The sequence below is a fragment of the Nocardia sp. TBRC8007 genome, from assembly GCF_056629435.1.
Window position 1 is genome coordinate 115,344 of the sequence record NZ_JBWSOR010000001.1, and the last position, 115,343, is coordinate 230,686.

98 protein-coding genes, 1 tRNA gene and 1 pseudogene (2 of these 100 cut by a window edge) are annotated in these 115,343 nt (G+C 63.8%); 64 read left to right on the forward strand and 36 right to left on the reverse strand.

Annotated features, from left to right (window positions below; all coding sequences use genetic code 11):
* Positions 1 to 162, forward strand: partial view of a nucleoside-diphosphate kinase gene (ndk, locus tag ACX4ZE_RS00485; RefSeq protein WP_480271236.1) — the final stretch only. The gene continues 255 nt to the left of window position 1, outside the view; the window shows 162 of its 417 coding nt (coding positions 256–417); its start codon lies off the left edge, out of view; its stop codon occupies positions 160 to 162.
* Between the two features lie 458 nt (positions 163 to 620).
* Positions 621 to 3,710 (forward strand): translation initiation factor IF-2 N-terminal domain-containing protein, encoded by a 3,090-nt coding sequence (locus ACX4ZE_RS00490; protein WP_480271237.1) that lies wholly within the window; start codon positions 621 to 623, stop codon positions 3,708 to 3,710.
* Between the two features lie 96 nt (positions 3,711 to 3,806).
* Here the strand turns inward: ACX4ZE_RS00490 and ACX4ZE_RS00495 are convergent, their stop codons facing one another.
* Positions 3,807 to 4,358, reverse strand: a complete 552-nt coding sequence (locus ACX4ZE_RS00495) for a class I SAM-dependent methyltransferase (RefSeq protein WP_480271238.1) — start codon at positions 4,356 to 4,358, stop codon at positions 3,807 to 3,809.
* Positions 4,359 to 4,975: 617 nt separating this feature from the next.
* Here ACX4ZE_RS00495 and rplU point away from each other — a divergent pair.
* From rplU to proB, 4 genes are all read left to right on the forward strand, one after another.
* Complete coding sequence (rplU, locus tag ACX4ZE_RS00500; protein WP_043688633.1) at positions 4,976 to 5,287, forward strand: 50S ribosomal protein L21; 312 nt, start codon at positions 4,976 to 4,978, stop codon at positions 5,285 to 5,287.
* A gap of 22 nt (positions 5,288 to 5,309) precedes the next feature.
* Positions 5,310 to 5,576, forward strand: coding sequence for a 50S ribosomal protein L27 (rpmA, locus tag ACX4ZE_RS00505; RefSeq protein ID WP_195151457.1), 267 nt, complete (start codon positions 5,310 to 5,312; stop codon positions 5,574 to 5,576).
* Positions 5,577 to 5,696: 120 nt separating this feature from the next.
* Positions 5,697 to 7,172: a GTPase ObgE gene (gene obgE, locus ACX4ZE_RS00510; protein ID WP_480271239.1), complete on the forward strand. Its 1,476-nt coding sequence runs from the start codon at positions 5,697 to 5,699 to the stop codon at positions 7,170 to 7,172.
* A gap of 58 nt (positions 7,173 to 7,230) precedes the next feature.
* Entirely contained in the window at positions 7,231 to 8,331 is a 1,101-nt protein-coding gene (gene proB / locus ACX4ZE_RS00515; RefSeq protein ID WP_480271625.1) for a glutamate 5-kinase, read from the forward strand.
* Positions 8,332 to 8,355: 24 nt separating this feature from the next.
* Here the strand turns inward: proB and ACX4ZE_RS00520 are convergent, their stop codons facing one another.
* The 11 genes and pseudogenes from ACX4ZE_RS00520 to ACX4ZE_RS00570 form a co-directional block, all read right to left on the reverse strand.
* On the reverse strand, positions 8,356 to 9,282 hold the full coding sequence (locus ACX4ZE_RS00520; protein ID WP_480271240.1) for a WXG100 family type VII secretion target: 927 nt from the start codon (positions 9,280 to 9,282) through the stop codon (positions 8,356 to 8,358).
* Positions 9,279 to 9,653, reverse strand: coding sequence for a hypothetical protein (locus ACX4ZE_RS00525; protein WP_480271241.1), 375 nt, complete (start codon positions 9,651 to 9,653; stop codon positions 9,279 to 9,281). The genes ACX4ZE_RS00520 and ACX4ZE_RS00525 overlap by 4 nt, the downstream gene beginning before the upstream one ends.
* 105 nt (positions 9,654 to 9,758) lie before the next feature.
* Positions 9,759 to 10,463: an ESX secretion-associated protein EspG gene (locus ACX4ZE_RS00530; protein ID WP_480271242.1), complete on the reverse strand. Its 705-nt coding sequence runs from the start codon at positions 10,461 to 10,463 to the stop codon at positions 9,759 to 9,761.
* Positions 10,464 to 10,584: 121 nt separating this feature from the next.
* Positions 10,585 to 11,679: a methyltransferase gene (locus ACX4ZE_RS00535; RefSeq protein WP_480271243.1), complete on the reverse strand. Its 1,095-nt coding sequence runs from the start codon at positions 11,677 to 11,679 to the stop codon at positions 10,585 to 10,587.
* 337 nt (positions 11,680 to 12,016) lie between these two features.
* On the reverse strand, positions 12,017 to 12,796 hold the full coding sequence (locus ACX4ZE_RS00540) for a MerR family transcriptional regulator (RefSeq protein WP_480271244.1): 780 nt from the start codon (positions 12,794 to 12,796) through the stop codon (positions 12,017 to 12,019).
* Positions 12,797 to 12,985: 189 nt separating this feature from the next.
* Positions 12,986 to 14,497: a flavin-containing monooxygenase gene (locus tag ACX4ZE_RS00545; RefSeq protein WP_480271245.1), complete on the reverse strand. Its 1,512-nt coding sequence runs from the start codon at positions 14,495 to 14,497 to the stop codon at positions 12,986 to 12,988.
* Positions 14,498 to 14,508: 11 nt separating this feature from the next.
* Positions 14,509 to 14,911 (reverse strand): annotated as a pseudogene (locus ACX4ZE_RS00550) (hypothetical protein).
* A gap of 1 nt (position 14,912) precedes the next feature.
* Positions 14,913 to 15,809: an SDR family NAD(P)-dependent oxidoreductase gene (locus ACX4ZE_RS00555; protein ID WP_480271246.1), complete on the reverse strand. Its 897-nt coding sequence runs from the start codon at positions 15,807 to 15,809 to the stop codon at positions 14,913 to 14,915.
* A 357-nt stretch (positions 15,810 to 16,166) separates the two neighbouring features.
* A complete protein-coding gene (locus ACX4ZE_RS00560) occupies positions 16,167 to 17,117 on the reverse strand; it encodes a D-isomer specific 2-hydroxyacid dehydrogenase family protein (RefSeq protein ID WP_480271247.1) in 951 nt (316 codons plus the stop codon).
* Positions 17,118 to 17,250: 133 nt separating this feature from the next.
* Positions 17,251 to 19,383 carry a RecQ family ATP-dependent DNA helicase gene (locus tag ACX4ZE_RS00565; protein ID WP_480271248.1) on the reverse strand — a complete coding sequence of 711 codons (2,133 nt, stop codon included), beginning with the start codon at positions 19,381 to 19,383 and terminating at the stop codon, positions 17,251 to 17,253.
* A 119-nt stretch (positions 19,384 to 19,502) separates the two neighbouring features.
* Positions 19,503 to 20,435 carry an alpha/beta fold hydrolase gene (locus ACX4ZE_RS00570; RefSeq protein ID WP_480271626.1) on the reverse strand — a complete coding sequence of 311 codons (933 nt, stop codon included), beginning with the start codon at positions 20,433 to 20,435 and terminating at the stop codon, positions 19,503 to 19,505.
* Positions 20,436 to 20,580: 145 nt separating this feature from the next.
* On the opposite strand from ACX4ZE_RS00570, the gene ACX4ZE_RS00575 reads away from it, so the two are divergent.
* On the forward strand, positions 20,581 to 21,063 hold the full coding sequence (locus ACX4ZE_RS00575) for a hypothetical protein (RefSeq protein ID WP_480271249.1): 483 nt from the start codon (positions 20,581 to 20,583) through the stop codon (positions 21,061 to 21,063).
* A 232-nt stretch (positions 21,064 to 21,295) separates the two neighbouring features.
* Here ACX4ZE_RS00575 and ACX4ZE_RS00580 read toward each other — a convergent pair whose 3' ends face one another.
* Complete coding sequence (locus ACX4ZE_RS00580) at positions 21,296 to 22,171, reverse strand: ribokinase (RefSeq protein ID WP_480271250.1); 876 nt, start codon at positions 22,169 to 22,171, stop codon at positions 21,296 to 21,298.
* Between the two features lie 109 nt (positions 22,172 to 22,280).
* Between ACX4ZE_RS00580 and ACX4ZE_RS00585 the strand changes: the two genes are divergently transcribed.
* The 3 genes from ACX4ZE_RS00585 (at position 22,281) to ACX4ZE_RS00595 (ending at position 25,952) form a co-directional block, all read left to right on the forward strand.
* Positions 22,281 to 23,546: a glutamate-5-semialdehyde dehydrogenase gene (locus ACX4ZE_RS00585; protein ID WP_480271251.1), complete on the forward strand. Its 1,266-nt coding sequence runs from the start codon at positions 22,281 to 22,283 to the stop codon at positions 23,544 to 23,546.
* Positions 23,547 to 23,639: 93 nt separating this feature from the next.
* On the forward strand, positions 23,640 to 24,518 hold the full coding sequence (locus tag ACX4ZE_RS00590) for an AAA family ATPase (protein WP_480271252.1): 879 nt from the start codon (positions 23,640 to 23,642) through the stop codon (positions 24,516 to 24,518).
* A gap of 3 nt (positions 24,519 to 24,521) precedes the next feature.
* Positions 24,522 to 25,952, forward strand: a complete 1,431-nt coding sequence (locus ACX4ZE_RS00595; protein ID WP_480271253.1) for a vWA domain-containing protein — start codon at positions 24,522 to 24,524, stop codon at positions 25,950 to 25,952.
* A 621-nt stretch (positions 25,953 to 26,573) separates the two neighbouring features.
* Here ACX4ZE_RS00595 and ACX4ZE_RS00600 read toward each other — a convergent pair.
* From ACX4ZE_RS00600 to ACX4ZE_RS00615, 4 genes are all read right to left on the reverse strand, one after another.
* Entirely contained in the window at positions 26,574 to 26,762 is a 189-nt protein-coding gene (locus ACX4ZE_RS00600; RefSeq protein WP_480271254.1) for a hypothetical protein, read from the reverse strand.
* An 85-nt stretch (positions 26,763 to 26,847) separates the two neighbouring features.
* Entirely contained in the window at positions 26,848 to 27,273 is a 426-nt protein-coding gene (locus ACX4ZE_RS00605; protein ID WP_480271255.1) for a hypothetical protein, read from the reverse strand.
* Between the two features lie 185 nt (positions 27,274 to 27,458).
* Positions 27,459 to 28,103, reverse strand: a complete 645-nt coding sequence (locus ACX4ZE_RS00610; protein WP_480271256.1) for a site-specific integrase — start codon at positions 28,101 to 28,103, stop codon at positions 27,459 to 27,461.
* Between the two features lie 257 nt (positions 28,104 to 28,360).
* A complete protein-coding gene (locus ACX4ZE_RS00615; protein ID WP_480271257.1) occupies positions 28,361 to 28,609 on the reverse strand; it encodes a PIN domain-containing protein in 249 nt (82 codons plus the stop codon).
* 220 nt (positions 28,610 to 28,829) lie between these two features.
* On the opposite strand from ACX4ZE_RS00615, the gene nadD reads away from it, so the two are divergent.
* The 8 genes from nadD to holA all read left to right on the forward strand — a co-directional run bounded on the left by nadD (position 28,830) and on the right by holA (position 37,679).
* Complete coding sequence (nadD, locus tag ACX4ZE_RS00620) at positions 28,830 to 29,471, forward strand: nicotinate-nucleotide adenylyltransferase (protein ID WP_480271258.1); 642 nt, start codon at positions 28,830 to 28,832, stop codon at positions 29,469 to 29,471.
* Between the two features lie 176 nt (positions 29,472 to 29,647).
* A complete protein-coding gene (rsfS, locus tag ACX4ZE_RS00625; RefSeq protein ID WP_480271259.1) occupies positions 29,648 to 30,064 on the forward strand; it encodes a ribosome silencing factor in 417 nt (138 codons plus the stop codon).
* A complete protein-coding gene (locus ACX4ZE_RS00630) occupies positions 30,061 to 30,720 on the forward strand; it encodes a histidine phosphatase family protein (RefSeq protein ID WP_480271260.1) in 660 nt (219 codons plus the stop codon). The genes rsfS and ACX4ZE_RS00630 overlap by 4 nt, the downstream gene beginning before the upstream one ends.
* On the forward strand, positions 30,710 to 31,555 hold the full coding sequence (gene octT / locus ACX4ZE_RS00635; RefSeq protein ID WP_480271261.1) for a diglucosylglycerate octanoyltransferase: 846 nt from the start codon (positions 30,710 to 30,712) through the stop codon (positions 31,553 to 31,555). Before ACX4ZE_RS00630 ends, octT begins: the two co-directional genes overlap by 11 nt.
* A 3-nt stretch (positions 31,556 to 31,558) precedes the next feature.
* Positions 31,559 to 32,404 carry a DegV family protein gene (locus ACX4ZE_RS00640; RefSeq protein ID WP_480271262.1) on the forward strand — a complete coding sequence of 282 codons (846 nt, stop codon included), beginning with the start codon at positions 31,559 to 31,561 and terminating at the stop codon, positions 32,402 to 32,404.
* A 525-nt stretch (positions 32,405 to 32,929) separates the two neighbouring features.
* Positions 32,930 to 33,817, forward strand: a complete 888-nt coding sequence (locus ACX4ZE_RS00645; RefSeq protein ID WP_480271627.1) for a ComEA family DNA-binding protein — start codon at positions 32,930 to 32,932, stop codon at positions 33,815 to 33,817.
* Complete coding sequence (locus ACX4ZE_RS00650; RefSeq protein ID WP_480271263.1) at positions 33,814 to 36,552, forward strand: ComEC/Rec2 family competence protein; 2,739 nt, start codon at positions 33,814 to 33,816, stop codon at positions 36,550 to 36,552. The genes ACX4ZE_RS00645 and ACX4ZE_RS00650 overlap by 4 nt, the downstream gene beginning before the upstream one ends.
* A 155-nt stretch (positions 36,553 to 36,707) precedes the next feature.
* Positions 36,708 to 37,679 carry a DNA polymerase III subunit delta gene (holA, locus tag ACX4ZE_RS00655; RefSeq protein WP_480271264.1) on the forward strand — a complete coding sequence of 324 codons (972 nt, stop codon included), beginning with the start codon at positions 36,708 to 36,710 and terminating at the stop codon, positions 37,677 to 37,679.
* Between the two features lie 200 nt (positions 37,680 to 37,879).
* On the opposite strand, the gene ACX4ZE_RS00660 is transcribed toward holA, so the two are convergent.
* The gene (locus tag ACX4ZE_RS00660) at positions 37,880 to 38,125 is read right to left on the reverse strand and encodes a hypothetical protein (protein WP_480271265.1); all 246 of its coding nucleotides are present in this window, start codon (positions 38,123 to 38,125) and stop codon (positions 37,880 to 37,882) included.
* A 146-nt stretch (positions 38,126 to 38,271) separates the two neighbouring features.
* Positions 38,272 to 38,532 carry a 30S ribosomal protein S20 gene (gene rpsT, locus ACX4ZE_RS00665; RefSeq protein WP_480271266.1) on the reverse strand — a complete coding sequence of 87 codons (261 nt, stop codon included), beginning with the start codon at positions 38,530 to 38,532 and terminating at the stop codon, positions 38,272 to 38,274.
* 290 nt (positions 38,533 to 38,822) lie between these two features.
* On the opposite strand from rpsT, the gene ACX4ZE_RS00670 reads away from it, so the two are divergent.
* Positions 38,823 to 39,611 carry an aquaporin gene (locus tag ACX4ZE_RS00670; protein WP_480271267.1) on the forward strand — a complete coding sequence of 263 codons (789 nt, stop codon included), beginning with the start codon at positions 38,823 to 38,825 and terminating at the stop codon, positions 39,609 to 39,611.
* A 99-nt stretch (positions 39,612 to 39,710) separates the two neighbouring features.
* Here the strand turns inward: ACX4ZE_RS00670 and ACX4ZE_RS00675 are convergent, their stop codons facing one another.
* Entirely contained in the window at positions 39,711 to 40,265 is a 555-nt protein-coding gene (locus tag ACX4ZE_RS00675; protein ID WP_480271268.1) for a type II toxin-antitoxin system PemK/MazF family toxin, read from the reverse strand.
* A gap of 230 nt (positions 40,266 to 40,495) precedes the next feature.
* Between ACX4ZE_RS00675 and lepA the strand changes: the two genes are divergently transcribed.
* From lepA to ACX4ZE_RS00690, 3 genes are all read left to right on the forward strand, one after another.
* Positions 40,496 to 42,397, forward strand: a complete 1,902-nt coding sequence (gene lepA / locus ACX4ZE_RS00680; RefSeq protein ID WP_480271269.1) for a translation elongation factor 4 — start codon at positions 40,496 to 40,498, stop codon at positions 42,395 to 42,397.
* Positions 42,398 to 42,784: 387 nt separating this feature from the next.
* The gene (locus tag ACX4ZE_RS00685; protein WP_480271270.1) at positions 42,785 to 44,944 is read left to right on the forward strand and encodes a hypothetical protein; all 2,160 of its coding nucleotides are present in this window, start codon (positions 42,785 to 42,787) and stop codon (positions 44,942 to 44,944) included.
* Between the two features lie 71 nt (positions 44,945 to 45,015).
* Complete coding sequence (locus tag ACX4ZE_RS00690) at positions 45,016 to 46,818, forward strand: P-loop NTPase family protein (RefSeq protein ID WP_480271271.1); 1,803 nt, start codon at positions 45,016 to 45,018, stop codon at positions 46,816 to 46,818.
* 20 nt (positions 46,819 to 46,838) lie between these two features.
* Here ACX4ZE_RS00690 and ACX4ZE_RS00695 read toward each other — a convergent pair whose 3' ends face one another.
* On the reverse strand, positions 46,839 to 48,887 hold the full coding sequence (locus ACX4ZE_RS00695; RefSeq protein WP_480271272.1) for a glycoside hydrolase family 15 protein: 2,049 nt from the start codon (positions 48,885 to 48,887) through the stop codon (positions 46,839 to 46,841).
* Positions 48,888 to 48,990: 103 nt separating this feature from the next.
* On the opposite strand from ACX4ZE_RS00695, the gene ACX4ZE_RS00700 reads away from it, so the two are divergent.
* Positions 48,991 to 49,254: a hypothetical protein gene (locus ACX4ZE_RS00700; RefSeq protein ID WP_480271273.1), complete on the forward strand. Its 264-nt coding sequence runs from the start codon at positions 48,991 to 48,993 to the stop codon at positions 49,252 to 49,254.
* A gap of 89 nt (positions 49,255 to 49,343) precedes the next feature.
* Here the strand turns inward: ACX4ZE_RS00700 and ACX4ZE_RS00705 are convergent, their stop codons facing one another.
* Complete coding sequence (locus ACX4ZE_RS00705) at positions 49,344 to 50,399, reverse strand: M48 family metallopeptidase (protein WP_480271274.1); 1,056 nt, start codon at positions 50,397 to 50,399, stop codon at positions 49,344 to 49,346.
* Between the two features lie 67 nt (positions 50,400 to 50,466).
* Between ACX4ZE_RS00705 and ACX4ZE_RS00710 the strand changes: the two genes are divergently transcribed.
* The 10 genes from ACX4ZE_RS00710 to ACX4ZE_RS00755 all read left to right on the forward strand — a co-directional run bounded on the left by ACX4ZE_RS00710 (position 50,467) and on the right by ACX4ZE_RS00755 (position 61,010).
* Positions 50,467 to 50,559: an Ms4533A family Cys-rich leader peptide gene (locus tag ACX4ZE_RS00710; RefSeq protein ID WP_480271275.1), complete on the forward strand. Its 93-nt coding sequence runs from the start codon at positions 50,467 to 50,469 to the stop codon at positions 50,557 to 50,559.
* 191 nt (positions 50,560 to 50,750) lie between these two features.
* Positions 50,751 to 51,797, forward strand: a complete 1,047-nt coding sequence (locus ACX4ZE_RS00715; RefSeq protein ID WP_480271276.1) for a sulfate ABC transporter substrate-binding protein — start codon at positions 50,751 to 50,753, stop codon at positions 51,795 to 51,797.
* Between the two features lie 83 nt (positions 51,798 to 51,880).
* Positions 51,881 to 52,726, forward strand: a complete 846-nt coding sequence (cysT, locus tag ACX4ZE_RS00720) for a sulfate ABC transporter permease subunit CysT (RefSeq protein ID WP_480271628.1) — start codon at positions 51,881 to 51,883, stop codon at positions 52,724 to 52,726.
* Between the two features lie 67 nt (positions 52,727 to 52,793).
* The gene (gene cysW, locus ACX4ZE_RS00725; protein WP_480271277.1) at positions 52,794 to 53,600 is read left to right on the forward strand and encodes a sulfate ABC transporter permease subunit CysW; all 807 of its coding nucleotides are present in this window, start codon (positions 52,794 to 52,796) and stop codon (positions 53,598 to 53,600) included.
* On the forward strand, positions 53,597 to 54,592 hold the full coding sequence (locus ACX4ZE_RS00730; protein ID WP_480271278.1) for a sulfate/molybdate ABC transporter ATP-binding protein: 996 nt from the start codon (positions 53,597 to 53,599) through the stop codon (positions 54,590 to 54,592). Before cysW ends, ACX4ZE_RS00730 begins: the two co-directional genes overlap by 4 nt.
* 394 nt (positions 54,593 to 54,986) lie before the next feature.
* Positions 54,987 to 55,952, forward strand: coding sequence for an Hsp70 family protein (locus ACX4ZE_RS00735; protein WP_480271279.1), 966 nt, complete (start codon positions 54,987 to 54,989; stop codon positions 55,950 to 55,952).
* A gap of 145 nt (positions 55,953 to 56,097) precedes the next feature.
* Positions 56,098 to 57,102, forward strand: a complete 1,005-nt coding sequence (locus ACX4ZE_RS00740; RefSeq protein ID WP_480271280.1) for an AurF N-oxygenase family protein — start codon at positions 56,098 to 56,100, stop codon at positions 57,100 to 57,102.
* A gap of 138 nt (positions 57,103 to 57,240) precedes the next feature.
* A complete protein-coding gene (locus ACX4ZE_RS00745) occupies positions 57,241 to 58,245 on the forward strand; it encodes an AurF N-oxygenase family protein (RefSeq protein ID WP_480271281.1) in 1,005 nt (334 codons plus the stop codon).
* 164 nt (positions 58,246 to 58,409) lie between these two features.
* Entirely contained in the window at positions 58,410 to 59,420 is a 1,011-nt protein-coding gene (locus ACX4ZE_RS00750) for an AurF N-oxygenase family protein (protein ID WP_480271629.1), read from the forward strand.
* Positions 59,421 to 59,426: 6 nt separating this feature from the next.
* Entirely contained in the window at positions 59,427 to 61,010 is a 1,584-nt protein-coding gene (locus tag ACX4ZE_RS00755; protein ID WP_480271282.1) for an FAD-dependent oxidoreductase, read from the forward strand.
* 158 nt (positions 61,011 to 61,168) lie between these two features.
* Here the strand turns inward: ACX4ZE_RS00755 and ACX4ZE_RS00760 are convergent, their stop codons facing one another.
* From ACX4ZE_RS00760 to ACX4ZE_RS00780, 5 genes are all read right to left on the reverse strand, one after another.
* Positions 61,169 to 61,930, reverse strand: coding sequence for a sirohydrochlorin chelatase (locus tag ACX4ZE_RS00760; RefSeq protein ID WP_480271630.1), 762 nt, complete (start codon positions 61,928 to 61,930; stop codon positions 61,169 to 61,171).
* 145 nt (positions 61,931 to 62,075) lie between these two features.
* Entirely contained in the window at positions 62,076 to 63,371 is a 1,296-nt protein-coding gene (locus tag ACX4ZE_RS00765) for a sulfate adenylyltransferase subunit 1 (RefSeq protein WP_480271283.1), read from the reverse strand.
* A gap of 1 nt (position 63,372) precedes the next feature.
* Positions 63,373 to 64,305, reverse strand: coding sequence for a sulfate adenylyltransferase subunit CysD (gene cysD / locus ACX4ZE_RS00770; protein WP_480271284.1), 933 nt, complete (start codon positions 64,303 to 64,305; stop codon positions 63,373 to 63,375).
* Positions 64,306 to 64,378: 73 nt separating this feature from the next.
* Positions 64,379 to 65,095, reverse strand: a complete 717-nt coding sequence (locus ACX4ZE_RS00775; protein ID WP_480271285.1) for a phosphoadenylyl-sulfate reductase — start codon at positions 65,093 to 65,095, stop codon at positions 64,379 to 64,381.
* A gap of 20 nt (positions 65,096 to 65,115) precedes the next feature.
* The gene (locus ACX4ZE_RS00780; protein WP_480271286.1) at positions 65,116 to 66,927 is read right to left on the reverse strand and encodes a nitrite/sulfite reductase; all 1,812 of its coding nucleotides are present in this window, start codon (positions 66,925 to 66,927) and stop codon (positions 65,116 to 65,118) included.
* Between the two features lie 406 nt (positions 66,928 to 67,333).
* Between ACX4ZE_RS00780 and hemW the strand changes: the two genes are divergently transcribed.
* The 10 genes from hemW to era all read left to right on the forward strand — a co-directional run bounded on the left by hemW (position 67,334) and on the right by era (position 77,524).
* Positions 67,334 to 68,542 carry a radical SAM family heme chaperone HemW gene (hemW, locus tag ACX4ZE_RS00785; RefSeq protein WP_480271287.1) on the forward strand — a complete coding sequence of 403 codons (1,209 nt, stop codon included), beginning with the start codon at positions 67,334 to 67,336 and terminating at the stop codon, positions 68,540 to 68,542.
* Between the two features lie 201 nt (positions 68,543 to 68,743).
* Positions 68,744 to 69,547, forward strand: coding sequence for an alpha/beta fold hydrolase (locus ACX4ZE_RS00790; RefSeq protein ID WP_480271288.1), 804 nt, complete (start codon positions 68,744 to 68,746; stop codon positions 69,545 to 69,547).
* A 227-nt stretch (positions 69,548 to 69,774) separates the two neighbouring features.
* On the forward strand, positions 69,775 to 70,806 hold the full coding sequence (hrcA, locus tag ACX4ZE_RS00795; protein ID WP_480271289.1) for a heat-inducible transcriptional repressor HrcA: 1,032 nt from the start codon (positions 69,775 to 69,777) through the stop codon (positions 70,804 to 70,806).
* A 149-nt stretch (positions 70,807 to 70,955) separates the two neighbouring features.
* The gene (dnaJ, locus tag ACX4ZE_RS00800; protein ID WP_480271290.1) at positions 70,956 to 72,110 is read left to right on the forward strand and encodes a molecular chaperone DnaJ; all 1,155 of its coding nucleotides are present in this window, start codon (positions 70,956 to 70,958) and stop codon (positions 72,108 to 72,110) included.
* Positions 72,111 to 72,851 carry a 16S rRNA (uracil(1498)-N(3))-methyltransferase gene (locus ACX4ZE_RS00805; RefSeq protein WP_480271291.1) on the forward strand — a complete coding sequence of 247 codons (741 nt, stop codon included), beginning with the start codon at positions 72,111 to 72,113 and terminating at the stop codon, positions 72,849 to 72,851.
* Between the two features lie 301 nt (positions 72,852 to 73,152).
* Entirely contained in the window at positions 73,153 to 74,214 is a 1,062-nt protein-coding gene (locus ACX4ZE_RS00810) for a PhoH family protein (RefSeq protein ID WP_480271631.1), read from the forward strand.
* A 62-nt stretch (positions 74,215 to 74,276) separates the two neighbouring features.
* A complete protein-coding gene (ybeY, locus tag ACX4ZE_RS00815; protein WP_480271292.1) occupies positions 74,277 to 74,831 on the forward strand; it encodes an rRNA maturation RNase YbeY in 555 nt (184 codons plus the stop codon).
* A complete protein-coding gene (locus ACX4ZE_RS00820; protein WP_480271293.1) occupies positions 74,828 to 76,207 on the forward strand; it encodes a hemolysin family protein in 1,380 nt (459 codons plus the stop codon). The genes ybeY and ACX4ZE_RS00820 overlap by 4 nt, the downstream gene beginning before the upstream one ends.
* Positions 76,204 to 76,605, forward strand: a complete 402-nt coding sequence (locus ACX4ZE_RS00825; protein WP_480271294.1) for a cytidine deaminase — start codon at positions 76,204 to 76,206, stop codon at positions 76,603 to 76,605. Before ACX4ZE_RS00820 ends, ACX4ZE_RS00825 begins: the two co-directional genes overlap by 4 nt.
* Entirely contained in the window at positions 76,598 to 77,524 is a 927-nt protein-coding gene (era, locus tag ACX4ZE_RS00830; protein ID WP_480271295.1) for a GTPase Era, read from the forward strand. The genes ACX4ZE_RS00825 and era overlap by 8 nt, the downstream gene beginning before the upstream one ends.
* 83 nt (positions 77,525 to 77,607) lie before the next feature.
* Here the strand turns inward: era and ACX4ZE_RS00835 are convergent, their stop codons facing one another.
* Positions 77,608 to 79,038, reverse strand: coding sequence for an amidase (locus tag ACX4ZE_RS00835; RefSeq protein ID WP_480271296.1), 1,431 nt, complete (start codon positions 79,036 to 79,038; stop codon positions 77,608 to 77,610).
* Between the two features lie 154 nt (positions 79,039 to 79,192).
* Here ACX4ZE_RS00835 and ACX4ZE_RS00840 point away from each other — a divergent pair, with 154 nt between their 5' ends.
* The 5 genes from ACX4ZE_RS00840 to ACX4ZE_RS00860 all read left to right on the forward strand — a co-directional run bounded on the left by ACX4ZE_RS00840 (position 79,193) and on the right by ACX4ZE_RS00860 (position 82,915).
* Positions 79,193 to 80,059, forward strand: a complete 867-nt coding sequence (locus tag ACX4ZE_RS00840; protein WP_480271297.1) for an alpha/beta fold hydrolase — start codon at positions 79,193 to 79,195, stop codon at positions 80,057 to 80,059.
* A complete protein-coding gene (locus tag ACX4ZE_RS00845) occupies positions 80,046 to 80,651 on the forward strand; it encodes a TetR/AcrR family transcriptional regulator (RefSeq protein ID WP_480271298.1) in 606 nt (201 codons plus the stop codon). Before ACX4ZE_RS00840 ends, ACX4ZE_RS00845 begins: the two co-directional genes overlap by 14 nt.
* 77 nt (positions 80,652 to 80,728) lie before the next feature.
* Positions 80,729 to 81,511: a DNA repair protein RecO gene (gene recO / locus ACX4ZE_RS00850; protein WP_480271299.1), complete on the forward strand. Its 783-nt coding sequence runs from the start codon at positions 80,729 to 80,731 to the stop codon at positions 81,509 to 81,511.
* 175 nt (positions 81,512 to 81,686) lie between these two features.
* Positions 81,687 to 82,478 (forward strand): isoprenyl transferase, encoded by a 792-nt coding sequence (locus tag ACX4ZE_RS00855; protein ID WP_480271632.1) that lies wholly within the window; start codon positions 81,687 to 81,689, stop codon positions 82,476 to 82,478.
* A 14-nt stretch (positions 82,479 to 82,492) separates the two neighbouring features.
* A complete protein-coding gene (locus ACX4ZE_RS00860; protein ID WP_480271300.1) occupies positions 82,493 to 82,915 on the forward strand; it encodes a hypothetical protein in 423 nt (140 codons plus the stop codon).
* Between the two features lie 39 nt (positions 82,916 to 82,954).
* Here the strand turns inward: ACX4ZE_RS00860 and ACX4ZE_RS00865 are convergent, their stop codons facing one another.
* On the reverse strand, positions 82,955 to 83,572 hold the full coding sequence (locus ACX4ZE_RS00865; protein WP_480271301.1) for a TetR/AcrR family transcriptional regulator: 618 nt from the start codon (positions 83,570 to 83,572) through the stop codon (positions 82,955 to 82,957).
* Positions 83,573 to 83,674: 102 nt separating this feature from the next.
* On the opposite strand from ACX4ZE_RS00865, the gene ACX4ZE_RS00870 reads away from it, so the two are divergent.
* Positions 83,675 to 84,646, forward strand: a complete 972-nt coding sequence (locus ACX4ZE_RS00870; protein ID WP_480271302.1) for a hypothetical protein — start codon at positions 83,675 to 83,677, stop codon at positions 84,644 to 84,646.
* Between the two features lie 67 nt (positions 84,647 to 84,713).
* On the opposite strand, the gene ACX4ZE_RS00875 is transcribed toward ACX4ZE_RS00870, so the two are convergent.
* Positions 84,714 to 85,148, reverse strand: a complete 435-nt coding sequence (locus tag ACX4ZE_RS00875) for a Fur family transcriptional regulator (protein WP_480271303.1) — start codon at positions 85,146 to 85,148, stop codon at positions 84,714 to 84,716.
* Between the two features lie 3 nt (positions 85,149 to 85,151).
* Positions 85,152 to 85,502 (reverse strand): ArsR/SmtB family transcription factor, encoded by a 351-nt coding sequence (locus tag ACX4ZE_RS00880; RefSeq protein WP_480271304.1) that lies wholly within the window; start codon positions 85,500 to 85,502, stop codon positions 85,152 to 85,154.
* Between the two features lie 240 nt (positions 85,503 to 85,742).
* On the opposite strand from ACX4ZE_RS00880, the gene ACX4ZE_RS00885 reads away from it, so the two are divergent.
* On the forward strand, positions 85,743 to 87,134 hold the full coding sequence (locus ACX4ZE_RS00885; RefSeq protein WP_480271305.1) for a glycine--tRNA ligase: 1,392 nt from the start codon (positions 85,743 to 85,745) through the stop codon (positions 87,132 to 87,134).
* Between the two features lie 146 nt (positions 87,135 to 87,280).
* Positions 87,281 to 88,651: a flavin-containing monooxygenase gene (locus ACX4ZE_RS00890; RefSeq protein WP_480271306.1), complete on the forward strand. Its 1,371-nt coding sequence runs from the start codon at positions 87,281 to 87,283 to the stop codon at positions 88,649 to 88,651.
* A gap of 40 nt (positions 88,652 to 88,691) precedes the next feature.
* Here the strand turns inward: ACX4ZE_RS00890 and ACX4ZE_RS00895 are convergent, their stop codons facing one another.
* Entirely contained in the window at positions 88,692 to 89,078 is a 387-nt protein-coding gene (locus ACX4ZE_RS00895) for a DUF1707 domain-containing protein (protein WP_480271307.1), read from the reverse strand.
* Positions 89,079 to 89,248: 170 nt separating this feature from the next.
* Positions 89,249 to 91,222 carry a TPM domain-containing protein gene (locus ACX4ZE_RS00900; protein WP_480271308.1) on the reverse strand — a complete coding sequence of 658 codons (1,974 nt, stop codon included), beginning with the start codon at positions 91,220 to 91,222 and terminating at the stop codon, positions 89,249 to 89,251.
* Positions 91,223 to 91,252: 30 nt separating this feature from the next.
* Here ACX4ZE_RS00900 and ACX4ZE_RS00905 point away from each other — a divergent pair, with 30 nt between their 5' ends.
* From ACX4ZE_RS00905 to dnaG, 6 genes are all read left to right on the forward strand, one after another.
* Entirely contained in the window at positions 91,253 to 91,930 is a 678-nt protein-coding gene (locus tag ACX4ZE_RS00905) for an MBL fold metallo-hydrolase (protein WP_480271309.1), read from the forward strand.
* Positions 91,931 to 92,076: 146 nt separating this feature from the next.
* Positions 92,077 to 92,757 (forward strand): YdcF family protein, encoded by a 681-nt coding sequence (locus ACX4ZE_RS00910; RefSeq protein ID WP_480271633.1) that lies wholly within the window; start codon positions 92,077 to 92,079, stop codon positions 92,755 to 92,757.
* Between the two features lie 6 nt (positions 92,758 to 92,763).
* On the forward strand, positions 92,764 to 94,023 hold the full coding sequence (locus ACX4ZE_RS00915; RefSeq protein ID WP_480271310.1) for a deoxyguanosinetriphosphate triphosphohydrolase: 1,260 nt from the start codon (positions 92,764 to 92,766) through the stop codon (positions 94,021 to 94,023).
* Positions 94,024 to 94,181: 158 nt separating this feature from the next.
* Positions 94,182 to 95,333, forward strand: coding sequence for an FIST signal transduction protein (locus tag ACX4ZE_RS00920; RefSeq protein WP_480271311.1), 1,152 nt, complete (start codon positions 94,182 to 94,184; stop codon positions 95,331 to 95,333).
* Entirely contained in the window at positions 95,330 to 95,674 is a 345-nt protein-coding gene (locus ACX4ZE_RS00925) for a ubiquitin family protein (RefSeq protein ID WP_480271312.1), read from the forward strand. The genes ACX4ZE_RS00920 and ACX4ZE_RS00925 overlap by 4 nt, the downstream gene beginning before the upstream one ends.
* 10 nt (positions 95,675 to 95,684) lie before the next feature.
* Positions 95,685 to 97,601 (forward strand): DNA primase, encoded by a 1,917-nt coding sequence (gene dnaG, locus ACX4ZE_RS00930; protein WP_480271313.1) that lies wholly within the window; start codon positions 95,685 to 95,687, stop codon positions 97,599 to 97,601.
* A gap of 85 nt (positions 97,602 to 97,686) precedes the next feature.
* Here dnaG and ACX4ZE_RS00935 read toward each other — a convergent pair whose 3' ends face one another.
* Positions 97,687 to 97,932: a hypothetical protein gene (locus tag ACX4ZE_RS00935; RefSeq protein ID WP_480271634.1), complete on the reverse strand. Its 246-nt coding sequence runs from the start codon at positions 97,930 to 97,932 to the stop codon at positions 97,687 to 97,689.
* A gap of 199 nt (positions 97,933 to 98,131) precedes the next feature.
* Here ACX4ZE_RS00935 and ACX4ZE_RS00940 point away from each other — a divergent pair.
* The 3 genes from ACX4ZE_RS00940 (at position 98,132) to ACX4ZE_RS00950 (ending at position 102,841) form a co-directional block, all read left to right on the forward strand.
* Positions 98,132 to 98,204: transfer RNA gene (locus ACX4ZE_RS00940), tRNA-Asn, on the forward strand.
* 408 nt (positions 98,205 to 98,612) lie between these two features.
* Positions 98,613 to 101,339, forward strand: coding sequence for a hypothetical protein (locus ACX4ZE_RS00945; protein ID WP_480271314.1), 2,727 nt, complete (start codon positions 98,613 to 98,615; stop codon positions 101,337 to 101,339).
* The gene (locus ACX4ZE_RS00950) at positions 101,336 to 102,841 is read left to right on the forward strand and encodes an AAA family ATPase (protein ID WP_480271315.1); all 1,506 of its coding nucleotides are present in this window, start codon (positions 101,336 to 101,338) and stop codon (positions 102,839 to 102,841) included. Before ACX4ZE_RS00945 ends, ACX4ZE_RS00950 begins: the two co-directional genes overlap by 4 nt.
* Before the next feature lie 119 nt (positions 102,842 to 102,960).
* Here ACX4ZE_RS00950 and ACX4ZE_RS00955 read toward each other — a convergent pair whose 3' ends face one another.
* Entirely contained in the window at positions 102,961 to 103,128 is a 168-nt protein-coding gene (locus ACX4ZE_RS00955; protein ID WP_480271316.1) for a hypothetical protein, read from the reverse strand.
* Between the two features lie 319 nt (positions 103,129 to 103,447).
* On the opposite strand from ACX4ZE_RS00955, the gene ACX4ZE_RS00960 reads away from it, so the two are divergent.
* Positions 103,448 to 105,091 carry a serine/threonine-protein kinase gene (locus tag ACX4ZE_RS00960; RefSeq protein WP_480271317.1) on the forward strand — a complete coding sequence of 548 codons (1,644 nt, stop codon included), beginning with the start codon at positions 103,448 to 103,450 and terminating at the stop codon, positions 105,089 to 105,091.
* Positions 105,092 to 105,307: 216 nt separating this feature from the next.
* Here ACX4ZE_RS00960 and ACX4ZE_RS00965 read toward each other — a convergent pair whose 3' ends face one another.
* Positions 105,308 to 106,543: a lipase family protein gene (locus ACX4ZE_RS00965; RefSeq protein ID WP_480271318.1), complete on the reverse strand. Its 1,236-nt coding sequence runs from the start codon at positions 106,541 to 106,543 to the stop codon at positions 105,308 to 105,310.
* 778 nt (positions 106,544 to 107,321) lie between these two features.
* On the opposite strand from ACX4ZE_RS00965, the gene ACX4ZE_RS00970 reads away from it, so the two are divergent.
* The 3 genes from ACX4ZE_RS00970 to ACX4ZE_RS00980 form a co-directional block, all read left to right on the forward strand.
* Positions 107,322 to 108,785: an MDR family MFS transporter gene (locus ACX4ZE_RS00970; protein WP_480271319.1), complete on the forward strand. Its 1,464-nt coding sequence runs from the start codon at positions 107,322 to 107,324 to the stop codon at positions 108,783 to 108,785.
* 945 nt (positions 108,786 to 109,730) lie between these two features.
* Complete coding sequence (locus ACX4ZE_RS00975) at positions 109,731 to 110,000, forward strand: acyl carrier protein (RefSeq protein WP_480271320.1); 270 nt, start codon at positions 109,731 to 109,733, stop codon at positions 109,998 to 110,000.
* On the forward strand, positions 109,997 to 115,343 hold the 5' portion of the coding sequence (locus ACX4ZE_RS00980; RefSeq protein ID WP_480271321.1) for an aminotransferase class III-fold pyridoxal phosphate-dependent enzyme. It continues 584 nt past the right edge of the window; only the first 5,347 of its 5,931 coding nucleotides appear in the window; the start codon lies at positions 109,997 to 109,999; its stop codon lies beyond the right edge, outside the window. Before ACX4ZE_RS00975 ends, ACX4ZE_RS00980 begins: the two co-directional genes overlap by 4 nt.

The following is a 115,343-nucleotide window of genomic DNA, read 5'->3' on the forward strand; positions in this document are numbered from 1 at the left end:
CGGCAGATAGCGGGTGGTACCGACCCGGTCGAGAAGGCCGCGCCCGGCAGCATTCGCGGAGACTTCGCTGTCCAGACGCAGGAGAACTTGGTCCACGGGTCCGATTCACCGGAATCGGCCAAGCGTGAGATCGCTTTGTGGTTCCCGGAGTCGTCCTCCTGACCGAGACTCGGTTGCTGTCCTGCCCGGTTCCGCTCACCACAGGCAGGACGTAGCCGAGCGCCGATGGCGTATGCCTGGAGTGCAGTATGGGATACTGGCATCGGTTGCTTTCGATGCCGACTGTTCGCGCGGGTGCGTGAACGAGACGTAACGAGCGCAGCCGGATGATACTGCGGTTCGATGCCGATCATCGCTGCCATGAGCAAAAGGCCTGTTCATCCAGGTCAACTGTTCACATAGGCATGCTGGATGAGTGCTCGATTCGCAGAGTTCAGCCATACAGCCAGGCGCCGCGTGACCAGTTAGTCCGAATAGCGAACAACCAAGGAGATAACGGGCACGCGGGGCGAGACCACATGACCTCGCGCCTAACGGGCGTGAGGCGGACGCACAGTGCCCCCGCGTCGGCCGCGTCACTCCCTTAGGGAGGGACGCGCCCGGGGGTCCGAGGAGACTTCGTGGCCGATCAAGAGCCGCTGGAAACAACATCACAGGACGCTCAACAATTGCCGGAGCGAATCCGAGTTCATGCGCTTGCCAAGTTGCTGGGGGTAACGAGCAAGCGCATCCTGGCCAAGCTGACCGAGATGGGGGCTGATGCCCGCAGCGCGCAGTCGAATGTCGACCGAGCCATTGCGGAATCGGTCCGTGCCGCTCTGGTGACAGTCGAGTCCGGTCCCCAGGTCGAGCAACCGGTCGCTGGGCAGCCGGACCCTCCTGCCGCAGCACCAGTGAGTGCAGCACCAGTGAGTGAGGCATCCGTCGAACAGCCCCCCACTGCGGCTGAACAGCCGGGAATCACGCAACCGCAGCCTGCGGCGCCTTTCGTCAGTGCGGGTGTGCTCTTCTCCGCGCAAGATGTGCTGAGTTCCGGACAGCAGGCACCAATCGACGACACGACTTCCGCTCCCGCGCAGTTGTTCACCTATTCGGTCCAGCAGGCGCCAGAACAGGTCGAACCGATGGTGTTCGAATCCGCCGTTGTTGTCCAAGCGCCATTGTTCTTGCCGCCGGACGCCGCGGCGGCAAAAGAGGCGCATAGGCAGCGTCGCGCTGAACGCGCGGCGCGACGCGACGAGGAGACGGCACCCGAGCAGGAGGAGGACGAGACCAGCACGGCCGAAGACGAGCGCGAATCATCTGACCAGCAGAGCGATGCGGAGGACCAGCCGCGCCGTAGGCGCCGTGGTCGTCGCGGCCGTGGACGTGGTCGCGGTGAACAACAGCCCGATTCCGATACCGACAGCACAGAGTCCGAGGACGACACTGAAGATCGAGCGGATTTCGTCACCACCGAGTCCGCCGAAGCAACAGAGTCTGCCGAGCCCACCGTCGACGCCGACGACGAAGAGAGTGTTCCGGAGGGAGCGAACAGGCGCCGCAGGCGCCGCAGGCGCCGCAAGGTGGCTGGCGAGTCCAGCGAGAACGAGGCCGCCGACGACGATCCACCGAACACGGTCGTGCATGAGCGTGAGCCACGTAACAAGAGCCGCGGTCACACCACGGTCGATGAGGTTCAAGGCATCGCCGGTTCCACTCGGCTGGAGGCCAAGCGGCAACGGCGCCGAGATGGCCGTGAGGCAGGTCGCAGGCGACCGCCGATCCTGACCGAGTCGGAATTCCTGGCCCGGCGCGAGGCGGTGGACCGAGTCATGGTCGTACGAGAGAAGTCTTTCCCGGACCATCCGACCACGACCCAGGTCGCGGTGCTCGAAGACGATATCCTGGTCGAGCACTTCGTCACGAACACTGGTTCCGCGTCGATGGTCGGCAATGTCTACCTGGGCAAAGTGCAGAATGTGCTGCCCAGCATGGAGGCGGCGTTCGTCGATATCGGCCGCGGTCGCAATGGCGTGCTGTACGCGGGTGAGGTGAATTGGGAGGCCGCTGGCCTCGGTGGCAAGGAGCGCAAGATCGAGCAGGCGCTCAAGCCTGGCGACCAGGTGCTCGTCCAAGTGAGCAAGGATCCGGTCGGGCACAAGGGCGCCCGTCTGACCACGCAGATCAGCCTGGCCGGGCGCTTCCTGGTCTACGTGCCTGGCGGAACTTCCACCGGGATCAGTCGCAAACTGCCCGACACCGAGCGCAAGCGCCTGAAAGAGATCCTGCGTGACATCATCCCCGCCGACGCGGGTGTGATCATTCGCACCGCCTCCGAGGGTGTCAGCGAGGCCGAGCTGGCCCGGGACGTGGAACGCCTACAGGTGGCCTGGCGCACGATCCAAGAGCAGACCGGTACGGACAGCGGCGCGCCCAAGACGTTGTATGAGGAGCCTGACCTTCTGGTCAAGGTTATCCGGGACATGTTCAACGAGGACTTCTCCAAGCTGATCATCGAGGGAAACCGAGCCTGGCGCACAGTAGAGAAGTACATCGGTACGGTCGCGCCGGACCTGCTCGCTCGGGTTTCCTGCCACGAGAACAACGGTGTCGATGTGTTCGAGACCTATCGGATCGATGAGCAGCTTGCCAAGGCGATGGATCGTAAAGTGTGGTTGCCCTCTGGCGGCACCCTGGTGATCGACCGCACTGAGGCGATGACCGTGATCGATGTGAACACTGGTAAGTTCACCGGCTCCGGTGGCGGCAATTTGGAGGAGACGGTCACCAGGAACAACTTGGAGGCTGCCGAGGAGATTGTGCGGCAGATGCGGTTGCGTGACATCGGCGGCATGATCGTCGTCGATTTCATCGACATGGTGCTCGAGTCCAACCGCGACTTAGTGCTGCGCCGCCTGACCGAGGCACTTGGGCGGGACCGCACCCGGCACCAGGTCTCCGAGGTCACTTCGCTGGGCTTGGTCCAGATGACTCGCAAGAAGCTCGGTACCGGCCTGGTCGAAGCTTTCTCCACCACCTGCGAGCACTGCCACGGTCGTGGCATTCTCGTGCATACTCACCCGGTGGACCTCGGCTCCGGCGACGAGCCCGCAGGAAAGTCCAGGGAAGGTGGTTCACGCAGGCGCCGGGGTAGGGACAAGGGTGTGGCGGCACAAGCTCAGCCGGCCAATGGATCCAGTCCTGTGACCGATCACGCCGACGAGGGCGCGGCAGTCAAACGGGCGCACCCGGTAGCGCTGGCGATGGCCGCACACCAGTCGGAGGAAGTCGACCAGGAATCGAGGCCGACAGAGGACGCGGTAGACGAAGACAATGCGGTGCTGTCGTCGGCAGCTGATGAGCCATCAGCTGTGGAAACGGTCGAGGCAGAGGCCGCCGACAAGCCTGTCCCGACCACTCGAGCAAATATCGCCGCGATGGACGCGGCACCGGCGGCGAAGGTATCCGCTCCGACCGCTGAGTCAGGTTCTTCGGTGACGAGCAACGGTACGTCCGCCTCTCCGGCCCGTCGCCGTCGAGTCGCTCGTTCGGTGGCTGCGCCTTCCTCCGACAGTGCGGGAGCGGTATTCGTGCTGACTGCCGGAGATCAGGCGCGCGCGTCTGACGTCGACTACTCGCAGCAGGAGCCGGTCGAGGTGCCGCCACGCGCCCGGTCGCGCAGGCGGGCGGTCGGCCGCCCCGCAGGCGCGCCGGACGAGGCGCGTTGATTCATGGTTCAGTGCCGTGGCCCTCGCCTGCTCGCCGGGCGGGGGCACGTGCGTACCCGGTGGTAGTAGCACGGCGCATGTTGGGTGTGTAGGGGCTCAGTTGATTCGGCGTGGTGAGCGCGCTGTCCAGAGTGCGACGGATCCGATGGTAGTGATGTCGACATCGTCGAAGGCCTCGCGCAGTGCGGTCTCGAGGCCTCCCAGGTCATCGGCGCTGTTGTGGAACGCCTGGCCCTTGTTGTAAAAAGCCATCACGGCGCGGGCCGGCGCGGGGTTCTCGACGCCGTGCGCCAGGATCGACGAGCCGAAGAAGACGCCGGTGTCAGCGGTGATGTCGGCGATGTGGCGGAAGGCGACCCCCTTCTCCTGCCAATTGCCGGGCACGCAGTGCATGAGGAAGTTCGTTGCCACCGAACCGTATCGGTGGTCGAGCCGCAACGGCCGGAGCACACTGCCGATGTGGGTACTCGGCTCGATGCCGCGGCGGCGCAGGCGACGACCGGTCATTTCCAGCGAGTTCGGGTTCATGTCGAGCAGTGTGACGGCAGGCCGGTCGACCGGGAATTGCGTCTCACATAGGTACCAGCCACTGCCTGGCCCGATGTCGAGATGGTCGCCCGACACGTTGCGGTTGTAGGCGTCGAGCATCCGCTGTGCGGGACAGCGCCAGAGGAAGGAGTTGCTGAATCGCAGCACGTAAGTGTCATAGATGGCCAGAAACCATGGGGTATAGGGGCGAGAGCCCGCTCTCTCGGCTCGTGTGGTGGAGTTGGCGTGCATCGAACTTCTTCTTCCGCGAGGTGCAAGTGGAGTGCTCTACTGAAGAGCACGGGCTGATCTTGGTATGCACTGATCCTAATCGGCGGATTTTCCAATTCGGCGATGACGAGGTCGACGGCATGAGGACCCACACTCATTGTGTAATCGGAGTTCACCGCACTGCGCGCTGGTCATCGCAGAGGCTGTTGTGCGCAGGGTGCAGTGACAGACTGTCCTTGTCGATGACATTTCGGCGGCAGGGCGCCGGTTTGGTCGAGGCGGTGGCAGTCCTGTAATCTTGGACAGTCGCTGCCCGGTGACAACATACTTTGTCTCTGGGCCGAGTTCTGGAATGCTCGAAAACGAGCTGTCAGATGCCGAGCCATCAGGTACCGAGGCAGCGGCGATTACCAGACCAGTCGTGTGACGGTTTCCGGCGGAATCAAGCCGGATGAGCTGCCGCGCGAGCAAGTGCCGAGCACTACAGGAAGAAGGGCAGCCGACCGATGGCAACGTACGCGATCGTCAAGACCGGCGGAAAGCAGTACAAGGTCGCGGTCGGTGACCTGGTGAAGGTCGAGAAGATCGAGGGTGCGCCGGGCACCGCTGTGGCGCTGGATCCGGTTCTCGTCGTCGATGGCGCCGAACTGACCACCGATGCCGCGAAGCTGGCCGAGGTCTCTGTGGCCGCCGAGGTGGTCGAGCAGACCAAGGGGCCGAAGATCCGCATCCACAAGTTCAAGAACAAGACCGGCTACCACAAGCGCCAGGGTCACCGTCAGCCGCTGACGGTCCTGAAGGTCACCGGCATCAAGTAGGACATCCCGAGGAGAACCAGCCATGGCACACAAGAAGGGCGCGTCCAGCTCCAGGAACGGACGCGATTCCAACGCCCAGCGACTCGGCGTCAAGCGCTTCGGCGGCCAGACGGTCAAGGCGGGCGAGATCCTGGTGCGTCAGCGCGGCACTCACTTCCACCCCGGCGTGAATGTCGGTCGCGGCGGCGACGACACCCTGTTCGCTTTGGCGGCGGGCGCGGTCGAGTTCGGCACCAAGCGTGGGCGCAAGACTGTCAATATCGTGGCCCCGGAGCCGGTTCAGGCCTGACCGCCTAACCACTTCGGGCAACAACGAGCGGGTCAGGGTAGCGAAACCCTGGCCCGTTTTCGTGTTCCCGGACAACTGGCTTCCGAGTACGACCAGTCCTGAAGGAGGATGATCCGGCGTATGTCCAAGTTCATCGACCGTGTCGTACTGCACGTGCGCGCGGGCAAAGGTGGTCATGGGTGTGCTTCTGTGCACCGTGAGAAGTTCAAGCCACTCGGTGGGCCAGACGGAGGCAACGGCGGCCATGGCGGAGACGTCATCCTCGAGGTCGATTCCAATGTGCACACCTTGCTGGATTTCCACTTCCACCCGCACGCCAAGGCGGGTAACGGCAAGCCGGGAGAGGGCGGCAACCGGGACGGTAAGCGGGGCGCCGATATCGTGTTGAAAGTGCCAGACGGCACCATGGTGCTCGACAACGACGGTACGATGCTCGTCGATCTGGTCGGTGTGGGTAACCGTTTCATCGTCGCGCGCGGTGGGCGCGGTGGTCTGGGCAATGCCGCACTGGCTTCGAAGGTGCGCAAGGCGCCGGGCTTCGCGCTGCTCGGCGCGGGCGGCGAAGAGCTCGACCTGGTGCTGGAGCTGAAATCGGTTGCTGATGTAGGGCTTGTCGGTTTCCCTTCGGCGGGTAAGTCATCGTTGGTCTCGGTGCTGTCGGCGGCCAAGCCGAAGATCGCTGACTACCCCTTCACCACGCTGGTACCCAATCTCGGTGTAGTCGCTATCGGCGACACCACGTTCACCGTCGCCGATGTGCCCGGCTTGATCCCAGGTGCGAGCGCGGGCCGTGGGCTGGGACTGGACTTTCTGCGACACTTGGAGCGCTGTGCGGTGCTCGCCCATGTAGTGGACTGTGCCACGCTGGAGCCCGGCCGCGATCCGGTGTCCGACGTGGACGCGCTAGAGGCCGAGCTCGCCGCCTACACTCCGGCACTGAGCGCCGACGCCGGACTCGGAGACCTGGCCGAGCGCCCGCGTGTGGTGATCTTGAACAAGATCGACGTACCCGATGCCGCTGAGCTGGCCGCGATGGTGACCCCGGAATTCGTCGAGCGTGGCTGGGCGGTGTTCGAGATCTCTGCGGTGAGCCGGGCGGGTTTGCGCACCTTGACCTTCGCCCTTGCGGACCTGGTGCGCCGATACCGCGAAGAGCACCCGAATGCGGCGCCCAAGCGCCCGGTTATTCGTCCGATCGCAGTGGACGAGGCCGGATTCAGCGTGGTCGCCGATCCGACGGAGCCGGGCGGCTTCCTTGTGCGCGGCACCCGGCCTGAGCGTTGGGTGCGGCAGACACAATTCGACAACGATGAGGCCGTCGGTTATCTGGCTGACCGTCTCGCTCGCCTCGGTGTCGAGAACGAGCTGGTACGGCTGGGGGCCGAACCAGGAGCACCAGTCACGATCGGTGAGGTGACTTTCGAGTGGGAGCCGCAGATTTCGGCAGGGATCGACATGACACCTACCGGGCGCGGCACCGATATCCGGTTGGAGCGGTCCGACCGGGTGAGTGCGGCCGAACGCAAACATGCCTCCAGGGTGCGGCGCGGACTGGTGCGGGAAGACCAAGAGGATCGCCAAGAGGGTACGGAATAGCGTGTGTTCAGTGGGCATGCAGGTGAGTTCGATTACCGTTGAGGCCGATTCGTCGGGGTTGAGCGCAGCCCGGCAGGCGATCTCGTCAGCGAGAAGTGTTGTGGTGAAGATCGGCTCTTCCGCGTTGACCAGCCTGAAGGGCGGCTTGGACACCACGCGACTGGATCGACTCGCCGACGCGGTGGAGGCGCGTATGCGCGCGGGCTCGGATGTGGTCGTCGTATCCTCAGGTGCGATCGGTGCGGGCATCGCGCCGCTCGGACTGAGCAGTCGTCCACGTGATCTGGCCACCAAGCAGGCTGCCGCGAGCGTCGGTCAGCTGGCCCTAGCCCATGCCTGGGGAACATCGTTCGCCAGATACGGCCGCACGGTTGGGCAGGTGCTGCTGAGCGCCGACGATTTCGCTCGCCGTGAGCACCACCGCAATGCGCAGCGCACGCTGGATCGCCTGCGTTCGCTCGGCGCGATCGCGGTGGTGAACGAAAATGACACTGTCGCGACGGAAGAGATCCGCTTCGGAGACAATGACCGGCTCGCCGCACTGGTCGCGCATCTGGTCGGCGCCGATGCCCTCGTGCTGCTGTCCGATGTAGCGGGGCTCTACGATGGTGACCCGCGCAAGGGCGCGGCCACGTTCATTCCCGAGGTCCGCAGTAGTGCGGACCTGGACGGTGTGATCGCGGGCAGCGGTGGTGCGCTCGGTACCGGTGGCATGGCATCCAAGCTGTCCGCGGCCCGCCTGGCGGCCGATGCGGGCGTGCCTGTCCTGTTGGCTGCCGCGTCTTCGGCCGACACCGCATTGACCACCGGCACAGTCGGCACCGCGTTCGCCGCCCGTCCGGTGCGGTTGTCCGCCCGTAAGTTCTGGGTCCGGCATGCGGCCGACAGCCGCGGCGTGCTGCTCATCGATGACGGTGCGGTCCAGGCGGTGGCGCACCGACGTCGCTCACTGCTGGCCGCGGGTATCGTCGGCGTTCGAGGCCGCTTCTACGGCGGCGATGTGGTCGATTTGGTGGCCTCCGACAATCGCGTTGTCGCGCGTGGCGTCGTCGCATACGACAGCGCCGAGCTGACGAGCATGCTCGGCCGTTCCACCGCTGAACTGCCTGACACGATGCAACGGCCCGTCATCCACGCTGACGATCTGGTCAAGGTGTGATCCGCACTGGTGCGCGCGTTACCGCTACGGGACGATTCCGGGCTGATTCTTCGTAGGCGGCTGGTGCCGGCCGCCCTCTATCGGGCCGGTGACACCGGGTTGACCACCTGGGTCGGGCAACGGGATCGTGGGGTTCGTCAGGCCTGGGATCGGGGGCTGTGCCGAGGGCGTGGGTCCCGGGAGCTGCTGGGCGGGAGGCGCTTGCTGGGGTGACGGCACTGGAGAGGGCTGCTGTGTATCGGGCTTTCGCTGGCCGGGATGATCCGAATCGTGATGTGGTGCGGGAGGTTGCGAGGAGGCAGGTGCGGGGATCGTTGTTCCCGAATCCGATTCGGTATCCGGATAGGTGTGTTCGGACAGCGGGTGTTCTGATCTGTCGGGCCGGATCGGTCGAGTCTGGGGCGATGCCGCGGATGTGCCGGGTGGGGTGGGCAGGGCGGGTACGTCGGTTCCTGCCGCGGAGTAGGCGGGCTTGTAGATCGTGTTCATCGCCAGCACTGCCTCTTGGCGCAGCGCCTCCTGTGCCATCTGCGCGTCGATGACGTGCGCGGCCTCCAGGACTTTCGCGATCGCGCCGACTGGTCCGGAACCACCGGGCGGCACTATCGCTACCTTCACTGCCTCGGCAGCCGCGGCGACCCCACCGAGCCGGGCACCGACCTGGCCGAGTACTGCGGCCAGTTCGTCTATCGATGCTGTGAAGCTGCGGATACCTGCTTCGGCGGCATCGGCGGTGGCGCCTTCCCATTCCACCGAGTTCATCATGCGATCCACGGCAGTGCGAGTGAGCGGGAACGAGGTGGTGAGTGCTCCGGCCACCTCCAACCAGGTCGCAGAGGCGCACAGTAGCTGTGCGGCATCGATTTGTTGTGCTTTGGCGTAGATCTCCTCGTGTCGCATCGACTCGAAATGTTCCATCGAACCGATGTAGGTGGGATCGAAGCTGGTCATCGGGGCAGCCTCGTCTCGACGGCGCGCAGCGCGGCGGCACCGGCGGCGTCGGCCTCTTCGAGGAGGCCGCCGCTGATCAGGAATGCTTCTTGTAGCCGGTGGGTCGCCGCTATGTAGTGGTCGAGCAGGGCCGCCGCGTCCCGCGCTTTGTGCCGAAAACCTGCCCGTAACTGCTGTGCGGAGACGAACCCACCGAATCCGTCGAGTTCCGCAACGGATTCCAAGCACTGTTGCAAGTAGAGCAGCTGATCAACTTGCCGGTGGTACATTTCGGCGCACTTGCGCGCCGCCGCTGGGTCGAACCGGACACGCCCGTCCTGTGCTGCCTGTTTGAATCGTGCGATATCGGTTCGGCTGGTCTCGATCGTCATCGCTCACCCCTGAGGTCGGTCGATATGGCTCAGACTAACCGGAAGCGGGCGTCGGGGCAGCAGTAGTCGGTCAAGGCCCGCACTGTCCACAGTCGCCGATATGGCTTATCCCGGAATGCGTTTCTGCAGTTGGACAGCGATCTGTTCGGGTGAGACAGGGGTGATGCGTACCTCGCTGCCTGCCTTGATCAGGTACCGGCCGTCGTTACGTACGTCGATCCAGGTATAGAGGATCGGTGGCGGCGGGGCAGGACGATCCAGCCGTGACTCGATCCGGATATATCCCTCTGCGGTATGTGGCGCGAGCAGTAGTCTTCGGATTCGCACTGCGGCTGAGCATGGCGCCGGAACGGACTCATCGTCGCGTACCGCGCCGCCGGAAGCGACCCGAGCGGGTTCTGTGCCCGGTGGCGTTGGTGGTAATAGCGCTGCGATCCGCTTGCCCAGCTTGGCGCTGTGCCCGATTGAAATCCGCACACGACCACCGAAATCCGGGGTCGGTCCCGGTTGTTGTATCGCGAGCACGGCGTGGTTGTAGATGCCTACGGCCAGCAGCCGTAGTTCGTTGCCGGGCTGATACGTACCGCCGACCACGACGATCCTGGTGTGCGGCTCGGCCAGGATGCGCAGGCACGCCGAGAGATCGGGATCGGACCGAGGTGGCAGCCGCTCGGCGAGCGCCGTGCGCAGCCGCTCGGCGTCGTTCTCGTTGCTCGGCGTCGTCATGATGCGCAGTGGGAAAGGAGTGCGATCACTGTCGGTCTCGCACCAGATATGAGCGAATTCATCCGGAGTGAAGGTCCAATCCACGGTCGAATAGCCTTTCCGCCGAATTCGCCGATAGTGTTGCCAGCATAGCGGTCTCGGTTCCGGTAACGGAGCGGTCCGATACGTGCGGCCAGGATCGAGGCCCGATGCCGCAGGGCGGCTTTCAGCTCACCCGAGCCTCCAAGATGTTTTCCGGGGAGACCGTCGGTACGCGTTTGGTCAACGTGAACCCGTGGCGTTCCAGGAGCCGACGGTATTCGTTTTCGGTTCGTTCCCTGCCGCTGACTTGTACCAGCATCTCCAAATCGATGGACTTACTCGGATGCGGGCCCGCGTGTTCGGGCAGGACCATTTCGATGATCAGCAACCGGGCATCGGGTTCCATGGCGTCGCGCACCGCATCCAGGATGCGTCCCGCGTCTTGTTCGTCCCAGTCATGCAGGATGTGTTTGAGAAGATAGGCGTCGCCGCCTTTGGGCACGCTGTCGAAGAATGATCCACTTTCGCTGGTGCAGCGGTCGGCGAGGCCTAGTCGGGCAAGCCGGTCGGGTGCGGAGGTTATGACCTCGGGCAGGTCGAACAGGATTCCATGCGACCGGGGGGCACGGCGCAGGATTTCGGTGAGCAGAATCCCCTCCCCGCCCGCGACGTCGACGATGGTCGAATAGCGGCCGAAATCGTAGGCCGCCAACAGCGGTTCGAGCGCGGAAGTGTTCATGCTGGTCATCGCGCGGTCGTAGCAGTCGCCGAAGTCGCGATCGTGCTGGAGATAAGCGAAGAACGGCATTCCGTGCAGCTTTTCGGCAACCGGTTTGCCTGAACGGACGGCTTCGACCAGATATGACCAGTGGTTTCGGTGGCCGGGCGAACCGAAGAGCAGCACCGCGTCACGCAGCGACACCGCCGCGTCCCGGCGCAGCGCCTGCGCTATCGGCGTCAGCTTATACCTGTCGTCGCGCTGCTGGGCGAAGATGCCGTAGCTGATCAGCAGCCTTAACAGTCGCCGCAGGGCATCCTCGTCCGCGTCGAGCGCCGCCGCGAGCTCCGCGCCCGAACGTGGGCCTGCGGTCAGCTCATCGGCGATACCCAGCTCGGCGGCGGCGTGGATTGCCTGCGTGGTCCATCCCGCTGTGATCAGCTCCATCAGTGCGGTATGCCCCGGCACCAGCTTGCGATACGCTGTGGCCAGCAGGTTGCGGACCGTTTCGACGGCCTGGACCAGTGGTAAGGGGGGTATTCTCGTTCGGTCGGGTAGCACAGCGATTCCTTCTGTCGAAGGGACGACGATCAGCTCGAGTCAGAGTTGGCGACCTGCGTTTGCCTGAGAAGTACGTCGCGACTGTTAGAGAGGGTATGTCGCACCGGAGCTGATGTGCACCAAAGCGGGCATATCGGATTTCGCGTGTCGACTCGGCGGCCCCGCCCGCAGCTGTGCTCCAGGCGGCACTATGGTCGAGAGCCGGTTGTTCGAGGTGGGCGTGCTCGGTGTCCTCCAGTCTCACTGGAGCGAGGTGGCCTGATTGTGCTTCCCGGATCATGCCGCGGGCGCTATCGCCGAGGACATCGGCGGGATCCGCCGGGGATGCGTAGTCGGCTCAGGTCTCCGGAGTTGATTCGGTACACTCCCGGTCTGCGGCCGTGGCGAGGTAGTCGCCGAGTTCGCGTCGCAGTGTGACGTCCAGTGAGCGGGCCAGCGTAGCGTGTACCGAAGTGACCGCCAGTCCGCGCATCTTGTTCAGCATCGTTGTGGTTTCGGTGATTTCACCGTTGGTTTCCGGCAGCCAGCCGGGTCCGTGCGTATCGATGATGTGCTGTTCGGCGGCAGTGATCATTATATGCGTGATGTCATCGATCCGCTCGGCCACCGCAGCGTAGATCTCGATGAATGTGCGTAGTTCTATACCGTATTCGTGTAGCTCGGTGAACGAGGTGAGCAGTTGGTTCTCGGTGAACACTATCGTGTCGTCATCGAACCGGATCAGCTTCATCTCGTGTAGCCGCTCGACCAGCTCGTCGGCCTCGGCGCCGAGGATGCTGCCGATCAGCTCGCGTGGTACTTCGAGGGCTTTGTCCTCGGCCCGAGCCGCTGTCACGGCATGTTGCAGACCGAGTACCTCGGTCAGGTCTTTACCAGTCTCCCAGCTAGTGATGAAGTCGGCGATATGTGCGGTGGTGAAGCCGCGGTGTAGCAGCGCATCGATCAGGCGCAGGCGTGCCAAGTGCGCGTCGGCATAGATGCTGGCCCTGCCATCCTTGCCGACCGGTGGCGGCAGAAGTCCGCGTTCCTGGTAGGCGCGCACATTGCGGGTGGTGGTGCCCGCGGCGCGCGCGAGGTCATCGATCCGGTACTCCGGCGTCGACCCCACCTCCCTCACTCGCTACGGCACTACTGGACCGGCGGCACATAACTGAATTCACGCGGACCGTATTCTATCGCCCGCGTTATCGGTTCCTGGCCTCGACTTTCGTCGGAGCTTCGCTCCGGCGTGATCGGGTTCTGCGGGCTCCGAACTGGCGTCGTCCACAGTCGACACGCGGTTACCTATACCGGTGAGTTTCCGCGGTCAGGAGCTGGAGGACGGGGTGAGTTGTAGTTGCCGATGGTCGGTGCGTGACTCGACTACGAGGTAGTCGTTCAGATCGACGGTGCGCAGCTGGCGGAGGTACTGAGTGGCGAACCCTGGATACATAGTCGGGTTGAATCCGTCTTCGGTGATGTACCAGCTGCGGCATCCAGAATTCCAGGTCGTGGCGGCTAGCCTGCGCTGGATGGCGGTGTTGTAGCGATCCTGCCGATCTCGTCGGACATCGAGTATCAGCAGATCCCGGTCCAGAATCGTATCGATGGCGCTGACCAGGTATTCGATTTGCGCCTCCAGATACACCAGCGCTGAGTTGTGTCCAGGCCCGGAGTTGGGTCCGAACGTGAGAAACAGATTGGGGTATCCCGACACCGCGATGCTTTTGTAGGCGTAGGCCCCGTGCGCCCACTCCTCGGCGAGAATCCGTCCGTCTCGTCCGACCACCGGTATGGGCGTTCCGGTCTTGGGCACCTCGAAACCAGTCGCGAAGACAAGGCAATCCGCTTGGTGCTCGATTCCTTCCGCGGTGCGAATACCCTGCTCGGAGATCTTGACGATCGGCCAGGTGATCAGCGTGCAATTATTGCGCTGAAGTGCAGGGTAGTAGTTGTCGCTGAGCAACAGTCGTTTGCAGCCTGCCCGGAATTGTGGGGTGAGCTGACGGCGCAGCCAAGGATCCTCGACCTGTCTGCGCAGCTGTGCCTTGGCGATCAGCTCGACCACTCGGGTCAGCGGCGTGTTCCAAACCACTCCCAGCGCGATCGACTCGTGTCCGTAGAGCCAGGCAAGCCGTGCCAACTGCTCAGTAACGGGCACCTGATGGTAGAGCTTTCTGAGGAAACCGGGGGTGTGCGGGTTGATTCTCGGTAGTACCCAGCCAGGGGTGCGTTGGAACACCTTCACCGAGGCGGCCTTGCCGACCAGTTCCGGAATAATCTGAACGGCGCTGGCTCCGGTGCCGATGACCGCGACTCGTTTGCCGGTGAAGTCGTAGTCGTGATCCCACCGAGCACTGTGAATGGTGCGGCCCCGGTAGGTCTCTATGCCGCGGATATCGGGGAAGCCCGCGTTCGCCAGCGGTCCTGCTGCCAGCACTACGGTACGCGCCAGGATTGCCTCAGGGTGTCCTTCGACCGTGATCTCCCAGATCCCCGCTCGCTCATCGAACACGATGCCGCTGACAGTGTGCGCGAACCGGATGTGCGGGTGGAGCCCGAATTCGGCGGCCACCGCTTCGATATAGTCGAGAATCTCGTTACTGTCGGAGTAGACGTGCGTCCAATCCGGGTTCGGTGCGAAACTATATGAATACAGCTGGGACGGAATATCACATGCTGCGCCGGGGTAGGTACTGTCCCGCCAGGTGCCGCCGATTGTGCGGGCGCGCTCCAGAATTGCGAAATCAGTGATCCCGCGCTGCCGCAGACGGACAGCTGTGCCGATTCCGGCGAACCCACTGCCGATGACAGCGACATCGAGGGTGTGCGTGCTCATCGGATTTCCTGTTATGCGGCCTGTCTATGGGTCAGTTCCCTCGACCAGGTCGGATTACGGCGCAGCAGCGTTTTCGGGACCAGGCCGGTGATCTTCACCAGTGTGTCGGCGACGCGGTGGTAGGGATGGCCGCGGTCGATGATCCAGCTTCCGTGCAGTTTGACGATCTGGTACATCGGGAGCCTGCGAGCGAACTCGCTGCGTTCGCCGACACCGGCATACCGTTTGAGCGCGGTGTACAGCTTTTCCTCGTCGATCCCCCCACACCAGGTCGGCCATGAACGGTTTTAGTCTGGCGTGCAGTTCGGGGGTGATCGTCTCGGCGCCGGGTGCGTTCCAGTCGATATCGGCCAGCGCCCACTGGCGGTCCTTGATCTTGCGTAACATGTCGTCGAAGTCCAGCGTGACGGCCATGTCAGATTCCTGTCCTCACGGTGACCGATGTGTGGTTGCTATTGCTCGAGTTCGCTTGGGGAAGTAGTTTTCTCAGTAGACCCATGGCATAGGTGTAGTGAGCGGGAAAGTACCGTTTGAACAGCCATACGACCTGGGCTTCCAGCTGGGGCAGTGCATAGAGCTGCCCGCGGTCGTGCGCGTCGAGGGCGGCACGGGCAATGCGTACAGGTGAGGAACCGGTCCAGCGCATGAAAAGGTCGGCCAGTTGCGCCGATTCCTCGGTGATCCGGCCGTCGCGTGCGACATTCGTCCGGACGAACATCGGGCACAGCACGGTGACCAGGACATCGGTGTCGCTCAGCTCCGCGGCCATGGTTTCCGACAGTGCCAGCACGCCCGCTTTGGACACATTGTAGGCGGCCATCGAAGGGGCGGCAGCGAATCCGGCGGCCGAGGCGACGTTGATGATGCCGCCGCGCCCTGCCGCACGCAGGCGCGGGGTGAACACCTCACAGCCGTGGACAACACCCCGCAGGTTGATATCCAGCGTCCACTGCCAGTTGTCGAATCCGATGCGGCCTACTGGTGTGCCGCCGATGCCGACGCCCGCATTGTTGATCACCAGGTCGACCGGTCGCTCGAACAGCGTGTCGGCGAAATAAGCGAGTGACTCCAGGTCTTCGTGCCGGGACACATCGCAGCGGAAGGCGTGAGCGACGCCGGGATGGGTGTTTTCTATGAGAGCGACTGTCTCATCAGTGCGTCCTATATCGATATCCACGCAGAGTACGTGGCCACCGCGGGCTGCGATCTCGCGAGCGAACGCGCGGCCGATGCCGCTGCCGGCACCGGTGACCACGGCGTGCGCGCCATAGGTGCGCCGGGACCTGACCATCAGTCTGTCCGATCCGAACATCTCAGCTCACCTTTCCGCGCCGGAGATAGCCACGCGCCGGAGATAGCCACTGGTACACAAGCAGCCGACGTCGCGGTCACGGGCGATGCGTGCCGAGAGCACGGTGAGAATGCCGGGACCGAGGTCCGCATCCACCCTGTCCTGTATTGAGGATCAGTCAATAATGTGCCAGTTGTCAATGGCACATTTATAGAAGGCCGATCAAAGCTTCGTATCCTTTCCGCGTACGCCGATGTTGATCGGGGCGATTGCGCGGAACCGTTATGCGCGGATGATCAGCCTTTCCTGGCGCATCATTGTTCGACGGTGCGCGGCTGCGGCAGCCTTGAACCGGACTGCCACCCAGATGTTTCGCTATCAGTAGCCGCGTGCGGGATCGACCGGCGCCAAAAGCTCCCGTTCAGTGATGAACCGCAGGATGTTCGCCGCGACATGATCGGCGAACGTCGCGAGACGCAACTGTGGTGGGTTCGAATCATGCGGTGTGATAATGGCATTCGGTAGCGTCCAGAGCGGGTGGCCATCGGGGAGTGGTTCGGGATCGGTGACATCGAGCCCGGCGCCGCCGATCGCGCCCGAGGTCAGCGCGGTCACCAGCGCGTCGGTGTCGATCAGGCTGCCACGGGCCACATTGATGATCCAGGACGAAGGCTTGAGTCGGGCTAGTTCGTCCGGGCCGATGAGATACCTGGTGGCAGGCGTGGCGGGCGCGGCGACGACTACGTGGTCAGTGTGCGGCCAGACTCGGCCGAGATGAACGGCGGGGATCGTTTCCACGGTCTCCGGGATGCCGGGGCCGGTGACCGGTCGCCCACTGCGGTTCACTGCGATCACACGCGCACCGAGTGGAAGCAACATCGGAATCAGTGCCCGGCCGATGCCGCCCGCACCGACGATGGTCACCGTCTTGTTACGCAGCGTGCCGACATGCGGAAAGAAGTCCTGTTGCCGCCAACTCGTCGCGCGCAAATGTTCGGGAAGGTAGCGGATACCCGCGAGGAGCAGCATGAGCGCGTGTTCGGCCACGCTGTTCGCAAAAGCTCCTGCGGCGGAAGTGAATACAACGTCGGGATATTTGGCGAAGACGCCTGCGGTGAACCAATCCTCGACACCGGCGGCCGGGAGCTGGACCCATTCTACGGTGGCAGGCAGGGTATCGGGGAATTCGCCGGGACCGCCGACCCAGATCAGCCCGCGTGCTTCGTCGAGCTCGGCTACGACCGCGCCCGCCTCCATTACTGCTTTCTCCAGTAGAACCGGAGGAGGTTCGGTGGGGCCGATCGCGATCGGCACGGTCGTTCGGTTCACGGCCGGGCCTCCTTCGGTGCGCTGGAACATGGTTGGAGCAGATGAACAGCGGTTGAGCTGCTGCTGCGACCGTAGCATCGCGGCGGAAGCGGCAGCGTGTCATAGGGCCTTCGATTGTTATCCCGCTGTACTGTCACGCCGGTGCAGCCAGCGCGAACGGCAGGACGGCTTCGATACCCGCGGCGCGCAGGGTGTGGGCAGCGACGGTGAACGTCCAGCCAGTGTCGGTGACCGTGTCCACCAGCAGGACAGGCCCCCGCACCGCGGAGAGATCGGGAACCTCCCATGAGTCGAACAGGCCCGCGACACGATGTGCGGAGTTCGCCGCGGAGATCGGCGGTCTCCCCGGCCGGGAGCGCAGCGTGCCGAGATCGCGCAAGCGACCGACTGCGGCGAGCCGGGCGGCGAGTGTGGTGGTGAGCACGGGATAGCACGCCGACTCCAGCGCGAGTACCGTAGTGGGTCGGGTTGCCCAATCCCATTCGCGCAGCACGGCGAGGCAGGAGTCGAAGACCTCGTCGGGGACAGGGGCATCTGGTCCGTCGAACAGGGCGCGCAAGCGCTGTCCCCAGCCGAGGTCGGTCAGTCTGCCGAGCGCACGACCGGTCTGTGCGCCATCAGTGATCTTGCCGGACAAGGGGACTCCGAGTTTCGCCATACCAGTGGGCCACTGCTTACGCGGTGTGATGTCGATGCCGGGACGGTCGAGACGAGCTCTGGTCGCGGCGACGGCATCGGCGGCGACGGCCGGATCGGGGCGGGTGCCGGTGCAATTGTCACAGCGTCCGCAACCGAGCGAATCCGTGAGATCGGCGGGCAGTCCAGGGTCGTCGAGCCTGCGGCGGAGGAACTCCATCCGGCAGCTAGAGGTGGTCTGGTAGTCGAGCATGGCCTGCTGTTCGACCTTACGCGCGGCGGACAGGCGCTCGTAACGTTCGGTGTCGTAGGTCCAGGACAGGCCGGTGGCGATCCAGCCGCCGCGGACTCGACGCACCGCACCGTCCACATCGAGGACTTTCAGCACCATCTCCAGCCGGGAGCGGTTCAGCTCGACCAACGGTTCCAGTGCCGCGGTGGACAGCGCTCGCTCGGGATCCAGTGCGTCGAGCACCGCGCGCACGAGGTGCTCGGGCGGAAACGCGACAGAGGCGAAGTAGCTCCAGATTCGCGCATCTTCGGGGCCTGGCAGCAGGATGACGTCGGCGCGCTCGCTGCCACGCCCGGCGCGCCCCACTTGCTGGTAATAGGCGATGGGGGATGAGGGTGAGCCGACATGCACCACGAATCCGAGGTCGGGCTTGTCGAATCCCATGCCCAGCGCTGAGGTGGCGATAAGTGCCTTCACCTCATTGTTCAACAGTGCGATTTCCAGCGCTTCGCGCTCGGCGGGATCGGTCTGGCCGGTGTAAGCGGCCACAGTGTGGCCGTGCCCGTTCAGTACATCGGCCAGGTCGTGCGCGGTGGCGACGGTGAGGGTGTAGACGATGCCGGAACCGGCCAGCCGGGGCAGGTGACTGCTGAGCCAGGCGGTGCGTTCCACAGCATCCCCGAATCGGAGCACCGACAGGTGCAGCGACGCACGATCCAGCGAGCCACGCAGCACCATGGTGTCGGTGCCGATCTGTGTGGCGACATCGGTGACCACCCGGTCATTAGCGGTCGCGGTGGTCGCGAGTACTGGCACGTCGGAGCCGAGGTCGGCGATTAAAGTCCGGATCCGCCGGTAATCCGGCCGGAAATCGTGGCCCCAATCCGATACGCAGTGCGCTTCGTCGATCACCACCAGTCCCGCGTTCGCCGCGAGCCGGGGCAGCACGTGGTCGCGGAAGTCCGGGTTGTTCAGCCGCTCCGGACTGACCAGCAATACATCGATCCGGCCTGCGGCGACGTGTGCGTGGATGTCGTCCCATTCGGTGAGGTTGCCCGAATGGATGGTTGCGGCGATCACTCCGGCACGTTGCGCCGCGGCCACCTGATTGCGCATCAGCGCTAGCAGCGGCGATATGATGACTGTTGGTCCATGACCGGCTCCGCGCAGTAACGCGGCAGCGATGAAGTACACCGCCGACTTGCCCCATCCGGTGCGCTGCACGACCAGCGCCCTGCTCCGTCGTACGACCAGCGCTTCGATGGCGGTCCACTGGTCCTCGCGCAGCTGTACGCCCGACCCGGCCAGCGCGCACAGTAGCTGTTCGGCCTGTTCACGCAGATTCGGGGCGGTGATATCGATCCACACGGCATCGGTCGTCGTGGTCATGCGCTCCATCGTGCAGGAGGACAGCGACACTTTGTGTCCGAGGACAGCGACACTCTGTGTCCGAGGACAGCGACACTCTGTGTCCGAGGACACCGGCGCACTTGGATCCGCCGCAATGGCTTGTGCGGTCAGGCGGGTCGCGTGGTTGCCCTCGCCAGCTCGATCAGCCGGGTTCGGACCAGGTCCGGTCGCTCTTCGACAATGAAGTGTCCGCAATCCTCGACCAGTTCGAGACGGTAGTCATCGGCCCGCGCTGTTTCTTCGTCCGCGAGTGCGTGATGGACTGCGACGTCATCGACCCCGAAGAGGGCCCGAATGGGTACTCGGGCCCGGCGTCGTTCCCCGCGCCGGGCCGAGAGCGGTACTTCATGCAGCAGGAAAGTGCGATAGGTGTCGGTTGCGCTGCGCGCGCAGACCGGGTCGCGGAAGCGATCGGCGTACGCGCGAATCACGTCCGGCCCCAAAGCGTCGCGGTGGCGTACCCCACCGGCGAAGATCAGTTGCTCCAGGAATCGGGTGCGTCGCTGTAGGTATTCGCCAAAGGCGGCGACCGGTGGTTGATAGGTCAGCAAGCGCCACATGTGTGGAAGGACACTACGCGGTGTCTGCCATGGGTGGGCGATGTTCAGCGCCAAGAGTGCGTCGAACCGCTCCGGTGATCGCAGTACGAGCAGGTAGCCGAGATAACCGCCCCAATCGTGCCCGGCCAGCAGGACGTGGTCGAGGCCGAGTGCGTCCAGCAACGCGAGCAGGTCCGAGGCGACATCCTCCTTTGCCCAGCGGTGCGGTGCGGGTCCAGACCAGCCGTATCCGGGCAGATCCGGTGCGATGATCCGCAAACCGTCCGGCGGATCGGCGAGCAGGTGACGGTAGGCGTAGTGATGCTGCGGCCAGCCGTGCAATGCGAGCACTGGGCGTCCATCCACTGGACCGGCCTCGGTGATATGGAAGCGGACACCGCGTGCGGTGACGAACGATCTGCGCACGTCGCGGATCGCAGGCGGATCTGCCACCGAGTCCGGCTCCGCAGTGGGGGAGAAGAACGAGGGCCGCCAAGGCATAGTCAATGGTATCGAGGGGTTCGCTGGAAAATCCATACCGAGAAATACCAGTTCGACGCTGGGCCGCATCTGCCGCGAAAATAACTTCGACAAAGGACAATGGGGCCGACAGTATCCTGGTCCTGGTTTCGAGTAGGAGGCAGCTATGTCGAGCCACTACCAACCACCGGCGGGTTGGGCGCCGCCCGGTGCGGAGTTCCGTACCAGTGGCAACGTCTTCCGTACTGTGGTCGGCACGCTCATCGGCTTGATGGTGACGCCGATCGGAATCGGTTTGGTAGCCAACGGAGCCCTCGACAGCAGGCAATGGGTGATCCTCGGGGGCGTGGAGGACCGATGGAGCTCGAATGCGCAGATCATTGTGGGCGCGCTATTGCTGTCGCTGGTCGCGCTACTAGCCGGCTACGCACCCGCTGGCACGGTACTCGCCGGTCTGGTGTGGGGACTGCTGCCCGGCCTCGCGCAGATCTTCTTTCCCGACGACACCTGGCGTTTGATCGAGCACTCTGCGGGACTATCGCCGGAACTGCGTTCGGCCGCGCACCATTGGGTACTCAATGGCTTCGCTCTGGCACTAGGACTGATTCTGACCGGCGCGGGGTTCGCCGCCGTGCTGCGTCGGCGCTGAACGTCGGCTTCGCGCCGGGCGTGCGTGATTCACCGGGTGCGTAGCCGACTACGTGGTGTTCACCCTTTGATGCAGAGCACCTGGCGCAGTGTCACGACGACCTCATCCAAATCGCTTTGTGCCGTCATAATTATGTCGATGGCAAGGATCGAAGGTGCCTGCCGCACTGGAATATCGACCGGAGGTCGAGGTCACTCGGCACCGGTGGCCGACTCCAGGATGACAGCCGGCGTCATCCGGCGAGCATGGCGATGATCTCTTCCCTGGCTGGGATCGAGGTGCTCGCCCCCAGCTGGGTCGTCGCCAACGCTCCGGCCGCGCATGCCCAGTCCAGTGCCTGCTCCGGGCCGCGGTGCCAAGCTGCGGCCAGCGCGCCGGTGAAGGCGTCGCCTGCCCCGGTGGTGTCGATGACGTTCACCGTAGGGGCCGGGCGAGACAGCTGAGCACCAGCAGGCCCGCGATAGGTGGCGCCTGCCGCGCCCTGGGTGACGACCACGTGCGCGACGGCATCGAGGTCGGTGCAGAGTTGCTGTGCTTCACCCGAATTCAGCACGGCCACATCGACATCGGCCCACAGCTCCGCAGGGAGGCGTCGGACCGGAGAAGGATTCAGCACAACTGTGGTGTCGTGTATCCGGGCATGGTGTACGGCGGCGGCGACAGTCTCGATCGGAATCTCCAACTGACACAAGAGGATGTCGGCCGCCGCGATGGTCGCCATATCGGCCTCGGACAGCGCGGTCATCTGCGCGTTGGCGCCGCCGACGACGATGATGGTGTTCTCGCCTTCACTGTCGACCACAATCGTGGCGATGCCGCTCGGCCCGGTAACGGTGCGCAGCCGGTCCACCGCCACGGCGGAATCCGTGAGTGCTCTGCGCAACCCGGCAGCGAACATATCGTCGCCGACCGCGCCGAGGAAACGCGTCCTGCCACCGGCGCGCTGTGCCGCGATGGCCTGATTGGCGCCCTTTCCGCCGGGAACTATGGCAAAGCTCGTGCCGAGCACCGTTTCACCGGGATCCGGCCGGCGCGTGGTCGTGGTCACCAAGTCCATGTTGATGCTACCGAGCACCGCGATCGCTGGGGTGCACGATTCTGTCGTCATACCGCTGGAAGGTAGCTTCCGGATCTGCGCCCCGCACCCCCACCTGTCCGCGTCAGAGCCTCGCGCAGTGGGTGGAAGCAGCGTCGTACCCAGTGCGTAGGCTGTATCCATGACGGTAGGAATGACGACCCAGCCGGATCTGCGCGAGGTGGTGCACGAGGCCGCGCGCAGGGCTCGGATCGCGGCGCGGTCGCTGGCGCAGCTGACCACCGCGCGGAAGAACGACGCGCTGCGTGCCGCCGCGGACGCGCTGCTGGCGGGCGCCGATCAAGTGCTCGCGGCGAATGCCGAAGATATCGCGGCGGCACGGGCCGAGGGTACCGAGGAGTCGTTGTTGGACCGGCTGCGGCTGACCGAAGCTCGTGTCGACGGCATCGCTTCCGGTCTGCGTCAGGTGGCCGAGCTGCCCGACCCGGTCGGCGTGGTGGTCCGTGGCTCCGCCCTGCCGAACGGCCTGGAAATCAGGCAGGTGCGAGTTCCGCTCGGGGTGGTCGGCATGGTGTACGAGGCCCGGCCGAATGTCACCGTCGACGCGTTCGGGCTCACGCTGAAATCCGGCAACGCGGCTCTGCTGCGCGGTTCCTCCTCAGCGGCTCGATCCAATGCTGCCCTTGTCGCAATCCTGCGTGAAACGCTTGTTGCGCAGGAGATCTCGGCCGATTCCGTACAATTGTTGCCGAGTGAGGACCGAGCCAGCGTGATCCATCTGATTCAGGCGCGCGGTCTGGTCGACGTAGTCATCCCGCGTGGAGGAGCAGGGCTGATCAACGCGGTAGTCCGTGACGCGCAGGTACCCACCATCGAGACCGGCACCGGGAACTGCCACGTCTACGTGCACGCGGCCGCAGATCTGGATATGGCCGAGCAGATTCTGATCAACGCCAAAACCCGCCGTCCCAGCGTGTGCAATACGGTCGAGACCCTGCTCATCGATGCCGCGATCGCAGATACCGCGCTGCCCCGGCTCACCGATGCATTGCGGCGGCACGGCGTCACCATCCACGGAAATCTGCCAGGCCAGGTCCCGGCCACCGATGCCGACTGGGGTGAGGAGTACCTCACCTTGGACATCGCGCTGGATGTGGTCGACGACTTGGACGCGGCGGTGGAGCACATCAATACCTGGGGTACCGGCCACACCGAGGCCATCGTCACCGGCGACCTGGCCGCGGCGCGTGAGTTCACCAGTCGGGTCGACGCCGCCGCCGTTATGGTGAACGCATCCACCGCCTTCACTGACGGTGAACAGTTCGGTTTCGGCGCCGAGATCGGCATTTCGACCCAAAAGCTGCATGCCCGTGGGCCTATGGCCCTGCCGGAATTGACCTCGACGAAGTGGATCGTCTGGGGTGGGGGTCAGATCCGGCCCCTCTGATACGCAGGCCTCAGCCGCGCGGGTGACGTCGTATAGGCGTCACCCGCGCGCTGCCGTAGCGTAGAGATGGGTTCGGAAGAAAGGTGTCGGGTGGTGTCGGACAGGGCAGAGCAGGAACCAGTCTTCGAATCGGTGCAGGATGTGATCGACCAGTTAGCGAGCACCGGGTATCTGGCGGACAAAGCCACCGCTACCTCGGTGTTTCTTGCCGATCGGCTGGGCAAGCCGCTGTTGGTCGAAGGACCGGCCGGCGTCGGCAAAACCGAGCTGGCGCGCGCGGTCGCGCAGACCTCGGATGCCGAGCTGGTCAGGTTGCAGTGTTATGAGGGCGTCGACGAGGCCCGCGCACTCTACGAGTGGAACCATGCCAAGCAGATCTTGCGTATCCAAGCCTCCAGCGAGAACGACTGGGAGGAGACGAAAGCCGATGTCTTCACCGAAGAGTTCCTGCTATCGCGACCGTTGTTGACCGCGATCCGACGCACCGAACCCACGGTATTGCTTATCGACGAGACGGATAAGGCCGATGTCGAGATCGAGGGTCTACTGCTCGAAGTGCTCAGCGACTTCGCGGTGACGGTGCCTGAACTGGGCACCATCACCGCCGACCGTAAACCGTTCGTGGTGCTCACCTCCAACGCCACCCGTGAGCTGTCCGAAGCGCTCAAGCGCCGCTGCCTCTACCTGCACCTGGACTTCCCGGACGAGGAGTTGGAGCGGCGTATTCTGGCCAGCCGGGTACCGGAGTTGCCCGCCGCGGTGGCCGCGCAGCTGGTGCGGATCGTGCATGTGTTGCGCGGGATGCAGTTGAAGAAACTGCCCTCGGTCGCCGAGTCGATCGACTGGGGCCGTACGCTGCTCGCGCTCGGGTCGCAAGACCTGGATGACACCACCGTGCGGGCTACGCTCGGTGTTGTGCTCAAACATCAAAGCGACCACCAGCGTGCACTGGCCGAACTGAAGCTGGCCTGAGCCGTGGCAGCGGGCCCGGGCTCTGCGGATGTCGCGTCGTTGCGCGCGCCGCACGGGTTGCCCGGACACCTGATCGGATTCGTGGCAGCACTGCGGGCACGCGGGATCCCGGTCGGCCCTGCAGAGACGGTGGACGCGGGCCGGGCGATGACCGTGTTGGATCTGATGGACCGTGAGACATTGCGTGAAGGTTTGGCGTGCGCGCTGCTGCGCCGCACCACACATCGCGCTACCTTCGACGGACTGTTCGATCTGTGGTTTCCGGCGGCGGTAGGGGAACGCGCCGCAGTCGCGGACGAGGTCGAGATTCCTCACCTGCCGTCGGGGCAGGTGGACATCCCGGCATTGCGTGAGCTGCTCGCGGAACTGCTCGCCCAGGGAGATACCGCGGCTTCGCAGCTGGAGGCGTTGGCCGCGGGACTGGTCGAGCGACTCGGCCGGTACCAGTCCGCGCGCGGTCCTTCGTTCTCGGCGTATCAGGCACTGAAAGAGGTGCAGCCGCAAACCTTGCTGGCCAAGATGCTCGCCGGATTGGTCGACAAACCGGACGCAGGCGAGTTCGACCTCGAGATCGCTCGGCGTGCAGGACGCCGGCGCATCGCCGGTTTCCGCGCGATCGTCGAAGCGGAGACCAAGCGGCGCGTCGCTGAACGGATCGGCCGCGAGCGGGTGGCAAGTTACGGTGTCGCCCGGCAAGCCGAGGATGTCGATTTCCTGCGTGCTTCCGAGGCCGAACTCGTCGAGCTCAAACGGAGTACCCAGCGGTTGGCCCGCATCCTGGCCTCCCGGCTGGCAGTGCGGCGCAGGCACGCCCGTCGCGGCGAGATCGATCTGCGGCGAACCCTGCGTGCATCCATGTCGACCGGCGGGGTGCCGATCGATCTGGTGAACCGCAAGCCGCGGCCAGGGCGTCCGGAGCTGGTGCTGTTGTGCGATGTCTCCGGCTCAGTGGCCGGTTTCAGTAATTTCACGTTGCTGCTGGTGAGCGCACTGCGCGAACAGTTCTCCCGGGTGCGGATCTTCGCGTTCGTCGATCAGGTCGATGAGGTGACTCGGTTCTTCGATCCGAGTGCTCTGCCGGACCAGGCGATGACCAGGATCTTCACCGAAGCGAGTGTGGTGGGCATCGACGGGCATTCCGACTACGGACACGCACTGGCCGGGTTCGCCGATATCTATCCGGATGCGGTCACCAGTCGCAGTTCGCTGCTGATACTCGGTGATGCTCGTACTAATTACCGCGACCCGGAATTGACCACCCTGCAATCATTGGTCGAGGTCGCCAAGCATGCGCACTGGCTCAACCCGGAGCCGCGTAGCCAGTGGGGTTCCGGTGATTCTGCCGCCGACGTCTACCGTGAGGTGATCGAGATGCACGAATGCCGTTCGGCCGGACAGCTCACCGCAGTGGTGTCCCGGTTGCTGCCCGTATAAGGGCTGAAGCCGACCGAGGTAGTGCGCTGCGATCATCCCGTGGCTGGACGAGCCGGGCGATGGCCTCGCTGACGCAGTCGATGTGCAGATGGTGTCGTCAGTTGGCGCTGCCGCACTTACCGGCCCGCGTAGGCAGATAAGTGCGGCCTGTGACTCGCAGGGCAAAGTGGCGGTATTTTCGCGCTGTCAGGTGGCGCCGATGACGAGTACGCTGCGGGTGTTTTCGACGACAACGCCGGGTATCCGGGGACACATCATCCAGACCCCGATACCTGCTGTCGGGCAATCACTGTCTGCTGCTGGGGCTGTACGGTCGAAGTTCCGGGTCCGAGAGAAGACAGTGATTGAGTAACCAACAGTCGACGAGTTCCTGACTGTCCCGACTTTGCTCATCTCACTCAATCCGGCCTGGACCTGAGTCATTCTGTGCGACCTCGGCGTTGAATCCTCCTCTGAAGCTATGTCGGCCCGGCCGATCCGATCAGCGTGGTGACCGTGCTATCGGATACTGTCTCGACCCTGGTGGAAGCAGCATGCGCTGGGTCGGTGGTCCGCAGCGCAGCGGTGGTGGAGCCGGTGTGGTGTCCGAGCCGCCGCGCTGCGCACCTGTCAGGTTTCGGGTCAGCTGCTGCCCATCATCCCGCCGACGGTGGCTTCCAGGGTGTAGCTGGTGCCGACGATGTGGTCGGTGCCGGAGATCGTCAAGCTTTGGATGGTGGCTTGTGCCGAGGGTGCTGCGAGAACAACGACGGCTGCTGTCGCGGCGAGGCTGGTCAGTCGGGTGCCCGCGCGAAGGGCTCGGGTACGCACTTTTGTGGATTGTGTGTGTGTTTCACATTTGTCACAGTCATGACTGCGGTCTCTTTCTGTTGGAAGGGGTCTGGTTCGTCGAGAGTCAGCCGAGCAGGCTGCTCAGGATCCCGTTTGCGCTTCCGGTGCCGCCACCGCCGCCTGGTTTGCTTGGTTTGCTGCGGACGTTGACGACGATCGTCTTGGTGCTGTTGGCCTGCGTGGCGGTGATGGTATGCCGGCCAGGGGAACTCGGGGTCCACTTCAGTGTGGCTTTGTTCACTGTCTGGGGAAAATGGGGGCCACCGATTCTGGCGCCGTTGGCGGTCCAGGTGATGGGCAGGGCGAACGTCATGCCACCGACAGTGGCTTCCAGGGTGTAGCTGGTGCCGACGATGTGGTCGGTGCCGGAGATCGTCAAGCTTTTGACGGTGGCTTGTGCCGAGGGTGCTGCGAGAACAACGACGGCTGCTGTCGCGGCGAGGCTGGTCAGCCCGGTGCTGACCCGGCAAGCGGTGGTAGTGCTGGGCATGAAGTACTCCTGTGTGCTTCTCAGCTGTGATGGGAATCACACAGTAGAGGATCATTTATGTAAAATTCTCGTGTTTCACAAAGAAAATTTATGAAACAAGCGCAGTGGCGGAGGAACCGGGTCTGTTCCAGGCGCACGCCGAGCGCGCTGAGGCTGTTGGCGCCGACCCAGCGTGCAACCGGTACCTAGTGTGTCGCGCAGGCTGTGGCTGGTGCGGTAGGGATTCCGGCTGCTGCTGCGCGGGTGACAACTTCGCTACATGCCCGCAGTGACATTCGTGAGGTGCAGGGGGTGCCGTATCGGCCGATGGGTCGGAACAGTGGCCCGGCCGAGAGGCCGGCTGCCTCGATCCATGTCCGCACGGCTCGGACGGGGCAGGTTCCGGAGTGGGTGCCTTGTTCTACGGCGGCGGCGCGGGCTCCGGTTTTGCCGGAGCGGATGGTGACGGCTAGGCCTTCGTCGTGTTCGGTCACGTCGCTTACGTCCAGGGCGGCGAGGTCTGACCGGCGGGCGGCGATGGCGAAGCCGAGTAGGATGATGGCGCGGTCGCGGTGCCAGGCGAGGTTCGGCAGCAGCGCGGCGCAGATGCGCTGTAGGTCTGGCACGGTCGCGGCTGGTGCTTGTCCTCGGCCGCGTGGAGTGTTCGTTTTGGCCAGTGTGCGGCGGTAGTTGGTGAGGGTTTGGCGGGCGGCGCTGATGGTTTGTTCGGGGACTTCGATGCCATGGTTCTGGCGCGGGGTCATGATGACGCCGTAGAGGCGGCGTTTCGCAGTGTCCGGAACCAGTTCGTTGCGTTCGTGCCAGGCCATGAATACCACGAACACGCCCACGTTCATGACGGTCGGCGGTTCTGGTATCCCGTGCGGAACTTGTTTGGCGAGAGTGGAATTCAGATCCTCGAAGAATCGCAGCCACGCGCGCCAGTCTGCGCGGTATGCCTGCTCGGTGTTGCGGATCGGGCGGGCGTACTCGGTGGCCGCCGATCTATCAACGTGGGGTCTGCCAGCCGCGCGCTTCGGCTGGAACGATATCGGTCACGGCCGGATCATAGGCACCGGCACCGACGAAAACCGGTGCGTCCGTCCTGTTACTGCCACGGGTCGATAATGGGCATTCCTACGGACTCGAACGGCGAGGTGTCGCGGGTGGCGATGGCGAAGCCCGCGGCAGCCGCTGTGGCGGCGATCATGCCGTCAGCGGTGGAGATGGCGAGCCCGGTGGCGCGGGCAGCGGCGCGGAGGCGTGCATATTCGGTGGTGGCGGTCAGGTCGTAGGCCAGGATGCGGCCGGAGAACGCGGGGCAGGGTGCGGTCTTCGAGCCACCTGGCGTATTCATCACAGAAGTGAGCGCGGCGGAACCGATCAAGAGTCTACAGCTTGCCCCAACGGCACGACGCCCCAGGGCGGGCACCCGGATGCTGAATCAACGAACTCCGCCCCATCACAATGTCGGCGGAACGCCCGCAGCACCCTCGTCATCGGTACCACCTGACACCGCGAAAACACCGCCACTCTCCGCCGCGAGTCACAAGTGCGGCCCGTTAAGCTCGGCAGTCATGCACGGGACAGGTCGGCGTAGGCACAAGCTCGGGGTGATGGGCGGTACATTCGATCCCATCCATCACGGGCACTTGGTCGCCGCCAGCGAAGTCGCCCATCGTTTCGACTTGGACGAAGTGATCTTCGTCCCGACCGGACAACCGTGGCAGAAATCGCACAAACGAGTCAGTTCGGCTGAGGATCGCTACCTGATGACCGTGATCGCGACCGCGTCCAACCCACGATTCTCGGTCAGCCGCATGGATATCGATCGAGGCAAGGTCACCTACACTGTGGACACGCTGCGGGAGATGCGATCGCACTATCCCGAGGCTCAGCTGTACTTCATCACTGGTGCGGACGTGCTGGCCGACATCCTGACATGGCAGGATTGGGCGGAACTGTTCGAACTGGCGAAATTCGTCGGGGTGAGCCGTCCAGGGTATGAGCTGAACACCGATCATCTCGAGGAGTACCTGCGAGATCTTCCGACGGATGCGGTGACCATGATCGAAATCCCCGCATTGGCCATCTCGTCGAGCGAATGCCGCCGTCGCGCCGCCGAGAATCGGCCGGTGTGGTACCTCGTCCCAGATGGCGTGGTGCAGTACATATCGAAACGGCACCTGTATGTGCCCGGAGCAGCGGAAGGTAGCTGAGCGTGAGCGAGCGCAGCGGGATCTCCCGATGAGTGGTCAGGCCCGGAGGAGGCAGCGGAGCGTGGCCATGGAGGGCTCCGCTCGTGCCGGAAGGGATCTGGCATGAGTGGTCAGGCCCGGAGGAGGCAGCGGAGCGTGGCCATGGAGGGCTCCGCTCGTGCCGGAAGGGATGCAGCATGAGCGCGTCGGTCGAGTCGGTGGCGATAGCTCAGGTCGCGGCCCTGGCGGCAGATGAGAAACTGGCATCGGACGTGGTGGTGCTCGATGTGTCCGAGCAGTTGGTGATCACCGACTGCTTTGTGATTGCGTCCGCGCCCAACGAGCGCCAGGTGAACGCCATCGTCGACAACGTCGAGGAGAAGCTCCGAGCGGCCGGGCATAAGCCGGTCCGGCGCGAGGGCACTCGAGAAGGCCGCTGGGCGCTGCTGGATTATGTCGATGTCGTGGTGCACATTCAGCACAACGACGAGCGCAATTTCTATGCGCTGGAGCGGCTATGGAAGGACTGCCCCATCGTACCGGTCGTCGGGCTCGCCGGGGCGGCTTCGCAACAGCATGCCGCCACGACGATGGAGGATGAGGCCCGATCGTGAGCAGATATGTCGGCGTGCGCACCCTGATCCTGCTGCGCCACGGGCAAACCGAATGGAACGCCACCGACCGGATGCAGGGTCAGATAGACACCGAACTCACCGAACTCGGTCGCAGACAAGCTAAAGAAGCCGCGCGCGAACTAGTTTCGCGCAATGCCATCGCGATCCTCTCCTCGGATCTGCGTCGAGCTCGGGATACCGCCACAGCGTTGGCCGATCACATCGGGCTCACTGTCGTTCCGGACACCAGGCTGCGGGAGACCGATCTCGGTGCTTGGGAGGGATTGACTCACTTGGAGGTGGATGCGGACTATCCAGGTGCGCGTATGGCGTGGCGGTTGGATGCGAGCTACACCCCGCCGAACGGTGAGAGCAAACTCGAAGTCGGTGCGCGGGCGCTGCCGGTGGTGCGCGAGTTGCTGGCTGCGCGGCAGGATTGGCCCGGTCGGACCATCATTCTGGTGGCGCATGGTGGCTTGATCGCCGCGCTCACGGCCGCGCTGCTCGACCTGCCGCCGCAGAACTGGCCTGTGCTCGGAGGGCTGGCCAACACCAGCTGGGTGCAGCTCAGCAGCCACGGTCCCAGTATCGAACAGCCCGGCTGGCGTCTGGATGTGTGGAACGCGGCGGCAAAGGTGGCACCAGATGTCCTCTGAAGAGCCGATCGGATCAGTCCAGGACGAGTTGTCCCATACGGGGTCGGCGCAGGTAGCCGGTAAGTCGGTTGACAGAGTGGCCGACGCCGAATCCGCTGTCGTCGCCGTTCCCGCCAAACCGGGAGATACCGCGCGTCCGGTACTGCTCGTGCTCGCCGATTCGCTCGCCTATTTCGGCCCCGAAGGAGGTCTGCCTGCGAATGATCCGCGAATCTGGCCGAACCTGGTTGCTGCCGAATTGGATTGGGATGTCGAGCTGGTCGCGCGGATCGGTTGGACCTGTCGTGACGCATACTGGGCTTTGATCGGCGATCCTCGGGTCTGGGCCGCGGTGCCGCGCGCCGGTGCAGTGGTTTTCGCCGTCGGTGGCATGGACACACTGCCTTCGCCACTGCCGACGGCGCTGCGCGAGCTGATCCGCTATGTGCGGCCACCCACTTTGCGTCGCATCGTCCGCACCACGTACACCTGGTTGCAGCCGATACTGTCGAAACTCGGCGGCCTTGTGGCTCTTCCGCCGAAAGTGAGTGTCGGATACCTGGAACAGTCACGTACCGCGCTCGAGCAGTTGCGTCCCGATCTGCCTGTCGTCGCTGTGTTGCCGTCGGTACACAACTGCGACGCCTATGCTCGCGTGCACACTGGTAGGCCGCCCGCCGTCGAAGCGTTACGAGTTTGGTCCGAGCGGACGGCGGTGCCGCTGGTCGACTTGGGTGTCGCGGTGCGCGACAATATTTTCTCCGGTGAGTCGAATCCAGACGGCATCCATTGGGGCTGGGCAGGTCATATAGCGGTAGCCAACGCGATGGTCAAGACTTTGCAGGAGGTTCAGTAGTCCGTGGCCGTCGTGGTCGTCACAGATTCATCTGCCAGTCTTTCCGCTGAAATTCTCGACGAGCTGGGTATCGCCGTCGTTCCGTTACACATCCTGGTCGACGATCGAGCGCTCCGGGAAGGTATTGATCCGGTCGCTATCGACTACGCCTCGAATAAGGTGACCACCTCGGCTGCCTCACCCGGTGAGTTACGCGCAGTGTACGAGCAGGCGTGGGAGCGCAGTGGTGGGGACGGTGTTGTCTCAGTGCATCTTTCGCGACATTTGTCCGGCACTTGGGAGGCCGGACGGCAGGCCGTGCGCGATATGGACACTGCCGCAGGCAGGATCCGCTTGGTGGACTCACTGGGGGCTGGTTTGGCGACCGGACTGCCCGCACTGGCTGCGGCGCGGCAGGCTCGGGCAATGGCGTCGTTGGAGGTGGTCTATGAGACAGCGGTCGCCACCGCCGCGCGCGCCCATACGTTTATCTTGGTCAATCGCACCGAACAGCTGCGCCGCGGTGGTCGGTTGTCGTCGTCGGCGGCGTTCTTCGGGTCCGAGCTGGTCACCAAGCCATTGCTGCAGATGGTCGAGGGGAAGCTCGAGTTGCGCGAGAAGGTCCGTACCCGGTCCAAGGCGTACACGAAGTTGGTGGCAGCGGCGGTTGATGCGGCGGGCGAGGACGGTGCGGCGGTGGCAGTGCAGCACCTGGGTGCCGAAGATGCGGCGTATTCCATCGCGGACCAGTTGCGCGAACTCGTCCCAGGCATCCGTGAGCTCATCGTCGCCGAGTTCGGTCCCGCGCTGGCGGTACACCTCGGGCTCGGCTCGGTCGGTGTTCTCGTCGTTCCCGGAGGTTGCGGGTGATTTCGCTGTTAGGACCGATGTCAGGACGATGACCTCGTCCCAGGTGTCAGTGCTTCGGCTGGAATGATCGCGGCGAGAGCGTGACGCGTCAGGGGCCAGTGCGTCGAGGTAAGGCATGCGCGGCGTGCTTCTCTCTGCGAAGAATATGATGGGCCGCTCCACCGGCCGGAGGTCGAACCTTACACAGCGCGGCGGTTATCAACAGGTATATCGAATCGGCTGGTCGGAACAGGTCGTGCACTGTGCGGCAGAACTACTGTCGCCGCCATGTCACGACAGGACGAGCGCGAGTGGGTGCGACGGCGGTTGGACGAACGACTTCCCCGTGCGGTCGTCGAGACCGCGCCTGCATTTCGCGATAGTGCAGTGGCAGTCGCGCCCAGTGCTGGAGTCGACGGGAACGAACTCGCGTCAAGCGCTGTGAGGCGTCGATCTCGATCCGAGCCGGATCAATGGCTACCCGGCAGCTGGGGGCACGCCGGCCAGAATCGCTCGGCTCGGGCGGGACGGTGGGACCTCGAACGGTTGCCTGCCGACTCGGACCAAGACCTCGACTCGGGCCAGGACGAGGGTTCGGCACGGGAGGATGCCGGCGATATCGGTCGTGTGCGGTCGCCCAGTTGGCTGGAGGACTCGGTCACTGAAAAGCGCTTGTGGGATCGTATTGTGCCAGAACGGTTCCAAGGCATGCGGCTCGATCCGGGCAGTCGAGGCGTGCGCGTGCTGGCATTGGTCGGACTTGCCGCGATGGTGATCGCCGGAGTCGTGGTGTTCCAGGAACGACCGATCGCCCAATCAGTGCCGCCGGTGCCCGAGGCTCGGCCTGCTGTCGCTACGGATCTGTCGGATGCTGTGTGGCCAGAACGCGCGGTCGCCACCCAAGGCGTGGCGTCTGTTCCCGTCGTACCGCCTGCGCCCGCCGCTGCGGGGCAGCCGACTGAGGACTTGGTGGTCAGCGTCGTCGGCTTGGTGCAGCGCTCTGGTCTGATTCGGCTACCTCCAGGAGCGCGTGTCGCCGACGCACTCGCCGCGGCGGGGGGCACGCGGGATGGTGCTGACACCAGTGGGCTGAATCTGGCCCAACGACTGTTGGACGGAGATCAGATAACGGTCGGCCCAGCCGGCCCCGACAGCGGCCCTCCCCGGTCAGGGAGTACAACCATCAGCGCGGGTGGCCTGCCGTTGTCCGTTTCCGAACCAGGCCGTCTGTCGAGACCAGCGGGCAAGATCGACCTCAACGCGGCCTCCTCGGTAGAACTCGACGCCCTTCCCGGTGTCGGTCCGGTCACCGCAGGCGCCATCATCACCTGGCGTACCGCCCATGGACGCTTCACCTCTGTGGAGCAACTCGGCGAGGTCGACGGTATCGGCCCGGTTCGCTTGGCTCGGTTGCGTGATCTGGTGACGGTATGAACGCCGCTCGGCCCGCGACGACGGCCTTCTGGAATCGCGTCGCGGGTGTGCGATCGCCCGGTACCGGTATCCATGCCCATTCCGAATCCGTTCCGAATGGGGATAGGGGGCCGACGAGTGATGCCGATGCCGTCCAGCTGCTCGACGCACGGTTGCTTCCTGCCGCGCTGTGCTGCTGGGGTGCGACGATTGTGGTGTTGACGGCGGGTTGGCGGGTCGGAGTCGCACTGGCTGTCACATTGGTGGGGCTGGCCATCGGGTTATGGACGCTGCTTCGGCTGGTTGCGCATCGCAAGGAGCGCCGCCGAACGGTGGTGATGGTCGCGCTCGCGGCTGTGCTGCTCGGTGCGGGTTTCGCCGCTGCGGCTGCTTGGCGGGAGCATCGGGTTGTCACACATCCGCTGCGCGCGCTCTCCGGGTTGTCGCTGCGTGTAATCGTCACGCCGACGGGAGATCCGAAACCATTGCGCAGCGCGATATCCGGTAACGGCAACCAGTGGATTGTCCGTGCCGGCCTGGGGGAGTATCGGCGTGCGGGCAAGACGGTGCGTGCTGGGGGCGCGGTGGTGGTGTTGGCCGCTGGGCCGGAGTGGGCCGAGCTTTCGCCCGGCAGACCGGTGGAGTTCCTGGCACGGGTGGATCAGCCGCGTCGAGCCGATCTCACCATCGTGACGTTACGCGCGCAAGGACCGCCCAGGATTGTCGGGTCGTTGCCGTGGTGGCAGCGCGTCGCGAATTCGGTGCGCACGGACTTCGCGGCATCGGCAGCGCGGGTCCTCTCGGCCGATGCCGCAGGATTGTTGCCTGCGCTGGTTATCGGTGATGTCTCGAAGCTGCCCGACCAGGTGCAGGACGACTTCGAGATCGCGGGGCTGCAGCATGTGTGCGTGGTGAGTGGTGCGAATTTCACCATATTGCTGTCGATTGTCCTGTTTGCCATGCGTCTGCTCACTTTAGGGCCACGCACAGCGGTGGTCATCGCTGCGGGGGCGCTGCTGATGTTCGTGGTCATCGCGCGACCCGATCCCAGCGTGTTGCGGGCCGGTGCGATGGGTGCGATCACGCTCCTCGCTGTTCTCACCGGTCGTCGTAAACAGGCACTGCCCGCATTGTGCGTGGCAATCATCGCGTTGCTGGCCTGCTGGCCGGGACTGGCTGTCAGTGCCGGCTTCGCCCTGTCGGTAGTCGCGACCGGAGGGTTGATCTTGTTGGCGCCCAGTTGGGCGGACTGGCTGCGGGCCAGAGGGTGGTGGCGCGGGCCTGCCGAGATCGTCGCGGTTTCCGCAGGGGCGTTTCTGGTCACTACGCCGATCATGATCGCACTCACCGGCGAGCTCAGTCTGGTTGCCGTATTCGCGAACATTCTCGTTGCACCAGTTATCGCGCCGATCACAGTGATCGGCGCCTGTGGTGCGGTGTTGGCGTGCCTGTGGTCTCCACTGGCCGAGCTCATCCTTTATGGTGCCGCACCGCCGCTGTGGTGGTTATTGACGGTCGCTGGGCACGCGGCCTCAGTGCCTGGTGCGACTATTGCGGTGCCGGACGGTCTAGGCGGTGGGCTGATGGCCTGTGCTGTCGTTGTGATCGCAATAACGGCTTCGCGGTCGCGCGTCGTGCGTCGTGTTGTCGCGGTCGTGGTTCTCGGGGTCGCGGTGGTCGTTCTCCCGGTGCGGTTCTGGCATCCCGGTTGGCCACCGAACGGTTGGGTGCTCGCCGCTTGCGACGTCGGTCAAGGCGACGGCCTGGTCCTTGCGATCGGTCCCGGCACCGCTGTTGTCATCGACGTCGGACCCGATCCGCGTGCGATCCGAAGGTGTCTGGATCGCTTACGTATCTCGCGTATCCCGCTGCTGATCCTCACCCATCCGCACGCCGACCATATCGGCGGGCTCGCGGGCGCGCTACACAACCGTACCGTCGATGCGTTGGCTGTCGGCATCCATGAGCTCGACGGACTGTTGCCGGCCGTCACGCCCGAATCCGCTCGATCGACGCTCGAAGCCGATTACGGATGCCAAGCGGTGGCTTCCTTCGCACTGCCTGCGAATTCGCATGAGCATACCAGCGCTGCACCGGATAACGCGGACCGACAGCAAAAGCCGTTACGTACGAACGTGAACGGCCTCGTTTCGCCCATGCGAATACCGTGTGGTCCGGAGAATTTCGGGCCTGGGCAGATAACGGCGAGATCAGGTGTCGACCTTCCGAGCATGCCGGTTACTGGGCTGCCGCGGGTTGTGTCCGCAGCCAGGAGCGCAGGCGTGCCGTTGCTGGAGTTGGTGGCCGGACAGGTGTTGGTTTTCGGTGCGGTCGAATTAGAGGTGCTGGCGCCGGGCCGCAGCAGCCCCCGACCGATTCGAGGCGCGGAAACCGATGCCGCGAACGATCGTTCAGTAGTTATCGCCGCTGACACACTCGCCGGTCGTATTCTACTCACCGGGGATATCGAAGCACCCGCGCAGCATGCGCTTATGCGCGCCGGTACCTCGGTCCAGGCTGATATCCTCAAGCTTCCGCATCACGGATCACGCACTACGGCAAGAGAATTCCTGTCGGCGGTGCGTCCTCGTCTGGTATTGGTCAGCGTCGGTGCTCGTAATCCATTCGGACATCCTCATCCTGCCGTCCTCGCGGATTTGTCCACCCTCGGTGCGAGGGTGGTGCGGACCGACCGGCGCGGCGACATCGTAATTCTCGGCGACAGTGGACATCTGCGCATGACGAGTTCTCGCTGAGCGGTATGGTCCAGCGCTACCCGAAACCGGCGGGACCTGGCGAGCAGGGGCATCGATGTCAGATCGTAGGATCTGACTGTGAGTGAGCGCGGTGAGCGGATCAACTTGGCAGGGCTCCGGAATGCAACGGCATCTAATTGTGGGACGGTGGCGTGATGAGTGAGCATCCCGCACCGGTTCACCTCGTGCTCGGCGAAGAAGAACTGTTGGTCGAGCGTGCGGTGGGAGCGCTGACCGAACAGGTACGCGCGCTGGCTTCGGATCCGGACGCGGTGCCGATTGATCGGCTACGTGCGGGGGATGCGGGCACCGCGGAGCTGGCGGAATTGTTGAGTCCCTCGTTGTTCGCAGAGGATCGGGTGATTGTTCTCGAGGCGGCGGCAGAGGCGGGTAAAGACGCGGTGTCGGTGATCACTGAAGCGGCGCGTAATCCCTCCGACGGTGTGGTGTTGGTGGTCGTGCATTCCGGCGGCGGACGAGCCAAAGCACTTGTGCCTGCTCTACGGAAGGCAGGCGCTGTCACGCATGACTGTGCCAAACTGACCAAGACTGCGGAGCGCGTCGAATTCGTGCGTGGTGAGTTCCGCAACGCAGGGGTGCGGGTATCCGGTGAGGTCGTACAGGCGGTACTGGAAGCAGTCGGTTCGGAACTGCGTGATCTCGCCGCAGCCTGCGGTCAACTCGCCGCAGACACCGGCGGAAGAGTCGATATCGCCGCGGTGCGTCGTTACTACTCGGGTAAAGCGGAGGTCTCCGGGTTCGACGTGGCCGAGCGCGCGGTCAAGGGTGACCGTCCCGGCGCGATGGAAGCGTTGCGCTGGGCGAGTGATCGTGGTGTGCCGCATGTCGTGCTCGCCGACGCTCTCGCAGACTCGGTGCACACTATCGCACGCGTTGGTTCGGCTGGGCGCGGTGATCCGTTCAAGCTAGCCCAGCAGCTCGGCATGCCGCCGTGGAAAGTGAAGAAGGCGCAAGCCCAGGCCCGTAGCTGGACCGTAGAGCGCATCGGCACGGCACTCCACGTGGTAGCGGCCCTCAATGCCGAGGTCAAGGGCGGTGCCGCCGACTCGGGCTACGCTCTCGAGCACGCCCTCGCCCAGATTCTGGATCTGCACGGCGCGGGGTAGGCGACGTAGCTCATCACGCTACACGTTGTTATCGGATACCGCATCGATGGGGAGTGGGTGCGCACACCAGTGCGGTGGTGACCCGGCGAACTGCCTGGCAGCCCGCCGAGCACCGATGATCAACGAGCTGCGGGCGGGTCACCGACGAGCATTCTTCGAAGACGCATGGTTCGATTCGTCGGTCCGTGCGCCATGCCGGGCTACTCCACCGAGTTGAGTACCAGCTCCCCTTCGCCGTCCGCGTCCTCGTAGCGACCCTCCCACTCCTCGTAGGCAGGTACATCCTCATCTCGTGTGACGATCCACTCCAACGAGTAACCGCCCTCGTCGTCGGGAACCAGTACATTCTCGATTCTCAATCCGAATCCGAGCACCTCGGCCGCACGGATCACGTCGGGCAGATCCTCGGTGCGAACGACCGTCTGATTGGCATACACGGTTACCATGTGCGGAATGGTAGCTGGAACCTCTGGTACATGCGGGTCGATCCAGAAACCTCCAGATCGCGAAATCTCGACGCGACGACAAGAACCGCCGTGGTCATCGAGGCCACGGCGGCTGCGTCAGAGGGTATGGGCGGTATCGAGAGGGATCAGAGCTTGTTGAAGGCCAGTGCCAGAGCCGACTTCTTGTTGGCGGCCTGGTTCGCGTGGATGACGCCCTTCGAAGCGGCCTTGTCCAGCTTACGGCTGGCGAACTGCAGGCGCTCGGCGGCCTTGTCCTTGTCGCCAGCGGCCGCGGCCTCACGGAAGCCACGGATGGCAGTGCGCAGCGCGGACTTGACCGACTGATTGCGCTTACGCGCTTTCTCGTTGGTGCGGATCCGCTTCATCTGAGACTTGATGTTGGCCACGCCTGATTCCTCGTGTTCCTGTCTGGTGGTCTGTCCTGGGAAGTTCGGGAGCGCGCGGCACACCCGTGGCTTCCGGGCAACGCAGCGCCGAGGATCGAGGGTACCAGCCACGGTTCAGCGCACGAAATCGGTGCCGATTCGGCGGAGTGGCGCCATGGTTTTCGAAGTCATTGTAGAGAACACCGGACTCGCGTAGCGTCCAAAGAGTAACTGCTTGTTTTCGAGCGGCACTGCTGTCGAAGCGATACCACGACTCGTCATGACATGTCTGGAACGTGGAAGGTGGACAGATGTCTCCAACGGCCCAGGAAGTAGTCGAAGAGGCTGCCGAGGACAGACCGATTCCCGAGAGCAAGAAGTGGGGCGCCGAGGCACTGGGCACCTTCGTCCTGGTCGTCTCCGGGGTCGGCACAGCGGTGCTGGCTGGTGATCGGGTCGGTATGCTGGGAGTCGCGTTGGCTTTCGGTTTGGCGCTGATGTTTCTCGTCTACTCGATCGGGCCGATTTCGGGCTGCCACGTCAATCCAGCTGTCACGGTCGGGCATCTACTGCTCGGACGAATCAGTGGGGTGGCCGCAGCCGGGTATGTGATCGCGCAGCTGATCGGCGGATTCCTGGCAGGTCTCGTATTGTTCGCGCTGGCCAAGAACCTTCCGTCCTATGATCGCCTGGCCGACGGGCTAGGCGCGAACGGATGGGGTGAGCACAGTCCGGCGACGGCGGGGGGTCCGCTCGGCGAGACGGCCGTGCAGGACGGTTATGGGATGGCCGCGATGATCATCGTCGAGGTGATGTTGACTGCCCTGCTGGTTTTCGTAGTGCTGTCCTCCACCGATCAGCTCTCCGACATGCCGTTGGCCGGTCTGTCCATCGGTGTGACATTGACTGTCATCAATCTTGTGTCGATCCCGGTGGACAACGCTTCGGTCAACCCGGCCCGCAGCCTTGCCGTGGCGCCCTACCAGCCCGGTGCGATGGGGCAGGTCTGGGCATTCGTGGTGTTTCCCCTGATCGGTGGCATCGTGGGTGCGTTGCTGTACGGCCTGCTCTACGGGCGTTCCCGCAATATGAGCTCCTGAGTACGCGGGTTGCTTCTGCGCGGATTTCCGGAGTCGTACTTACGAGTCCCCTCAGCTCGTCATCCGTACCCGCGGCGGTGCTCTTCATCAGGAGCGCGATCAATACCAGGAGTACTCCGCACAGAGCCGATGGGCTACTGAGTCGAATGTCTTGCGCGCCAGAATCGCGCCCTCGCGGCGGATACCCTCTTCCGGGACATCGAGTACCCGGTCGAGTCGGACCCAACTGGGTCGTCCTTCCTGATCCCAGGATCCCCCTCCGATACCGATCCAATCGCGGTCGTGCGCGCGTGCTGGATTGGACGACAGCATCAAGCCGAGCAGTGTATGGCGATCGCGGCCGACCACCAGCACCGGTCGGTCCTTACCATTGCCCGGATCCTCCTCGAACGGTACCCAGGTCCATACGATCTCGCCGGGATCGGCGCGCCCATCCAGTTGCGGCGCGTACACGATCCGCCGGGCCCGCTCAGCGGTCGGGACCGGTGTCGACGCGGCAGGCCGCACCGCGATGCCACCGGATGCGCGGCGCTGCGTCAGCGTTCCCATCAGTCGCTCGACCAGCTTCGGCCCCTGCTGCTTGACGATTTTCGGACCCTGCTCCTTCGCGAGGAGACCGATCTGTTTGCCGAGTGAGTTCCAACTTCGGGCCATCTCTGGAGGATAACGGCGTACTCTACGCTTCTCATCCGCTCCGAATCCATTGTGTCGCTGGTGCCATCACGATTCGGCCGGTGTGTGATCCCTAGTGACCAGCAGTCGACCAGCGCGTCCAGGTCCACTCGGATACAGGCTATAAAGGGACTGTGAACACGCAGCGTCGCAGGCGTTGTAGATCCAACACAGCTGATCCGACACAGGAGCGACGCACCGTTCATGGGACGATGGATGACAGTTCGCCGATACCCATGAGGAGTGGAGTGCCCGCCAGCTTCGCCGACACGACGTTCACCGATCCCGCTCGGATCCGGAACTTCTGCATCATCGCGCACATCGACCACGGTAAGTCGACTCTGGCCGATCGGATGCTGCAACTGACCGGTGTGGTCGAGGAGCGGCAGATGCGTGCCCAGTATCTGGACCGGATGGATATCGAGCGGGAACGCGGTATCACGATCAAGGCTCAGAATGTGCGGCTGCCCTGGAACTCTCGGTCGGGGGAGAACGCGGGCACCGATTTTGTACTGCATCTCATCGATACGCCCGGTCACGTGGACTTCACCTATGAGGTCTCGCGGGCGCTGGAGGCGTGCGAGGGCGCGATTCTGCTGGTCGACGCTGCGCAGGGCATCGAGGCGCAGACACTGGCCAACCTGTATCTGGCGCTGGACAAGGATCTGACCATTATCCCGGTGCTGAACAAGATCGACTTGCCCGCCGCGGATCCGGAGCGCTACGCCGCCGAACTGGCGCATATCGTCGGCTGCGAGCCGTCAGAGGTACTGTGCGTCTCCGGTAAGACCGGTGCGGGAGTGGCCGATTTACTCGACCAGGTGATCGATCAGGTGCCGCCGCCGGTCGGCGTCGCTGACGCACCGGCTCGTGCGATGATCTTCGACTCGGTCTACGATACCTACCGTGGCGTGGTCACCTACGTCCGTGTGGTGGATGGCACACTGACTCCGCGCGAGAAGATCAAGATGATGTCTACCGGAGCCACCCATGAACTGCTGGAGATCGGCATCGTCTCGCCCGAGCCCAAACCGACCCAGGGTCTGGGAGTCGGCGAGGTCGGCTATCTGATCACCGGTGTGAAGGACGTGCGCCAGTCCAAGGTCGGTGACACTGTGACCAGTGCGCGCGGTGGCGCTGCCGAGCCGCTCACCGGGTACCGCGAGCCGCGTCCTATGGTCTACTCCGGTCTCTATCCAGTGGACGGCTCCGACTACCCGGATCTTCGGGATGCTTTGGAGAAGTTGCAGCTCAATGATGCCGCGCTGACCTACACGCCGGAAACCTCGGTGGCGCTCGGTTTCGGTTTCCGCTGCGGCTTCCTCGGTTTGTTGCACATGGAGATCACCCGTGAGCGGCTCCAGCGCGAGTTCGGCTTGGATCTCATCTCCACTGCGCCGAATGTGGTGTATCGAGTGGAGATGGAAGACGGCGTCGAGCACATTGTCACCAATCCCTCGTATTGGCCGGAAGGTAAGGTCCGCAAGGTCTACGAGCCGGTCGTGAAGTGCACCATTATCGCGCCGAGCGAGTTCATCGGCTCGATCATGGAGCTGTGCCAGTCCCGTCGCGGTGAACTCGGTGGTATGGACTATCTCTCGGAGTCCCGTGTCGAGCTGCGATACACCCTGCCGATGGCGGAGATCATCTTCGATTTCTTCGACTCGCTGAAGTCGCGCACCCGCGGTTACGCCAGCCTTGACTACGAGGAGGCGGGTGAACAGGAGTCGCAGCTGGTGAAGGTGGATATTTTGCTGCAGGGTGAGACGGTGGACGCATTCAGTGCGATCGTGCACAAAGACGCGGCCCAGGCCTATGGCCACAAGATGACCAGCAAGTTGCGTGAGCTGATTCCTCGCCAGCAGTTCGAGGTGCCGATTCAGGCCGCGATCGGTTCCAAGATCATCGCGCGGGAGAACATCCGGGCCATCCGGAAAGACGTGCTCTCGAAGTGCTACGGCGGTGACATCAGCCGTAAGCGCAAACTGCTGGAGAAGCAGAAAGAAGGCAAGAAGCGGATGAAGACGATCGGCCGCGTCGACGTTCCGCAGGAAGCCTTCGTAGCCGCTCTGTCTTCTGATGCGGCCGCGGACAAGCCCAAAGACAAGAAGTAGTACGGTCGGTTCGCCGTGAAAGTACGCGCCGGTCGGCTTCTCTGCCCTGAACTGGACGAATCCAGTAGTACCGAAAGCAATTCGGCGTCTCGGTGCTATCCGGCCTATGGCTTTCCGGCATGCCGAGCTTCGACCTGGCGCTCACTGCCTTCAGCTGGGTTGTTTCCGATCACTACAGGCGAAGATTTTTTCGGTCCGGAAAGCCGACAGAAATCAGGGCTTTCCATCTTGTAATTGGCGTGGGAGGGTTGTGTTGCTCGGCGCAGCAGGATTCTCTACAGTCCAGAAGTATGTGAAAGTCGAGTTTTCCCGAAAAAACCGTTGGGAGATCTTCACTCGATCGAACTGGCGTGATGGGGATGTTGGACAACCGAGAGTGGAGCTCTGATGACGCGTGATCTGCCCTTCGACGACAACACCGAGGGGGACGAGCGCGCGGGTGATACCGCCTATCGTGTGGCCACCGGCATCGCACGGGTTGCTCGGGCGGGCGCTTACGTCACCGGTGGAGCCCTGGTAGCGGCCAATGGCGGCGCTGCTCCCGCGCGACCAGGTGAATCCCAGCTCGATAGCTGGAACGCCGGATGGACCTACAGCCCCGATCCCGATCCGGGTCAGCCGAGTCCGGTGATCTCCTTCCCGGATCCGGTGGCCGAGCCGGCGCAGTCTCCCTCGCATGCGTCGTCCGGAGGCGGAGTATCGAACTCGGACCAGACGCCGGATACCGGCGCCGCGTATCCCGGGATGACACTCCCCACGCCCGGTGGTGAGTACAGCGGAACCGGTGTGGATCCGACGCTGTATGGCTACTCGACCAGTGGTGTACCCGGTCATTCCGGAAGTGGACTCGGCCTTCCCGGGATCGAAAGCGCCGTGCCGAGTGAACTTTCGTTGCCCGGTTCTGTACCCCGATCTGCCGATGATCTCGACGCGCCAGGGTTCGGCCTGCCCGGCCATGGACTAGGTCCGGCAGGGCATGGTTTCGGCCTGCCAGGTCCGCACGGATTCGTCGCTCCTGGATCCACTGTTTTCGATCTGCCCGGAGGTAACGGACTCGGCGCCACGACGGCGGCAGGTGATCTGTTCGATGGTGTCGGCGAGGGTGGTGGGCAGTTCGGAGTGTTCGTCGGCACCCAGTGGACGGTCGATTTCAAGATCGGCTTGGATGGGATCCATCTCAGCTCGGAGATGAAAGTCGATATCGCAGTAGGCCAGGTCGGCGATCAACTCGACGCGTACACCGATTGGTTGGGCGAAAACATTCAAGTGCCGTCCGGCGCAGCCCCTGAGACCGGTGATGTGCAGGTGCCGGGGCAGAACAATCCTAGCTCGTTCGGTGAATTGAGAGGGCCGACCGCGAGCACCTCGACTGCGTCGTCTTCGTCGGTATCGGGTGGTGCGCACCTGTCGGCCGCTTCAGCGCCGACCAGCACTGCTCCTGCCGCTCCTATGCCAACGGCTGTCGCGGCGGGCTCGGCCGTCGGCACCGCCCCGGCCGTCGCGCCTCCTTCGGTGGTTGCGGCCACCCCACTACAGACCACTATCCAGCCCGATGCCGCCACGACGCCGATCGCGAATGTGCTCGCCGCTCCAGACGGGCCTTCGGTGCTGACCGCACCAGCCGCGGCTGTTCCCGCACTGTTCGACGCAGTACTGTCTACACCTGTCGTGAAGCCCATACAGGCGACCGACCTGCAGGCATCCCACCCGGCAGGCGCGCATACGCCGGCATCAGTGGCCGATCCGACGGTGACAGTTCAGGCGGTAGTTCCGCCCCAGACGACGATGGCAACGATCCCGACGACAGTGACAGGTTCGACGTCGGCAACCGGTTCGCTCTCGACGACCGTCGTGACTACGTCGACGCCCAGTGCTCCAGTGGAGGCGACTACTCCGTCGGTACCCGCGACATCGGCCGGGGGCGTCACCGGGACCCCTGCGGTCACCACGACGCCACCCGGCGATGCCACCGTCACCTCTGCCCCGGACGCGTCGACTGTCGAGACTCCGAGCGTGACGGTTACGCAGCATCCGATTCCGGACGCGTCGACTGTCGAGACTCCGAGCGTGACGGTTACGCAGCATCCGATTCCGGATGCGCCGAGTGTCGAGACCCCGAGCGTGACGGTCACCCAGGTCCAACCCCCGACGTCTGTCCTGGGCGGAGATGTGCCTGTGTCAGGCCACGACGCCGGTCTCCCGAGCCCGGATGCGGGTATTCCGCACACCCAGCAGACGGTGTCTGATCTACCGCCCGTTGTCATGCCGTCTGTGGTTCCATCGTCCGCACCGGTGTTCTCCGCACCGGACCAGCCGGCTGCGCTGCCTCCGCACAGTGCGCCGGTCACTCATCCGTATTCCACACCTTTAGTGACTGACATCACTCCAGCTCGGATGCCGATTGCGCCGCAGGGGACCGAGCACAGCCCACATGAGATTTCGGCGTCGCTCGCGATGGGGCATTCGAGTGCGCTGTTGCCGGAACCGTTCATGCCAGATACCACACCGCACATTTTTTCCGGTGTGCTGAATGTGTCGCTGATGTAGCAGGGCCGAGAAGAGGCAGGCGAGGTCCGCGGAGCATCCGCGAGTACATCAATCGAGAGTAAGGAGGCGGGTTGTCTGCCGCTGCCGGGCTGAAGGCCGCGACTGTGAAACATCCGGATGCGATGGCCCCGCTCATCCACATACTCGACGAGTTGCGGGAGATTGCCCAATTCGTCGGGCGTGACGACCTCGGTAGCCGGTTGAACATGGTTCGTGCCAGGGTAGGCGATCCCAGGCTGCGGCTTGTAGTCGTCGGCCACCCGAAAAATGGCATGAGCACACTGGTCAACAGTCTGGTCCATGCTTCGGTCAGCGTGACGAACAGTGATCTGAGTGTTCCGGTGATCGTCGAATACGGTCCCGAGCCGACCGCGACGCTGGTGTGCCAGACCGAGTACGGTCGCACCGAACGCCGCCCGGTCGACCCGCTCGATGCCGCTCCCGCCCTGGCTGCTCCAGGTGTGGTGCGTGCCGAGTTCACCCAGCCGAGTTCGTTGCTCGCCAGTGGCGTCGTGGTCATGGATGCGCCAGGTACGCCGGGTGGCAACCGCACCACCTGGTCGATGATCGCCGCAGCCGACGCCGTGCTCTACGTCGGCAACGCGGGTGTCGAGTTGACCATGGAGCAGATCGCTGAATTGCAGCGCATCCAGCGGATATGCCCGACAGTGATCTGCGTGCTGAACAAGATCGACCTTTTTCCGCACTGGTCACACATACAGCAGCGTGATCGGGAACTGCTCGACGCGGCGGGACTCGGTTTCGCAGTAGCGCCGGTGTCCGCGCAGCTGTACCGGCAGGCAGAGGTGCGGGGCGATTATCGGGACGATATCGAGTCCGGGGTGCCACAACTGATCGACCACCTGCGTGACTACGTGATCGCCCGTGCCGATGTGGTGACCTTGGAAGCAGCGGTCGCGGACATCGACCTGGTCTGTGACCACCTTGCTCCGGCGCTACGCTCCGAGGCCGAGGCACTGCGGGATCCGCGCCGCAGAGTTGAGATCATCAACCAGCTCGCCCGCGCCCGCAGTGAAGCCGACCAGCTCCGTCAGCGCACCGCGAATTGGCAGGTTGCCCTAGCTGATGGCGGTGCTGAGCAGATGGCCGATATCGAACACGATCTGCGTCATCGGTTACGCAGCTTGACCCGTGACGCCGAAGCCGAGATAGCTCAGACCGATCCGGCGCGCCAGTGGAAGGAGTTCGGCGCCGATCTGGATGCTCGGATCTGCGAGGCGATCGAACAGAACTTCGAGATGGCGCATTACCGGTCGGTCGAGCTGTCCGAACAGGTGGCTGCCCTGTTCCCCGCTGAGCAGCGGAGCCCGCAGCTACCGGATCTGCGTTTGGCCGAGCCTGGCGACGTGCTGGACACTGTGGTGCCGCTCGAGCCGTTGGTCAGTGCAAAGTCTGCGGCTCTGGCACATTTTCTCAGTGCCTTGCGAGGGTCCTATGGCGGCATCCTGATGGTCGGGCTCGTCACAAGCCTTCTGCATATGTCGCTGGTGAACTGGTATTCGGTGACAGCCGGTGTACTGCTGGGTGCCAGTGCGCTCTGGGACGAGCGCAAGGCCGCGAAGAATCGCCGTCAAGCCGAGGCCAAAGTCGCGGTCGCCCGTCTCATGGATGATGTGCTCTTCCAAGTCAGCAGGGAATCACGCACCCGGCTGCGTGCGGTGCAGCGCGTGCAGCGCGATCACTTCACCGAGATAGCGAACGATATGCACCGCTCGCTCGACGCGATGCTCCGCACTGCGGAAGAAGCCGGTGCGGTGTATTCCGATGAACGGAGAAATCGTCGGATAGCCGACATCGAGCAACGGATTGTCCGCTTGCAGGCGTTGCGTGAACGCTCCGCGACACTGATGTAACCGCTCCCACGTCCGAAGCCCTACTCATACCGGAGTGCCTGTGTTCGGTGCGCCGATTGGAACTGGCTCATGGGAGGGTGTGCGGGCTGGAACTGACCCGCAGGCGTGTGCGCGGGCTGGAACTGGCCCGCGCGACGGAAATCCTCCGCCCTGATCACGTGCGTCACGGCATTGATCAGGGCGAGGTGGGTGAATGCCTGCGGGAAGTTACCGAGATGGCGACCAGTGTGTGGATCGATTTCCTCGGCGAACAGCCGCAGTGGGCTGGCCAAGCCGAGCAGCCGTTCACACAAATGCAGGGCGCGCTGGAGTTCGCCGATTTCGACCAGCGCGGAGACCAGCCAGAACGAGCAAATGGTGAACGCTCCTTCTGTACCGCTCAAGCCATCGTCGGTGGTCTCGGTCCGATAGCGTAATACCAAACCGTTTTCGGTGAGATCGTCGGCGATGGCCAGCACTGTGGCGCGTACTCGTTGATCGTCTGGTGGCAGGAAGCGTGTGAGTACGATCAACAGCAGGGATGCGTCCAGCGTGTCGCCTCCGTAGACCTGGGTGAACACACCTTCGGCGTTCACCGCGTTGGCCAGGATGTCGGTTTTGATCTCCTCCGCGATCGCGGACCACTCGGTGGCGTGGTCGAACTGACTGTGCAGCTCGGCGAGCTTCGCACCGCGGTCGAGTGCCACCCAGCACATCACTTTGGACGAAGTGAAATGTTGTGGCTCACCGCGCACCTCCCAGATGCCGCGGTCGGGTTCTCGCCAACTTTCGATGGCTGCGTGCACCTGGCGGACCAGCAGAGGCCACAATGTCTCCGGCACCTGTTGACGTGATTTCACGTGCAAGTACACCGCGTCCAGCATGGTGCCCCAAATATCGTGTTGGTCCTGGTTATAGGCGTTGTTGCCGATCCGCACCGGTCGCGCGTTGTCATAGCCGCTGAGATGGTCGAGGACGGTCTCGGTGAGCTCCCGTTCGCCACCGATGCCGTAGAGCACTTGCAGCGGAGCGGGTTCGCCGTCTCCGCTATTGGTCGCATCGTTGAGGAAGGCGAAGAAGTCGTCGGCTTCGCGGTCCAGACCGAGCGTGTACAGACCCCACAGCGCGAAACTGGCGTCCCGCACCCAGGTGTACCTGTAGTCCCAATTGCGTTCGCCACCGGGAGTTTCCGGCAGTGAGGTGGTCGAAGCTGCCATCAGTGCCCCGGTGGGTGCGTAGGTGAGGCCTTTGAGGGTGAGTGCGCTGCGTTGTAAGTAGGAGCGCCACGGGTGGTCCGGAAATTTACCGAGCGTGATCCACTGGCGCCAGCATTCGGAAGTCTGCCACATCTTTTGCGAGGCTTCGTCGAAGGTGCGCGGTGCGGGCAGCTCCGACCAGGTGAGCGCGACGAAGACCTGATCTCCCTCCTGCATTCTGGTGCGGGCGCGGGCCTCTCGGCCTTCCAGTCCGAGGCGCAGATCTGTGGTGAGAACCAGAGGCGGACCTGCGTTCGGGTCGTCGCTACAGACCGTGGTCGCTTCCTCGTATACCTTTCCGGTGTACTCCCAGTGGGCGGTGGCTCGGTGGTAGTCAAACGCGGGTTCGCAGCTCATTTCGAGTTCTACGGTCCCGTTCACGCATTTCACCGTGCGCAGCAGCAGGTGCTCGGCGTCCCAGTCCATCGGAGTACGCCGGTGCGTCTTGCTGCGTTGGTCGTTGTTGTGCCACTGCCCGAGCACCAGCGCATCGCGTACGATCAACCAGCCGGTTTCGGTCTGCCACGTGGTCTCCAGAATCATCCCCCCAGGCAGGTACCGGCGGGCGGCGGGCACGTTGACCCCGTAGGGTCCGATCCGGAAGTGACCGGCGCTGCGATCCAGGATCGCTCCGAAGATGCTCGGTGAATCCGGCCTCGGCACACACATCCACTCCACAGCACCGTTGCTGGCGATCAGACAGGTGGTTTCACAGTCGGATAGGAACGCGTAGTCATCAATCGGCTGATAAGCCCCGCTGCGCTGCGGCTCGGTCAGGCTCGATGAAGGCAGGCTCTCGGGAGTATCGATGAAGAAGTCAGCGGATGACGCCATACCCTATTTTCGGGCCGAGGCAGGCTTATCGTCCACTCGCCGTTCGCCGTCGTCGGTTTCATGGTGTGGTCGCACCGGCCTGCGGGCCTACTAGGCTGGACCCGTGCATCACATAGCAGGATGGTGGGACGGCTTCGAGCTGTGGGTCGCGGGACTACCGTTCATTCCGCAGTTCCTGGTGGTCCTCGTGGGCATGGTTCCGATCAGCTTCGCCATCGCCTACGGGCTCGACCGAGTTCTACGTGCTGTGCTGAGTCTGCGCGATCGCGGCTATTCCGTGGATACCGTGCGTGTCCGGCTCGCTGTGCCGAAGCCTGAACCCGAGCAGGCGGACGACCACGGACCGGTACAGAGTGGAGCACGGTGATGCCTCGATCCCGGGTCCAGCTCGCGTTGATCGCTCTGCTCGTGCTCGTCGTCATCGCTTGGTGGTTCACCCGCTGAGCGGGACACGACTCAGTGCGTGCCGGACCGCCAGTCGGTGAAGCGTTTACCGATTTTCGAGACGGTGTCGCCGACTTCATGGGCGACTGTGCTCGCCGCCGCGCCGACATCCCGGCCCAGTGTGCGCACCGTCCGGATGAGCGGATCCTCGGATTGATCGAAGTTCGCGCGGTAGGCGCGGGCGGCTTCCCGCATTTCGTCGGTGATCTTGGTGCTGTGGTCTTGGTCGCGGTGCGGATAGCTGCCCGCAAGTATGCGATCGTAGTCGCCGCCGTGGATCCAGCGTCGTAACTCGGCCGCACGCAGCACCGAGAACGGATGGCTCTGTAATTCGAGATTGAGAAGTTTGAGCACCCCGTCGCGCAGATCTCCGGAACGCTCGTAATCGTCGGCCTGGACCAGGAAAGCTCTATGATCCATCTGTTCGACCCAGGCACCGCCCGCCAGTTTCATGTGCACCCGCACCGAGGCTTCGACATCCTGTCCGCATAGCAGCCCAGCTCGGTCGCCGGACAGCTCGGACTTGCGACTCCACTCCATCAGCGCCGCGACAATGGTGCGTAACGCCCATCCGCCTACCGGCATCCATCCGACGCTCGCTGTGAGTCGCAGCAGGTGCATCAGCATTGTCCGATATACGGCATGTCCGGACAGCGCATGCCCCAGTTCGTGGCCGATCACAAAACGCAGCTCTTCGGTATCCATGAGATCGATCAGTCCAGTGGTCAACACGATGAAGGGCTGATCCATGCCGATGGTGAAGGCGTTCACCTGTGGGTTCTGCAGTACGAACAGCTCAGGCGTGGTCGATGCGTCCAGGATTCGCACACAATCATGACGCAGCTGGTTCAATGCGCGGAACTGGTGTTCGTCTACCCTGACCGCAGTGGCCAGGTACAATAGCCGGTGCTGACGTTCCTGGAGCAGACTCGACAGCGTCCGCAGCACGACGTCGAACCCCGTCAGCGACCGCAAGGTGACCAGAGCGGTACGGTCGGCGGGGTGTTCCCACGCGCGGGTGCTGATACCGGGGAGTTGCGTGCGGATACGATCCGGGCTGACGTTCATAGGAACAATCCCTCTTTCTGGAACTCTTCGATTCGGACTCCGCCGTGGGCTCTGCTACAGTCTGCCCGTGTCTTCGAGCGCCGTCCCGCAGGTCCGCCATGAACTGGCGTTGATCGCCGTCGGTGATCTCGCGGTCGCAGACATCCACTGTCGTGGATAGGTGACCGGACACGTCCGTGCTTCGTTTTCCGCGGATTCGCACGCTCGCAGCGGACAGATACGGTCGTGCTCGGCGGCAGACAAGTCGCCCTGTCGTCGTAGGTCCTACCGCGAGGTCTGCTGGTCAACGTTCATTGTCGCTGTCACCGAAGAATCACCGGACGTAGCGGTCAGCAAGAAAGGTCCACCCCGATGGCTCGCACATCTTGGCTCTCGTCGTACCGTCGTTGTGGCGCTGTCGCCCTTGTCGCGCTCACGGCGGTCGCGCTGACCGCGTGCGGCGGCGGAGCCAGTGACTCGGTCGGGGGCGGTGGCGCCGACGGCAGCGGTGGCACCTTGAACCTCTACGCCTACGCCGTGCCGAAGCCCGGTTTCGACAAGGTGATCGTCGAATTCAACCAGACCGAGCAGGGCAAGGGTGTTCAGATCCGATCCTCCTACGGCGCCTCTGGCGACCAGTCCCGCAAGGTGAAAGACGGCGCCGAGGCCGACATCGTCAACTTCTCGGTCGAGCCCGACATCACCCGTCTCGTCGACGCGGGCCTGGTGGACGCGAATTGGAACGCCGATGCCACCAGGGGAGTTCCGTTCGGTTCGGTAGTCGCGATCGTGGTGCGCAAGGGCAACCCGAAGGGTATCGAGGATTGGGATGATCTGTTGAAGCCTGGCGTCGAGGTGGTCACTCCGAACCCGTTCAGTTCCGGATCGGCCAAGTGGAACCTGCTCGCGCCCTATGCGGCCAAGAGCGACGGCGGCAAGAACCCGCAGGCAGGTCTGGACTATCTGAGTCGGTTGATCTCTGCCGACCATATGAGGGTGCAGCCCAAGTCCAGTCGCGAGGCGACTGAGGCGTTTCTGCAGGGTACCGGTGATGTCCTGCTCAGTTATGAGAACGAGGCGATTTTCGCCGAGCGCGCTGGTGATCCGATCGACCATATCGTCCCGCCGGTCACCGTCAAGATCGAGAACCCGGTGGCGGTGCCGAAGAACAGCAAGAATTTGGAGAAAGCTATCGCCTTTCGCGATTTCCTGTTCACTCCCCGAGGACAGCGGGCTTGGGCCGAGGCTGGTTTCCGGCCGGTCGACCCGCAGGTCGCCGCTGACTACGCCGCTGACTTCCCGGTCCCGCGTCAGCTGTGGACGATCGCCGACCTCGGCGGCTGGAAGACCGTGGACGAGGAGCTGTTCGCCCCGGACAGCGGTGCTATCGCGCTGGTCTACGACAAAGCGATCGGGTGACAGGTGACCCTCATGACCCCGGATACTGGAGGATTGTGACTGACCGTCGTAATGCCGGGATTGTGCCGACAGACGACTCCGGCATCTCAGATATCACCAGCCGGTCCGGTCTCCGGAGCTGGTCGTGGTTGCGGACGAGCGGGTCGATAGGCCCGCTCGGTATCGCCACCGCGGTATTGTGGCTGAGCGTCATTGTGCTGTTGCCATTGGCCGCGCTCACCGTGACGAGCTTCGAAGATGGCTGGTCCGGCTTCTTCGACGCCGTCACCGCGCCCGCGGCGCTGGCTTCGCTACGCGTCACGGTGTTCGTCTCGGTGGTGGTGGCGCTGATCAATGTTGTGCTGGGTACAGTGATCGCTTGGGTAATGGTCCGTGACGAATTCCCTGGCAAGGGCATCGTCAACACATTGATCGACCTGCCATTCGCGTTGCCGACGATCGTGGCCAGCATCGTGTTGCTCTCGCTGTACGGTCCGCAGAGCCCGATCGACATTCATCTCAGCGCTACCCAGCCGGGCTTGATGGTGGCGTTGGCGTTTGTCACGTTGCCGTTCGTGGTGCGTTCGGTACAGCCGGTGCTGATCGAGGCCGACCGCGAAGTCGAGCAGGCTGCGCTCTCCCTCGGCGCCGACAACTGGACTACCTTCCGGCGGATCGTGCTCCCCGCGCTCGCTCCTGCGATCATCAGCGGTGGCGGACTGGCCTTCGCGCGCGCGATCGGCGAATACGGGTCGGTGGTGCTGATCGGCGGCGCGATTCCGCGTAAGACCGAGGTGACTTCTCAATATATCCAGAAGCAGATCGAGATCGATCGGCCGGTGAACGCGGCAGCGGTATCGGTGGTGCTGCTCGGTATCGCATTCGCGACCCTGCTCGTCCTGCGCCTGCTCGCCGAACGTACCGCGCGTAAGGAACAAGCGACCCGATGAGACATGATCGTGGGGAGTTCGTCGGGTCGGTGGGGTGCGGGAACTCCCGCAGAACGGAGCCGACCCGATGAAATTGTCGGCATGGACTCGTATTTCGTTGCGAACGGTAGCGCTCGGCTACCTGTTCGCACTGTTGTTGTCGCCGTTGCTGATCATTCTGTGGCGCACTTTCGAACAGGGCATCGGAGCGTTCATCGACTGGATCACGACTCCCGCGGCGATCTCCGCATTCCAATTGTCCCTTCTCATCGTGGTGATCGTTGTTCCGGTCAATGTCGTCTTCGGTGTGGTCACGGCGCTGGCTCTGGTGCGTGGAAAGTTCCCCGGCCGCGCCCTGCTTCAGGGCATCGTGGACCTGCCGTTCGCCGTCTCTCCTGTAGTGGTCGGTGTTTCGTTGATCTTGCTGTGGGGGGCGGGCGGATGGTTCGGTGGACTGGAAGATCTGGGTCTGAAGATCATCTTCAGCTTGCCGGGCATGGTGATCGCGACCATTTTTGTTACTTTGCCGTTCGTAGTGCGCGAGGTCGAACCGGTGCTGCACGAGATCGGTGATGATCAGGAGCAGGCCGCGGCCACGCTCGGTGCGTCCAGGTGGCAGACGTTCTGGCGGATCACGCTGCCTGCGATCCGTTGGGGCCTCACCTACGGCGTAGTGCTCACCGTGGCCCGCGCGCTCGGCGAGTTCGGCGCGGTGATCATGGTCTCCTCTGCGCTGCCCGGTGAGTCGTTGACATTGACATTGTTGGTGCACCGCCGATACATCAATGATCACAACACCTTCGGTGCGTACTGCGCCGCGACCTTGCTGATGGGCATGGCCCTTCTCACTCTTTTGCTGATGACCCTCCTAGAGCGTAAGCGGGGCGCCAAGTGATCACCGTGACCAGCGCGAATAAAAACTATGGCTCGTTCGCGGCCCTCGACGACGTCACCATCGACATACCTTCCGGCGAGCTGACCGCGCTGCTCGGACCTTCAGGCTCGGGAAAGTCGACGCTGCTGCGCTCGATCGCTGGCCTGGAGTCGCTGGACTCCGGTGTGGTCAGTATCGCTGGACGCGATGTCACTCGGGTACCGCCGCAGAAGCGCGACATCGGTTTCGTGTTCCAGCACTACGCGGCGTTCAAGCACATGACTGTGCGGGACAACGTGGCCTTCGGTCTGAAGATCCGCAAGCGCCCCAAACATGAGGTCAGCAAGCGGGTCGATGAACTGCTCGGCATTGTGGGGTTGGACGGTTTTCAGCATCGCTATCCGGCGCAGCTATCCGGTGGCCAGCGTCAGCGCATGGCGCTGGCCCGAGCGCTCGCCGTCGATCCGCAAGTGTTGCTGTTGGACGAGCCGTTCGGCGCACTGGATGCCAAAGTGCGAGCCGACTTGCGCACGTGGCTGCGGCGCTTGCACGAGGAGGTCCATGTGACCACCGTATTGGTCACCCATGATCAAGAGGAGGCACTCGATGTCGCCGACCGGATCGCGGTGATGAACTCCGGCCGCATCGAGCAGATCGGTACGCCCGAAGACGTATACGATCGGCCGGCCAACGAGTTCGTCATGTCCTTTCTCGGTGCGGTGGCCCGGCTCAATGGTCATCTGGTGCGGCCACACGATATTCGTGTCGGTCGCAATCCCAGCATGGCCTTCGCGGCGCACGAGGGCACTGCGGAATCGGCGGGTGTCACCAGGGCGACTGTGGAGCGAGTAGTCGCTCTCGGTTTCGAGGTGCGGGTGGAACTGCGCAATGCCGCGACCGGAGACTTGTTCACCGCGCAGGTTACGCGCGGTGATGCTGAGGCATTGCGGCTTTCGGACGGTGAGACGGTCTATGCTCGAGCCACCCGTATTCCGGAACTTCCTGCGCACTAACCAGTTCTGGGCAAAGGGGGGCATCGGTCCGGATGTCGTGGCTGGTCCCGTATCGCCGCATGACCTATCAAAAGCTGGTTCAGTATAGTGACGTGCTTCGCGGTGACGAGCAAGCCATAGTGGATGCCCGCCGAGCCCGGCGTGTCGCGTGGCATGCGGCAGGCGGCTTGCGGACAATCGGTTGTCCAGACTTGGCATGTTGATCGCGGCGTGGTTGCCTGGACGGCGTTCGAAGCACATCGGCACGGCGATCGGGTGGATTGTGATGGCTGTTGGTCTCGGAATGAGCATCGGCACGGCGAACACGGTTTCCGTTCTCGTGGAGAAAGTTTCGGCCCGAACTTCGTCGAGGCGATGCGCCACGCCATGTCTGAGGACCTTCATGTGCCGGACCATGTTGAGTTTCGATAGCACTGGCGCGGCCCGGCTCGACATGAGCCCCAGGCACGGTCGCGTGGTGAAGGAATTCGCCGACCTCACGCGGCGATCGGGTACCCGGGCGCGGATCGGGAATCGGGTGCTCGAGCCTGCGGATCTCGTCGCTACGGTCGTCACATGCCTGGTAAGCGAGATGCTACCCGACAGTTCTTCGTGCGGAACCGGTCTCGGCATCACGCTGGCCTACCCTGCCCGTTATGCCGACGAGCAGGTGGACGCACTGACCACAGCGCTTGATGCTGTCGGACTCGGGCAGTTCACCGTGGTCGCCGAACCTGTTGCCGCGGTGACCTGGTTGGAGGCAGCGCACGGGTCTATGCAGTCAGGCCTGGTGCTGGTCTATGACCTCGGTGGTGTCGGACTCGACGTCACACTGGTCGGAATGGGCGAAAGACGCTCGAATAATCCGATCGTGGGTGTTTCATTGCGCTCTACCGAATTCGGCGGACGTGCGTTCGACGCTGCGCTCGCCGAATACGCTGGATCTGATCTGAACTCGATTTCGGCATCAGAGCAGGCTATCGGCCCGGTGCTCGCCGAGCTACGGGCGCAGCACATCCGAGAATCCCTCGAACTCGTTTCCCGCTGTCTGCGGGGCGCGCGGGTCGCCGTGTCCGACATCGACTGCGTTCTCGTGGTCGGCGGAGCGGCGCGGCCCGTCGAAGTGTCCCAGGTTCTCGCGGACGAGCTTGCCAGGCCAGTGCTCCTCGCACCGGATCCAGGGCGGACCATCGCCGATGGTGCCGCCATCATCAGCAGCAGGGCGATAGCCACTGCGGCGCCGATGGATCGGGACCGGGGGTGCCGGGGGAGTGTGGGCAGTCGGGTTCGTGACGTCATTTCTGGCAACCGCTGGTGGAATGCGAACCGGTTGGGCGAAGATCGGGCTGTGATGCCGGGTGCCGCCCGGCGGTATCGATGAATGCTGTCCGACGGTGCGCGGGATGAGGGCGCGCACCGCCGGACAGTTTGAGCAATTATTCAGTTAACGCAACTCTCTGTAGGTGTAACTGCTAGACACACTTGGATGGTCTCCTGAGAGAAGGGCGGTGAAGACGATGACGAGGATGTCCGCAGCCATGCAGTCGGCGGGCGACCCCGAGCTGGAGAAGACGCGGAAATACAGCGAAACGCTGTTGTTGCTCTCCGAGGGGTCGGTGAACAAGCATTTCGATCCGTTCACTGATATCGATTGGGATAATCCGGATTTCGATGTCGATGTCGGTGCGGAGCGCTGGATCTTGTCGGCATCCGCCGATACGATGGCCCGCCACCCTTGGTATCAAGCGCTGTCGACCGAGCGGAAGATCGCGGTCGGCAAGTACCGGCAGGCGAATATCGCCAAGGTCGGCATACAGTTCGAGTCCATTTTGATCAGCGGCATGCTTTTCCGCAACCTCGGCCTGCCGAATGGCTCACCGGAGTTCCGGTACTGCTCCCACGAGATGATCGAGGAGCACAACCACACTCTGATGTTCCAGGAGATGATCAATCGGATCGGGTTGGACGTACCCGGTATGGGGTTGTCGGCCAATGTTCTCGCGTACCTCAGCGCCCCGGTGGCGGCCTGGTTCCCCAATGTGTTCTTCATGGCGGTGCTTGCCGGTGAGGAGCCGATCGATCACTTCCAGAAGCAGATCCTGCGTTCGGGTGAACAGGTGCATCCGATCATGCGCGATGTGATGGCTATTCATGTCGCGGAAGAGGCCAGGCATATCTCCTTCGCGCACGAATTCCTGCAGCATCATGTGTCCCGAGCTGCCCCGGCGCATAAGTTCGTGCTGTCGTTGGTCATGCCGATCGTCATATGGATTCTCGGTCGCGCCATCATGACCCCGCCGTGGGTGTTCTTCAAGGAATTCGATATCCCCAAGCAGGTTCGCAAAGAGCTGTGCTACGGAACTCCCGAGACCGCGCAGGAGTTGAACGACTATTTCTGTGATATGCGCGCTCTGGCCAAGAAGGTCGGGCTGATGAACCCGGTGGCCAAGGCGGTCTGGAAGAAGCTCGGCCTCGACGGCCCCGCCACGCGATACCGGTCGGAGCCATTGCGCGCGGTGCGCAAGGTCTGATGCGCCACGTATGTCCTAGCTCGTCGAATGCGCCGGAATCCCTCGCGCTCGCGGGGTCGCTGTGGTTGACGTAACCCTTCGTATGTGTAACCATTGGATACAGATAAATGGTTCTCGTAGAGGAGGGCGGTGACGAGGATGTCCGCAGCTGTGCAGCCGGTGGGCGACCTCGAGCTGGAGAAAGCGCGGAAATACAGCGAAACGCTGTTGTTGCTCTCCGAAGGGTCGGTGAACAAGCATTTCGATCCGTTCACTGATATCGATTGGGATAATCCGGATTTCGATGTCGATGTCGGTGCGGAGCGCTGGATCCTGCCGGTGTCCGCCGATACGATGGCCCGCCACCCTTGGTATCAAGCGCTGTCGACCGAGCAGAAGATCGCGGTCGGCAAGTACCGGCAGGCGAATATCGCCAAGGTCGGCATGCAGTTCGAGTCCATTCTGATCAGCGGCATGGTCGTCCGCAACCTCGGCCTGCCGAATGGATCGCCGGAGTTCCGGTACTGCTCCCATGAGATGATCGAGGAGCACAACCACACTCTGATGTTCCAGGAGATGATCAATCGGATCGGGTTGGACGTACCTGGTATGGGCCCGTTGGTCAGTAAGCTCAAGTACCTCGGCGCCCCGGTAGCGGCCCGGTTCCCCAATGTGTTCTTCATGGCGGTGCTTGCCGGTGAGGAGCCGATCGACCACATTCAGAAGCAGATCCTGCGTTCGGGTGAACAGGTGCATCCGATCATGCGCGGTGTGATGGGTATTCATGTTGCGGAAGAGGCCAGGCATATCTCCTTCGCGCACGAATTCCTGCAGCATCATGTGTCCCGAGCTGCCCCGGCGCATAAGTTCGTGCTGTCGTTGGTCATGCCGATCGTCATGTGGTTTCTCGGCCGCGTCATCATGACCCCGCCGCGGTCGTTCTTCACCGAATTCGACATTCCGGAACAGGTCCGCAAAGAGCTGTTCTACGGATCGTCCGAGGCCGCGCAGGTCTTCAACGACTATTTCTGTGATGTGCGCGCTCTGGCGAAGAGGATCGGGCTGATGAACCCGGTGGCCAAGGCGGTCTGGAGGAAGCTCGGCCTCGACGGCTCCGCCACGCGATACCGGTCGGAGCCATTGCGCGCGGCGCGCAAGGTCTGATGCGCCGCGTATGTCCTGGCCCGCCGAATACGCCGGGAATCCCTCGCGCTCGTCGCGCGCGGGTTGCTGTGGTTGACGCAACTCTTTGTTGGTATAACCATTGGATATTGGTATGAACATTGGAAACAGCTGAGCAGTTCTCTTAGAGGAGAGCGGTGATGAAAATGTCTGCAGACGCGTCGCCCGGAATTGACCCCGATCTGGAGAAAGCGAAGAAATACAGCGAAACGCTGTTGCTGCTCTCCGAGGGGTCGGTGAACAAGCATTTCGATCCATTCACTGATATCGACTGGGATAATCCGGATTTCGATGTCGATGCCGGCGCGGAGCGCTGGATCTTGCCTGAGTCCACCGATGCGCTGACTTGCCATCCCTGGTATCAAGCGCTGTCGACCGAGCAGAAGATCGCGATCGGCAAGTACCGGCAGGCGAATATCGCGAAGGTCGGCATACAATTCGAAGCCATCTTGATCAGCGGCATGGCCGCCCGCAACTTCGGCCTGCCGAATGGCTCGCCGGAGTTTCGGTATTGCTCCCATGAGATGATCGAGGAGCACAACCATAGTCTGATGTTCCAGGAGATGATCAACCGGATCGGGCTGGACGTAACCGGTATGGGTCCTTTGGTCAGCAAGTTCAAGTATTTGAGTGCGTTGATGGCGGTCCGGTTCCCCAACGTGTTCTTCATGGGGGTGCTGGCCTGTGAGGAGCCGAGCGACTACTTCCAGAAGCAGATCCTGCGTTCGGGTGAACAGGTGCATCCGATCGTACGTGGTGTGATGGGTATTCATGTTGCGGAAGAGGCCAGACATATCTCCTTCGCGCATGAATTCCTGCAGAAAAATGTGCCCAGTGCTGCTCCGGCGCATAAGTTCATCCTGTCGCTGGCCATGCCGATCGCCATGAGGGTGCTCGGCCGCGCCGTTGTGACTCCGTCGCGGTCGTTCTTCGCCGAGTTCGACATTCCGAAGCAGGTTCGCAAAGAGCTTTACTACGGATCGCCCGAGGCCGCACAGTTCTTCAGTGACTATTTCGGTGATGTGCGCGCTCTGGCGAAGAGGATCGGGTTGATGAACCCGGTGGCCAAGGCGGTCTGGAAGTTGCTCGGTGTCGACGGCCCCGCCACACGATATCGGTCGGAGCCACTGCGCGGCGCGATGAGCAGGGCTGGATAAGCCGCTATGCCTTACGTCGTCACCCGATCTTGCTGTGGGGATGCGTCATGTGTGTACGCGTGCCCGGTCAATTGCATCCATCCCACGCCCGGTGAACCGGACTTCCGGACGACAGAGATGCTGTACATCGACCCGGAGGCATGCGTGGACTGCGGTGCATGTGTTACCGCGTGCCCGGTCGAGGCCATCGCGCCTGTGGCGAGGTTGACTGCGGAACAGAAGCCGTTCATCCAGATCAATGCCGACTTTTATCGGCAGATCCGGCCACGTCCGCCGATGGCCCGGCCGGTGCCCGCGGCGCGGATTCACACCGAGAACACCTCGCTGCGGGTGGCGATCGTCGGATCGGGACCGTCGGCGATGTACGCCGCCGACGAGTTGCTGACTCAGCCGGGCGTGTCGGTCACGGTGTTCGACCGGCTGCCGGAGCCGTACGGACTGGCCAGGTACGGCGTAGCGCCGGACCATGAGCAGACCCGTAAGGTCAGTGCGTTGTTCGACGTGATCTCGGAACAGCCAGGGTTCGGGTGGTACCCGAATATCGAGATCGGTACGCATATTTCGCACGCTGAACTGCTCGACCACTTCCATGCGGTGATCTACGCGGTGGGCGCTGCGGCGGATCGCGCGCTCGGCATCCCAGGTGAGGGTCTGGCGGGTAATGTACCCGCCATCGATTTCGTCGCGTGGTACAACGGGCATCCAGATTGCGCGGATCGGGTCTTCGATCTATCCGGCAAGCGGGCAGTCATCATCGGAAACGGCAATGTCGCTTTAGATGTCGCGCGTGTTCTGACCAGCGACCCTGATCGTTTGGCCGAGACCGATATCGCGCCGTACGCGTTGCGGACACTGCGGGAGAGCAAGATCGAAGAAGTGGTCGTGTTAGGTCGGCGTGGGCCGCTCGAGTCTGCTTTCACCGTGCCGGAATTCGTCGGTTTACTCGGATGCGATGTCGATATCGTGCTCGAGGGTGAACTGCCCGAGCTCTCTGCGGAGCTACCTTTCCACAAGGAACAGCAGCTACGATTGCTGCACAGTGTGCGTGCTCGGCCGGTCAGCGGTCGTAAGCGAATCGTCTTCCGTTATTCGACCGTGCCCACCAGGATTCTCGGCACCGATCGGGTGACCGGTCTCGAGGTAGGTCGCACCGTGTCGCGTACAGACCCGGACGGTCGGGTCGGTGTGGTCACTACGGAGGAACGAGATCGGCTCGATGCGGGACTGATAGTGACCTCGATCGGCTACCGCGGCGTCGCCGTGCCGGGCTTGCCCTTCGACGAGAATGCGGCCGTGATACCGAATCAGGCAGGGCGGGTGCTGGAGCGATCGGGGGGCGAGGTGGTCACAGGCACCTATGTCGTCGGCTGGATCAAACGGGGACCCAGCGGCTTCATCGGTACCAACAAGTCCTGCGCCCAGGAGACGGTGCGACAGCTGGCCGAGGATTTCAATGCGGGCCGTCTGCCCGAACCAACGGGCAGCGCGGCGGATTTCGATCGATTGTTGCGTCTGCGCCATCTCGTGGTCCGTGCCAAGGAAGCCCACCCTCGCGCGCATCGTGTCCGCCGTCTCCTGGCCCGCGTCTGAGCGAGATCGTTTCGCGAGCTCCGGCTGTGCCGGAGCTCGCGCTGTTGTGGAGATGATCGCCGAAGCTGGGGGAGTGCTGATCCCACGTGATCAGCAGGGCGGAACCGCTTTGTGGCCTGCTCGACCTCCGTGCCGACGATGGTCCATGATCGGTCTGGTCAGCGAGATATCGGAATTTGCTCGGACAGCGCGCGGACCATGGGTGACTGCGCGATCGCCATCCGGTAACGATCCAGGATAATGGCGGTGAGGGCCGGGTGCGGGCCGAGGACATCGGCATGGATGGCATGCGGTGCCGCACGGACCAGGCGATCGGTCAGCAGCCCTGGGGCAAGGAACCATGGCGCGACCAGTACCCGGTCCGCACCACGGGCGTGTAATCGCGATATCGCTTCGGTTACCGACGGCTCGGTGGTCACGAAGCATATTTCGGTGCGCCAGCCGGTGTGGGAGGCCAGCTGGATGGCTGCCTCTGCAGTGTGCGTGTTGGCGGCGGCCGACGATGATCCGACCGCTGCGACCGCGATACCGAGCCGCTGATCCGCCAATGCGCGCTCGGCATCACCGGTGGCGCAGGCGGCGAGCACCCGATCATGGAGGGCGCCGATCAGTCCGGGATCGGTACCGAAAACGTCGGCTTGGGTCAGCTGTAGCTGGGGATGCCTGGCACGGGCCGTCGCGAGCAGGCCGGGCAGATCGACTCTGGCATGAAAGGCATTGCCGAGCAATAGCGGTGTCACCACTGCACGGGTATGGCCCTGGGCGGCGACGGCGTCTACGACTTGTTCGACCGATGGGGTGGTGAGATCGAGAAAAGCTATCCGGATATCGATATCCGGTCGGGTGGTAGCGACGGCTGCGACGATTGCGGTCACGGTCGTGGCCGAGCGCGGGTCGCGGCTGCCGTGGGCCACCGCGATAAGCGCGGGTGGCTTTGCCTGGACCGGTCCACCGGGCGTGGCCGGTGGGGCGCAAAGCCGGTATGCCGGGTACCCCGAGCTCCCTCCCCGTCTCCCGGCGGGGCGGGTTGCCGGGGCGCTTGCGGGAACTCCGGATACTGGCATATCAGGCTCCGGTGCCTACCTCGACCGTGGTCAGTACATCGCCGACCAGACCGGCGGCCAGTGTATTACCGCCAGCCGGGTCGATCAGCAGGAAGCTGCCCGTGTGACGGTTCACCCGGTAGTCGTCGGCCGCGATCGGCTCGGCGACTCGCACCGAAATACGCCCTATATCGTTGAGTGCCAAGGACTCCGGAGCCGGTTCGGCTGCGAGTCGCTGCTCATCGAAGCGTTCCAGCAGTGCGCCGACAATCGCCTGGGTGGTTCGGGTGCCGTGCTTGAGCAGCAGGCGTGCGCCCGCGCGCAGCGGCTTGTCGCCCAGCCAGCACACCGTGGCGTCGAATGTGTCGATGGGCTCCGGTGCGTCGGCCACCGCGGCGATGATATCGCCGCGCGAGATGTCGACCTCATCGGCCAGGATCAAGGTGACGCTACGACCGGACTGTGCCACCGCGAGTTCACCGGCCGGCGTATCGATTCGCTCCACTGTCGTGCGGATACCAGAGGGCAGCACCACGACTTTGTCGCCAGGAGCGACCGAACCTGCCGCGATCTGCCCGGCATAGCCGCGATAGTCCGGATATTCGGCGGTACGTGGCCGGATCACATACTGCACCGGTAGCCGCAGTCCCAACCGGTGCTCGCCGGTGTTGTCGGCATCGACCGGTACGGACTCCAAATGTTCGATCAGCGAAGGACCGGTGTAGTAGGGGGTGCTGTCCGAACGTGTCGCGATATTGTCACCGTGCAGCGCCGAGACCGGTATCGCCAGCACATCGTCATTCGACCAGCCCAGCGATCGGACGAGCTCTCGGAACTCCGCGCAGATGTCGGCGAACACAGCGGCGGCGTCATCGATCAGGTCGATCTTGTTCACTGCGAGCACCAGTTTCGGCACGCCGAGTAACGCGAGCACCGCGGCATGCCTGCGGGTTTGCTCGATAACGCCTTTGCGCGCGTCCACGAGCAGAATGACCAGCTGTGCGGTGGACGCGCCCGACACGGTGTTGCGAGTGTATTGCACATGCCCGGGGGTATCCGCGAGCACGAAAGAACGACGTGGGGTGGCGAAGTAGCGATAGGCGACATCAATGGTGATGCCTTGCTCACGTTCCGCGCGTAGTCCGTCGACAAGCAAGGAAAGATCAGGGGTAGCGAGACCTTTGTCCACCGACGCGCGGGTGACGGCATCGATCTGGTCGGCCAGGACGGACTTCGTGTCGTAGAGTAGGCGTCCGACCAGAGTGGACTTGCCGTCGTCGACAGAACCGGCAGTGGCCAGCCGCAGCAGGTCGGACATATCAGAAATAACCCTCTCGTTTGCGGTCTTCCATCGCGGCTTCGGACACTCGGTCGTCACCGCGGGTCGCACCACGTTCGGTTAGTCGGGACGCGGCGACCTCGGCGAGGATCGCCTCGTTGTCAGCCGCGGTGGAAAGGACGGCGCCGGTGGAGGATCCGTCGCCGACGGTGCGGTAGCGCACCGATCGGGTTTCCAGCACTTCGTCAGCGCGGGGACCACCCCATGCGCCAGGCGTCATCCACATACCGTCGCGCAGGTACACCGGACGTTGGTGCGCGTAATAGATGCTCGCCAGATCGATGTCCTCGCGGGCGATGTAGCGCCAGATGTCCAGCTCGGTCCAGTTGCTCAGTGGGAACACCCGCACATGCTCTCCCGGTGCGTGGCGTCCGTTGTACAGGTTCCACAGCTCGGGGCGTTGCCGTTTCGGGTCCCATTGCCCGAAGGCATTGCGCAGTGAGAAGATCCGCTCCTTGGCACGTGAGCGCTCTTCATCGCGACGGCCGCCGCCGAACACGGCGTCGAATCGGTGTTCGCTGATCGCGTCCAATAACGGGACGGTCTGCAGCGGGTTGCGGATACCGTCGGGGCGTTCGGTGAGCCTGCCGTCGGCCAGGTAGTCCTCCACCTTGGCCACGTGCAGGCGTAGGTCGTAGCGCTCGACGATCTTGTCTCGGAATTCCAGCACCTCGGGCAGGTTGTGTCCGGTGTCCACATGCAGCAGCGCGAATGGCAGCGGCGCGGGCCAGAAAGCCTGGAGCGCCAAGTGCAACAGCACGGTGGAGTCCTTACCGCCGGAGAACAGGATCACCGGTCGTTCGAATTCGCCCGCTACCTCACGGAAGATATGGATGGACTCGGACTCCAACGCGGCGAGTGTGTCGAAATCACTGATACCGAGGGAGCGTTCACTCCGAATGGTTTCGGTCATGCTGTGTCTCTCTCTGCATGCTCGAGGGGCCCTACGTGGTTACGTAGGCTGCCTCCTCCGGGCCCTGTCTCGGTCATGCGGTGTGCAACCCGCATTCGGTCTTGGTCAGGCCGGCCCAACGTCCGCTTCGCGGATCGGCTCCCGGCTCCGGCTTCCGTGTGCACGGAGCACAGCCGATGGACGGATATCCCTCTTCGACCAGGGGGTTGACCAGGATGCCGTGCTCAGCGATGTAGTCGTGCATCTCGGCATCGGACCACGGCGCGATCGGATTGATCTTCACCAGTCCGAAGGCCTCGTCGAACGAGATCAGTGGCGCGTTCGACCTGGTCGGCGCTTCTACCCGGCGGATTCCGGTGACCCATGCGTTGTACCCGGTGAGTGATTTCTGCAGTGGGATGACCTTGCGCAACCGGCAGCACTCGTTCGGTTCACGAGCGAACAGCTCCTTGCCCAGCAGTTCGTCTTGTTGAGCGACAGTGTGTTCTGGCCGCACATCGACCATGCGCACCCCGTACACGGCTGCCACTGCGTCTCGCGTGCCGATGGTTTCGGCGAAGTGGTAGCCGGTGTCCAGAAACAGCACATCCACATCGGAGCGGACGTCGGCGGCCAGGTGTACCAGCACCGCGTCCTGCATATTGGAGGCCACGATATAGCTTGTTCCGAAAGTGTTCTCGGTCCATTGCAAGAGCTCGGTCGCCGATGCGCCATCGAGTTCGGCCGCTCCGCGTGCGGCGATGGCGCGCAGTTCGTCCTCGGACAGCTTTTCCGCGAGTTCGGTGTTCACAGTTGATCTCCTGTCGGCACTTATCTCAGCTCAGCCTCGTCGGCGCGCACCGCCCACTGTGCGAATCGCTCGCCTTCCTCGCGGTGTTTGACGAAATTGCGTACTATCCGCTCGATGTAGTCGCCGAGTTCGCCGGTGGTCACCTTGTGCTGACGCAGTTTTCGTCCGAAGGCACTGTCGAAGCCGAGGCTGCCTCCGAGATGAACCTGGAAACCCTCCACTTGATTCCCGGTGCCGTCGTCGACGAGCTGACCCTTGAAGCCGATATCGGCGATCTGCGAGCGGGCGCAGGAATTCGGGCAGCCGTTGATATTGATCGTGATCGGGACGTCCAGTTGCGCGTTGAGATCCGCCAGTCGCTCCTCCAGCTCGGGCACCAGGGCTTGCGACCGCTTGCGGGTCTCGGCGAAGGAGAGCTTGCAGAACTCGATACCGGAGCAGGCCATCAGGTTACGCCGCCACAGTGAAGGGCGAGCTTGCAGGCCCAGCGGCCGCAGATCGTCGATCAGCGCCTCGACCTTGTCGTCGGGCACGTCGAGCACGATCAGTTTCTGGTAGGGAGTGAACCGGATGCGGTCGGAGCCGATACGCTCGACCGCATCGGCGACCCTGGTCAGGATGGTGCCAGATACTCGGCCCGCGATAGGGGAGAAGCCCACCGCGTTGTATCCGTTGCGCAGCCGCTGCACTCCGACGTGGTCGATAGGCTCGGTCGGCTGCTGTGGCGCGGGGCCGTCGATGAGTTTGCGCTTCAGGAACTCGTCCTCGAGCACCTGGCGGAATTTCTCGATACCCCAGTCCTTGACCAGGAATTTGAGCCTGGCCTTGGTCCGCAGCCTGCGGTAGCCGTAGTCGCGGAACAGCGCCACCACGGCCTCCCAAACGTCCGGCACCTCCTCCAGCGGTACCCACACGCCCACTCGCTGTGCGAGCATCGGGTTGGTGGACAGGCCACCGCCGACCCACAAATCCAGTCCAGGGCCGTGCTCGGGATGCACCGCGCCGACGAATGCGACGTCGTTGATCTCGTGCACCACATCCTGCTGGCCGGAGATCGCTGTCTTGAACTTGCGCGGCAGGTTGGAGTATTCCTTTTTGCCGATATAGCGGCGTACGATCTCTTCGATCGCGGGTGTCGGGTCGATGATCTCGTTCAGCGACTCCCCTGCCAGCGGAGAGCCGAGTACCACGCGCGGGCAGTCGCCGCACGCCTCGGTTGTCTTCAGGCCCACTGCCTCGATCCGCTGCCAGATCTCCGGGACGTTCTCGACCTCGATCCAGTGGAATTGCACATTCTCGCGGTCGGAGAGATCGGCGGTATCGCGGGCGAATTCGGTAGAGATCTGACCGAGAGTGCGTACCTGAGCGACATTCAGTGCGCCGGCATCGCAGCGGATGCGCATCATAAAGTATTCGGCTTCCAGCACGTCGATGTTCTCGTCGCCGGTCCAGCTGCCGTCGTAACCTTGCTCGCGCTGGGTGTACAGACCCCACCAGCGGAACCTGCCGCGCAGGTCGCCCTTGTCGATGCCGTCGAATCCGGTCTTCGAGTAGATATTCTCGATCCGGGCGCGGACGTTGAGCGGGTTGTCGTCCTTCTTGGACTGTTCGTTCGCATTCAGCGGTTCGCGGTAACCGAGCGCCCATTGACCCTCGGCCTTGCGGCGCACAGGCTTGACGGCCCGGGCACGTGGCCCGGTAGACGCCTCGGAGCGAGGACGGTCCGGGCGGATGCGGCGTTCTGGGGCGGTCCGGTCGGGGCGCGCGTTGTACTCCGCTCCGGATTCGAGGCCCGGCCGATCGGCCGAACCGGCGTCGGTGCTCGACGTCATGGGTCGCTCCTGCTGTGGGTGATACATCCTGCTGGGGGCGCGAGGGGTCGGCTCACGCTTGCGGCGCCAGCGGGCCGATATGGGCGGGATCGGCGGGCCGGAATCGAGCTGCTGAGCTACCGGGCAGAATCGGGCAGACAGCATGCGCTGCAGACGCGTTGATAGTCGACGTGGCGGCGTGCCACAAGCCGTACTCCCAAAGCGCGCATACCGTCATTGTGCCACGTCATTACGCGCTTTTCGGCCCGCTGCCAGTATTTTCCGCTTTTCTGGGGAGAATTCCCTGGATGCCCGGCCCGCTTTGTGACGATAGTCATAGTATGCATGCTCATGCGGAGCGCTCCGGAGCTCCCGCATCGGGTCTCCCGACTGATGGCGTGGCGTGCCGGGCGGTCACACTGGGCAGGTGAGTTCTTCTGCCGCCTCCCGCAGTATCGACACCTACGCACCGTTGCTGCGTGATTTCGGCCAGGGGCCGTTCGGCATCTATGTGCATGTTCCGTTCTGCGCGACGCGATGCGGATATTGCGACTTCAACACCTACACCGCTGGGGAGCTCGGCACGTCGGCTTCGCCGCAGTCCTGGCTGGCGGCATTGCGTGTCGAACTGGCGACCGCAGCGCGGGAGTTCGCGACGTTGCCGACCGATGTGCCGCAGGCATCCACTGTATTCGTCGGCGGGGGGACACCCTCCTTGCTCGGCGGTGACGGCCTCGCGGCGGTGCTGGATGCCGTGCGTGACGAGTTCGTCCTCGCAGCCGATGCCGAGGTCACCACAGAGTCCAATCCCGAGTCGACCTCGCCGGATTTTTTCGAGCGTATCCGGGATGCGGGGTTCACGCGGGTGTCATTGGGTATGCAATCCGCCGCGACACATGTGCTGAAGGTGCTCGACCGTACGCACACTCCTGGCCGCGCGGTGGCCGCCGTACAAGAGGCGCGCGCCGCCGGATTCGAGCATGTCAATCTGGACCTGATCTATGGGACGCCGGGCGAGGGTGCAGCCGATCTCGACAGGAGTCTGGACGCGGTGCTTGCGGCGGGGGTCGACCATGTTTCGGCCTACGCACTGATCGTGGAAGACGGCACCGCGCTCGCCAGGCGAGTGCGGCGCGGCGAATTGCCTGCACCGGACGACGACGTGCTCGCCGCACGTTACGAGCGTATCGATGCCAGGCTGCGCGCGGCCGGTTTCGAGTGGTACGAAGTATCGAACTGGTCGGAGGGCGACAGTGCGGCCTGCCGACACAACCTCGGCTATTGGGATGGTGGGGACTGGCTCGGCGCAGGCCCTGGTGCGCACAGTCATCTCGGGGGAGTGCGGTGGTGGAATGTGAAACACCCCGCGCGATACGCCGACTTGGTCCGTACGGGCGGCCTGCCCGCCGTGGGTGGGGAGACGCTCAGTGCCGATGAGCGATACATGGAGCGAATCATGCTTGCGATGCGGCTGCGCGCAGGTCTGCCACTGACGGACCTCGCGCCCAGTGCCGCACCCGCCGTCGCGGGGGTCCTAGCCGATGGCCTCGTGCGCCGCACCGACGACGACCGTCTCGTGCTCACCGACCGCGGCCGCCTTCTCGCCGATGGTGTTGTTCGCGAGCTCTCGAGGTAGCGCTCCTGCTCGGGCAGGGTACGCTGATTCGCCATTTGCGCGGATATGAACTAGCGCACTCCTGGTTCGGTCATCTGTCGCGACGGGTACAGCTTTGGGGGATGGTCGACTGGCCCGCCGCACGGCCGATGTGGCGTGCGACACCAGAATCCGCCGCTGAGCCGCTGGACTTCGCAATGAACCGAGGAGGACGGAAGCCTTATGAAACGCGGATGGACCATACGCGGCATCGTGGCTGTGCTCGCTGCCGTATTTGTGGCGGTTGTCTCCGCCGGACCGGCGCAGGCACAGCGCTTGCCTACGCTCGTGCTCGTGCACGGTGCCTTCGCCGACGCTACCAGCTGGGATCGTGTCGCCGCTGTGCTGCGTGAGCGCGGCTACAGCGTGGTGACGCCGAACAACCCGCTTCGCGGACCGGCCCACGACGCCGCCGCCGTGCAGGGCGCAGTGGACTCGATCGCCGGTCCGGTGGTATTGGTCGGTCACTCTTATGGCGGCTCCGTGATCAGCAATGTGCACGATCCGAAGGTCGAATCCCTGGTCTACATCGCTGCTTTCGCGCCGGAGCAAGGCGAGATGGCGCAAGCCGCTCTCAACCCGATCCACTTTCCCGGCAGCCGACTGCTACCGCCGGTATTGCAGGTGAGGGTTGTCAACGACACGACAGGCATCGCAGGTAAGAACCTCGACGCCTATATCGCACCGGCCGACTTCAACTCTGTCTTCGCCCAGGACGTCGATGCCGCGACAGCCGCTGGCATGGCTGCCCGCCAGCGATCCATTGCGGTGATGGCGAACCTGGAGCCCTCCGGTCCGCCCACATGGTCGGCCGTCCCCAGCTGGTATCTGGTCTCGGCCGATGATCACGTGATCCCGCCCTCGTCCCAACGTTTCATGGCGCAGCGCATGGGCGCCCGAACCAGTGAGATCGACGCCTCACACGCTTCTCTGGTCTCTCGCCCCGGTGCGGTGGTCGCAGTGATCGAAGCCGCTGCTTCCCGTTGACCGCGTCCCTGCGGGGCACCGTCGTGTAATACGTCCACACCACAGGTGGGTGGTGAGTCGAGGTGCGGGTAATTGCTGCCACGTGGGCGGTCATTGTCCGCCGGGCAATCAGATGTTTACAGGGCAATTAGACTGGATCGACCGACGAAACCGGAGATTTGCCACAATCCGGTGACAGCGCCGGGTGCGGTGCGAGCAGAGGCGAAAGCAGCGAGGAGGTGGGGCCGATGTCGAGCACCGAGGATCGGCGCTTCGAGGTCCTGCGCGCGATCGTCGCGGACTACGTCGCGACCAAGGAGCCGATCGGTTCGAAGACGCTGGTCGAGCGGCACAACCTAGGTGTTTCCAGCGCGACAGTGCGCAATGACATGGCAGTGCTGGAGGCTGAGGGATACATCACACAACCGCATACGAGTTCTGGACGGGTTCCCACGGACAAGGGTTATCGACAGTTCGTGAATCGGATCTCCGAGGTGAAGCCGCTGTCGTCCGCGGAGCGTCGTGCGATCTTGGAGTTTCTCGAATCGGGCGTCGATCTCGATGACGTGCTCCGTCGTGGTGTCCGTTTGCTGGCCCAGCTGACCAGGCAGGTCGCGGTTGTGCAGTACCCGACGGTGTCGGCGTCCACGGTCCGGCACATCGAGGTGGTCGCACTCAACCCGGCGCGGTTGCTGCTGGTAGTGATCACCGATACCGGTCGAGTCGACCAGCGTTTAGTGGATCCCGGCGCGGTGATCGACGAAGAGGATCTGGCCGTGCTGCGCGGTATGCTGGGTGGCGCGATGGATGGCAAGCGCTTGGCGGCTGCCTCGGCGGCAGCGGCGGAGCTGCCGGAGCACGCCCCGGTGCGGCTGCGCGACGTGTTGGTTCGGGTGGCCACGGTGCTGGTGGAGACGCTGGTGGAGCATCCGGAGGAGCGACTGGTGCTCGGCGGCACCGCCAACCTCACTCGCAACGCCGCCGATTTCGGTTTCCCGGGTTCCTTGCGTACGGTGCTGGAGGCACTGGAGGAGCAGGTGGTCGTGCTCAAACTGCTCGCCGCGGCGCAGCATCCGGGTACGGTTACAGTGCGGATCGGTGAGGAGACGCAGGTCGAGCAGATGCGTGGTACTTCGGTGGTGTCGACTGGCTATGGTGCAGCCGGTGCGGTGCTCGGCGGAATGGGTGTGCTCGGCCCGACCCGGATGGACTATCCGGGAACGATCGCCTCGGTGGCGGCCGTCGCCCGATACATCGGTGAGGTCCTCGCTGAACGCTGACGTAGTACAGGTAATGCGCACCACTGATGCTCTCGACTTTCCGGCCGGATAAAGTTGAGTGCACAAGACTGATGCTGTTGTCGGCGCGAATTGGCTGTGGCGCGGGCACCGGCGGCCCTGTCGAAACGACCAAGGACTAGAGAACTCAAGTGGCACGGGACTACTACGGACTGCTCGGCGTCGCGAAGAACGCGACCGACCAGGAAATCAAGCGGGCGTACCGCAAGTTGGCGCGTGAGCTCCATCCTGACGTCAATCCGGATGAGGCGGCTCAGGTCAAGTTCAGAGAAGTGTCGAGCGCCTATGAGGTGCTGTCGGATCCGGAGAAGCGGCGCGTCGTCGACATGGGCGGTGACCCGCTGGAATCCGGTGGTGGTGGGGCAGGCTTCAACGGCGCGGGCTTCGGAGGCCTCGGCGACGTGTTCGAGGCATTTTTCGGCGGTATGAACAGCACTGCGGGCGCTGCGCGCAAGCCGCGTGGCCGCGTCCAGCCGGGTGCGGATTCGCTGATTCGTACCCGGTTGAGCTTGGCGGAGTGCGCGGTCGGGGTGACCAAGCATCTGACTGTGGACACCGCGATCCTGTGTGATGTCTGCCAGGGCTCGGGTGCGCATGACAACGCGAAGCCGGTGCGCTGTGAAACCTGCGGCGGTGCGGGCGAGGTCCAGGCCGTGCAGCGTTCCTTCCTCGGCCAGGTGCTGACCTCGCGTCCGTGCCCGACGTGCCGGGGTGCTGGTGAGACCATCCCTGACCCGTGCCGTAAGTGCGGCGGCGACGGCCGGGTACGAGCCCGCCGTGAGATCGCCGCGCCGGTTCCGGCGGGTGTCGCGAACGGCATGCGGGTGCGGTTGGCCGCGCAGGGCGAGGTCGGGCCGGGTGGTGGGCACGCAGGTGATCTGTATGTCGAGATCGTGGAGCAACCGCATGATGTGTTCGTTCGTGACGGTGACGATCTGCACTGCACCGTCCGGGTCCCGATGGTCGACGCGGCCTTGGGCACCACTGTCGTGATCGACACCGTTCTGGACGGCCCGACCGAGCTGACCATCCCGCCGGGAACTCAGCCTGGTGAGATCTCGGTATTGCGCAGTCATGGCATGCCGCGTCTGCGCTCCAGTGCGCGTGGCGATCTGCTCGCGCACTTGGAGATCGTGATACCGGCCAAACTGGATAACAAGCAGACCGAACTCCTGCGCAAGTACAAGGGGACGCGTGAGCGCGAGCATGCCGAGGTGCTGACGGCGCAGTCCGAACATAACAGCGGCCTGTTCGCGCGGTTGCGCGCTTCGTTCAGCGGGCGTTAGGTGGTCGCGTCGGTCTTCTATCTCGATGAGGTACCGGAACCGGGTGCGGTCGCGGTGCTCGACGGCCAGGAAGGCAGGCATGCCGCCACGGTGCGCCGTATCCGGGTCGGTGAGCCGATCACGCTCTCCGATGGTCGCGGTGTGCTTGCCACATCGGAAGTCGTTGCAGTGCAACGTGATCGGCTGGAACTAGCGGTACGTAGTCGAGTGCTGTCCGCGCCGAGGCTGCCTCTGGTGACCGTTGTGCAGGCACTGCCGAAATCCGACCGCTCGGAACTGGCGGTCGAGCTGATGACCGAGGTGGGCGCGGACGCTGTCGTCCCGTGGCAGGCGGCGCGCTGCGTCGCGAAATGGGAGGGCAAGGCGGCCAAGGCTGTGGGGAAATGGCGTGCCGCGGCCCGCTCGGCCGCCAGGCAGTCCCGCCGAGCCTATATCCCCACCGTCGCCGACCTACACCACACCAGTGACCTGATCGAGCTGGTCAAGAAGGCTAAGGAAGGCGGAGCGGTCGTCGTGGCGCTGCATGAATCCGGCGCCACCCGTTTCACGGAACTGCCTTTCGCCGACGTTGCCGAGATCGTCCTGGTGGTCGGTCCGGAGGGCGGGTTGGACGACGCGGAACTCGCAGCTCTCGCGGATGCGGGGGCAACGGTGACCTTGCTCGGCCCGACGGTTCTGCGCACCTCGACCGCCGCTGCGGTCGCCCTCGGCGCTCTTGGCGCGCTGACCGCACGCTGGTGAGAACCCGTGACGGTGCGGATATCTCGCGGCCGAGTCCGGTCCGGCCTGCCGCGGCGCGGAAATCGGGCGTGGTGTGACTGTTCGGTAATCGTGGCAAGGGTTGAGCGTGACCGGCTCTGGGAACTCTGTGGCCAGAGACCTCGCGGCACCTTATTCGTTGGGCGGTGTCGGTAGAGCGCGTTAAACTTTTCTCAACGTACAGCAGCAGTACGTACAGCAGCAGTCGAGACCGGAAAGCAGGCTATAGCCACTTTTGAGAGCACAAGACGAGATCGGTGACGCGGCTGACCCTACAGCGGATATCGGCGTCGGCGACAGCGGATCGGGCCCTGTGGCGCGCACTGTGCGTTCGAGTATCGAACTCGCTCCGGAATCGGTGTTTCCTTTTCTCGGTTCGGCCGACCAGAATCTTCGTGAACTGGAAGCGCTGCTCGACGCGGACATTCATGTCCGGGGCAATACCATCACTCTCACCGGTAGGGCGGCCGATGTCGCGCTCGCCGAACGAGTCATCGAGCAGTTGATCGCGCTCACCGGCCGTAACCGTATGGTGACCCCGGAGGCGGTGCGGCATACCGTCTCGATGCTCACCGAGGGGTCCAGCGAGTCCCCAGCAGAGGTACTCAGCCTCGATATCTTGTCCCGCCGTGGCAAGACCATCCGGCCGAAGACGCTGAACCAGAAACGCTATGTCGATGCGATCGACGCCAACACCATCGTGTTCGGTATCGGCCCCGCGGGCACCGGCAAGACCTACCTGGCGATGGCGAAGGCGGTCCAGGCACTGCAGTCCAAGCAGGTCAACCGGATCATCCTTACCCGTCCCGCGGTCGAAGCGGGGGAGCGGCTGGGCTTTCTGCCCGGCACACTGAACGAGAAGATCGATCCGTATCTGCGCCCGCTCTACGACGCGCTGCACGACATGATGGATCCGGAAGCCATTCCGAAGCTGATGGCAGCGGGTGTTATCGAGGTCGCGCCACTGGCGTATATGCGAGGTCGAACCCTGAACGACTCGTTCATCATTCTGGACGAGGCGCAGAACACTACTGCCGAGCAGATGAAGATGTTCCTCACCCGGCTCGGGTTCGGTTCGAAGATCGTGGTCACCGGTGATGTCACCCAGGTCGATCTGCCGACCGGGGCGCGGTCGGGTCTGCGTGCCGCCAGTGAGATCCTCACCGAGATCGAGGACATCCATTTCGCCGAACTCACCAGCAACGACGTGGTTCGCCACCGGCTGGTCTCGGATATCGTCGACGCCTACGACCGGTTCGAGGCTGAAACACGTCCGCAGGTCGGGCCGCATTACGGCGGCAATCGCGCGCAGCGGCGGGCCGCGAGCCGAGCGGAGCGACGGTAACGCGTTTCGCCAGGTGGGGCTCCGCTCCGCCGAAACGCTCGAGGAAATCGTAGGCTATCCGGGTGAGTATCGAGATCGCCAACGAGTCGGGTATCGACGTACCCGAAGAAGTGCTGGTCAGCGTCGCGCGGTTCGTGATCGCTCAGATGGACGTGCACCCGGCTGCCGAGCTGTCCATGGTGCTCGTCGATCTCGACACCATGGCCGATCTGCACACGCGCTGGATGGATCTGCCCGGCCCGACCGACGTCATGTCCTTCCCCATGGACGAACTCGAGCCGGGTGGCAGGCCCGACAGCCCCGAACCGGGTCCGTCCATGCTGGGTGACATTGTGTTGTGCCCGGAATTCGCTATCGGCCAAGCGCGCAAAGCAGGGCATTCGCTGGACCACGAGCTCGCGTTGCTCACTGTGCACGGTGTACTCCACCTACTCGGCTACGACCACGCCGAGCCGGACGAGGAGAAGGAGATGTTCGCTTTACAGGCCAGGTTGCTCGAGGAGTGGTACGGGAGCCTGCGTGCGGCGCGCCTGCGTGCCGAGCTCGCCGAACGTGACGTGCGGTTGCTGGGCAAAGCAGGCTTCACCGCACCGGGCGAGTCGTTGGGACCCACGTGACTTCGCTGGCTTTCGTGTTGTGCGCGGTGCTGCTCATCTCGGTGGGCGGAGTGTTCGCCGGAGTGGACTCCGCGCTGAATACGATCTCGGCGGCCCGCGTCGAGGATATGGCGCGTGCTGATCGGTCCGGCGCGGTGCGACTGAGTCGGGTCGTCGCCGACCGGGCACGCTATGTGAACCTCATGGTGTTGTTGCGCATTCTGTGTGAAATCGGCGCCACAGTGTTGCTGGCAGCGGGTTTGATGCGGATCTGGGCGCAGAACTGGGCATTGTTCGCTACCGCGTCGGTGATGGTGCTGGTGTCTTATGTGGTGATCGGTGTCGGCCCGCGCACACTGGGTCGTCAGCACGCGTACTCGATTGCGCTGGCCGCCGCGTTGCCGCTGCAGGGGCTCGGCGCGCTGCTCGGGCCACTCAGCAGGCTGCTTATTGTGCTCGGCAATGCGATCACCCCTGGTAAGGGGTTCCGCAACGGCCCGTTCTCGTCCGAGATCGAGCTGCGCGAGGTGGTCGAGATGGCGGGTGAGCGCGGTGTGGTGGCCGATGACGAACGCCGAATGATCCAATCGGTTTTCGAACTCGGCGACACCCCGGCCCGTGCGGTGATGGTGCCGCGTACCGAGATGGTCTGGATCGAGGCGGACAAAATCGCGGCGCAGGCCATGTCGCTTGCGGTGCGTTCTGGACATTCGCGTATCCCGGTGATCGGCGAGAACGTCGATGACATTCTCGGTGTGGTCTATCTGAAAGACCTGGTGCCGTACACGGATCGCAGCAGCAAGGCACGGGTGCGCGAGGTCATGCGGCCGGCGACGTTCATCCCGGACTCGAAACCGTTGGACAGTCTGCTCGACGAGATGCAGCGCAGGCGTAACCACATGGCCTTGCTGGTGGACGAATACGGCGGTATCGCGGGGTTGGTGACCATCGAAGACGTGCTGGAGGAGATCGTCGGAGAGATCGCCGATGAATACGACACCGATGAGACTCCGCCCGTCGAAGATCTCGGTGACGGTCGCTACCGGGTATCGGCCCGGTTGTCGGTGGAGGATCTCGGCGAGTTGTATGGGCTGGAGATCGAGGAGGAAGACGTCGACACGGTTGGTGGTCTGCTGGCACACGAGCTCGGCAGGGTGCCGCTGCCCGGCTCGAAAGTCGAGGTATACGGGCTGGTGCTGCATGGAGAAGGCGCTGCGGACGCACGGGGGCGGATGCGGGTGAACACCGTGGTGGTCGGCGAAGCGCGCGCGAAGGTGCAGGCTGGGAGAACCCAGGCCGGGAGAACCAATGGCGACGGTTCCCATAGCAAGAGTGGAGCTAATGGATCGGGGCGGGAGATCCAAGCCGATCGTGACGAGAACGGAGACACCGAATGATCGAATTGGACACCGAGGACAATAAACTGGTCGTATTGGCTCGTGGCGCGCTCGGCCGTGCTGGTGGGTCGAGCGGAGCGGCCATCCGGGACACCGATGGGCGCACCTACGCTGCGGGTGAGGTGAAGCTGACCGCGCTTCGGCTCACCGCGCTGCAAGCTACGGTGGCCGCTGCGATCTCCAGCGGTGCTGAGGGGTTCGAGGCAGCCGTGGTTGTCGGTGGTCGACTCTCCGATTTCGGTGTCGCCGCGGTGCGTGAAGTCTCGGCATCTGCTCGGATCATCTTCACCGATCGAGACGGTGCGGTATTCGAGATCGCCGACGATTCGTTGGACACTGCAGACTCATCGGACTCCGCTGTGGTGACTGCCGACGCAGACGAGGTGCGTGGTGGCTGACCCGGCCGAGGCACGCGGAAAGGGCGAATTCCGTTCCGGGTTCGTTTGTTTCGTCGGCCGTCCGAATACCGGCAAGTCGACGCTGACCAATGCGCTGGTCGGCGCGAAGATCGCGATCACCTCCTCGCGCCCGCAAACCACCAGGCACACTATTCGCGGCATCGTGCATCGTGAGCACGCCCAGTTGATTCTGGTCGACACTCCTGGATTGCACCGTCCGCGCACTCTACTCGGCCAGCGCCTCAACGACCTGGTCCGCGATACGTATTCGGAGGTCGATGTGATCGCGCTGTGCGTTCCGGCTGATGAGAAGATCGGCCCTGGTGACCGTTGGATCGTGCAGCAGATCCAGCGGATGGCGCCGAAGACGACGTTGTCAGGGGTGGTCACCAAGATCGATAAGGTGGGGCGCGATCGGGTCGCTCAACAATTGCTCGCGGTCTCCCAGCTCCTCGGCCCGGAGGCCGAGGTGGTGCCGGTATCGGCGGTCAAGGGTGAGCAGGTAGAAGTTCTCGTCGACGTCATCGCTTCGAAGATGCCGGAGGGGCCGGCCTTCTATCCCGACGGCGAGCTCACCGACGAGCCGGAGGAGACACTGATGGCCGAGCTCATCCGGGAGGCGGCGCTAGAGGGTGTTCGCGATGAGCTGCCACATTCGCTGGCCGTCGTCATCGAAGAAGTCCTGCCGTATGAGGATCGAGCGGACATGCTCGATGTGCACGCCCTGCTCTACGTTGAGCGCCCGAGCCAGAAAGCCATCATTATCGGCAAGGCCGGTTCCAGGCTGAAGGAAGTGGGTACCACCGCCCGTAAGCAGATCGAACACATCCTCGGCACACGCATCTACCTGAACCTGCATGTGAAGGTGGCCAAGGACTGGCAACGCGACCCGAAACAGCTCGGTAAACTCGGCTTCTGACCGAGCCGCCGACCTGACCGGAGCCGGTGAGGCATGGCACGGGCAGGACGACGGGACGCGGGTCGGTTCACCACCATGAGGTCTCACCACCATGAGGTAGGGCGATGGCGGTACCACTGGAGTTCGGATTCGAGCTGGGCGGCCAGGGAGATCAAGCGGGGTTCGCTGTCGGCCGTACCCATCAACTGGGCGCCTACGGGGAGTCCGGCATCGGTGAAGCCCGCGGGCACGTTGACGCTCGGCCAACCGAGGACGTTCCATGGCCAGGCGTAAGGGCAGGACGCGGTGATGAGGTTGTTGGTGGCGTTCACGCCGAGTCCGTCGATCGCATCGGCGCGCGGCGGCGCAGTCGCGGTGGTCGGAGCGAGGACTACGTCATAGTCGAGGAAGAAGTTTCCGATTCGCTTGTGCAGCAGCGGTTCCAGCCGACGTGCCGCGTACAGGGCGGGGCCGTCGAGCACCCAGCCGATCTGGGCGCTGGCCTTGGTGCGTGGATCGGTCCTGATACCGGGTGTCCGCCGGTACGCCCGGCGGATACCGGCCATCGAACGTGGCAGGAACGATAGACCGACCAGGACGCCGTAGGGTAGGTCGGCCACGGTCACCGTGTGCCCGAGCTTGCGCAGGGTGGCGGCGACCCGCCGCACTGCCCGCTCGACCTCGGGATCGAGTACGGTTTTGACCGGTGCGAAGGGAATGCCCAGCGACAGTGCGATCCGCAACCGCCCCGGATCCCGTCCGACGGCATCCGAGGCAGTGATCGGTGCGGGTGTGTGCAGGTCGCCGGGGTGTGGGCCTGCGGCCGCGTCGAGCAGCAGGGCCGCGTCCGCGACGGTGCGCGCCAGCGGTCCGTTCACGGTGAGTCCGTAGAATGCCTCGGCCTCCGGCCAGGTGGAGATCCGTCCGCGTTGCGGCTTGATGCCGACCAGGTTCGTCCATGCGGCCGGAATGCGGATCGAGCCCGCGCCGTCGGAACCCAATGCGGCGGGGACCAATCCGGCCGCGACAGCCGCCGACGCACCGCCAGAGGACCCGCCAGGCGTCCTGGTGCGCTCCCACGGATTACGGGTGTGCCCGAACCAGGCGGCACTGGTGAACGGCCATTGCCCCAGCTCGCAGGTGTTGGTCTTCCCGACGATCACCGCTCCCGCGGCACGCAGCCGTCGAACCGATTCGGCGTCTGCGGTTTTCGGTGCGAAATCGCCACCGCAACCGAATGCGGTCGGCTCGCCCGCGATATCAGTGTCGTCTTTCACCGCGATGGGCACACCGAGCAGCGGCAGTCGTTCCCCGGCGGCCAACCGACGGTCGGCCTCGGCGGCTTCGGTCAGCGCTTGTTCGTGGCGCACTACCCGGAAGGCATTGAGTGTGGACTGCGTCGCTGCTATCCGGTCGAGTGCGCTGCTGACCGCCGCGGTCGCGGTGATCGTGCCGTCCGCGATCGCGGACGCTAGTTCGGTCAGGCCCAACTCCGGTGTGTCGGATGAGATTCGGGCCGGCTCCGGCAACGTCATGTGAGCTCCGTCTCGTCGTACTCGATAAAACCGTAGCGCCCACTTGGTCAACCGTCCATATCGACAAGGACGATTCTCGTTCGGTCGGGCGTTCTCATAGACATACATACTGCATGTATGTAAAAATTGTCGAAACTCGTGTCTGGGAGGAAGCATGACAACCAGTGCATTGCTCGGCCGCCCTCATGAGGTGGATCTGCCCGGTGGACGCATCCGCTACTACGAGACCGGGGCGGGCGCTCCGATCGTCTTCGTACATGGTCTGCTCGTCAATGCGGACCTCTGGCGCGCAGTGGTTCCCGAGGTCGCCGCTGCCGGGTATCGGTGTCTGGCGCCGGACTGGCCGCTCGGCTCGCATGAGATCCCGGTTCCGGATGCGGATCTCACTCCGGTCGGTGTCGCCGACCTCATCGCCGCGTTCCTCGAACGCCTCGACCTCACCGATGTCACTTTGGTCGCCAATGACACCGGCGGAGCGATCACCCAAGTATTGCTGACTCGCGACCGGTCCAGGATCAGCCGCGTTGTGCTCGCCGCGGTCGACAGTTACGAGGGCTTCTTACCGCAGCCGTTCACAGGGCTTGCGACGTTGGCGAAGATCCCAGGGGCGGTCCGCCCACTGTCCGAGGTGCTGCGCATCCGGGCGCTGCACCGGTTGCCGTTGGTTTTCGGCTGGACTACCAAGCGGCCGATACCGCCGGAAATCGTCGACTCCTACTTGGCGCCGACTCGTGACTCAGCCGCGATCCGCAAGGACCTGCGCCGCTTTCTCCGATCCGCACATCGCCGGTACACGCTGGAGGCCGCGCGGCACTTCGCCGACATCGACCTTCCTGTGCTGCTGGTCTGGGCGCGCGAGGACCGCCTGTTCCCGGTGTCTTTCGCTGAACGTCTGGTGCGTGACCTGCCGAACGCGACACTGGAGTTTATCGCTGACTCCTACACTTTCCTGCCGGAGGATCAGCCGGAGTTGCTCACCGAATCGCTTCTGGAGTTCACTCGGCGGTATGCCGCGCCGTAGCCAGGAAGACCGCTCCCGCAGCACCAAGGCCGCGCTGGAGCAGGCCGGTCGTCGCTTGTTCACCGAGCGCGGCTTCGTGAGGACCTCCGCCGAAGAACTGGTCACCGCGGCTGGTGTCACCCGAGGCGCGCTGCACCATCATTACGGCGACAAGCGTGGATTGTTTCTCACAGTGCTGCAACAGATCGAGAGCGAGACCATGCAGGAGATCGAAGAGGCCATCGACTCGGTCGCTTCCGATGACGTGCTGGCCGGAGTATCCGCGGGCATCGAGGTCTTCTTACGGATCTGTCAGCGGCCTGAGATGTTGCGGATCGCTCTCACCGATGCCCCCGCTGTGCTCGGTTGGCAAGCGTGGCGCGAGTTCGAACTAGCTCACGGCCTCGGCCTGATCACCGTGCAGCTCGAGCGCGCCCGTGCGGCCGGAATGGTCGCCGATGCCCCGGTCTCGGTGCTGGCCCAGCTTGTCATCAGCATGATCAGCGAGGCCGCCATGATCGTCGCGCACGCCGAAGATCCGGATATCGCACGGGCGCAGACCCAGCAGTCGGTGCTGCTGTTGTTCGCGGGGCTGCTGCGCACCAGCGGTTGAATCGGTGCTCGGGGTGCGTCCCTGACGATCAGCCGTGTCCGAATGTAGTGGTCGGTCGGCCATGAGAGGATAACGACGTGCGATTGTATCGGGACGAGGCGGTGGTGGTGCGCCAGCACAAGCTGGGCGAGGCCGACCGTATCGTCACGCTGCTCACCAGGCAGTACGGCTTGGTCCGGGCGGTCGCCAAAGGAGTGCGGCGCACCAAATCGCGTTTCGGGGCCCGGCTGGAACCGTTTTCCTACATCGATGTACAGCTGCACCAGGGGCGCACCCTCGACACTGTCACTCAGGTCCACACTGTGGAGTCGTTCGCTTCGGGCATCATCGATGACTACGGGTGCTACACCACCGCGTGCGCCGTGTTGGAAACCGCCGAACGTTTGGCGGGCGAGGAGCGTGCCCCCGCGCCCCGGTTGCACGCGCTGACTGCGAGCGCACTGCGCGCTATCGCCGTCAAACAGCGGCCGCACGAGCTGATTCTGGACGCTTTCCTGTTGCGTGCCATGGGTTTCGCGGGCTGGGCGCCCGCGCTGGACGAATGCGCCAAATGCGCGACACCGGGTCCGCATCGAGCTTTCCATATCGCGGCCGGAGGCGCGGTATGTGTGCGCTGCCGCCCTCCGGGCGCTACCGTACCGGCACCGGGAGTGCTCGATCTGCTGGTCGCGTTACGGAGTGGGGAGTGGGAGTATGCGCAGGCGACTGCCGCCGCGGTGCGCAAACAGGCCAGTGGACTGGTCGCGGCGCATGTGCAGTGGTACTTGGAGCGCCAGCTGCGTACTTTGCCGCTGATCGAGCGGTCCGCGGTGCGGGTTACTCCTCGAATCGAGGCTCTACCCGGAGCAGCCCGATCATAACGATGGCATATACTGCGCCATGCAGGGCGATCCGGTGGTCGGGTGGAAGAACAAGCCATCCGACCGACGGGAGCTATGGAACTCATCAGAAAGTAATGCGGTAGTGGAGCGGCGGCGGCGACGGAGATCGGGCAGGATATAGGCCGTGATCTTGCGTCGAGACTCTGCTACCGCTATTGTTACCGCAACTGAGCCGAGCGCTGCAGATGGTCCTCGCGCGCCCGCGCCACACCCGTCAGGAGCTCGGCCCCCGCAGTTGCCACCGGAACTGATACCCAATCATGTCGCGCTCGTGATGGACGGTAACGGGCGCTGGGCTCAGGAACGCGGGCTGCCGCGCACCGCAGGGCATGAGCGGGGCGAGAATGTCCTCATGGACACCGTCGAGGGTTGCCTCGAAATCGGGGTGAAGTGGCTGTCGTCCTATGCCTTCTCCACCGAGAATTGGCGGCGCAGTCCCGAAGAGGTGCGCTTTCTGATGGGCTTCAACCGCGATGTGATCCGCCGCCGCCGCGACGAGATGAACGAGATGGGTGTGCGCGTGCGCTGGGCCGGTCGTCGGCCGCGCTTATGGCGCAGTGTGATAAAGGAATTGGAGATAGCCGAAGAACTCACCGCGGGCAATACCGCCATGACTCTCACCATGTGCGTCAACTATGGAGGCCGCGCCGAGATCGCCGACGCGGCGAGGGAGATCGCGCGCAGGGTGGCGACGGGCGAGATCGATCCGGAGAAGATCACCGAGGCGACGGTGGCGCGATACCTGGACGAGCCCGACATGCCCGACGTGGATCTGTTCCTGCGTCCATCGGGCGAGTTCCGCAGCTCCAACTTCCTCCTCTGGCAGTCGGCCTACGCTGAATACGTCTACCAAGACACGCTTTTCCCTGATTTCGATCGGCGCAATCTTTGGGAGGCGTGTCTCCAGTATGCCGCGCGAGACCGCCGTTTCGGTCTCGCCAAATGAACGGTGGTTCGGGCATGAACGCAGACGCGGGTACAAGTGTGACCCAAGGGCAGGAGCTACAGGCGCGAGCGGGCGCGTGCCTGTCGCGTTACGGTATTGATGTGCGGGTCGATGCCGAGGGATCGCTCGGCTACGAGTACGAGGGCGCGTTGTGCTCGCTGCGTGCGGTGAATCTCGCGCCCGGCTTGGATGTGCTAACTCTTACCTGTGTGTTGGCCTGGGACCGGCCGCTGGAGCCGCGGCTGCGCAAACGGGTTGCCGATCGCAACAACGCGTTGCAGTTCGGCTCGCTCACCATGATCGGCCACGGCAAGCTCGCAGATGTCCTCCTGCGCTACACTTTCCCCGCCGCGGGGCTGGACGATCAGGCCCTGACTACGATGCTGCTGCTCGTGTTATCGAACGCGGGCCGTGCCAGGCAAGGGTTGGTGCCCTGACACCTCGCCCGCCAGGGGGCGGCTCGGGGCCGGTTGTGCTCAGGTGGTCGTCGATCGGGCGGACTCGCCGTAAGGCAACAGGGTGCGCACGCCCCGCGCCAAGGTTTCCGGGTCCGGGTCGCCGAGGATGAGGTGTTGCAGGATGAAGCCGGGCAGCATGCCGATGATAGCCGTGGCCACGGCATCGGTGTCGGCGTCTTCCGGTAGCCAGCCACGTTCACGCATGTGCTCGGCGTAGGTGACCCACAGTGTGCGCATCGAGCGCATCGCCTCGCGGACCATCGCGGCTGCCTCGGGGCGGACCAAGGCCAGTGCCCAAGCTTGCGGCGCCAGCCGCACCGGTCCATCGGGGCCGCTCTGTCGTACCACCTCCTCGGCGAGCACGGTGATCAGCTCGGCGGGAGCCGGGAGTGGTTCGCGCTGGATCACCTCATACATCATCTCGCGCAGATGTACGGTCGTCTGGGTCGCCAGCGCGGTGATCAGCTCGTCCTTGCTCTTGAAATAGCGGTAGACCGCCCCAGCGGACAGCCCTGATTCGATGAACACATCCTGCATCGAGGTCTCATGGAACCCGGTGCGGGCGAAACAGAGCCGCGCGGCGTCCAGAATCTGCTGCCTGCGGCGTTCCAGGTGTTCTTCGCTGACTCGGGGCATGCCTCCAAAATAAAACGAATATCCATTCTTGAAAACTTCGCGGAGATATGCCACGGTGGAGACAATAAAAAGAACGAGCATTCGATTTTTTGGGGGTGCCTCATGAACACTGCGCAGCGAGCATTTTCCGTCGGTCTCGGTGCCGCCTTGCTCCAGGCGCTGATGTTGATCGCGTTCGCCTGGCCTGCTGCCAATATCGCGCCACGTGAGCTGCCGCTGGCCGTGACGGGACCGCAGGCCGGGGTAGCGGCAGATCGTCTCACTGAGACTGGTCCGGATGCCTTCGAGGTCATTACGGTGGCCGATGTGGCAGCCGCTCGCACCGCGATCGCGGACCGGGAGGTCTATGGGGCGATCGTCACCGGTGGCGGGCGCCCTCGCGTAATGGTCGCTTCCGGCGCGAGTCCTGCCGTCGCCCAGCAGCTCGGTCAGATCGGACAGCGACTGTCCGGCGCGCCCGTCGCCGCTGTGGAGGACGTGGTGCCTGCCGATGCGGATGATCCGCGCGGCATCGTATTCGGTGCTATGGTGCTGCCGCTGGTGATGTCCGGTATCGCGGCCGGTGTGCTACTCGCGTTGGTGATCCCCACGGTCGGTGGCACATTGCTCGGGTTGGCCACATTCGGCGCCGTGGGTGGATTGCTGAGCATGGTGATCATCCAGGGCTGGCTGTCGGCGCTGCCAGGGCCTTACCTTACGCTCGCATCGGTGGCCGGGCTGGTCTCGTTCGTGGTGGCGGGTTCGGTGGCAGGGCTCGCCGCGGTATTCGGTCGCGTGGGCATCGGAGTCGCCGCGCTCACCATGTTGCTGATCGGCAATCCGTTTTCCGCAGCTACCTCGGCGCCGGAGTTACTGCCGCAGCCGTGGGGTGCGATCGGCCAGCTGTTGCCGCCCGGCGCGGCTGCCTCGCTTCTGCGTTCGGTCGCGTTCTTCGACGGGGCCGCTGCCGCTGGTTCGCTCGCGGTGCTCTCCAGCTGGGCCGTGGTCGCGCTCGCACTATTGGGTACCGCCGCGCTGCGTGCTCATCGCACCGAGGCGGCTGTGTCGGTCCGGGATCCGCTCCCGGTGGGCTGAACCTTGGTTGGCGCGGAGTCCGAGCGCGCCCCTGCCCGCGTGATGGTGTAGCGACAGGCACGGGGCGCTATCTACTCCGCCTGCGCGCCGGTTCGCAGGCCGGGCAGATGCCGAACATCTCGAGGGTGTGGCTGATCTCGGTGAATCCGTGTTCGCTCGCGATCGACTCGGCCCACGTCTCGACTGTCGGGCCTTTCACTTCGACGGTGCGGCCGCAGTGCCTGCACACCAAGTGGTGATGGTGGCCGAGAGAGCACTGACGGTAGACCGATTCACCGGAATCGGTACGCAACACATCCACCATGCCGGCATCGGCCATCGACTGGAGCGTCCGGTAGACCGTGGTCAAGCCGATGTATTCACCGCGTTTGCGCAGTTCGTCATGGAGTTCCTGGGCAGAGCGGAATTCATTGATATCACCGAGTAGCGCAGTGATGGCGCTGCGCTGTCTGGTGCTGCGGATACCGACTGGTTTCTGTACGGCGGCCGTGTTGTCTGGCACGGATCACCCTTCCTCGGCGTGCGCGACGGCATCGATGACGATATGTGCCAAATGGTCATCGACGAGTTCATAGAGCACTTCGCGACCCGACCGCTCCCCGTGCACCAGACCCGCGGCCTTGAGAATGCGCAGATGCTGACTGACCAGGGGCTGGGTGACGCCGAGTGCGTCCACCAGCTCGTGTACACAGCGTGGCGACTCACGTAGCTGCAGCACGATGGCAATACGAACCGGCGCTGCCAGCGCCCGCAGCAACTCGCCCGCGTCTTCCAGGACGGTCCGTGTGGGAAGGGGCGCCGGGCCGGGCGACCGATACGGATTGTGTGGCTGTGCTGCGGCAGTCTCGGCGGGCATGATCGACCAACTCCTAATTGGAAAGCATTACCATTTTGCGTATGCACAGGTGCGCATGTCAAATAGGCTTGCCGAGACGGGCTGAATTTCGCATGATTCGCGGGCGCGCGTGCTGTGCGGTGGAAACACGGTTGGATGGGGTCTATAGGCTGTAGCGGACCCGATGGCATTGACCGGTTCGGTGGGATAGGTCCGGTCGGCCGATACTGATCCGACTCGCAGTGGATGGAGAATTCTCGCGTGGCACCCAAGTCGAAGGTGGACACCGTTGCCAACCTCGCCAAGCGCCGGGGTCTTGTGTACCCGTGCGGTGAGATCTACGGCGGTACCAAGTCGGCATGGGACTACGGACCGCTGGGTGTCGAGCTCAAGGAGAACATCAAAAAGCAGTGGTGGCGCGCCATGGTCACCGGTCGCGAGGATGTCGTCGGTCTCGACTCCTCGGTGATTCTGCCCCGTCAGGTGTGGGTGGCCTCCGGTCATGTCGGCGTGTTCAACGATCCGCTGGTCGAGTGCCTGAATTGTCATCATCGTTTCCGGCAGGACCACTTGCAGGAGGCGTACGCGCTGAAGAACGGACTCGACGATCCGGATGCGGTCTCTATGGAGCTCATCGCCTGCGCGAACTGCGGTACAGTCGGCCGCTGGACCGAGCCGCGCGACTTCAACATGATGCTCAAGACTTACCTCGGCCCGATCGAGTCCGAGGAGGGCTTGCACTACCTGCGCCCGGAAACCGCCCAGGGCATCTTCGTGAACTTCGCCAATGTGATGACCACCGCGCGTAAGAAACCGCCGTTCGGCATCGCGCAGATCGGCAAGAGTTTTCGCAACGAGATCACTCCGGGCAACTTCATCTTCCGCACTCGTGAGTTCGAACAGATGGAGATGGAGTACTTCGTCAAGCCGGGCGAGGATGTGGAGTGGCACAAGTACTGGATCGAGACCAGATTCTCCTGGTACATCGATCTCGGCATCGCCACGGAGAACTTGCGGTTGTTCGAGCACCCGGAGGACAAACTCTCGCACTACTCCGTGGGCACCACTGATATCGAATATCGCTTCGGTTTCCAGGGCAACGAGTGGGGTGAGCTGGAAGGCGTCGCCAACCGCACCGACTTCGACCTGAAGACGCACTCCGAGCACTCCGGTACCGAGCTGACCTTCTTCGACCAGGCCACCAACGAGCGCTACATCCCGTATGTCATCGAGCCCGCGGCAGGCCTCACCCGCTCGCTGATGGCCTTCCTGGTCGATGCCTACGCCGAAGACGAGGCGCCCAATACCAAGGGCGGGGTGGATACCCGCACAGTATTGCGACTGGATCGTCGCCTTGCTCCGGTGAAGGCGGCGGTGCTGCCGCTGTCGCGAAATGCCGATCTGACGCCGAAAGCCAAGGATCTGGCCGCACGGCTGCGCAAGAACTGGAATGTCGAGTTCGACGACGCGGGTGCCATCGGACGCCGATACCGCCGCCAGGACGAGATCGGCACACCGTTCTGCGTCACTGTCGACTTCGATACATTGGACGACCAAGCGGTGACCATCAGGGAGCGCGATACGATGGCGCAGGAGCGCATCGCGTTGGATAAGGTGGAAGGTTATCTGGCTCAGCATCTGATCGGGGTCTGATTTCCGCCTGCTGCGCTCCGGGTCACGGAGGCGGAGCAGCGTGCTGAATCGCAGGCGACACCAGGATTGTTCCTGCGAATCCCAGTTATCGAATGTATCGTTGTCTGAGGGATTGCTGATGCGGATTTTCGGACTGGGGAAGTTGCATGGAGCGAAAGCAGCGAATAGCAGTGATCGGTGCTGGACCGTCCGGTATCGCTGCGGCTAAAGAATGCCTTGCTTACGGGCTCTGCGAAGATTTGGTGGTCTTCGAAAAATCCGATCAGGTGGGTGGCAACTGGGTTTACCGTGATGAGGGGGGTCATTCCAGCATCTACGAGACCACCCACATCATCAGCTCCAAGTACTATTCGGAGTACGAAGATTTCCCTATGCCGCCGGACGCGCCCGATTACCCGCACCACACGGTGCTGAAGAAATACTTTCAGGACTATGCCGAACATTTCGGCGTGACATCCAGGATCCGTTTCCACACCGAGGTACTGCGCGCTACACGTGGCGATGAAGGGGAGTGGATCATTCGTTCACGTGGTCCGGAGGGGGAGCGGACCGAGACTTTCGACGTCCTTATGGTCGCAAACGGCCATCACTGGGATCCGCGTATGCCGGAGTATCCGGGGCATTTCGGCGGCGAGTTCATCCACTCGCACGAGTTCAAGACCAGCCGCCCGTTCTCGGGTAAGCGGGTGCTGGTCATCGGCGGTGGCAATTCGGCGGCCGACGTGGCGGTGGAGTGCTCGAAAGTAGCCGAGCGTTGCTGTATCTCCATGCGGCACGGGAATTGGTTTATGCCCAAGTACATCTGGGGGATTCCTACCGATGTTTTCCATGGGAAAACTGTGCAATGGGTGCTGCCCTGGCTGCGCCAGTCTTCGTTCGGGCTGACGATGCGCATGGTTCTCGGGGACAACAGGGATTTCGGGCTGCCGGATCCCGATCATCGACTTCTGGAGGGGCATCCCACCATTAATTCCGAACTATTCTACTGCATCGGCCATGGCTCGATAATGCCCAAGACCGGTGTTTCTTTCCTGGATGGCGAACGCGTACATTTCGTCGATGGCAGTAGTGAAGAGTTCGACGTGATCATCGCGGCAACTGGTTACAAGATCACTTTTCCGTTCTTCGATAAGTCCTTCATAGACTGGGACGGTGTGCAGCGGCCGCCGCTGTGGCGGTTCGTGTTCCATATCGACATCCCGAACCTATACTTCATCGGATTATTCCAGCCTCAAGGCTGTATCTGGCCACTCGCCGATTACCAGGCCATGCTTGCCTGCTTGGAGCTGACCGGACGCTATCGCCGTCCGGCGGATATGCGGAAAGCGGTTGCCAGGGAATCGGCGCATCCGCACTACAAGTTCGTCAAAGCGCCGCGCCACTCCACCGAAGTGGACTACAGGGCCTTCCGTAAGGAACTTCTCGCCGAGCTGAGGGTGGCAGGAGTGAAGCCACACAAACGCCCGAAGGAGGCAGCGATCAACAAGATATCGCTATTCGGACGACAAGAGGCCTGAAACCGACCCGACTGGCCGGTGCGGTGTATCGAGCAGGCGCTCAATGGTCCCGGCGACCGGCGACTCCGATCGTGGTCGGAATGAGCAGCGCGAGACCCCACGGCACTGCCACCCAGAACGGCCAGAAGTAGCCCGCGCCGGTGAACAGGTAGATCGCGAGGCACAGCACATTGACCGACACCCACGGGGCCCATATGATCCCTACCCACTTCGGAATGCTCCTGGTCTGTACCGGTAGTGAATCCCGCTGCGCGGGAAGGTCGGACAGCAGCGGGGCCAATTCGCCATATGTCTTGGCGGCGTATACTCGCTGCAGTCGCTCGTCGAATTCGTGCAGTGACAGCCGTCCCTCGCTCATCGCATGACGCAGTTGGTCGATGATCTTCTCGCGATCGGCGTCGGACGCTCGCAGATACTCCTGGCTCACGGAGTGATCGTATGTTCACGGCGCGGGCATCGCGAGCGGTCTGGTCACCGCGTTTTCCGCAGTGTTGTTCACCGGTGCGCGAGTTCCGCTATCTCTTCCGCCTGTCGGTGTGTGCCCGGAACGGAGGTGCCGCACGCTTTCGAGGATCGGCGCCCGCGTCGTGCAGTACGTCAGAACCTTCCTCCGCGGCTGATCCGCCGAGATCCGGCTGAGCCGCCGAACGAGCCCGGGCTCCATCCACCATCGGAATGCCGAGCGCCACCCGCCGCCCCGCGCAGCATTCCCTCGAGCAGGATGCCGCCGAGCACCGCCCCGGTGTGGGCACCGCTGGATGGAGCCCGGCCGCGCTCCCAAGCCTGCACGCTGGTCTGGGCCTCCCACAACGCGCGCCCGCCCAGGTCTGCCGCCGTCCTGGCATGCCGCAGTGCCTGTTCCGGATCATTCGAGCTGAACTGTTGTGCCTGGTCGAGGTTGCGCTGCGCCTCCGATAGCCGGGTGCGCGCTGTGGCATCGATGCCGCCGCGGCGGGGAATGATGTAGTCGGTAGCCGATCCGACCTTGGCGCGAGCATCGGTGAGGGCTCGGTCGAGCCTGCGCCGCAGGTCTTCGGCGGCGAGTTTGCGGTCGGTGGCGGCGGCGAGGGCGCGTTCGAGGTCGGCGTCGGCGGCTACGGCATCATGGAAGGCGTCCAGTGGGTCGGTGCTCGCCGTGGCCGCCGCTTTCTCCAGGGTGGATTGCGCAGCGGTGCGCGCAGCGGCCAGTTCCGGTCCGCCGTAGGCGGAAAGCTCGGTGGCGGAGGTGATATCACGGCGCAGCTCATCCAGTGCTCCGGGCAGTCCATCCCGCGCCTGCTGGATATCGGCGGCCGCGTTGGTTACCGCGTCGAGCAGGACGCGTGCTTGGCCGACAGCGGCTTCGGCGGAGCGGATAGCAGCCACGACGCCGCCCTGCTCACCCACCGGCCGAGCGAGCGCGGCCCGGCCCGCATCGATATTCTGCTCCGCGAAAGCGATGCGCTCGCGTGCCATGCGTGTGTTGTCCCGGATCGAGGTGAGAACCTCGGCCGGGTGGACGGTGGTGAGCCTGGCCAGCTCGGCTTCCGCGCCGGGGAAGCGGGCAGTGGCGTCGACAACAGCTCTGGTGAGTCGATCCAACCGGTTCGTGGCGTCGAGCAGTAGATCACGCATGGCGTCGAATTCGGCGACTTGTCGGTCGAGGTCCCGGTCGGCGCGCCCTACCGTGCTGATCAGATCGATCAGTAGTGCTCGTTGTTCTTCCTGAGTCTCCGGGATGGCGTCGTCGAGGCGCTGCCGGATCGCGAAAGCCTTGGTGGCGGCGGCTTTCGCGTGCTCGAGCGCAGTGCGGAAAGGCGTGGTCGCGATGGCGCCGAACTCGCCGGTGGCCAGGTCGAGTTCCTCGGCGCTGGTGCGTATCGCGTTGTCGATCTCCACTAGTGCTTCGCGGGACCGGGCATGCAAGGTATCCAGCGGCAAGGTGGCCAACGCCGCCGTATCCTCCGGATCTACATCTCGTGCGGCCGCTAGCGTGGCCTCGGACCGGTCGCGGTGCATTTTGCGGTTGTACCACACCAAACCGCAGGCCAGGAGTATAATGGCCAGCCCGATACCGAGCAGGGCACGCCAGTTCGCTCCGCCGCCGCGTATCGCCGAGTCCACACCGTCGGCCGCAGTGATTCCGGCATCGGCCCAGCGCCCGGCGCGCAGGTCGGGCTCCACTTTGCCGGTCAGGAGGGCATCGAGTTCGGAATCGCTCACACCACGAGGCAACTCGCCCTCGAACCAGTACGCGCGATCCTCGGTGGCGATCGTGAGCAACAGGTCTCTCGGGCCGAATCCGGATATCGAAGCAGTGCGTTGAGCCCAGTCTTTCGGGGAGAGCCCGTCGAAGCTGCGCACGTACATCACCCACAGCCGGACCCGCTGGTCGGTGTAGAGCTGGTCCACCGCAGCGCGCACCTGGTCGAATTGCCCGGTGTCGAGCGCCTCGGCCTGATCTTCGACGTAGGTACTCATCCGCAGCGGCGGTTCCGCTGTACCCGCGGGTGCGCCGAGGAGGGCGGCGCCTGCCAGCAGCACGCTGAGCGCGAGCAGGCGGATACGGCGATTCCGGGATAGCAGTGACATGGCATGAATCTAGCTCGCTAGCATGGTTTTGTGATCACCATCGATCGCCCGTACACCGGCCATGTGTCCCCGAATTCGAACCCGCAGCAGCGCGATATTCCCGGCGCACGCGTCGTAAAGATGTCCGTCGGCGGCATGGACAACAACTGCTACCTGGTGCAGTGCGCGAACACCGGCGCCGCGCTGCTCATCGACGCCGCCAATGAGGCTTCGCGGATCGCCGCCCTTGTCGAGCAGGAAGTGCCGGGGAAAGTTCAGCTGATCGTTACCACCCACCAGCACCCCGACCACTGGATGGCACTGACCGAGACCACCGCGGCCACCGGTGCCGGGACGGCGGCCCATCCGCTGGATGCCGATCCGCTCCCGGTCCGCCCGGACCGGTTGCTCGCTGACGGCGACACCGTCGTGATCGGTGAGCTGGTTTTTCAGATCATCCACCTGCGCGGCCACACCCCCGGTTCGATCGCGCTCGCTCTTTCCGACGGCGCGGGCCGCACCCATCTGTTCACCGGTGATTCCCTATTTCCCGGTGGCGTCGGCCGTACCACCTCCCCAGAAGACTTCGACTCTCTCTTCGCGGACGTCACCACCAAGCTCTTCGACCGCTATCCCGATGACACGGTCATCTATCCGGGGCATGGTGATGACACCACCCTCGGCGCCGAACGTCCCCATCTAGCCGACTGGCAGACCAGGGGTTGGTGATCGGCGCGTCCGTGCGCGGCTGGTCGGTGCAGTGCACGAGTCCGCCGGATATCGAAGTATCGATGTGCGTGCCATCGGTATCGACAGTGTTGCTGGTTCGGTGACACCGCTGCTGCTGGCAGACTTGGGGAGTGGATTTGCCAACGATGCGCGCCCGAGCTGTTCCGGCTGCTGACTCCGCTCGGCCACCTGGCTCGGATGCGGGGTTGCTGTGCTGGGCGCGGCGATTGGTTGTCGGCTCGATAGTGATGGGGGTGGTGCTGGTCGGTGGAACCTCTTTTCGCATATGGCATGTCGCGCGCATCAATGACTATCGGAAGGCCGACGCGATCGTCGTGCTCGGCGCCGCACAGTATTCTGGAACGCCTTCCTCAGTATTCGAAGCGCGACTCGATCAGGCCTACAATTTGTTCCGGGCCGGTATCGCGCCTCGGGTGATTACGGTGGGCGGCAAGCAGAAGGGGGACCTGTTCACCGAAGCGGCCTCTGGCAAGAACTATCTGCGGGAGCGTGGCGTGCCCAGTGACAAAATCCTTGCCGTAGAAACCGGTTCGAATACCTTGCTCAGTATCGAGGCGGTCGCGACGGCGATGCGGGCCCGCGATATGTTCTCGGCAGTGCTGGTCAGCGATCCTTGGCATTCATTGCGCACCCGTACCATGGCCCACGATGCGGGCTTGGCGGCATGGACCGCGCCGACGCGGACCGGTCCCGCCGTCTACACCCGCGAATCACAGCTGCGCGGTATCACCAGAGAGACCGGTGCTCTGCTGTGGTACCAGTTCACCCACTTTTCGGCGGACTTCACCTATACAGCACAACAATGAGATTCGATGAGCGACCGGTATACCGATCATGACAGGGAACGCATCGTCCGCGAGGATGTCAAGACAGCGGGGCTCGGTAGCCCGCGTAGTGAGTTCGTCACCGGCCATCGCACCGAGTTCGCTCGGGATCGCGCCCGGGTGCTGCACTCCGCCGCGCTGCGGAGACTGGCCGACAAAACCCAGGTCATGGGGCCACGCGAAGGAGACACACCGCGCACTCGACTCACACATTCGCTCGAGGTCGCCCAGATAGGACGCAGTATCGCCGACGGACTCGGCTGTGACCCGGATCTGGTCGATCTGGCCGGGCTCGCCCACGACATCGGCCACCCCCCTTACGGTCACAACGGGGAGAAAGCGCTGGATACTTTCGCGGATGCCTACGGAGGATTCGAAGGTAACGCGCAGAACCTGCGCATTCTTACCCGTCTCGAACCCAAAGTGCTCGAGCCCGACGCCACGAGCGCGGGCCTCAACCTCACCCGCGCCGCGCTCGACGCCGCACTCAAATATCCTTGGGGCCGAACGGGCTCAGGCACGAAATTCGGTGGATACGAGGTCGACGCCGATCGGCTGGAGTGGATACGCAAAGAAGCGCCGGACCGGCGTCGCAGTCTGGAGTGTCAGATCATGGACTGGTCCGATGATGTCGCCTACTCGGTGCACGACGTCGAGGACGGTGTGCTGGCTGGTCGCATTGATCTGCGTGCGCTGGCCGACTCGCTCGAGCAGGACGCGTTGGCCGCGCTCGGCCAGTTCCAGCATTCGCTGGCGGCCGACGAGCTGAGCGCTGCCGCGCAGCGCCTGTCGGAGCTGCCGGTGGTCACCGAGGCGTCCGGATACGATGGCACGTTCACTGCCTCGGTCGCGCTCAAGCGCCTCACCAGCGAGCTGGTCGGCCGCTTCGCCACCGCCGCGATCGCGGCGACCAGAGCGGTCGCCGGGCCACAACCGCTGTCCCGGTATGCTGCTGACCTGGAGGTCCCGCGCATTGTCGCTGCCGAGATGGCTTTGCTGAAGACTGTTGCGCTGCGCTACGTGATGTCCGATCCGGCGCACCAGCTGCGCCAAGCCGAACAGCGCGAACGTATCCTCGCGGTGGCTGATCAGTTGTTGGCGACCGCCCCGCGTAGCCTCGATCCGCTCCTGCTGCCTTTTTGGAACGCCGCCACCGACGACACCGACCGTGTGCGCGTCATTGTCGATCAGATCGCCTCCTACACCGAAAGTCGCTTGGAACGGGTCGCTGCCCGGCTTGGTGCGTAGCTCGCCCAGTCCTGTGCTCGCCTTCTGCTTGGGCCGCTACTGGGAGACATGCCTGCTGCTCGGTGGCGGCGCCAGGGAGGGGAAATTGTAGTATTCACGTGAAATATATTGTGCTACAAAGCTATTAAACGTCTTTGGTGGTTGGCTAAGATGGAGGGGTGCGGATCGGAGTCGGGCTCTCCACCGCGTTGGATGCGTGGCATGCGGGTATGGAGGCCGCAGCGCACGCCCGCGATCAACTCTCGGGCGAGGCGCTGTCGCTGGCTGTATTGTTCGCCTCCCGAGCCCATGGTGATGAGGCATCGGCCGTGCTCGCCGGTGTCCAGGACACGATCCGGGCTCCTGCCCTGGTCGGGTGCGTGGCGCAAGCAGTGGTAGCCGGTCGCCGTGAGATCGAGGACGAGCCCGCAGTGGCGGTGTGGCTGGCGTCTGGACTACCTGCCGAGACCTTTCAACTGGATTTTCTGCGCACGGAGACCGGCGGGCTGCTCGCCGGTCACCACTTCGATAAGAGTGCACGCGATTTTCACCTGCTGCTGCCCGATCCCTACTCTTTTCCGGCTGAATTGCTGCTCGAACATCTGAACGCCGATCTGCCCGGCACCGTCGCGGTGGGTGGGCTGGCCAGCGGTGCGCAGGGCCCGGCAGACAGCAGGTTGTTCCGTGACCACGATGTGGTGACCTCAGGTGCGGTCGGCGCACGGTTTCCCGGCCTGCACGGCGTCTCGCTCGTATCCCAGGGCTGTCGGCCGATCGGCTACCCCTATATCGTCACCGGTGCCCGTGGTTCGCTGATTACCGAGCTCGCTGGAAAATCGCCGGTCGCGCGATTACAGGAGATTGTTGCCGCGTTGCCACCCGACCAACAGGACCTGCTGACTTACGGCCTGCAGGTCGGTATCGTGGTCGACGAGCATTTGGCCGTGCCGAGGCGGGGCGATTTCCTGATCCGCGGCATCCAGGGTGCCGACCTGTCGAGCGGTGTGATCGAGATCGGTGAGACTGTCGAGGTCGGTACGACCGTGCAATTCCAGGTCAGGGACGCGGCCGGAGCGGACAAGGATCTGCGTGCGGCCCTCGCGCGGGTGAGTTCGGAACTGCCCGGACGTCCGGCGGGTGCGCTCCTGTTCACCTGTAATGGGCGCGGCAGACGGATGTTCGGGGTTGCCGACCACGACGCCACGATGATCGACGATCTGCTCGGCGGCATTCCGCTCGCCGGTTTTTTCGCCGCGGGAGAGATCGGCCCGGTCGCGGGCCATAATGCGTTGCACGGGTTCACTGCATCGATGGCATTATTCGTTGAATGACCGTCGATATCCGGGTCTACGCTGAGCTGAACGACTTCCTCCGACCCGATGAGCGGCATGCGGTACTGCGCAGGTCGTGTCACCCGCACCAGACCGTGAAGGACATCATCGAGGTCAGCGGAATCTCGCACACCGAGGTCGACCTGTTGTTGGTCAACGGACAGCCGGTGAGCTTCGGCCCGCATCCGCGGGCAGGCAACTGGATCACCGTCTACCCGGTATTCGAGACGTTCGATATCGGCGGGGTGAGCAAGGTGCGCCCGCACCCCTACGCGCAGGCGGACCTGCCCAAAACTCGGCACACCGAGCCACCCGGGCGTGTCGGTGTCGCATTCGCCTAGACTCGCTGCCGTGGCCGGACGACTTCCTGATCGTGATATAGCGGCGATTCGCGAGCGCGTTCGGATCGAAGACGTGGTGGGGGAGTACGTCGCGCTCAAACGCGCGGGCGCGGACTCCATCAAGGGCCTGTGCCCATTTCACGACGAGAAGTCGCCGTCGTTCCATGTGCGGCCTAATCATGGTCTGTTCCACTGCTTCGGTTGCGGAGCAGGTGGCGACGTGTTCGCCTTCCTGCAGAAGATCGAGCATGTCGGATTCGTCGAGGCCGTCGAGCAGTTGGCCGACCGGATCGGCTATCAGATCAACTACGAGGGTGGCGGCACCACGGTGCAGCGCGACCGTGGCACCCGCGCCCGGCTGGTCGCGGCGAACGCGGCTGCCCACGAGTTCTACACCGCGCAGCTGCGCGAACCGGAGGCCGAAGCGGCACGTACGTATCTCACCGAGCGCAATTTCGACGCGGCAGCCGCCGAGCAGTTCGGTTGCGGATATGCCCCAGCCGGGTGGGACAGGCTTACCAAACATCTGCTGCGCAAGGGGTTCGAGGCCAAGGAGCTGGAAGCCGCTGGATTGTCCAAGCCGGGCAGGCGCGGCCCGATCGACCGCTTCCACCGGCGTCTGCTGTGGCCGATCCGTAACCTCGGCGGCGAGGTCATCGGCTTCGGCGCTCGTAAGCTCTTCGATGACGACACCATGTCGGGTAAGTACGTCAACACCCCGGAAACGTTGCTATACAAGAAATCTCAGGTGCTCTTCGGTCTCGACCACGCTAAGCGGGAGATCGCCAAGGGGCATCAGGCAGTCGTGGTGGAGGGCTACACCGACGTTATGGCGATGCATCTGGCTGGTGTGAAAACCGCCGTCGCATCCTGCGGCACCGCCTTCGGCGACGATCACCTCTCCCTGCTGCGCCGTCTGATGCTGGACGACAATTTCTGGCGCGGCGAGATCATCTACACCTTCGACGGCGACGCTGCGGGGCGGGCAGCGGCGCTGAAAGCCTTCTCCGAGGACCAGAAACTGGCCGGCCAGACCTATATCGCGATCGCGCCGGACGGGCAGGACCCGTGCGAATTACGCCAGCACTCCGGCGACGCCGCCGTGCGCGATCTGGTCGCGCGCCGGACACCCCTGTACGAGTTCGTGGTATGTGGCCTGCTCGCCGACCACGACCTGGATACCGCGGAAGGGCAAGTGGAAGCGTTGCGCCGTGCGGTGCCGGTGGTCGCGCAGATCAAGGACAACGCGCTGCGCAAGGCCTATGCCACCAAACTGGCCGGCTGGGTCGGTTGGGACGATATCCAGATGGTCGTGCGCCGGGTCGGCGAGGAGGCCAGGCGGCGGCGTAACAGTGGGTCCGTGGGCACGAGCCGGGCGCAGGCACCGCGTGAGGTGGTCGCCGAACATCCCGCCGCGCGCCCCAATCCGAACGATCCCACCTTGCTGCCGCAGCGCCAAGTGTTGGCCGCCGCACTGCAATACCCGGCAATGGCGGGCGCGGGTTTCGACGCGCTCGAATCCGAAGCCTTCGCCCATCCCGCCTATGCGAACATCCGCGCGTTGATCACCGAGGCGGGTGGCGTAGCGGCCGGGCTCGGCGGCGCCGAATGGGTCAATGCCATCACCGACCGCACTGACGACCTGACCGTGCGTGCTCTGCTGTCGGAACTGGCGACCGAGCCGTTGCCGGTGAAGTCGGAAGCGGACATCCCACGCTTCGTCACCGGTGTGCTGGCGCGCACCCAGGAGGCCTGGGTCGGCAGGCAGATTGCCGAACTCAAGTCCAAACTGCAGCGGGTGTCTTCCACCGAGCAACCAGACGCCTATTTCGCACTCTTCGGCGACCTCGTCGCCTTGGAGCAATACCGTAAGAGCTTGCTCACCCAGGCAATGGGAAACCACGACGACTTCGCCACCGGAGCTTAGCGGCCGACTTCCGCAGAAAATGCCCGGTGAGGCGTGATCTCGCACCCATGCCTCGACCAGCGTGAGGCGGAATCATGCGGTGTGATCAGTGCCGCAACTGGTCGTGTGGCACCAGAACGGTAGTCCGCTCGTCGAGTGGCTCCATCGGTTCCAACCGGGGCTGCGTGCTGAGTTTGTCAGCCAGTCGCTGTCTGCCGACGTGTACGAGCTTGCGGGTCACCGGACTCTCGGCCACCGCGCGGGTCGCCGCGCTGATCTGCTCATAGCGAGCCCGCCCGGCTTTGCTGCCGAGTACGTACCCGGCCGCCACGCCGATGATCAACCGCAGCATTTCGATGTGCTCCTCCCAGTTGCCCGTTCGCCGCCACCATCCTGCCCGACGGCCGATAAACCTGTCGATTCGGATACCCACTGCCGAGATCTCAGCGATACCGGACAAGTCAGCAGGTAGCAACGCGATTTGGGGTACCGGTCAGCGATACGCTACAGTTTCTCCTGGCCCGCCCGGGGCCGGGAAGAGCCGAGAACAATCCCCTATAGCTCAATTGGCAGAGCAGCCGACTGTTAATCGGCAGGTTACTGGTTCGAGTCCAGTTGGGGGAGCGGCAATCGGGGTGAGCGTATCATTTCTACCTTGTTTTGCGCTTCTCGGCGGTGAAACGGAAATGTTCCGAGCCAGATCCTCCTGTGCGCAGCGGCCCGATGAGATCATCCCGCCCTGTGTCGCAGATGACGACCTGAGACCCTCCGAAACCCGCTCACACTCGCCTTTCTTCTCAGGAGCGAGCACAGCCTATCCGGCTCGCGATGGTAGCTGTCGCAGAGTTGGCTCATGGTGTAGCCGCGGGACTTGCCTTGTGACTGCTCGGATTCAGTGAAAGGTGTGGGGCCTTACGTTCGGCGGAATTCTGGTCGTTGGTCGAGGTGTCATTCGTTATTGTCGTGTGCGGCAGTCACATGTGTCACGGCCAGCGAACAGTCGAACCACACGATTTCCAGCAGGGGGTTCATGTGCCGAGCAAGTCGGTCGGCGGCGGCACGAGCGCTGTCGCCGCGTCCGCGCATGCCGCGTGCGCGCGGTTTCGTGGAACCGATCCACTCGTACTGGGACGTACACGCCGGAAGCTTGCCGTCGATGTCGGCTTCGCCGACGATTCGGGTCGCATCTCCGAGGCGCGGTGGATACGCGCGATGACCTTCGAGCAGTTGGTGCGCGACGGGGAGTTCGCGAGCGAAATCGCCACTACCGCTGTCGGGAAACTTGGCTTGGCTCGTCCCACCGAAGTCGTGACAGTCGACGCGCGCGCGGATGTGGACCGGACGGCCATGCTGCTCGACGATGCCCATGTGCGTGCGGTCACGGACGGCGTGGCGATCTTGATGCACGGACCGGCCGTCCCATTCGCCGGATTCGAGGAGGGTCAGTCGACCGACGTCAAACCCGACTTCGCGGTAGTAGCTTCCACGGCCAGTGGCGACGGGTCGTGGCTGATCGTCGGTGACGCCAAAGATTACGAACGGCTACGCTCCCGAATCGAGGACACCAGGCTGCTGAAGGGGTTCTTGCAGGTGGCTCTCGGCGCCGAGTCCGCCGCTGTCTGGTCTCGGTTACCGAACGGAATGTCGGTGCACTCGCACGGTGTGCTCGCGGTTCCACGCAACGCGTTCCTGCAGCCCGAGGCATTGATCGAGCTGCTCGACGACCACAGAGCCGAGGTGCGGACGCGGGTGGCGGAGCGGCGTCGCGAGGCTGCGCGGCGGCCGTTCGGCGAAACGGAGGATCTCACCACGTACGTCGCCCACCTGCGGGCGACGTACGACCCGACGACCTGTACGACATGCACGCTGTTCTCCTACTGTCGCAATGAGCTCCGGACTTCGGCCGCCCCCGCCGATCTGCTGGTCGAGCTCGGAATCGCCGCGGATGTTCGCCCCAACGTGGTGGGGATCGTCGATGGCACCGGCGGACTCGGCCAGGCTCCGGCATCAATCGTGGCGAATGTGATCGCGACGAGGGACGGGGTCGCCCAGCCGACAGGCCAGCGCCGTGTCGACCCGGCGGGCCTGCCCGGAACGATCAACGTCGTGATCGCCAAGTCCGATGCCGCCGCGCTCGGTATCCACGGACTTGCCCTGCAGCGTGTTACCGCGCAAGGCCGTGAACCGTGGCAGAGCACTGTTTTCAGTGATACCCAGTCGTCACCACAAACCCGTCGTGACGTCATGCACCTGCTCGGAAGCGAACTGGTCAAGGCGATGACCGAGCAGCGAGAGGCGAACGAGGATGCGCCCAGCCCGATTCACATTGTCGTTCCGGACGAGTCGACAGCTGATGTCCTTGCCTCGATTGCCGACAACCTGGCCGGCATCGAGCTCAGCAGGTTGCGTTGGGAGCGTGACCGCCAGATGGGTCGTACGCCGTTGACTTTCAATGGTGAGCAGGCGCAGATCCCGTCCGAACTACCCGAAACCAGCCGGACCGCCGTGTCGTTCCTGCTGGAAGAAGATCGTGCCAGGGCGCTCAGCCTCCGCTCGCCGATTGTCGATATCCGGGCAGCGCTGGCACAGTACGTCATCGCCGGGGGGCCTGCCGTCGCTTCCCTCCGCTTGGACTACCTGGTGGGCTGGGCCGAGTCCATGACCTCTTGCCGCCTGAACCCGCGAGAGTTCGAAGATCGGATCGAATCCTGCGAGCACACCCCAGGCGCGCGATTGACGAACCGGCGATCAGATGCCGTCTATCGAGCCCTGATGGGAGCGAAGTCCAATCGGAAGCTGGCGGACGGGCCCGCCGATCCAGTGAGATACCACGCGCTCGTGACCGAAGAGCTCCGATACAAATGCGCGATCCTCGAGCGCGCCCTAGCCGTGCTCGATGCCATGCCCGACTCGAAACTTCGCGAGGTGCACCGGGCGATCGAGAGTGACGCCCAGGCAGTATGGCGGCGCAGGCTGGTGCTGCACGCATCCGATCTGGTTCGGTTCGGGCGGACCTACCGCCACTGGCGTAACTCACTCGTTCCCGTCATCGAAAGCGACCGCAGATGTCAGGCGCAACTACTCGCGTTGGCCAACCCCCGAGCCGCCTGGGACTTGGCCACTGCTGCGGGAACCAGAGAGGTCGCCTGCGCGACCGTTGTCCAGGTGGATCCGATCGTACTGGATGTCGAGTCACGTCGGATCAGGGACGGGACCAGGATCGTGCTGTTGCACGTCGATGAGGACGCGTGTGTCGAGCGTCCTGATGCCGACGTCACCGCACAGAAGGGCAGTTTCAAGTTCGCGGGGCTATCGATCGGGCCGCTGTCCGGCATTGACGACACGCCGCGTCGGTTCCAGTGGATACCTGTGAACATTCCGCTGCTGTCGGTCGGTGACCGGCTTGTCGTCGCGGATTTCACGTGGTTTTCGACCAACAAGAGCGATAGATTCCTCAATGTCACCAGGCCGACGGCCGACGCGGTGTCGGCGCCGAAAGTGACGTGCGGTAGCGACTCCTACATCGCAGATCCCGATGATCATCGGTACTGCTGTCGTCCGCACGAGAGTGCCGAGGCCGACTGGGCCGACCAGCTCGCCGACCGCCGAGCCCGCGGCGAACTCAACCCGCAGGTGTGGCCGCCGGTTGTGGACGGGGACGCGTTCGAGGTGGCTACGGCTGCGGTGCCCACCGGGAACCCGCTCGCCGAGCAGGCGACAGTGCCGCCCGACGATATGACGATGGACGACCTGGAGTGACGATCGAATTCTCGCAACCGAAGCACCGGTATGCCGAGCGTGTCCATCATGCCCGCGCTGCGGCGGGCAACGCGGCAGTCGCTGAAAAAGCGGTCGAGGCCTTGCGTAATGCGCTCTCGGACACAGCGCTTTGGGACCGCATTCTGCTCAAGGCGGCTGCCGGGGCGGGAAAGTCGTTCGTGTTGCAGCGGTTGGTGGTCGACGCCGTCGAGCAGGCCGAGTGTTCGCGCGTCGCCATTGTCGCGTTCACCAATAAGCAGATCCATCCGCTGGCGACATCGCTCGGACGAACCCTTGGCAAGGACAAAGTGTGCTTGTTCGTCGCCAAGGACCGATTGGCCGATGTTCCGGACGAAGCCCAGGTGAACGCGACTGTGGTCACGACGACTTCGAGCATCCCGACCGAGTGCGCGGTAGTCGTCGCGACATCCCACAAGCTCGGGGCGATCGGCGAGTTGAACAGGGTGCAGGATCACCTCGGCCCGGCTCACCACGACATCTTCGCGTTCGACGTGCTGTTCGTCGACGAGGCGTGGCAGCTTCCGCATTATCTGTTCGACAAGGTTGCGAAGGCGGCGCCGATCGTGGTCGGTGTCGGTGACGTCGGGCAACTGCCTCCACTGGAGGTCGGCGTGAACCCGTGGCGCGGTGACTACGGCTACAACCCCTACCGCGCCTGGCCCACCGACTTCGACCAGGACGAGCGCACATGGTCGGCAGAGCTGCCCGCGGTGTGGCGACCTGCCGCCGGTCACCTCGACCTGTGGCGGGCATTCTACCCCGAGTGGGGCGAGCTCAATTGCGTGGCAGCTTCGGGTGATCGGGCCCTGGTCGCGGAGGGGCTGTCCGCGGCGGTGGCTGAGATCTGGCAGCAGGTCGGTACTGGTGTGCCGACGTTGCTGGAGGTCGCCGGTCTGCCGGATCCAGAAGCAGCGGATATCGACCTTCCGCTGCTGGAAGTGGTCGAGTCACTGCTCGACGGCCTGCTCTCCGTGGAGTTTTCGCTCGAGCAAGCGAAGTACGACGCGACCGGGACTCCGACCGGGGCCACACTTACTCGTCAGCCGGGCGATGAACTCGGTGATCCGCTGATCACGATCCTGGCGACTCGGAATCAGGCGGTGGACGATGCGATCGACGTCGTCGAGCGATTACGCGCGAAGCACTCCCTCGTCGATGTCGACCTGGTGGCATCGACGGTCGACTCGTGGCAAGGGCAAACAAATGGCATCACCGTCGCGATCCATCCGTTGAACTCCGCCGCGGAGCTCGACGAGTTCAACTCGGCATTCGGCCGGTTGGCTGTCACCTGTACCCGCGCCACCCACGGTCTGTTGCTGGTCACGCGGCCGGGGCTCGACCAGCTCCTCGGCGAGGCACCGGTGCGTCCTGGGACGCCCCATGGAGAGCCAGGAAATCGGCACTTGCCCCGGCAGACCCACCACCGCATACTCGAGACATTCGCCCGTGGTACCTTGACTGTCGATACCGAGCAAGCCTGACAGAGCTGTGATTGTCCTGGCCCAGCGAAAGGCCGTGCAACAGTTTCAAGACAGCCGACAAGGCCTCGGCGAAGGTGCGAAGTCGGGGCGTGATCTGCGGTTTCGAGTTCTGAATTTCCTCAGCCCCAGGTGGCGAGCACATCAGCGGCGTTCCATGTCAGGTCGACAGTGCCCGCGAGAGAGGGCTCGATATCGGCCAACGATACGACGACCACCGCTGTTTCATGCGGGACAAAGCCTGGAACACTGGAGACGCCGCGACTGAGTTCGGCGAGATCGTGACCCAACAGTGGCAATCTCTGTGGCCCAGTTGCTGTGTGCTCTCGTTGTGTACGAGCGAAGAGGATCGAGCCACGGTTGGGCGAAAGCTTCGGAAACGGTGAGCGGGTTGGTGGTCCCTGACCCGAACCCATCCGGCCCGCGGCCGCGAGCCGTGAACGCCGTGCTGCAAGGTTCCGGGTGAACCGTTCGGCTTTCCGGCCGTCTATGGGCCGGTGCGGCGGTGACAGACAGGGGGTAGATCGAGCACGGAATGCATGTCCAGACTGTCCCAGTCCACTGTGCTCGGATCTCGCGCCGGTGCGGCGCAAGTCATAGGCTTGCGCGGTGAGTTCCGGGCGGACGATGGTTGACGGGCGTTTCGAGTTGATCGAGCCGCTCGGAAGTGGCGGCATGGGGACGGTATGGCGGGCGTACGACGTCACCTTGCATCGGGAGGTGGCGCTGAAGGAGGTGCGGGCGGCTGAACCGAATGGTGCGGCGAGCGTGCAGCGCGAGCGGGTGTTGCGGGAGGCTCGGGCACTGGCCCGAATCCGTCACCCGAATGTGGTGACAATCCACCACATCGTGGACTCGCCTGCGGAGACCCATCCGTGGATCGTTATGGAATTGGTGCGGGGTCGATCGCTCGCCGATCACCTGGCGGACGGGCCGATGGCTCCGGCGTGGACGGCGTGGATAGGCCAGGGGATTCTCGCAGGCTTGCGCGCCGCACACGCGGCGGGCGTGCTGCATCGTGACATCAAACCGGCGAATGTGCTCATCCGTGAGGATGGCGCTCCGGTACTGACCGATTTCGGGATAGCGGCGATCGACGGACTGGAAGGACTTACCTCCACCGGCAGTGTCGTCGGTTCGCTGGATTATGTCGCGCCGGAGCGGCTCGGCGGTATCGAGGGCCATCCGACCTCGGATCTGTGGTCGTTGGGGCTGCTGCTGTATGTCGCTGTGGAGGGTTATCACCCGCTGCGCCGCGAGACGTCGGTCGCTACGCTGGCGGCCGTCATGACGGGTGATATGCCCGCGCCTCGGCGGGCGGGACCGCTGACGCCGGTCTTGCGAGCTGTGTTGGTACCCGATCCGGATCGCAGGCCACCGGCCGAGCAGGTGGACCGGATGTTATCCGAGGCGCTCGCCGGATCATCGGGGTTGTGGGGTGTTCCTCCGCTCCAGTCGGAACCTCCTGCGCTGACGACGTCGTCGGGATCGTCGGCACCGATGATGCCGTCAGGACTCTCGGCACCGGTGATGCCGTCGGAACCGCCCGCTTATTCGGTGTCCGCTTCTCACTCCGGAACGACCAGTCCACCGCGACAGTTGTGGAGCACAGTGGTTCTCGCGGCCATGATCTGTGCCATGGTGGTCGCAGCGCTGGTGCTGTGGCCTCGAACTGCTGGAACGAGCACCATGGCCGACGGTTCATCCGATCCGAACGCGTCTGCCGACCCGGACGAATCGTCCAGCGCACCGACTTTTTCCCGCCAACCGTCCTCCATGTCCGCCTCTCCGAGCGCACCGCAGGCCGGTGACCTGCTCACCCCAGACGGCATCTTGCGTGCAATCACTGCCCTTGAACAGGTCACCGGCGGACAGCGATTCACCGAAACGACGTTCTACCCGACCTTCGTCGACACCGGTGCGCCATTGAAGGACCAGCCGACCCTGTACGACGAATTCACTTACCGCGACGGTAAAGCCGGTCGGGTGGGTCCTGGTGGGGAGCTCGGCGAGGCGAAGACGATGAATCTGCGCTCGATCGATTGGAGCACCCTCCCAGCGCTCTTCGAGAAGGCCAAGGAGGAACTCGGCATCCCCGAGCCCACCTCTCGTTACGTCATCGTCGACCCGGATTGGACCTTCAACGATGACAAACCGACGGTGCTGGTGTACTTGGCCGACGATTACGGCGGCGCCTATCTGGCCGCCGATGTCGACGGCTCGGTGGTGGAGCTGATGCCGCGCGAGCGGTGAGCTATCGGATCACTGGTCGGACGGCTTCGATACCGGGACGACACGGCGCATTCGTCAGCAGGCTTCCCGCGATTTCCCGCTTATGCCGAGCGAAGCAGTGATCGGTCTCTGACCAGCGAGAAGATCTCGCTGGTCAGAGACAGGAATCGTATCGCCCCTCCGGCTCGCTGATTCCGCTGTAGAGCTGCTCCGCGTCCGGATGTGGACGGAATTCGATCAGCAGGTGCTAGGGGCGGGCTCACCACGCACCCGGCCCTCCATCCACATCATCACCTCAGGGGCGCCGAGCACCGCCCCGGTCAGATGATCGGAGGGCGGCACCAGCAGCGTCTGCACCGGCACCCCGGCAGCACACCAGCGTCGATTGGTCTGTTCGATCGCGTCGAGCGGGATCAGGCTGTCGGTCGGCGAATGCCACTCGAACACCGGAATTTCCGGCGCTTTGTCGTAGAGTTCCAGGCTATTCTCCCGCAAAATCGCCCGAGCCGCATCGAAGTCGATGATCGAGTCGTTGTTCATGAATTCGCGGGCGCTGCCGCCCGTGCCGATGGTCAGGATCTCAGCGGTGCAGCTGTTGGCCATGGCGTTGCCGACTTCGCGGCCGCGCTGGTTGAGGTACGTGCTGATCGGCAACCGGTCCGGGTATTCTCGCTCCAGTCCGATCGCCGCTGCCATCGCCAGTCCGAAGGCCGGGTGCGGTTCGAAGCCGAGTACATTGGCCATCGTCTCCAGGTTCATCGGGGTGCCGCCGATAGCCACACCAGCGAGGTCCAGTTCCGGTGCGTATGACGGCTGTTGTGCAGCAGCCCAACCGCTGGCCAAACCACCGCCGGAGTAGCCGGCCAGCACTACCTGGCTATGTTGTGCGGCGAGTTCTGGTAGCCGTTTCACGGCCCGGACGCCGTCGAGCACAACCCGGCCACCCAAACGCGCGGCTCCCAACGCGAAGTACGGGCCGAGATGATCCGGCAGTGCTACGCTCCAGCCCCGCGCGAGCACCGCGTTCAGCATCGGTACGGTCCCGAGCAGATTGGTATCGCCGGAGTACAGCAGATGAGATACCGCGCAGCCGGTGCCGAGCGCATTGATGAAGTGTTGATACGACAGGAGCGGCGCGTCTGGTCGATGACCGGCGGGGGTAACGACTGTGGTGGTTGCCGCGATCGGCACGCCGTTCGTGTTACTGGAGCGGAATTGCACCAGTGTGACGCTTGCGCCGGGGAATACCGGCAGCGGTGGTAGTGCCCGCACATTGAGTACATCACCGGGCTGGTGCGCCGCTAGATCCGCCGGAGCGGCATAGAAAGGATCCGGATCGGGCCACGGATAGATCGGTTCCGCGGTTGCTGTTGTTGCCGACAGCCCGAGTGCGACGCCGCTGCCGAGCGCAGCGAGAACCCGGGCCCACCTAGTGCGTCTGCCGCCGAGAGAAAGAGGAAACCGACGAGTCACGACCTGACCTCCTAGACCTCCATGGGTAGTTCGTAGTCCGCGGGATTCAGCGGACCAGCGAGCTCGATGTCCAGCACAAGATCACTGGCAAATACACAGCGACACATCCCAAGGGGGTTCAACTGCCGCGGCCGTAGTGCTGCCCAGCCTATGTCGCTTGCGGAAAACCGCTACTCGCGATGAGTAGAAGTTGTCGGAGAATGCTCGCAGAGTATGTCTTTTAAGTCTCTGACAAGCGTAAATATGGATGTTGCTTGTAGCGGTCATACGGGCCTCGCACATATCCGGTTGGAAACAAGAAGCAGACATACAGACAGCTTCCGGTCGCTGATGATCACGGTACCAAGCCGGAGTCAGTGTTGTGGCAAATATTTCGCAAATCATGAGTCCGGCTCGGCTTCTCGCAGTGCGAGCAGGACGGCTGCGGCGAGAGAGGCTGAGTGGCGTCAGTTCACGCTGTTCGGGTGGTGACAATTTCGGTGAAGCCCGAAATATCCCTATTTGGCGCTGTCGGCCGGAGCTGGAGGTAAGTGACCAGACTCACAAATTGGTATCGGCAACTCGTCAGCAAGGAGGCTGAACAGCCATTTCTGGATAAGACGCAGGCTGGTCGGCGAGAAAACCGGATGACTTGTGTCGGTACCGATCGGAATACTGACCTGCGCCCGATGAGTTCGAGCAACCGACTCCGTCTCGATCGCTGTGGCATCGGGGCGCGATTCGATGACTTGGCAGGGCCCACGTACTTTGTCGACACCCCACGATCCGGAGGTATCCGATGTCTGTCGAACCATCCGCCCTCGCCTCCAAGGGGCGGACGCCGACCGTCATCCGGGTGCTGATGTCCGCGACTTTTGTGGTGATCCTGAACGAGACCATCATGATCAACGCGATCCCGCGGTTGATGACGGATCTCGAGGTCACTGAGCGTGCGGCGCAGTGGGTGTCCACCGCGTTCATGTTGACGATGGCGGCGGTCATTCCCACAACCGGCTGGTTCCTGCAGCGCGTGACAACTCGACAGGCGTATACCGCGGCGATGGGAGTCTTCCTGGTGGGCACCGCGCTGTCGGCAATCGCGCCGTCGTTCGTGGTGCTGCTCCTAGGGCGGATCATCCAAGCCGGCGGCACCGCGGTGATGATGCCGTTGTTGATGACCACACTGATGACAGTGGTGCCCGAGCACGACCGTGGCAGGGTGATGGGCAATGTCACCCTGGCTATTTCAGTGGCGCCGGCGCTGGGACCGGTACTGTCCGGAGTAGTGCTGCACGTCGGTTCGTGGCGGTGGCTTTTCGTGCTGGTGCTGCCGATCGCGGGGGTGATCACCTGGCTGGGCCTGCGCAGGCTGGAGAATATCGGTGAACCACAAGCCGGCGTGATCGACACAGCCAGTGTGGCCCTGGCCGCGCTCGGGTTCGGTGGGCTGGTGTTCGGGCTCAGTCGGTTCGAGAGCGGGAACTTCATCAGCCCGGCCCTGATCATCGCCGCTGGCTCAGCCTTCATCGCGGTGTTCGTGTTCCGCCAGTCGCGCCTGCAACGTATCGGCAGCCCGCTGCTGGATCTGCGAGTTCTACGGTTCGGCACCTATACGAAGGCATTGATTCTGATGTCGGTCGGGTTCATGGTGATGCTCGGTGCGATGATCCTGCTGCCGCTGTATTTACAGAACCTGCGTGGCCTGACCCCATTGGCGACCGGCATGCTGGTGATGCCGGGTGGGTTGGCGATGGGGTTGCTCGGTCCGACCGTAGGGCGCGTGTTCGACCGGTTCGGCGGGCGTGTGCTGGTGCTTCCCGGGTCGATCGGCATTGCCGTGGCCGTGGCCGGGTTCACCCAGATTTCGATGGCCATGCCGTATTGGCAGCTGCTGGCTCTGCATGTTCTGCTGATGGTGTCGCTGGCCGCGACCTTCACTCCGGTCTTCACACTCGGTCTAGGCGCATTACCGCAACAGCTCTACTCGCACGGCAGCTCCATGCTCGGCACCTTGCAGCAGGTCGCCGCGGCTTTCGGCACTGCGTTGGTGGTGACGGTGATGTCGACCCGCAGTGCTGTCCTCATCGCCGATGGCGCCGACCTCGCCATCGGCCACCTCGGCGGTATGCGCCTGGCTTTCCTCCTCTCCGCGGTCTTGGCGCTGATCATGGTTGTTATGGCGATACTGTTGCCGAGCCGGGACGCCGCTGCGGAAGCAGCATCCGGCACCGAGGCCACGACAGCGGAGTTGGTCAAGGGCTGAACGGGATTCGGCACGACGAAGCCCCCTGGATTCCAGGGGGCTTCGTCGTATGGTGCGGGCCTTCGAATCGGTCTCGACAGGAGTCGTGCCCAGATGAAGCGGTTGCCCCTCAGGACGGCACGACGTGGGCTGCTCGTTCGTCCTGGAAGTGTGTGACCGTCTATGCGCGGTTCGGTGTGCGGCCACTTGTGCTGTGGCCCATCGCTACCCGATCTATACATCGGTCGGGGACCAGGTGGTGCGTTGGTATGGCTGGTCACATCAACTCCGCATACTGTCGATAGGAAATGAAAGGCATCACACATGTTCAGAGTCCTTGGGGTTAGCTGGGAATCGTTTCGATCCATTGCCGTAGTGGCCTGGACAAAATTTTGATATTCGACTTGACATTATTGCTGAAATACGCTAGTCGTCGTTCGATGTATAGATACATACCGGTTGGTATTTATTGTTGACTTGCCGCTCGATGAATAAGCTGTGAACAGCGCATTCTCCAGATTTGACATCTTGATGTATCTCGCAGTAACAGATATCTGATCAGTCACCTGCCACTTCTTTGTCAAATCGTCTGAGATAGTTTATATCCACTTTAATTTACTCAATCTACTGATTTGTTTTTGGAAACAAATTGAACAAAATTAACCCAAGAATTGCTTGTGTTGAAAAGCGTAGTCCGGCAAAAGTTTCTGGATTGCAGCTAGCAAAATGCAGGTGTACAGATGTGGGGGTGCGCGGTGGTGTCGCGACACCCTCGTGCGGATGGCGAGATGGCGAGTCCCGTCGTCTCGTTCGTGGAAACCGGAAGGCAGGCATCCACAGGCTCATCGCGTGTTGAAACCGCGTTGAACTGTGAAAACGCAGCCTTGAACGGTTGCTGGAGCGTCGATCGGCGCATGTAATCGCGCGCGGAGGAAATGCCTGCCGCGCGGCGGAGGGAGACGCTGAATGAATGTATCCAACGCTGTGGGTGAACGGGTGCTGGCGATGTTCTCACGTGGTCTGCATGTGATCGAAATCGATAGGGACACTCCGTTACTGGACTACGGCTTGGACTCGGTGCGGTCGGTGGAGTTGGTGATCGAGCTCGAGCGGGAGTTCGACATCACAATCTCCGACGAGGAGGCCGCACAGTTGCATACTGCGCGGGAAGTGATCGCCTGCGTGCTGGCGAAGACGGCGCACGAACGGCGTGCGGGGGCCGGGGCGCGAGCGTGACCGCCTATCCCGAGCCACAGGAATCAGCAGCGACTGCCGCACCCGGCTTGTTCGCTGATTTCACCGAGTACAACCGCCCCGGTCTGGCCCGATTGTTGCGGGCCTGCCACCTGGATGTGGTGTATGCCGCCGCGGAAGGCGATTACCTCGTCCGTGCCGATGGCACCAGAGTCCTGGATCTTGTCGGTGGTTTCGGTGCCGCGTTATTCGGACACAACCATCCGGAGCTGGTGCGTACGGCGACGGCGCTGTTGAACCAACAGGTGCCCTTCGTAGCACAGGGTAGTGTCCGACCGGGGGTGGCACGGCTGGCGCGGCGACTGTCGGAGTCGGTCGGGGCGAGCACCGGCCGGGAGTATGTCGTCACCTTCGGCTCCACGGGAGCCGATGCGGTCGAAGCGGCGATTCGACATGCCACAGTCGCGCACCTACGCGCACTGTCCGAGTTAGAGGCCGAGACCCGGCGCACGCTGCGGCGGTTGCGCCGCGACCGGCTGCACGATGTGCGTCCGGCGGCGCCTGCCGACGACGCCGAACCGCGGACGGCTGCCGCGGTGCTCACCGAGACATTGGCGCATATCGCGCGGCTGCGTGAGCGTGGTCCGGTATTCGTCTCGCTAGCGGGCGCATTCCACGGCAAGAGTGTTGGGGCTTTCGCGCTCACCGAACAAGCCGATACCCCGGTCGATCTGGTGGTTCCAGGCCCGGAGCGGCACCGGCTCACCACCTGGGCAGCCGACGATGTGGTAGAGGCGTTCGCGGACGAACTGTGTCCGGTAGGCGTCATCGGCTTCGACGCCGAGGGAGCCCCGGTGCGCACCTGGCGGCAGCTGTCGCCGGTCGCCGCGGTGTTCGCTGAGCCGGTCCAGGGCGAAGGCGGGGTCAGGGAAATCCCGCACGACACCCTGCGTGCCCTGCGCGAACTTGCAGACCGGCATACGGCAGCGCTGGTCTTCGACGAGATCCAGTGTGGGATGGGGCGTACCGGTACGTTTCTGGCATCGGCGCCGTCCGGGGTGCGTGCGGACTACTATCTGATGTCGAAATCGCTGGGCGGTGGTCTGGTCAAGATTGCCGCAATGCTGGTGGACCGGCTGCACTCCATTTCCGATTTCGGGCGCTACCACACCTCCACCTTCGCCGACGACGAACTGTCTGCGACGGTCGCGTACGCGGCGCTGGACTTGTTGCGCGACAATCAGTTCCGCATCAGTGATGCTGGAGTGAAATTACGGGCCCACCTGGACGCGGTGGCGCGGCGTTGGCCGAAGGAAATCGTGGGTGTGCGCGGGCGCGGCCTGCTCCAAGGAGTGGAACTGCGGGTGCCAGAGCCGGAATCGGCTCTGCTGCGTGAGATCTGCGATCCCGATATGTTCGGCTATGCAGTGGCAGGGTATCTGTTGCACCGGCACGCGATCCGGATGCTGCCGACCCTGTCCGCGCCTACCACGCTGCGCATTCAGCCCTCGGCTTTCGTCACCGACGCCGACCTGGCCCGGCTGGCGGCGGCACTGGACGATGTTGCCGCAGTGCTGCACCGCGGCCAGTACGCCCGGTTGCTGGAGCACCTTGGCGCACCGGTCACTACTGTGACCAGGGCGCCGGACCGCGCGCCGCTGCCTCGGCGTGCCGAGTTGCCACCGGCGCGGGACCGGCACGCACCGACCCGGGTCGCCTTCCTGGCGAACCTGCCCGAGTCCGCGGATCTGCGTCGGTTCGCCCCCGAGCTGGCGACCTGGACCGATGCGGAGTTCGCCGCGCTGTTCGAGCGACTGCGCGCGGTAGCCGATCCGTTCGAGCTGACCAGGCAGATGATCTACTCGCCGAACGGCGCCGAGGTCGAGTTGCTGTTGATCGCGGTGCCGTTGTCGGCCGAACAGATCGTCGCGCACCAGCGGGCGGGCGAGCGCGCCTATGTGCGTGATCTGGTGTTACACGCGGTGGAACAGGCGGCGGCGGCCGGAGCCAAGGTGATCGGGCTGGGTGGCTATACTTCGATCGTCACCGATGCCGCGCGCGAAGTGGCGGAGGACGCCATCACCGTGACGTCCGGTAATTCGCTGACCGCGGCTTGTGCGTTGGAAGTGCTGCGCGCTGAGCTGGTCGCACTCCCGCAGGCACAGCGGCGGGTCGGTATTCTCGGCGCGCTAGGCAATATCGGCGCGGTGATGGCGGAACTCCTCGCACCGCTGGCTGATTCGCTGGTTCTGGTGGGTAGGCCCGGTGCTGGAGCCCGATTGCGTCGGGTGGCGGCCAAGCTACCCGGTACGGTCGTAGTGAGCGAGGATCTCGCCGCTCTGCGGGACTGCCGGGTCGTGGTTACGGCGACCAACTCGGCTGAGCCGTTGGTGGGCGCCCAGCATTTCGCCGCTGATCACCCGGTGTTGATCTGCGATCTGGCCGTGCCAGGCGATGTGGACCCGGCGGTAGCAGAGCACTCACACCTCACCCTGCTCGACGGTGGACGCATGGCATTGCCGCTCGGACAGACCCCTTCCTTTCCCGAAACCGGGTTGCCCGCCGGAATCGTGTACGCGTGCATGGCCGAGACGCTGCTGCTCGGTTTCGAGCCGCGCACCGCGAGCCCATCCTATGGCGCGCTCACCGTGACAGGCGTGCGCGCAGCACGTGAGCTGGCCACCCGTCACGATGTACGCCCGGTGCTGTTGCCGACAGGAGCCACTACCGTGATCACCCCAGTGACCGTGTCCGGTCCTACCCCGATGTTCCTCGGCGCGGCCGACTTCAGCCCATCTTCGGCCGGGGCCAAAGCCGCCACGTTGCACGAATTGCTGGCCGAGGGATTCGATGTCCCGCCCGGCTTCGTGGTGCCCGCCGAGCTGGATCTGGCCGCGGTCTCCGAGGACGAGCTGACCGACTGGGTGCGGGCAATTGGCGGGTTCCCGGTGGCCGCGCGTTCCAGCGGCGTACTCGAAGACCTCGATGACGCCAGTTTCGCGGGTCAGTACGAGTCCTACCTCGACATCACCGACGCGGCCACCCTACGGACCTACATCGAGCAGTGTCGGGCTTCGGTACACAACGAGCGGGTGCAGGCCTATCTATCTCGGCGTGGTCTGGCCGAAGCGGATGCGACGGTGGCCGTCTTGGTGCAGCGTATGGTCGAAGCCCGCTACGCCGGTGTAGGTTTCAGTATCGATGTGCTTTCCGGTATCGAGGAGCACGCGGTGTTGGAGACCTGCCATGGTGTGGGCGAGCGCTTGGTCTCCGGGCAGGTCACCCCTACTCGCTACACGATACGGCTTTCCGACGGCGGCGTGGTGGAGCGTGAGGCGGGGGACGAGGACGTCCACTTGCGCGCGGCCGACACCGAGGCGTTGGCGGCGCTGCTGCTCGAAGTGCAGGCGCGGCGGCATCGGCCGCAGGACATCGAATGGGCGATCGATGCCGAGGGCGCACTGTGGCTATTGCAGTCGCGCGCGGTGACAACGATCTACTGGCGCACCGATATCGCCCAGTTCTCGGATGCGGATCTGCGCGACGGTGGGGTTTCGGCCCGGGTGTGCACGCCGATGATGTTCTCGTTGTACGACAACGCTTTCCAGCACTCGATGCAGCGGTTCTTCGAGAGACTCGGGCTGGCGGAGCCGGGCGAGGAACCGGACTGGATGGCTATGTACTACGGTCGGGCCTACTGGAACGTGAGTGCGGCGAAGAAATGCTTCCAGCGCATTCCCGGTTTCGATGAGCAGCATTTCGACGACGACCTCGGCGTGCTCAACGAATACGGTCCGGAAGGACCGATTCGCACTCCTAACTCGCCGTTGACCATCGCCCGAGCACTGCCTGTCGCTTTAGCGGTGCAGCGCAGTTACCGAGAACAGCTCGCCGCCGTCGACACGTTCGCCGCGAGCTGGCCGGCGAAATACGCGGCCTGGCGAGAACGGGTACGCGCGCTGCCGCAGACCGATGAGGCGACGTTCGCCGCCGATCTCGCCGATTGCCTGCTCACCGTGCACGCTGTCACCGAGCGCACCTACTTCACCACCATCTATCACAACTCCAGCCTGCAGACCGATGTCAAACAACTGCTGGACAAGATCGACGCCGCGACCGGGGCGACCACCTCGGCCATCGACCTCATGGGTGGTCTCGCCGAGATAAGTCATATGGCGTTGCAGCGCGGTATCGTCGAATTACACCGCGTGGCAGTCGAATCCGGACTCGATAGCCCGGCGTGGGAGTCGGCGCTCGCCGATTTCCTCGATGAGCAAGGCTTCCACGCCGACGCCGAGCTCGACTTGACCTGCCCACGCTGGTCGGAGGACCCGCAGCGGGTGCGGTCGATGATCGAGGTGATGCTCGACCACGGCACCGCGCCCGCCGATCCCGCGGTCACCCTGGTGGAACAGCGCAAACGCTACGAGAACGAGTTGGCGGCATTGCGTGCCAGGGTCCGTGCCCGGCCGATGACGCGGATGCGCTACGCCAAGTCGCTGGACAAGCAGATCGAGCGGATGCGGCGCTATCTCGTCGCCCGTGAGCGAATGCGAGAATTCTCTTCGCAGTATTACGCCGTGGTGCGAGCCTACGTGGTGGAAGCGGGCACTCGGCTGGTCGCCGCGGGCACGCTGGAACATGCCGACGACGTGTTCCAGCTGACCATCCACGAGCTGTCCGATCTGGTCTCGGGCCGGTTGACCGTAGCCGAGCTCGCGCCTGTAATCGCTTACCGCCGTGCTATGTACGCGGGCTACCGTGATCTGACACCGCCGCACGAACTCGGCGGTGGAGTGACCGTCGCGGCGGAGCGCGCAGTCGGTGACGGCGACCTGTCCGGTCTCGGCTGTAGTCCGGGTGTGGCCGAAGGCACGGCGCGAGTGATCACCTCCCTGGCGCATATCGACCAGCTGCGTGAGGGCGACATTCTGGTCACCCGCTTCACCGACCCTGGCTGGACGCCCGCATTGGGTTTGGTGGCCGGAGTAGTCACCGAGGTAGGCGGCATGCTCTCGCACGCCGCTGTGATCGGCCGCGAGTACGGCATTCCCGCTGTGTTGAATGCGGCGGGGGCGACAGAGTCGGTGCGCTCAGGGCAGCGCATCCGGGTCGATGGCAGCTCGGGCCTGGTCCAGATTTTGGATTCCGCCACCGAGGTGGTCCAGGAAATGAGTGCGCCGGAGCCGACGGCCGAAGCGCCTCAGCCGGATATCGCTACTCGCTTTCAGCCAGAAGCGGATCGGCCGCAAGCGGACCGGTCGCCGGTCCGGGTGCTCCACGAAAGAACTACGACCATAACGGATCCTGCCGCATCGCGCGGCGCAGGAAAGGACACAACACTGACCGCACGCAAACGTCTCATCTGCATCGCAGGTGGTGACG

Bases quoted from the DNA above. Each gene is read 5' to 3' on its own strand.
- ACX4ZE_RS00495 (WP_480271238.1), bottom strand. From the start codon at position 4,358: ATGCTCGACGCCTACAACCGCAACGTGTCGGGCGACCATCTCGACATC.
- rplU (WP_043688633.1), top strand. From the start codon at position 4,976: ATGGCAACGTACGCGATCGTCAAGACCGGCGGAAAGCAGTACAAGGTC.
- rpmA (WP_195151457.1), top strand. From the start codon at position 5,310: ATGGCACACAAGAAGGGCGCGTCCAGCTCCAGGAACGGACGCGATTCC.
- obgE (WP_480271239.1), top strand. From the start codon at position 5,697: ATGTCCAAGTTCATCGACCGTGTCGTACTGCACGTGCGCGCGGGCAAA.
- ACX4ZE_RS00520 (WP_480271240.1), bottom strand. From the start codon at position 9,282: ATGACCAGCTTCGATCCCACCTACATCGGTTCGATGGAACATTTCGAG.
- ACX4ZE_RS00525 (WP_480271241.1), bottom strand. From the start codon at position 9,653: ATGACGATCGAGACCAGCCGAACCGATATCGCACGATTCAAACAGGCA.
- ACX4ZE_RS00545 (WP_480271245.1), bottom strand. From the start codon at position 14,497: ATGAGCACGCACACCCTCGATGTCGCTGTCATCGGCAGTGGGTTCGCC.
- ACX4ZE_RS00555 (WP_480271246.1), bottom strand. From the start codon at position 15,809: ATGTTCGGATCGGACAGACTGATGGTCAGGTCCCGGCGCACCTATGGC.
- ACX4ZE_RS00565 (WP_480271248.1), bottom strand. From the start codon at position 19,383: ATGGAGCGCATGACCACGACGACCGATGCCGTGTGGATCGATATCACC.
- ACX4ZE_RS00570 (WP_480271626.1), bottom strand. From the start codon at position 20,435: ATGCCTTGGCGGCCCTCGTTCTTCTCCCCCACTGCGGAGCCGGACTCG.
- ACX4ZE_RS00575 (WP_480271249.1), top strand. From the start codon at position 20,581: ATGTCGAGCCACTACCAACCACCGGCGGGTTGGGCGCCGCCCGGTGCG.
- ACX4ZE_RS00580 (WP_480271250.1), bottom strand. From the start codon at position 22,171: ATGACGACAGAATCGTGCACCCCAGCGATCGCGGTGCTCGGTAGCATC.
- ACX4ZE_RS00585 (WP_480271251.1), top strand. From the start codon at position 22,281: ATGACGGTAGGAATGACGACCCAGCCGGATCTGCGCGAGGTGGTGCAC.
- ACX4ZE_RS00605 (WP_480271255.1), bottom strand. From the start codon at position 27,273: ATGCCCAGCACTACCACCGCTTGCCGGGTCAGCACCGGGCTGACCAGC.
- ACX4ZE_RS00615 (WP_480271257.1), bottom strand. From the start codon at position 28,609: ATGAATACGCCAGGTGGCTCGAAGACCGCACCCTGCCCCGCGTTCTCC.
- nadD (WP_480271258.1), top strand. From the start codon at position 28,830: ATGCACGGGACAGGTCGGCGTAGGCACAAGCTCGGGGTGATGGGCGGT.
- rsfS (WP_480271259.1), top strand. From the start codon at position 29,648: ATGAGCGCGTCGGTCGAGTCGGTGGCGATAGCTCAGGTCGCGGCCCTG.
- octT (WP_480271261.1), top strand. From the start codon at position 30,710: ATGTCCTCTGAAGAGCCGATCGGATCAGTCCAGGACGAGTTGTCCCAT.
- ACX4ZE_RS00650 (WP_480271263.1), top strand. From the start codon at position 33,814: ATGAACGCCGCTCGGCCCGCGACGACGGCCTTCTGGAATCGCGTCGCG.
- holA (WP_480271264.1), top strand. From the start codon at position 36,708: ATGAGTGAGCATCCCGCACCGGTTCACCTCGTGCTCGGCGAAGAAGAA.
- ACX4ZE_RS00660 (WP_480271265.1), bottom strand. From the start codon at position 38,125: ATGGTAACCGTGTATGCCAATCAGACGGTCGTTCGCACCGAGGATCTG.
- ACX4ZE_RS00670 (WP_480271267.1), top strand. From the start codon at position 38,823: ATGTCTCCAACGGCCCAGGAAGTAGTCGAAGAGGCTGCCGAGGACAGA.
- ACX4ZE_RS00675 (WP_480271268.1), bottom strand. From the start codon at position 40,265: ATGGCCCGAAGTTGGAACTCACTCGGCAAACAGATCGGTCTCCTCGCG.
- lepA (WP_480271269.1), top strand. From the start codon at position 40,496: ATGGATGACAGTTCGCCGATACCCATGAGGAGTGGAGTGCCCGCCAGC.
- ACX4ZE_RS00685 (WP_480271270.1), top strand. From the start codon at position 42,785: ATGACGCGTGATCTGCCCTTCGACGACAACACCGAGGGGGACGAGCGC.
- ACX4ZE_RS00695 (WP_480271272.1), bottom strand. From the start codon at position 48,887: ATGGCGTCATCCGCTGACTTCTTCATCGATACTCCCGAGAGCCTGCCT.
- ACX4ZE_RS00705 (WP_480271274.1), bottom strand. From the start codon at position 50,399: ATGAACGTCAGCCCGGATCGTATCCGCACGCAACTCCCCGGTATCAGC.
- ACX4ZE_RS00715 (WP_480271276.1), top strand. From the start codon at position 50,751: ATGGCTCGCACATCTTGGCTCTCGTCGTACCGTCGTTGTGGCGCTGTC.
- cysW (WP_480271277.1), top strand. From the start codon at position 52,794: ATGAAATTGTCGGCATGGACTCGTATTTCGTTGCGAACGGTAGCGCTC.
- ACX4ZE_RS00735 (WP_480271279.1), top strand. From the start codon at position 54,987: ATGTTGAGTTTCGATAGCACTGGCGCGGCCCGGCTCGACATGAGCCCC.
- ACX4ZE_RS00740 (WP_480271280.1), top strand. From the start codon at position 56,098: ATGTCCGCAGCCATGCAGTCGGCGGGCGACCCCGAGCTGGAGAAGACG.
- ACX4ZE_RS00745 (WP_480271281.1), top strand. From the start codon at position 57,241: ATGTCCGCAGCTGTGCAGCCGGTGGGCGACCTCGAGCTGGAGAAAGCG.
- ACX4ZE_RS00750 (WP_480271629.1), top strand. From the start codon at position 58,410: ATGTCTGCAGACGCGTCGCCCGGAATTGACCCCGATCTGGAGAAAGCG.
- ACX4ZE_RS00755 (WP_480271282.1), top strand. From the start codon at position 59,427: ATGCCTTACGTCGTCACCCGATCTTGCTGTGGGGATGCGTCATGTGTG.
- ACX4ZE_RS00765 (WP_480271283.1), bottom strand. From the start codon at position 63,371: ATGTCCGACCTGCTGCGGCTGGCCACTGCCGGTTCTGTCGACGACGGC.
- cysD (WP_480271284.1), bottom strand. From the start codon at position 64,305: ATGACCGAAACCATTCGGAGTGAACGCTCCCTCGGTATCAGTGATTTC.
- ACX4ZE_RS00780 (WP_480271286.1), bottom strand. From the start codon at position 66,927: ATGACGTCGAGCACCGACGCCGGTTCGGCCGATCGGCCGGGCCTCGAA.
- ACX4ZE_RS00790 (WP_480271288.1), top strand. From the start codon at position 68,744: ATGAAACGCGGATGGACCATACGCGGCATCGTGGCTGTGCTCGCTGCC.
- hrcA (WP_480271289.1), top strand. From the start codon at position 69,775: ATGTCGAGCACCGAGGATCGGCGCTTCGAGGTCCTGCGCGCGATCGTC.
- ACX4ZE_RS00825 (WP_480271294.1), top strand. From the start codon at position 76,204: ATGATCGAATTGGACACCGAGGACAATAAACTGGTCGTATTGGCTCGT.
- ACX4ZE_RS00835 (WP_480271296.1), bottom strand. From the start codon at position 79,038: ATGACGTTGCCGGAGCCGGCCCGAATCTCATCCGACACACCGGAGTTG.
- ACX4ZE_RS00840 (WP_480271297.1), top strand. From the start codon at position 79,193: ATGACAACCAGTGCATTGCTCGGCCGCCCTCATGAGGTGGATCTGCCC.
- ACX4ZE_RS00845 (WP_480271298.1), top strand. From the start codon at position 80,046: ATGCCGCGCCGTAGCCAGGAAGACCGCTCCCGCAGCACCAAGGCCGCG.
- ACX4ZE_RS00860 (WP_480271300.1), top strand. From the start codon at position 82,493: ATGAACGCAGACGCGGGTACAAGTGTGACCCAAGGGCAGGAGCTACAG.
- ACX4ZE_RS00865 (WP_480271301.1), bottom strand. From the start codon at position 83,572: ATGCCCCGAGTCAGCGAAGAACACCTGGAACGCCGCAGGCAGCAGATT.
- ACX4ZE_RS00870 (WP_480271302.1), top strand. From the start codon at position 83,675: ATGAACACTGCGCAGCGAGCATTTTCCGTCGGTCTCGGTGCCGCCTTG.
- ACX4ZE_RS00880 (WP_480271304.1), bottom strand. From the start codon at position 85,502: ATGCCCGCCGAGACTGCCGCAGCACAGCCACACAATCCGTATCGGTCG.
- ACX4ZE_RS00890 (WP_480271306.1), top strand. From the start codon at position 87,281: ATGGAGCGAAAGCAGCGAATAGCAGTGATCGGTGCTGGACCGTCCGGT.
- ACX4ZE_RS00900 (WP_480271308.1), bottom strand. From the start codon at position 91,222: ATGTCACTGCTATCCCGGAATCGCCGTATCCGCCTGCTCGCGCTCAGC.
- ACX4ZE_RS00910 (WP_480271633.1), top strand. From the start codon at position 92,077: ATGCGCGCCCGAGCTGTTCCGGCTGCTGACTCCGCTCGGCCACCTGGC.
- ACX4ZE_RS00915 (WP_480271310.1), top strand. From the start codon at position 92,764: ATGAGCGACCGGTATACCGATCATGACAGGGAACGCATCGTCCGCGAG.
- ACX4ZE_RS00925 (WP_480271312.1), top strand. From the start codon at position 95,330: ATGACCGTCGATATCCGGGTCTACGCTGAGCTGAACGACTTCCTCCGA.
- ACX4ZE_RS00935 (WP_480271634.1), bottom strand. From the start codon at position 97,932: ATGCTGCGGTTGATCATCGGCGTGGCGGCCGGGTACGTACTCGGCAGC.
- ACX4ZE_RS00970 (WP_480271319.1), top strand. From the start codon at position 107,322: ATGTCTGTCGAACCATCCGCCCTCGCCTCCAAGGGGCGGACGCCGACC.
- ACX4ZE_RS00975 (WP_480271320.1), top strand. From the start codon at position 109,731: ATGAATGTATCCAACGCTGTGGGTGAACGGGTGCTGGCGATGTTCTCA.